The 115,343-nt window shown below is 67.0% G+C and carries 103 protein-coding genes and 2 pseudogenes (2 of these 105 only partly in view); 57 read left to right on the forward strand and 48 right to left on the reverse strand.

The annotated features are described in order from the left end of the window. Positions 1-56, forward strand: partial view of a thioredoxin domain-containing protein gene (locus BKA16_RS10240; RefSeq protein ID WP_183370550.1) — the 3' end only. Its footprint begins 1,942 nt before the window's first position; 56 of the gene's 1,998 nt are visible here — the last part of the coding sequence; its start codon lies beyond the left edge, outside the window; its stop codon occupies positions 54-56. Between the two features lie 269 nt (positions 57-325). Continuing rightward, positions 326-1,444, forward strand: a complete 1,119-nt coding sequence (locus tag BKA16_RS10245) for a 3-deoxy-7-phosphoheptulonate synthase (protein ID WP_183370551.1) — start codon at positions 326-328, stop codon at positions 1,442-1,444. Between the two features lie 36 nt (positions 1,445-1,480). Here the strand turns inward: BKA16_RS10245 and BKA16_RS10250 are convergent, their stop codons facing one another. The 13 genes from BKA16_RS10250 to trhA form a co-directional block, all read right to left on the reverse strand. Beyond that, positions 1,481-3,217, reverse strand: a complete 1,737-nt coding sequence (locus BKA16_RS10250; RefSeq protein ID WP_183370552.1) for a sigma-54-dependent Fis family transcriptional regulator — start codon at positions 3,215-3,217, stop codon at positions 1,481-1,483. A gap of 233 nt (positions 3,218-3,450) precedes the next feature. Next, the gene (locus BKA16_RS10255) at positions 3,451-3,771 is read right to left on the reverse strand and encodes a putative quinol monooxygenase (RefSeq protein WP_183370553.1); all 321 of its coding nucleotides are present in this window, start codon (positions 3,769-3,771) and stop codon (positions 3,451-3,453) included. 9 nt (positions 3,772-3,780) lie between these two features. Further along, on the reverse strand, positions 3,781-5,430 hold the full coding sequence (groL, locus tag BKA16_RS10260) for a chaperonin GroEL (RefSeq protein ID WP_183370554.1): 1,650 nt from the start codon (positions 5,428-5,430) through the stop codon (positions 3,781-3,783). Between the two features lie 69 nt (positions 5,431-5,499). Then, positions 5,500-6,525, reverse strand: a complete 1,026-nt coding sequence (locus tag BKA16_RS10265) for an NAD(P)-dependent alcohol dehydrogenase (RefSeq protein ID WP_183370555.1) — start codon at positions 6,523-6,525, stop codon at positions 5,500-5,502. After that, positions 6,522-7,298, reverse strand: a complete 777-nt coding sequence (locus BKA16_RS10270) for an iron-sulfur cluster assembly protein (protein WP_183370556.1) — start codon at positions 7,296-7,298, stop codon at positions 6,522-6,524. The genes BKA16_RS10265 and BKA16_RS10270 overlap by 4 nt, the downstream gene beginning before the upstream one ends. A gap of 10 nt (positions 7,299-7,308) precedes the next feature. Further along, entirely contained in the window at positions 7,309-8,316 is a 1,008-nt protein-coding gene (locus tag BKA16_RS10275; RefSeq protein WP_183370557.1) for an amidohydrolase family protein, read from the reverse strand. Between the two features lie 105 nt (positions 8,317-8,421). After that, positions 8,422-8,760, reverse strand: coding sequence for a propane 2-monooxygenase effector subunit MimD (mimD, locus tag BKA16_RS10280; RefSeq protein ID WP_183373000.1), 339 nt, complete (start codon positions 8,758-8,760; stop codon positions 8,422-8,424). Between the two features lie 2 nt (positions 8,761-8,762). Continuing rightward, positions 8,763-9,869 carry an aromatic/alkene monooxygenase hydroxylase subunit beta gene (locus BKA16_RS10285; RefSeq protein ID WP_183370558.1) on the reverse strand — a complete coding sequence of 369 codons (1,107 nt, stop codon included), beginning with the start codon at positions 9,867-9,869 and terminating at the stop codon, positions 8,763-8,765. A 60-nt stretch (positions 9,870-9,929) separates the two neighbouring features. After that, on the reverse strand, positions 9,930-10,973 hold the full coding sequence (locus tag BKA16_RS10290) for a 2Fe-2S iron-sulfur cluster-binding protein (RefSeq protein WP_183370559.1): 1,044 nt from the start codon (positions 10,971-10,973) through the stop codon (positions 9,930-9,932). Between the two features lie 106 nt (positions 10,974-11,079). Continuing rightward, entirely contained in the window at positions 11,080-12,729 is a 1,650-nt protein-coding gene (locus tag BKA16_RS10295) for an aromatic/alkene/methane monooxygenase hydroxylase/oxygenase subunit alpha (RefSeq protein ID WP_183370560.1), read from the reverse strand. 214 nt (positions 12,730-12,943) lie between these two features. Then, positions 12,944-14,350: a PepSY-associated TM helix domain-containing protein gene (locus BKA16_RS10300; protein WP_183370561.1), complete on the reverse strand. Its 1,407-nt coding sequence runs from the start codon at positions 14,348-14,350 to the stop codon at positions 12,944-12,946. 143 nt (positions 14,351-14,493) lie between these two features. Next, positions 14,494-14,994 (reverse strand): hypothetical protein, encoded by a 501-nt coding sequence (locus BKA16_RS10305; RefSeq protein WP_183370562.1) that lies wholly within the window; start codon positions 14,992-14,994, stop codon positions 14,494-14,496. 31 nt (positions 14,995-15,025) lie between these two features. Further along, positions 15,026-15,724 (reverse strand): PAQR family membrane homeostasis protein TrhA, encoded by a 699-nt coding sequence (gene trhA, locus BKA16_RS10310; RefSeq protein WP_183370563.1) that lies wholly within the window; start codon positions 15,722-15,724, stop codon positions 15,026-15,028. Positions 15,725-15,784: 60 nt separating this feature from the next. On the opposite strand from trhA, the gene BKA16_RS10315 reads away from it, so the two are divergent. Next, the gene (locus BKA16_RS10315; protein ID WP_183370564.1) at positions 15,785-16,561 is read left to right on the forward strand and encodes an isoprenyl transferase; all 777 of its coding nucleotides are present in this window, start codon (positions 15,785-15,787) and stop codon (positions 16,559-16,561) included. Then, on the forward strand, positions 16,558-17,043 hold the full coding sequence (locus tag BKA16_RS10320) for a YbaK/EbsC family protein (RefSeq protein ID WP_183370565.1): 486 nt from the start codon (positions 16,558-16,560) through the stop codon (positions 17,041-17,043). Before BKA16_RS10315 ends, BKA16_RS10320 begins: the two co-directional genes overlap by 4 nt. Positions 17,044-17,111: 68 nt before the next feature. On the opposite strand, the gene coaA is transcribed toward BKA16_RS10320, so the two are convergent. Then, complete coding sequence (gene coaA, locus BKA16_RS10325; protein ID WP_183370566.1) at positions 17,112-18,053, reverse strand: type I pantothenate kinase; 942 nt, start codon at positions 18,051-18,053, stop codon at positions 17,112-17,114. Positions 18,054-18,124: 71 nt separating this feature from the next. On the opposite strand from coaA, the gene BKA16_RS10330 reads away from it, so the two are divergent. The 4 genes from BKA16_RS10330 (at position 18,125) to phoH2 (ending at position 23,265) form a co-directional block, all read left to right on the forward strand. Next, positions 18,125-19,348, forward strand: a complete 1,224-nt coding sequence (locus tag BKA16_RS10330) for a DUF885 domain-containing protein (RefSeq protein ID WP_183370567.1) — start codon at positions 18,125-18,127, stop codon at positions 19,346-19,348. 10 nt (positions 19,349-19,358) lie between these two features. Continuing rightward, positions 19,359-20,651, forward strand: coding sequence for a serine hydroxymethyltransferase (gene glyA / locus BKA16_RS10335; protein ID WP_183370568.1), 1,293 nt, complete (start codon positions 19,359-19,361; stop codon positions 20,649-20,651). A gap of 51 nt (positions 20,652-20,702) precedes the next feature. Next, positions 20,703-21,572, forward strand: coding sequence for an acyl-ACP desaturase (locus BKA16_RS10340; protein WP_183370569.1), 870 nt, complete (start codon positions 20,703-20,705; stop codon positions 21,570-21,572). 391 nt (positions 21,573-21,963) lie between these two features. Continuing rightward, positions 21,964-23,265 carry an RNA 5'-3' helicase PhoH2 gene (gene phoH2, locus BKA16_RS10345; protein WP_183370570.1) on the forward strand — a complete coding sequence of 434 codons (1,302 nt, stop codon included), beginning with the start codon at positions 21,964-21,966 and terminating at the stop codon, positions 23,263-23,265. A 72-nt stretch (positions 23,266-23,337) separates the two neighbouring features. On the opposite strand, the gene BKA16_RS23855 is transcribed toward phoH2, so the two are convergent. The 3 genes from BKA16_RS23855 to BKA16_RS10355 form a co-directional block, all read right to left on the reverse strand. After that, on the reverse strand, positions 23,338-23,643 hold the full coding sequence (locus tag BKA16_RS23855; protein ID WP_246371717.1) for an endonuclease domain-containing protein: 306 nt from the start codon (positions 23,641-23,643) through the stop codon (positions 23,338-23,340). 57 nt (positions 23,644-23,700) lie between these two features. Continuing rightward, positions 23,701-24,162 (reverse strand): hypothetical protein, encoded by a 462-nt coding sequence (locus tag BKA16_RS23860; RefSeq protein ID WP_246371719.1) that lies wholly within the window; start codon positions 24,160-24,162, stop codon positions 23,701-23,703. A 155-nt stretch (positions 24,163-24,317) separates the two neighbouring features. Further along, positions 24,318-24,923 (reverse strand): class I SAM-dependent methyltransferase, encoded by a 606-nt coding sequence (locus BKA16_RS10355; protein ID WP_183370571.1) that lies wholly within the window; start codon positions 24,921-24,923, stop codon positions 24,318-24,320. A 119-nt stretch (positions 24,924-25,042) separates the two neighbouring features. Between BKA16_RS10355 and BKA16_RS10360 the strand changes: the two genes are divergently transcribed. Continuing rightward, positions 25,043-25,891 carry a L,D-transpeptidase family protein gene (locus tag BKA16_RS10360; RefSeq protein ID WP_183370572.1) on the forward strand — a complete coding sequence of 283 codons (849 nt, stop codon included), beginning with the start codon at positions 25,043-25,045 and terminating at the stop codon, positions 25,889-25,891. Between the two features lie 70 nt (positions 25,892-25,961). Here BKA16_RS10360 and BKA16_RS10365 read toward each other — a convergent pair whose 3' ends face one another. The 3 genes from BKA16_RS10365 to glpX form a co-directional block, all read right to left on the reverse strand. Beyond that, the gene (locus BKA16_RS10365) at positions 25,962-26,447 is read right to left on the reverse strand and encodes a hypothetical protein (RefSeq protein WP_183370573.1); all 486 of its coding nucleotides are present in this window, start codon (positions 26,445-26,447) and stop codon (positions 25,962-25,964) included. 187 nt (positions 26,448-26,634) lie between these two features. Beyond that, positions 26,635-27,312, reverse strand: coding sequence for a PIG-L deacetylase family protein (locus tag BKA16_RS10370; protein WP_183370574.1), 678 nt, complete (start codon positions 27,310-27,312; stop codon positions 26,635-26,637). Between the two features lie 89 nt (positions 27,313-27,401). Next, on the reverse strand, positions 27,402-28,391 hold the full coding sequence (gene glpX, locus BKA16_RS10375) for a class II fructose-bisphosphatase (protein ID WP_183370575.1): 990 nt from the start codon (positions 28,389-28,391) through the stop codon (positions 27,402-27,404). Between the two features lie 103 nt (positions 28,392-28,494). Here glpX and BKA16_RS10380 point away from each other — a divergent pair, with 103 nt between their 5' ends. Continuing rightward, on the forward strand, positions 28,495-29,079 hold the full coding sequence (locus tag BKA16_RS10380) for a DUF4245 domain-containing protein (RefSeq protein ID WP_183370576.1): 585 nt from the start codon (positions 28,495-28,497) through the stop codon (positions 29,077-29,079). A 9-nt stretch (positions 29,080-29,088) separates the two neighbouring features. On the opposite strand, the gene BKA16_RS10385 is transcribed toward BKA16_RS10380, so the two are convergent. From BKA16_RS10385 to BKA16_RS10395, 3 genes are read right to left on the reverse strand one after another with little or no spacing between them, the layout of a single operon-like run. Then, positions 29,089-29,310, reverse strand: a complete 222-nt coding sequence (locus BKA16_RS10385; RefSeq protein ID WP_183370577.1) for an exodeoxyribonuclease VII small subunit — start codon at positions 29,308-29,310, stop codon at positions 29,089-29,091. Further along, positions 29,307-30,500, reverse strand: a complete 1,194-nt coding sequence (xseA, locus tag BKA16_RS10390) for an exodeoxyribonuclease VII large subunit (protein ID WP_343067361.1) — start codon at positions 30,498-30,500, stop codon at positions 29,307-29,309. Before xseA ends, BKA16_RS10385 begins: the two co-directional genes overlap by 4 nt. Positions 30,501-30,553: 53 nt before the next feature. Next, positions 30,554-31,180 carry a lipid droplet-associated protein gene (locus tag BKA16_RS10395; RefSeq protein ID WP_183370579.1) on the reverse strand — a complete coding sequence of 209 codons (627 nt, stop codon included), beginning with the start codon at positions 31,178-31,180 and terminating at the stop codon, positions 30,554-30,556. A 34-nt stretch (positions 31,181-31,214) separates the two neighbouring features. Here BKA16_RS10395 and BKA16_RS10400 point away from each other — a divergent pair, with 34 nt between their 5' ends. Continuing rightward, entirely contained in the window at positions 31,215-32,168 is a 954-nt protein-coding gene (locus BKA16_RS10400; protein WP_183370580.1) for a 4-hydroxy-3-methylbut-2-enyl diphosphate reductase, read from the forward strand. Here BKA16_RS10400 and mycP read toward each other — a convergent pair. Both mycP and eccD read right to left on the reverse strand, forming a co-directional pair. Further along, positions 32,098-33,405, reverse strand: a complete 1,308-nt coding sequence (mycP, locus tag BKA16_RS10405; protein ID WP_343067362.1) for a type VII secretion-associated serine protease mycosin — start codon at positions 33,403-33,405, stop codon at positions 32,098-32,100. The two genes, BKA16_RS10400 and mycP, sit on opposite strands and share 71 nt — an antisense overlap. Before the next feature lies 1 nt (position 33,406). Continuing rightward, the gene (gene eccD / locus BKA16_RS10410) at positions 33,407-34,846 is read right to left on the reverse strand and encodes a type VII secretion integral membrane protein EccD (protein ID WP_183370581.1); all 1,440 of its coding nucleotides are present in this window, start codon (positions 34,844-34,846) and stop codon (positions 33,407-33,409) included. Positions 34,847-34,958: 112 nt separating this feature from the next. Between eccD and eccCa the strand changes: the two genes are divergently transcribed. The 4 genes from eccCa to BKA16_RS10430 all read left to right on the forward strand — a co-directional run bounded on the left by eccCa (position 34,959) and on the right by BKA16_RS10430 (position 42,858). After that, positions 34,959-38,876, forward strand: a complete 3,918-nt coding sequence (eccCa, locus tag BKA16_RS10415; protein ID WP_425489490.1) for a type VII secretion protein EccCa — start codon at positions 34,959-34,961, stop codon at positions 38,874-38,876. Beyond that, positions 38,873-40,000 carry a type VII secretion-associated protein gene (locus BKA16_RS10420; RefSeq protein ID WP_183370583.1) on the forward strand — a complete coding sequence of 376 codons (1,128 nt, stop codon included), beginning with the start codon at positions 38,873-38,875 and terminating at the stop codon, positions 39,998-40,000. Before eccCa ends, BKA16_RS10420 begins: the two co-directional genes overlap by 4 nt. A 641-nt stretch (positions 40,001-40,641) precedes the next feature. Further along, complete coding sequence (locus BKA16_RS10425) at positions 40,642-41,493, forward strand: polysaccharide deacetylase family protein (protein WP_246371721.1); 852 nt, start codon at positions 40,642-40,644, stop codon at positions 41,491-41,493. A 150-nt stretch (positions 41,494-41,643) separates the two neighbouring features. Next, positions 41,644-42,858, forward strand: coding sequence for a PucR family transcriptional regulator (locus BKA16_RS10430; protein WP_183370585.1), 1,215 nt, complete (start codon positions 41,644-41,646; stop codon positions 42,856-42,858). Between the two features lie 6 nt (positions 42,859-42,864). On the opposite strand, the gene BKA16_RS10435 is transcribed toward BKA16_RS10430, so the two are convergent. Continuing rightward, positions 42,865-43,641, reverse strand: coding sequence for an SDR family oxidoreductase (locus BKA16_RS10435; RefSeq protein WP_183370586.1), 777 nt, complete (start codon positions 43,639-43,641; stop codon positions 42,865-42,867). A 202-nt stretch (positions 43,642-43,843) separates the two neighbouring features. Here BKA16_RS10435 and BKA16_RS10440 point away from each other — a divergent pair, with 202 nt between their 5' ends. From BKA16_RS10440 to groES, 18 genes are all read left to right on the forward strand, one after another. Then, positions 43,844-45,646: an AMP-dependent synthetase/ligase gene (locus tag BKA16_RS10440; RefSeq protein ID WP_183370587.1), complete on the forward strand. Its 1,803-nt coding sequence runs from the start codon at positions 43,844-43,846 to the stop codon at positions 45,644-45,646. Positions 45,647-45,857: 211 nt separating this feature from the next. Further along, positions 45,858-46,373, forward strand: a complete 516-nt coding sequence (locus BKA16_RS10445) for a YceI family protein (RefSeq protein WP_183370588.1) — start codon at positions 45,858-45,860, stop codon at positions 46,371-46,373. 148 nt (positions 46,374-46,521) lie between these two features. Continuing rightward, positions 46,522-46,965: a 50S ribosomal protein L13 gene (rplM, locus tag BKA16_RS10450; RefSeq protein ID WP_183370589.1), complete on the forward strand. Its 444-nt coding sequence runs from the start codon at positions 46,522-46,524 to the stop codon at positions 46,963-46,965. Further along, positions 46,962-47,477: a 30S ribosomal protein S9 gene (gene rpsI / locus BKA16_RS10455; protein WP_382427066.1), complete on the forward strand. Its 516-nt coding sequence runs from the start codon at positions 46,962-46,964 to the stop codon at positions 47,475-47,477. The genes rplM and rpsI overlap by 4 nt, the downstream gene beginning before the upstream one ends. 8 nt (positions 47,478-47,485) lie before the next feature. Next, complete coding sequence (glmM, locus tag BKA16_RS10460; protein WP_183370590.1) at positions 47,486-48,838, forward strand: phosphoglucosamine mutase; 1,353 nt, start codon at positions 47,486-47,488, stop codon at positions 48,836-48,838. A gap of 64 nt (positions 48,839-48,902) precedes the next feature. Next, a complete protein-coding gene (locus BKA16_RS10465) occupies positions 48,903-49,205 on the forward strand; it encodes a hypothetical protein (RefSeq protein ID WP_183370591.1) in 303 nt (100 codons plus the stop codon). Next, a complete protein-coding gene (locus tag BKA16_RS10470) occupies positions 49,202-49,789 on the forward strand; it encodes a hypothetical protein (protein WP_183370592.1) in 588 nt (195 codons plus the stop codon). Before BKA16_RS10465 ends, BKA16_RS10470 begins: the two co-directional genes overlap by 4 nt. Beyond that, entirely contained in the window at positions 49,786-49,971 is a 186-nt protein-coding gene (locus tag BKA16_RS10475; RefSeq protein WP_183370593.1) for a hypothetical protein, read from the forward strand. The genes BKA16_RS10470 and BKA16_RS10475 overlap by 4 nt, the downstream gene beginning before the upstream one ends. Positions 49,972-50,041: 70 nt before the next feature. Beyond that, positions 50,042-50,941: a dienelactone hydrolase family protein gene (locus BKA16_RS10480; protein ID WP_183370594.1), complete on the forward strand. Its 900-nt coding sequence runs from the start codon at positions 50,042-50,044 to the stop codon at positions 50,939-50,941. Between the two features lie 27 nt (positions 50,942-50,968). Beyond that, on the forward strand, positions 50,969-52,831 hold the full coding sequence (gene glmS / locus BKA16_RS10485; RefSeq protein WP_183370595.1) for a glutamine--fructose-6-phosphate transaminase (isomerizing): 1,863 nt from the start codon (positions 50,969-50,971) through the stop codon (positions 52,829-52,831). 14 nt (positions 52,832-52,845) lie between these two features. Beyond that, positions 52,846-54,291 carry an NAD(P)H-hydrate dehydratase gene (locus BKA16_RS10490; RefSeq protein ID WP_183370596.1) on the forward strand — a complete coding sequence of 482 codons (1,446 nt, stop codon included), beginning with the start codon at positions 52,846-52,848 and terminating at the stop codon, positions 54,289-54,291. A gap of 6 nt (positions 54,292-54,297) precedes the next feature. Beyond that, on the forward strand, positions 54,298-55,458 hold the full coding sequence (alr, locus tag BKA16_RS10495; RefSeq protein ID WP_183370597.1) for an alanine racemase: 1,161 nt from the start codon (positions 54,298-54,300) through the stop codon (positions 55,456-55,458). Next, positions 55,451-56,620, forward strand: coding sequence for an alpha/beta fold hydrolase (locus BKA16_RS10500; protein WP_183370598.1), 1,170 nt, complete (start codon positions 55,451-55,453; stop codon positions 56,618-56,620). Before alr ends, BKA16_RS10500 begins: the two co-directional genes overlap by 8 nt. Continuing rightward, on the forward strand, positions 56,613-57,086 hold the full coding sequence (gene tsaE / locus BKA16_RS10505; protein WP_183370599.1) for a tRNA (adenosine(37)-N6)-threonylcarbamoyltransferase complex ATPase subunit type 1 TsaE: 474 nt from the start codon (positions 56,613-56,615) through the stop codon (positions 57,084-57,086). The genes BKA16_RS10500 and tsaE overlap by 8 nt, the downstream gene beginning before the upstream one ends. Continuing rightward, positions 57,076-57,771, forward strand: coding sequence for a tRNA (adenosine(37)-N6)-threonylcarbamoyltransferase complex dimerization subunit type 1 TsaB (gene tsaB, locus BKA16_RS10510; protein ID WP_183370600.1), 696 nt, complete (start codon positions 57,076-57,078; stop codon positions 57,769-57,771). Before tsaE ends, tsaB begins: the two co-directional genes overlap by 11 nt. Continuing rightward, a complete protein-coding gene (gene rimI / locus BKA16_RS10515) occupies positions 57,768-58,247 on the forward strand; it encodes a ribosomal protein S18-alanine N-acetyltransferase (protein WP_183370601.1) in 480 nt (159 codons plus the stop codon). Before tsaB ends, rimI begins: the two co-directional genes overlap by 4 nt. Next, entirely contained in the window at positions 58,244-59,272 is a 1,029-nt protein-coding gene (gene tsaD / locus BKA16_RS10520; protein ID WP_183370602.1) for a tRNA (adenosine(37)-N6)-threonylcarbamoyltransferase complex transferase subunit TsaD, read from the forward strand. The genes rimI and tsaD overlap by 4 nt, the downstream gene beginning before the upstream one ends. 154 nt (positions 59,273-59,426) lie before the next feature. Next, a complete protein-coding gene (gene groES, locus BKA16_RS10525) occupies positions 59,427-59,723 on the forward strand; it encodes a co-chaperone GroES (RefSeq protein ID WP_183370603.1) in 297 nt (98 codons plus the stop codon). A gap of 72 nt (positions 59,724-59,795) precedes the next feature. On the opposite strand, the gene BKA16_RS10530 is transcribed toward groES, so the two are convergent. Both BKA16_RS10530 and BKA16_RS10535 read right to left on the reverse strand, forming a co-directional pair. Beyond that, the gene (locus BKA16_RS10530) at positions 59,796-60,965 is read right to left on the reverse strand and encodes an IS30 family transposase (protein WP_183368662.1); all 1,170 of its coding nucleotides are present in this window, start codon (positions 60,963-60,965) and stop codon (positions 59,796-59,798) included. 308 nt (positions 60,966-61,273) lie between these two features. Then, entirely contained in the window at positions 61,274-61,519 is a 246-nt protein-coding gene (locus BKA16_RS10535) for a WhiB family transcriptional regulator (protein WP_221247244.1), read from the reverse strand. Between the two features lie 474 nt (positions 61,520-61,993). Here BKA16_RS10535 and BKA16_RS10540 point away from each other — a divergent pair, with 474 nt between their 5' ends. The 3 genes from BKA16_RS10540 (at position 61,994) to BKA16_RS10550 (ending at position 64,350) form a co-directional block, all read left to right on the forward strand. Beyond that, a complete protein-coding gene (locus tag BKA16_RS10540; RefSeq protein WP_183370604.1) occupies positions 61,994-62,815 on the forward strand; it encodes a hypothetical protein in 822 nt (273 codons plus the stop codon). A gap of 123 nt (positions 62,816-62,938) precedes the next feature. After that, positions 62,939-63,514 carry a sigma-70 family RNA polymerase sigma factor gene (locus tag BKA16_RS10545; RefSeq protein ID WP_183370605.1) on the forward strand — a complete coding sequence of 192 codons (576 nt, stop codon included), beginning with the start codon at positions 62,939-62,941 and terminating at the stop codon, positions 63,512-63,514. Continuing rightward, positions 63,511-64,350: an anti-sigma-D factor RsdA gene (locus BKA16_RS10550; RefSeq protein ID WP_183370606.1), complete on the forward strand. Its 840-nt coding sequence runs from the start codon at positions 63,511-63,513 to the stop codon at positions 64,348-64,350. Before BKA16_RS10545 ends, BKA16_RS10550 begins: the two co-directional genes overlap by 4 nt. 36 nt (positions 64,351-64,386) lie before the next feature. On the opposite strand, the gene BKA16_RS10555 is transcribed toward BKA16_RS10550, so the two are convergent. Continuing rightward, entirely contained in the window at positions 64,387-64,776 is a 390-nt protein-coding gene (locus BKA16_RS10555; protein WP_382427077.1) for a DUF5319 domain-containing protein, read from the reverse strand. Between the two features lie 65 nt (positions 64,777-64,841). Between BKA16_RS10555 and guaB the strand changes: the two genes are divergently transcribed. From guaB to BKA16_RS10570, 3 genes are all read left to right on the forward strand, one after another. Beyond that, complete coding sequence (gene guaB / locus BKA16_RS10560) at positions 64,842-66,353, forward strand: IMP dehydrogenase (protein WP_183370608.1); 1,512 nt, start codon at positions 64,842-64,844, stop codon at positions 66,351-66,353. Between the two features lie 66 nt (positions 66,354-66,419). Further along, the gene (locus BKA16_RS10565; protein ID WP_183370609.1) at positions 66,420-67,586 is read left to right on the forward strand and encodes a GuaB3 family IMP dehydrogenase-related protein; all 1,167 of its coding nucleotides are present in this window, start codon (positions 66,420-66,422) and stop codon (positions 67,584-67,586) included. Positions 67,587-67,673: 87 nt separating this feature from the next. Continuing rightward, entirely contained in the window at positions 67,674-69,395 is a 1,722-nt protein-coding gene (locus BKA16_RS10570; RefSeq protein ID WP_183370610.1) for a GMC family oxidoreductase, read from the forward strand. A gap of 21 nt (positions 69,396-69,416) precedes the next feature. Here the strand turns inward: BKA16_RS10570 and BKA16_RS10575 are convergent, their stop codons facing one another. Continuing rightward, positions 69,417-70,925 (reverse strand): DHA2 family efflux MFS transporter permease subunit, encoded by a 1,509-nt coding sequence (locus tag BKA16_RS10575; protein ID WP_183370611.1) that lies wholly within the window; start codon positions 70,923-70,925, stop codon positions 69,417-69,419. A 65-nt stretch (positions 70,926-70,990) separates the two neighbouring features. Between BKA16_RS10575 and BKA16_RS10580 the strand changes: the two genes are divergently transcribed. Then, the gene (locus BKA16_RS10580) at positions 70,991-71,332 is read left to right on the forward strand and encodes a DUF1801 domain-containing protein (protein WP_183370612.1); all 342 of its coding nucleotides are present in this window, start codon (positions 70,991-70,993) and stop codon (positions 71,330-71,332) included. 83 nt (positions 71,333-71,415) lie between these two features. On the opposite strand, the gene epsC is transcribed toward BKA16_RS10580, so the two are convergent. The 5 genes from epsC to BKA16_RS10605 all read right to left on the reverse strand — a co-directional run bounded on the left by epsC (position 71,416) and on the right by BKA16_RS10605 (position 75,097). Then, on the reverse strand, positions 71,416-71,994 hold the full coding sequence (gene epsC, locus BKA16_RS10585) for a serine O-acetyltransferase EpsC (protein ID WP_183370613.1): 579 nt from the start codon (positions 71,992-71,994) through the stop codon (positions 71,416-71,418). Further along, positions 71,994-72,932 (reverse strand): cysteine synthase A, encoded by a 939-nt coding sequence (gene cysK / locus BKA16_RS10590; RefSeq protein ID WP_183370614.1) that lies wholly within the window; start codon positions 72,930-72,932, stop codon positions 71,994-71,996. Before cysK ends, epsC begins: the two co-directional genes overlap by 1 nt. A 296-nt stretch (positions 72,933-73,228) precedes the next feature. Beyond that, the gene (locus tag BKA16_RS10595) at positions 73,229-73,825 is read right to left on the reverse strand and encodes a CbiQ family ECF transporter T component (protein WP_183370615.1); all 597 of its coding nucleotides are present in this window, start codon (positions 73,823-73,825) and stop codon (positions 73,229-73,231) included. Next, entirely contained in the window at positions 73,822-74,508 is a 687-nt protein-coding gene (locus tag BKA16_RS10600) for an energy-coupling factor ABC transporter ATP-binding protein (RefSeq protein WP_183370616.1), read from the reverse strand. Before BKA16_RS10600 ends, BKA16_RS10595 begins: the two co-directional genes overlap by 4 nt. Then, positions 74,501-75,097, reverse strand: coding sequence for a biotin transporter BioY (locus BKA16_RS10605; RefSeq protein WP_183370617.1), 597 nt, complete (start codon positions 75,095-75,097; stop codon positions 74,501-74,503). Before BKA16_RS10605 ends, BKA16_RS10600 begins: the two co-directional genes overlap by 8 nt. A gap of 86 nt (positions 75,098-75,183) precedes the next feature. On the opposite strand from BKA16_RS10605, the gene BKA16_RS10610 reads away from it, so the two are divergent. From BKA16_RS10610 to BKA16_RS10625, 4 genes are all read left to right on the forward strand, one after another. After that, positions 75,184-76,572: a protein kinase domain-containing protein gene (locus BKA16_RS10610; protein WP_183370618.1), complete on the forward strand. Its 1,389-nt coding sequence runs from the start codon at positions 75,184-75,186 to the stop codon at positions 76,570-76,572. Between the two features lie 283 nt (positions 76,573-76,855). Beyond that, positions 76,856-78,043, forward strand: coding sequence for an acyl-CoA dehydrogenase family protein (locus BKA16_RS10615; RefSeq protein ID WP_183370619.1), 1,188 nt, complete (start codon positions 76,856-76,858; stop codon positions 78,041-78,043). An 18-nt stretch (positions 78,044-78,061) separates the two neighbouring features. Then, positions 78,062-78,973, forward strand: a complete 912-nt coding sequence (locus tag BKA16_RS10620; protein ID WP_183370620.1) for a haloalkane dehalogenase — start codon at positions 78,062-78,064, stop codon at positions 78,971-78,973. Further along, complete coding sequence (locus BKA16_RS10625; RefSeq protein WP_183370621.1) at positions 78,970-80,178, forward strand: acyl-CoA dehydrogenase family protein; 1,209 nt, start codon at positions 78,970-78,972, stop codon at positions 80,176-80,178. Before BKA16_RS10620 ends, BKA16_RS10625 begins: the two co-directional genes overlap by 4 nt. 1,127 nt (positions 80,179-81,305) lie before the next feature. On the opposite strand, the gene BKA16_RS10630 is transcribed toward BKA16_RS10625, so the two are convergent. Then, the gene (locus tag BKA16_RS10630) at positions 81,306-81,710 is read right to left on the reverse strand and encodes a DUF6924 domain-containing protein (RefSeq protein ID WP_183370622.1); all 405 of its coding nucleotides are present in this window, start codon (positions 81,708-81,710) and stop codon (positions 81,306-81,308) included. 2,301 nt (positions 81,711-84,011) lie between these two features. Between BKA16_RS10630 and BKA16_RS10635 the strand changes: the two genes are divergently transcribed. Continuing rightward, the gene (locus tag BKA16_RS10635) at positions 84,012-84,962 is read left to right on the forward strand and encodes a hypothetical protein (protein WP_183370623.1); all 951 of its coding nucleotides are present in this window, start codon (positions 84,012-84,014) and stop codon (positions 84,960-84,962) included. Between the two features lie 58 nt (positions 84,963-85,020). Here BKA16_RS10635 and BKA16_RS10640 read toward each other — a convergent pair whose 3' ends face one another. After that, positions 85,021-85,782 carry an IclR family transcriptional regulator gene (locus BKA16_RS10640; RefSeq protein ID WP_183370624.1) on the reverse strand — a complete coding sequence of 254 codons (762 nt, stop codon included), beginning with the start codon at positions 85,780-85,782 and terminating at the stop codon, positions 85,021-85,023. Between the two features lie 169 nt (positions 85,783-85,951). On the opposite strand from BKA16_RS10640, the gene BKA16_RS10645 reads away from it, so the two are divergent. From BKA16_RS10645 to BKA16_RS10700, 12 genes are all read left to right on the forward strand, one after another. Then, entirely contained in the window at positions 85,952-87,184 is a 1,233-nt protein-coding gene (locus BKA16_RS10645) for an acetyl-CoA hydrolase/transferase family protein (RefSeq protein ID WP_343067366.1), read from the forward strand. After that, positions 87,181-88,200 carry a phosphotransferase family protein gene (locus BKA16_RS10650; RefSeq protein ID WP_183370625.1) on the forward strand — a complete coding sequence of 340 codons (1,020 nt, stop codon included), beginning with the start codon at positions 87,181-87,183 and terminating at the stop codon, positions 88,198-88,200. The genes BKA16_RS10645 and BKA16_RS10650 overlap by 4 nt, the downstream gene beginning before the upstream one ends. Continuing rightward, entirely contained in the window at positions 88,200-88,559 is a 360-nt protein-coding gene (locus tag BKA16_RS10655) for a hypothetical protein (protein WP_183370626.1), read from the forward strand. Before BKA16_RS10650 ends, BKA16_RS10655 begins: the two co-directional genes overlap by 1 nt. Positions 88,560-88,577: 18 nt before the next feature. Continuing rightward, positions 88,578-89,717, forward strand: a complete 1,140-nt coding sequence (locus BKA16_RS10660; protein WP_183370627.1) for an Rv3169 family protein — start codon at positions 88,578-88,580, stop codon at positions 89,715-89,717. 91 nt (positions 89,718-89,808) lie between these two features. Continuing rightward, complete coding sequence (locus tag BKA16_RS10665) at positions 89,809-91,212, forward strand: MFS transporter (protein ID WP_183370628.1); 1,404 nt, start codon at positions 89,809-89,811, stop codon at positions 91,210-91,212. Between the two features lie 66 nt (positions 91,213-91,278). Next, positions 91,279-92,331, forward strand: coding sequence for an alcohol dehydrogenase catalytic domain-containing protein (locus BKA16_RS10670; RefSeq protein WP_221246802.1), 1,053 nt, complete (start codon positions 91,279-91,281; stop codon positions 92,329-92,331). Beyond that, on the forward strand, positions 92,328-94,028 hold the full coding sequence (locus tag BKA16_RS10675) for an AMP-binding protein (protein WP_221246803.1): 1,701 nt from the start codon (positions 92,328-92,330) through the stop codon (positions 94,026-94,028). Before BKA16_RS10670 ends, BKA16_RS10675 begins: the two co-directional genes overlap by 4 nt. Before the next feature lie 4 nt (positions 94,029-94,032). Continuing rightward, positions 94,033-94,908 carry a cyclase family protein gene (locus BKA16_RS10680; RefSeq protein WP_183370629.1) on the forward strand — a complete coding sequence of 292 codons (876 nt, stop codon included), beginning with the start codon at positions 94,033-94,035 and terminating at the stop codon, positions 94,906-94,908. Next, positions 94,905-95,915: a CoA transferase gene (locus BKA16_RS10685; protein ID WP_183370630.1), complete on the forward strand. Its 1,011-nt coding sequence runs from the start codon at positions 94,905-94,907 to the stop codon at positions 95,913-95,915. Before BKA16_RS10680 ends, BKA16_RS10685 begins: the two co-directional genes overlap by 4 nt. A gap of 184 nt (positions 95,916-96,099) precedes the next feature. Continuing rightward, positions 96,100-96,624: a type II 3-dehydroquinate dehydratase gene (locus BKA16_RS10690; protein WP_183370631.1), complete on the forward strand. Its 525-nt coding sequence runs from the start codon at positions 96,100-96,102 to the stop codon at positions 96,622-96,624. 1,061 nt (positions 96,625-97,685) lie between these two features. Then, on the forward strand, positions 97,686-98,144 hold the full coding sequence (locus tag BKA16_RS10695) for an NADAR family protein (protein WP_183370632.1): 459 nt from the start codon (positions 97,686-97,688) through the stop codon (positions 98,142-98,144). A gap of 217 nt (positions 98,145-98,361) precedes the next feature. Next, complete coding sequence (locus BKA16_RS10700) at positions 98,362-100,143, forward strand: HIRAN domain-containing protein (RefSeq protein ID WP_221246804.1); 1,782 nt, start codon at positions 98,362-98,364, stop codon at positions 100,141-100,143. A gap of 87 nt (positions 100,144-100,230) precedes the next feature. Here BKA16_RS10700 and BKA16_RS10705 read toward each other — a convergent pair whose 3' ends face one another. From BKA16_RS10705 to BKA16_RS10745, 11 genes and pseudogenes are all read right to left on the reverse strand, one after another. After that, positions 100,231-102,327: a GmrSD restriction endonuclease domain-containing protein gene (locus tag BKA16_RS10705; protein ID WP_183370634.1), complete on the reverse strand. Its 2,097-nt coding sequence runs from the start codon at positions 102,325-102,327 to the stop codon at positions 100,231-100,233. Between the two features lie 42 nt (positions 102,328-102,369). Continuing rightward, complete coding sequence (locus BKA16_RS10710) at positions 102,370-102,699, reverse strand: hypothetical protein (protein ID WP_183370635.1); 330 nt, start codon at positions 102,697-102,699, stop codon at positions 102,370-102,372. A 155-nt stretch (positions 102,700-102,854) separates the two neighbouring features. Continuing rightward, entirely contained in the window at positions 102,855-103,241 is a 387-nt protein-coding gene (locus BKA16_RS10715; protein ID WP_183370636.1) for a helix-turn-helix domain-containing protein, read from the reverse strand. A 70-nt stretch (positions 103,242-103,311) separates the two neighbouring features. Then, positions 103,312-103,476, reverse strand: coding sequence for a hypothetical protein (locus tag BKA16_RS10720; protein ID WP_183370637.1), 165 nt, complete (start codon positions 103,474-103,476; stop codon positions 103,312-103,314). 820 nt (positions 103,477-104,296) lie between these two features. After that, positions 104,297-104,887, reverse strand: coding sequence for a protein kinase domain-containing protein (locus BKA16_RS23865; RefSeq protein WP_246371725.1), 591 nt, complete (start codon positions 104,885-104,887; stop codon positions 104,297-104,299). Between the two features lie 274 nt (positions 104,888-105,161). Then, on the reverse strand, positions 105,162-105,287 hold the full coding sequence (locus tag BKA16_RS24080; RefSeq protein ID WP_281378404.1) for a hypothetical protein: 126 nt from the start codon (positions 105,285-105,287) through the stop codon (positions 105,162-105,164). Positions 105,288-105,849: 562 nt separating this feature from the next. Beyond that, positions 105,850-107,655, reverse strand: a pseudogene (locus BKA16_RS10730) (3'-5' exonuclease); the annotation flags it as partial. 77 nt (positions 107,656-107,732) lie between these two features. Continuing rightward, positions 107,733-108,081, reverse strand: a pseudogene (locus tag BKA16_RS24290) (3'-5' exonuclease); the annotation flags it as partial. Next, the gene (locus BKA16_RS10735) at positions 108,082-114,507 is read right to left on the reverse strand and encodes a DEAD/DEAH box helicase (protein WP_484494485.1); all 6,426 of its coding nucleotides are present in this window, start codon (positions 114,505-114,507) and stop codon (positions 108,082-108,084) included. It lies immediately after the preceding pseudogene. 97 nt (positions 114,508-114,604) lie between these two features. After that, positions 114,605-115,153 (reverse strand): retron system putative HNH endonuclease, encoded by a 549-nt coding sequence (locus BKA16_RS24295; RefSeq protein WP_387996761.1) that lies wholly within the window; start codon positions 115,151-115,153, stop codon positions 114,605-114,607. Positions 115,154-115,221: 68 nt separating this feature from the next. Then, positions 115,222-115,343, reverse strand: partial view of an AAA family ATPase gene (locus BKA16_RS10745; protein ID WP_183370640.1) — the 3' end only. Its footprint extends 1,105 nt past the window's final position; the window shows 122 of its 1,227 coding nt (coding positions 1,106-1,227); the start codon falls outside the window, past its right edge — the gene reads right to left on this strand; its stop codon occupies positions 115,222-115,224.

Here is a 115,343-nt window from a genome sequence, read left to right on the forward strand (position 1 = left end):
GAGGCCAGGTGTGCGACCTGCCGGTCACCGATGTCGACGGAGCGCGCTTGCGGTGACACGGTGCGGCGGCGGTTCCGGGCGGTGGACGGGGGTGCATTCGACACGTCGTCGGCGCGGTGCTACCGTCGACGACGTGTCCAACACCTCGTATTGGCGGTTCTTTATCCAGGCTCCGGGTGAGCCTGCGATGAAGCGGTAATACGCGCGTCGAAGACCCGGAGCCTGAAGCAGTGACCACTCGGTCGCTGCTTCTGTCGTTTCCGGGATGGATCACGCACAGTGAAGCGTTTCGGATACGGCGCCGGTAGATCAGATACCCCGCGATATGCGCACCGAAAGGCGACAACCCGTGACCATCACGACTCCCGAAGCAACCAGTACCGCGACGTCCGACCGGCGGGTGGTCGCATTCTCGCCGATTCCGTCGCCGCGCGAGTTGCTGGCCGAACTCCCGCTGACCGACCGTCGCGCCGAGGTCGTGGCCCGCGACCGCGAGGAGATCGCCGCGATCATCGCCGGCCGCGACGACCGGATGATCGTCGTCGTCGGGCCGTGCTCGGTGCACGACCCCGAGGCCGCCCTCGACTACGCGCGGCGTCTGGCACCGCTGGCCGCCGAATACGCCGACACCCTGAAGATCGTGATGCGCGTGTACTTCGAGAAGCCGCGCACCACCGTCGGATGGAAGGGCCTGATCAACGATCCGGGCATGGACGAGACCTACGACGTGGAGCGCGGTCTGCGTACGGCGCGCCGACTGCTGCTCGACGTGATCGACCTCGGGCTGCCCGTCGGCTGTGAGTTCCTGGAGCCGACCAGCCCGCAGTACATCGCCGACACCGTCGCCTGGGGCGCGATCGGCGCACGTACCACCGAGTCGCAGGTGCACCGCCAGTTGGCGTCGGGGCTGTCGATGCCGATCGGCTTCAAGAACGGCACCGACGGCAACGTGCAGGTGGCCATCGACGGCGCGCAGGCCGCGGCCGCCCCGCACGTGTTCTTCGGCGTCGACGACGCCGGGCGCGGCGCCGTGGTGCAGACCTCGGGCAACGAGGACTGCCACATCATCCTGCGCGGCGGCACCCCCGGGCCGAACTACGATGCCGCCTCGGTCACCGCGGCCGTCGCCGCACTGGCGAACGCCGGACAGTCGCCGAAGGTGATGGTCGACTGCTCGCACGCCAACTCGGGCAAGGACCACGAGCGCCAGGCGGTCGTGGCCGTCGAGGTGGCGAACGAGTTCGCCGCACGACGGGCCGCGGGCGAGCCGGTCCGTCTGTCCGGCGTGATGCTGGAGAGCTTCATCGAGCCCGGCAACCAGCCCGTGCCGTCCGACGCCGACGGCCGCGCCGCCCTCGTCTACGGCAAATCGGTCACCGACAAGTGCATGGGCTGGGACGCCAGCGTCGACGTGCTCCAGGCGTTGGCTCGAGCCGCTCGGTGACTGACGACCCGCGGTGACCGATGGCGCGCGCTGCGGTCACGTCGCGATCGAGAACTGTTTGATCTTGCGGTAGATCGTGGCGCGACTCAGACCGAGGGACTCGGCGGCCGCGCGCTTGTTGTAGTCGTTCTCGGTGAGTGCTCGGACGATGGCGTCCCGTTCGAGCGCCTCCATCTGCGAGAGTGTGTGCCGGCCGAAGGTCCGGCACACCGGCGGCAGCTGATCGACCTCGATCACCCCTGCTCGCTGCTGTCGGACCACCATCGCGAGTATGTTCCGGAGCTCGGCGACGTTCCCGGGCCATCCGTACTTGGCGAGCTGACGCATCGCGGCCGGCGACATGCTCACGTCGTCGCCGCGCGTCAGGCGCCGTAGGAGCAGGGGGACGAGGTCCTGGAGGTCTTCGACGCGGTATCGCAGCGACGGGACGCCGATGGTCCGCATGAACATCGGCAGAAGCACGGTGTCGAGGGTCGTGTCACCGTCGCTGATGTCGGCGGTCATGCCGAGCCACCCGTCGTCGACCTTGTCCGAGACGAGCGCCGCGATGTGCTCGACCGTGTCGGCGTCGAGGGTGTCGATATCGCGGAGCACGATGTTGAAGCCCTCGTGGTCGAGCTCGTCGGCGAGTTCGACCAACCCGTCCCCGGTGGACAGATGTTCCGGCGCGAACACGCGGACGTGACCGGATCGGTGGACCTCGGCGGCGGCCTTGAGCGCCGAGCATCGGCCGGTGCCGCGTTCGCCCGCGGCGACCGCCCACTGCGATGTCTCCAGCGCGCGCAGCAGATCCGAGCAGGTCTGCCGCCACATGGAGCTCCGACCGACCATGCCGGGGAGCGACACCGGGACTCGGCGGACGTTCGGCCGCGTGGCCGCGGCCTCCACGACGTGCACGGTGAACAGGGCCGCCGCATCCATCGTCTCGATCGTGTCGACTCGTGTGATTCGCACCGTGATCCCGCTGGGGAGTTCGTCGACAGTCGAGCGGGTCGCCGTCGACGTGGCGTCGACGGCGTGCTCGATCAGCGCCGACTGGTCGGTCGACTCGATGGTCCGACGGAGCCGCTGATTCATCAGGACGAGATCGTCGCTCACCGCGAGGACCATGGTGCCGACGTGTCGGCGGCAGGCGACGTTGTAGGCCTGCAGAAGCGCCGACTGCACGGTGCCGCTGAACTCGAGGAGACGATCCTCGATCTGTTTGGCGGCCGACAATGCGAGCGTCATCATGAGACCGCCGCCGTGCTCGATGCGGCCGGTCAGGTCGAGGACACCCAACAGGCGTCCGCTCGTCGGGTCGACGATGGGCACACCGGCGCACGCGAGGTCGACGAGCGACTCCCGGTAGTGTTCGGCGCCGACGACGAGCGTCGGCTTCCTCGTCTCGAGTGTGGTCCCGATGCCGTTGGTGCCGACCGAGCTCTCCGAATAACTGAATCCGGGTGCGAGGTGGACGGTGTCGAGGTCGCGGCCGAGGCGCCCGACGGCGCCGGCCCGGCTGAGGACGACACCGTCGTCGGATGTGAGGATGGCGCTGACCGGTTCGGCCTCGAGCCCTTCGGCGAGTCGACGCATGATCGGACGTGCGGCCTGGACGAGGGGACTGTCGAGCTCGGGCTCCCGGATGAACGGCAGGTCGACCGGATCGACCGACACCTCCATGGCTTTGGATCTTCGCCACGAGTTGAAGATCGATTCGCGCACACCGCTCGACAGCGCCTCTTCCGAGAGAAAGCGGTATCGGACCGCGGTGAGATCGAGTTCAGGCATGGTTCTCTCTTTCAGACGACTGGGCTTGGGCCGTCCTCCTCTAGATTATGACGTAAGTCACGCTGGGGTGTCTCACTCTGAGACGATCCTCGCGTGGGTCAATGCTCTGTGGTGTGTTCTCGCCCGGTGGTTCGAGGCCGGGCTGGACAGAGAACAGTGCTGAGGGCGGGGCGGTGAAGACTTCCGGGGAATCATCTTCACCACCCCGCCCTCAGCGCGGCAGGATCGACAGGTCAGACCTGCAACTCGCCCATCTCCGACCACCCGTCGCCGTCGACCTCGCGGCTGATGATCCGCGGGGTCTCCTTCAGTGCCGGGCGCATCGCGTCGAGGCCGTCCTTGAAGTGCTGCGCGTTGACGTGCGCGCCTCCGGCGTCACCGTCGGCGAAGGCTTCGACGAGGGCGAACTCCGACGGGTCGTCGGTGCTGCGGAACCAGTCGAACCAGAGATTCCCGGGTTCGCCGCGGGTCGCTTCGGTGAAGGGCCGGGTGCGGTCGAGCCAACCGTCGACGTGCTCGTCCTTCACCTTGAATCGGACGACGATGAAGATCATGGCTGCTCCTCAGTAGATGTTGGACGGTCGGACCATGCCTTCGGCGAGGTCGCCGAAGCCGGGCGCCTCGATGGCGCCGGGGTGTCCCATCACCTCTTCGACGACGGCGGTCTCGGTCGTCAGGATCAGTGCCGCGATCGACGCCGCGCTCTCGAGGGCGGCGCGGGTGACGTTCGTCGGGTCCATGATGCCCGCCTCGAACATGTCCTCGTATCCGCCGGTGAGAGCGTTGAATCCGTGGCCGGACGGCAGTTCGGAGACGACGTCGACGACAGCGTCGCCCTCGTAGCCCGCGTTGAGGGCGATCCAGCGGAGCGGTTCGAACAGGGACGCGCGGACCACGGCGACACCGACCCCCTCGTCCTCGTCGGCGGTGAGTCCTTCGAGCACCCGGTGCGACTGTGCCAGTGCGGTGCCGCCGCCGGCGACCACACCCGAGTCGACCGCGGCCTGGGTGGCGGCCAATGCGTCCTCGACGCGGAGCATGCGCTCCTTGAGTTCGACGCTGGTGTAGCCGCCGACTCGGATCACGGCGACGCGGCCGGTCAGGCGAGCGATGCGCAGTTCGAGGCTGTCCCGGTCGGCGTCGATGCGGGCGCGGTCGAACTGGGCGCGGAGCTGCCCGACGCGGGCGTCGATCAGCGACTGGTCGCCGGTGGCGCCGACGATCGTCGTCGCATTCTCGGTGACGGTGACGCGACTGCAGCGTCCGAGATGCTCGCCGGTCACCTCCGACAGTTCGACGCCGGTGTCCTTGGCGATGACGTGACCGCCGAGCGCGATCGCGAGGTCCTCGAGTTCGGCGACGCGGCGGTGACCGAAGCCGGGGGCGCGCACGACCACCGAGCGCATGTGGTTGTGCATGTTGCCGCCGACGAGGAACTGGAGCGCGGGTCCGTCGACGTCTTCGGCGAGGACCAGCAGCGGACGATCGGCCCGCTTGGCCGCCTCGACGGTGGGCATGATGTCCTGCACCGAGGTGATCTTCTTGTTGGTCAACAGGATCACCGGGTCGTCCAGGACCGCCTCCATGCGCTCCTGGTCGGTCACCATGTAGCCGGAGATGTAGCCGTGATCGAATTCGATGCCGTCGACCACCTCGACGGTCAGCCCGGGGGCGTCGGACTCCTCGGTGGTGATGACACCGGTGTCGCCCGCGTAGACGACGGCGTCGGCGATCGCCGAACCGATCACGTCGTCGTCGCTGGCGGCCAGCGAGGCGACGCGCAACAGATCCTCGCGTTCGCCGATGGTGACCGATTGGCCGCCGAGCGCGTCGAGGACGGTCTCGACAGCACGTTCGATGCCGCGTCGAACGCGCATCGGGTTGGCTCCGTCCTCGACGGCCCGGAGACCCTCGCGCACCATGGCCTGGGCGAGGACTGTGGCGGTGGTGGTGCCGTCGCCGACGACACCGTTGGTCTTCATCGCGACCTCCTTCACCAGCTGTGCGCCCATGTTGGCGAACGGCTCGCGCAACTGGATCTCCCTGGCGATGGTCACGCCGTCGTTGGTGATGGTCGGTGGACCGGTCAGCTTCTCCAGAACCGCATTGCGACCCTTGGGTCCGAGGGTCACCTTGACGGCGTCGGCGAGGGCGTTGACCCCTCGCTCCAGGAGAACTCGTGCGTCAGCGTTGTACCGCAGCTCTTTAGCCATGATCGAAAGCCTTTCGGTGGACAGAATCCGGTGAGAAAGAGGGGAATGACACCAGTGCCGTGGTCGGCACTAGGGGATGAGGATGGCGCGTCCTCGGACCTTGCCCGCGTCGAGGTCGGCGAGCGCTGTCGCGAAGTCGGCGAGTGGGTAGGTGCTGGTGTGGAGCTTCACTTTGCCCTGTGCGGCCAGGACCATGAGCTCCCCGAGATCGTTGTACGACCCGACGAGGTTGCCGATGAAATTGATCTCGGTGGAGATGATGTCGATCGTCGGGACGTCGATGTTCTCGCCGTAGCCGACCACGTAATAGCTGCCGGCCCGGCGGAGCATCGCGACGCCCTCGGCGGTGGCACCGCCTTCGCCGACGAAGTCCAGGACTGCTTCGGCACCGTGGCCGCCGGTCATCTCGAGGATCTTCTCGACATGGGTTCCGTCGGCGACGATGCCGTGGTTGGCGCCGACCTCGACGGCCAGCGCCACCGCGTCCGGGTTGCGGTCCACGACGACGATCGTGACGCCGCTGATCGCGGACAGGACTTGGATGCCGATGTGGCCGAGGCCGCCCGCGCCGATCACGACGCAGGTCTGTCCCGGTCGAGTGTCTCGGGCCACTTTCGCGGCCGCGTGGTAGGCGGTCAGGCCCGCGTCCGCGAGCGCCGCGACGTCGGCGGGCTCCAGCGAGTCGTCGAGTCTGACGACGCTGCGCGCAGTGGTCTTCAGATACTCGGCGTACCCGCCGTCGGTGTCGATGCCCGGGAACTGCTGGTTCTCGCAGTGGACGTCGTCCCCGGCGCGGCAGGCCCGGCACAGCCCGCAGGTGATCAGCGGATGCAGGATCACCTTGTCGCCGACAGCGACGTTGGTGACCGCGGAGCCGATCTCCTCGACCCAGCCGGCGTTCTCGTGACCGATCGTGTACGGCAACGCGACCTGTGATTTCGCTTCCCACTGGCCCTCGAGGACGTGCAGGTCGGTGCGGCACACGCCGGCGCCGCCGATCCGCACGATCACGTCCAGGGGTCCGCTGACCTCGGGTTTGTCGATCTCGGTCAGTTCCATCGGCTGGTGGTAGCCGACGACGCGTACAGCTTTCATTGCTTCTCCCGGGTGTTCGTGATGAGCGGGCCCGAGGTGCCGTCGCACTCGTCGCCCTCATAGCGGGTGGCCAGCACCCCGCGGCACCAGTGGCCGTTGCCTTCGATGGAGATCCGGACCGAGCGCGCGAACCGGAGTTTCACCGGGATCTCGTCGTCGGGGATCGGATGCCCGTGATCGTCCACCAGGACGCGGCTGTTGGGGCAGGCGGACAGGCCTATCGCCACGCGGCGACGCAGCAGTGCCGTCTTGTACTGGCCGGACGGAAGGTCACGCAACAGGACCTTGCCGACGGCCTCGTTGGTGGTGCCGCCCGCCTTGATGAGGGAGGTCAGCGAGCGTTCCATCGCGGCCGTGTGGGCTTTGCGCATGAACGTCAGGCGGAGTTCGTCGAGACTGTCCTGCGCCTCGTGACCGAACGTCCCGCGGTATCCGGCGTGCGCGGCCAGGCCGGCGTTGATCTTGTCGCTGTCGTGGTGATCGTCGAGCATCACGCGCACGATGCCGATGTCGTCGATCATCTCCAGGGCGTCCAACGCGTCGGAGGCCATCAGGTACGCGAAGTTCGGCGAGCAGAACGCGGTCGGAAGCCGCAGATGGACCTCCACGCCCTGGTCGTCGACCGCGACGGAGCGCACGAAGTACAGGTCGGTGATGGGTTCGTCGAGCTCGGGGTCGATCACGGTGTCGAGTGCGGCCATGATGGCCGCCTCCAGAGACGGTGCGTCGGGGCTCGACCGGCGGGAGGTCGGCCGTTCATCCAGAGTGGTCATGGCAGCGGCCTCACGCATTCGCGCCGACGGGAGTCTTGATCTTCAACTCCTCGGGGACCTGGATGTGCGGGTACAGATTCACCGCGTTCAGGCCCAACACCTTGCGCTTCTGATCGAGGGTGATCGGCGCGTACTCGGTCATGTCCTCCGGGATCTGGAAGTCGACGAACTGCTCGATCAGCCACTTCGGCGTCCACAGCGCGTAGTCGCTGGAGAAGATGATCCGGTCCTCGTCGAGCCAGTACAGAAGCTCGCCCATCATCTGCGCGAAGTACCGCGGACGAGTGTGGATGAACGGCATCGCCACCGCCATGCCCGCGTACACGTTCGGCTCCTGCGTGGCGATCCAGCAGAAGTCCTCGAGACGGGGCAGCCCGATGTGCTCGACGACGAAGTTCAGATCGAGGTAGTCGGTGGCCACCTTGTCGACGTCGGCGACATCGAACGCGTCGCGGTCGAGCGGACGGATCGTCGGTCCCTTGTGGACGTGGATGTTCTTGACGCCGAGTTCCTGCGCGACATCGAGGTACTTGCGCGACCACATGTCGTCGAGCTTGTAGCCACGCGATTCGCCGTGCCATTCGGCGGTGTACAGCTTGACGCCGGTGAAGCCGTACTTGGCGTGCGCCTTGCGCATCTCGGTGATGCCGTCCTCACCGTCGCGCGGATCGTAGGCGTAATTGTGAGTGAGCTTGCCCGGGTTGGCCTCGACGAGGTCCTGGGTCTCACGGAACTGTGAGAAGTTCGTCTCGTAGAAGTCCCGCAGCAGCGTGGTCTGGAAGATCGCGTGATCGACGTATCCGTCTTCGAACAGATCCTTCATCAGACGCTTGCCGCCGTAATAGAGATAGGTCTCGTAGTCCCACTTCTCCGATTCCGGACTCAAGTTCGAGTGGTAATCGAAGAAGCAGTCGATGAACTGCTTGCCGTGAATGTTCGACTGGTTCTGCGGACGCGCGTCCCACAAGTGCACGTGTGCGTCGACAATGAAGAATTTCTCGCCGTTCTTCTCATACATGACAGGACTCCTACAGGTTGGGCTGAAATCGAAATAGTGGTGAAACTGTGGTGGCCCGCCGGGGATCGAGATGATTCTCGGTCCCCGGCGGGAGTATGTGCGCGACTAACTCGTCGCGGTCAGATCGAATCCGATGAACTCGGCGGCGTCTTCGGGGCTGGCGAAGAGCATCGTCTTATCGTCGAGGTGGACCATGCGGCCGTAGTGGGTGGACGAGATCTCCTCGAACACCGATCCGTCGAAGTCCTCGCCGAGCGCGTCGGTGAGTTCGTCGTAGTCGAACTCGATCCGATCGGTGCCGTCGACGCGGATCATCGACGGGTACTCGGTCAGCGAGACGCCGTCCTTGGCGCCCATCACGTCGGCGACGACGCGGCCGATCGGGGTGTTCATCAGGGTGACACCGCACATGTTCGAGAACTCTGTGGCGGCTCCGAATTCCATGCTCACTTGTTCAACTCCTTCGGGATCTCGACCTCGATGGATTCGAGGACTTCGGCGAACTTCGCCTTGGCGGCGTCCATGCTCGTGGCGAACGTCACCGACTTCTCGGCCGGCTGCGACCAGATCGGCTGCAGGGCGTTCGCCGCGTCCAGGCAGCGCGGCACCCATTCGGCCATCCACTCGGCGAACAACGCCTTGTTCGCCTCGCCGTGCTCGTCGTCGCGCGAGAGCATCCGGAACAGATTGCGGGTGTACGCGAGGTCACGCGCGTAGTCGTGTTCGCCGGTGCCGACGATGGTCGGAGTGATGTAGTCGCCGTTGCGCGCGGCGACCTGCATCACCAGCTCGCTGCGGAACAGCGATCCGACGAGCTGCTCGAACACGATGTTGGTGACGAACAGCAGCTTGCACCAGTCGCCGATCGCGGTGAGGCGCTCGACGGCCTCACGAGTGGGCTGCCACTCGGGTGCGTTGCGCCAGACATCGATGTGCGCGCTGCCGTCGAAATCCGCCACCTCGTCGTCCAGATCGAGGTTGAACAGCGCCAGGTCCTGGGCGAACCGCATCTTGTGCGCGGCGTTCACCGCGACCGCGGTGTTGATCATGTTGACCGGACCGGATCGCTGAATCGACGTGAACACATGCAGGGCCATTCCGTTCTCGGCGTGCATCCAGGCGCCGAGGTTGCGTTCGATGAAGTTCAGCCAGGGCCGATTCCACCCGCTGTAGGCATGCGCCCGCTTGGCGTTGGTCAGACACAGCTCCACCTGGTGGACCACCGCCGAATTGTTGCGGTAGATGGTCTGATCCCACTCCTCGTTGGGATCGCGGAAGGCGTGCCAATCGCTCGACTGCGCCGTCGTCCATTCCTTCGGATAGCCGCCGGGACCGTCGCCGAACCCGTAGATCCACCCCTGCGTCAGATACCGGTCGGGGTCGGGCTGCACGTCGACGGTGACGTCCTCGTACATCGTGGCCCGCTTCTTGACCGGCTCGAAATAGCTGTACTTCCTGCTCTTGGAACTCGGGAAGTCCAGCGCGCCGGCCTCGGCGTCGGTGAACTCGATGCTGGGGAAACTACGTTCCTTGGGTGCTGTTGGTGCGGACATGCGTTGTCATCCTGTCGTTACGGCCAGTCGATGTGGGCTGGCGAGTCAAAGGCGAATGCGTCAGTCGAACGCGGGGCTGGTGAACTTGTCGTAGAAGACCTGGTCCTTCGGGACTGCCTTGGCCTCGGCGAGGGCTAGTGCCGCGTCGACCATCGGCGGAGGACCGCAGAGATACACCTCCGTCCTGTTCAATTCGGGTTCGGCCTGGTCGACGACGTCGGTCACGTTGCCCTGGGCGACGGTGACGCCGTCGGGCGGAGAGTCCATCGATTCGGACAGGCACGCGGTGAACGTGAAGTCGGGCAGGTGTGCGCCGAGGCGTTCGATCTCATCGAGGTAGAACAGGTCGGCGGCGGTGCGTGCGCCGTAGTAGAAGCGGATCGGGCGCGTGAGCCCGATCTCGCTGGCGTGTCGCAGGAGGGCGAGCACGGGGGCCATGCCCGCGCCGCCACCCATCAGGACGATCGGCAGCACGTGTCCGTCCTTGATCGTGAACGAGCCGTACGGCCCGGTGATCGCGAGCTGCCCGCCGGCTTCGAGCGACTCGTCGAGCATGCCGGCGAACACGCCGCCCGGATACTTCTTGATCAGGAACTCGAGCTGTTTCGGGTTCGACGGTGTCGTCGCCAGGGAGAACGACCGGGTGTTCTCCTCGTCGCCGGGAATGTGGATGTCGCAGAACTGGCCTGCTTTGAACTCGAATTCGGCGGGCTCGGTCAGATCGAGCTTGAGGGACACGATGTCGCCGGTCATCGGGGTGATCGACGTGATCGTCGTCGTGATGTCTTGGATCGGGGCGCCGCCGAGAAGCTCGTCCTCGTCGAAGTTGAGGAGTTCGATCTCGCAGTCGTCGTACGCCCAGGTCTTGCACAGGAGGACATAGCCCTCATCGGCTTCGGCGTCGTTGCAGGCGAAGGTTGAATGGCCGTCCATCTGAACATCGCCGTCGAGCACATAGCTCTTGCAGGCGGAGCAACGGCCCTCGCGGCAACCGTGCATCAAGTGAATGCCCTGACGGAAGGCGGCGTCGAGGATGGTCTCGTCTTCGGTCACTTCCATCTCGATGTCGACGGGGACGAAGGTGACGCGATGGGTCTCGCTCACGGAGTTTCTCCTGGGTGTGTCGGGTGGGGGTCTCGACTCCGCTCGACCAGCAGTCGGGTCGAGCGGAGCGAACCGGGTGATCGAGCGGAGTCGAGAACCCGAGGGACTATGCGCGCGAGTAGTACTCGGCGGCCACCGTGTCAGCGCGGTAGTCGTCCAAGTGCTTCTTGCGGTCCTCGTCGCTCATCTCGTTGAGCAGCACGTTCGGGCTCTGGAACGTGATGCCGCGGATGTCGTCGAGGGTCCACATCTTCTTCGGATCGTCGAGATGCAGGTGCGGCTGACCGATGAGGGTCTTGCCGTCGTCGCGGACGTATCCGAGGTTGCTGACCACATCCGCCAGATCGGTGTCGTGGTGCAGCGTCTCCCACTCGCGGAAACCGGTGAGACGACCCATGTTCGGGGTCTCGCGGCCTTCGTACTCGCCGCGGAACGCGGTGGTGTCGGTCCAGCGGCAGGTCTCCGAGCAGTAGGTGCGCCACTGACCGTCGACCTTGTCCTCGACCAGATCCTCGCGAATCAGGCAGGGGACCATGCACGTCCAGCAGCGGTGCGGGTACTGGTAGCCCACGTCCTCGAACGCGATGGGCTTGTTGCGGCCCGGGTACGCGAGGCGGTTGTAGTTCTCCCACCACTTGCCGAACTTGCTGTACCAGCCCGGGTACTTCTCTTCGAACCACTCGAAGTCGGCGTCGGTCATGGCGTCGATGCGCCAGTAGTTGACCGGCCAGCCGGTGGCGAAGAAGCGGGCGACCTCGTGGACGTAGTGCTTCTCGGTGATCCGCTTCCACGACTCCTCGACCAGATCGTGCGGGATGGTGAGCCCGTACTTCTCCAGCGGCAGCAGGTAGCTGCGGTAGTAGTCGTCGTAGATCCAGCGACGCCACATCTCGGCGTAGCTCTCGCGGTCCTTGCGGCGGTCCTTGGTGCCGTACTCGATGAAGGTTCCGATCGCGGCGTCCACGACGCAGTGGTTGTTCCACCACGCGTAGCGAAGGTCGCGCTCGAGAAGCGGACGGTTGCGCTCGTCGGCCAGCGCCATCAGGAGGATGGAGTAGCCGTTCGAGATGTGGCGGGACTCGTCGGACTGGACCGAGTGGAAGACCGTCGGCAACAGGTAGTCGCCGTTGGCTGCGGCCTCGTCGGGCATGGCGACGAACAACGTGTTGGTGAACGCGGTCTCGGCGACCACCGTCAGGTAGATGTTGGCCGCGGTGATCGCGTCACCGGTGATGAATCCCTCACCGAACTGCCGGCCGATGGTGCCCGCGTAGTTGTTCGCGAACGCCTTCTCGGTGATGTCGAATCCGGCGGGATCGATGTAGTTGTTCATGTACAGCTTCTTCAGATTCATCTGAATCGTCGAATGCCGTACCTCGTCGATCATCTGAACGGCGAGACCGTTGTGGATCTCGGGGTTCGGAACAGCGTCGATGGCCATGGGCATGGCACGGGCCGCCGAGATCTCCGGGAACGGAATGATCGACAGGAACAGCTTCTGCCATTCGAGCCACCGCTCCTGAACCTGACGGAACATGTTTCCGCGAATAGCTCCGTCCATCGCGCCGTAGACGCGATTGTCCTTCTCCTCCTCCATCGGGAAGTACGAACGCATGATCTGCTTGAGCGGGTCCTTCTTGGGGGCCTTCTCAAATGTGTAGTCGGTGCCGAATCGTGTCGCCGGGGTGGCGAAAGTCGGTTCCCACGACAATTCGGTGATCTTTGCATGAGCCTTGGTAAGGCTTTGCCTGCTCAAAATGCGCCTCCTCATTGTGCGAGGCCGACCGGAGTGTCGACCTCGGTTGACGTGGTAGGAGCCATTCAAGTGTGTGAATCAATGCATGTGCGTCTCACTATGAGATTCAGATCACAACGATTGAGCCGGCGGTATGCGAATCGGCTCGACACCGCCGGTCAGGAGCGTGTGCTCCGCGGGGCGAGTGTCGAGCCGATTGCGGTGAGCTCTGACGTCAGCCGACGGCTGCCGGCTCTCGGGTGTCCTGAACGTCGGGATCGTCACCCGTCGGGCGACGGCGACCGCGGACCGCCGAGACTGTGACGTCGACGATCACGAAGGCGAGCAGCGGCCACCCGAACAGCGGGGCGAACCAGCCGATGGCGACCGCGACGGCGGCCACGGCGACGACGAGTGGCAGCGGTGCTCGACGCAGTGCGCCGGGCTGCGGCGCCCGGCCCACCAGTCGGTCGCGGCGTGCTCGCTGGAACCACGAGCGGTAACCGAGGACGATCATCGCGATCAGAGCGAGTGCGAGCACGAGCAACAGGATCTGATTCGTGATGCCGAACAGCAGGCCCATGTGCAGAGCGATTCCCCATGCCGCGAGTTTCGCGGGCAACGGCCAGTCGGAGAATCTGTTGACGCTGGTCACCGAATCGCTCGACGGGTCCACGGCGACGCTGCTCGTGGAGAACTGCCAGGAGCGTCGTACCTGCGTGACGGTGAACGCGGTGCGCGTGTCGGCCGGGAGCGTGATCTCGACGCCGTCAGACACGCCGGCCGACTTCGCGAGCGCGAGCGCGGCGTCGATCTGCGGGATCGCGGTGGACGTGTCGCCCGCGGCATCGCCGGGCATCGGCATGGACATGCCGCCGTGGTCGGCGTGCTCGTTCCCGGGCGGTGCGGCCGCCGGGGCGCCGGGCAGTGCGGTGTCGGTCGCCGGGGTGCTCCAGCTCAGCGCGCTGCGCAGATCGGTGATGTGTGCACCGGCATAGGTCGACCAGGTGAGTCCGGTGGCCGACAGGAACAGCAGTCCGACGGCGATCCACACACCGATCAGACCGTGCCGGCCGATGGTGCGGGCGCGGCCGGTCTTGCGTCGTCGTGTGCGGGCGCGGGTGAACCACAGAACCAGACCCGCGACGACCACCACCCACAGCCACGATGCGGCGAGTTCGCTGTACAGCCGACCGGTGTCGCCGAGGTGCAGCTGTCGATGCAGGCGGTCGAGCCAGGTTCGCAGCGGCAGGGCGCTCGCGCTGCCGTAGACCGGCAGATCGCCGAGTGGTCGCGCAGTGACCGGGTCGACGAACACGGCGCGGCGTTCGGATTCGCCGAGCGAAGGATCGTCGAACAGGACGCGGGTCGTGTCACCCGCTGCGACGGGGGGTCGTACGGCGTTGACGGTCAGGTCGGGGACGGTTGTCTGCGCCGCGCGGACCTGTGCGGCCAACGACTGCTCCGGCCCCGTCGATGACGTGTGCAGCTGATCGCGGTACACGAAGTTCTCGATCGACGGCGCGAGTGCGTACAGTGCGCCGGTCACGGCTGCGATGAGAAGAAACGGTGCCACGAGGACGCCCGCGTAGAAGTGGAGTCGATGGAACATGCGGACACCCGCACGTCTGAATTCCGACATGGAGATACATGCCTTTCGCTGAAGAGGTCGCGTCTGCCGACCGCCACGTCCTCGCCGGACGAGGTCGCTGTCGGAGGTCCGTGGCACGAGCAGACGCGTCGAATCCGGACCGATGTCATCGATCCGGTGTGGAAGAGAGAACCTCAGCGAGCGGGTGGTCCGCGGAGCCCGACCGAGCCCAGTTGCAGGGGGGCGGCCGGAGCGTCGATGATCCGGACGACGCGCGGCCGCATGCTCGAACGACGCATGCCGCGGTAGGTCAGCAGTGAGACGACGAGTGCGACGACGCCGATCGCCGTCGATGCGAGTGCTTCGATCGCCGCGATGAGCGCCAGGGCGGCGACGGTGCCGAGTCCGTGCGTCAGAACCATCGACGGTTGCAGGAGGTCGTGGTGATGACCGGAGAGGAGCGTCAGCAGCAGGTGGACGGCGCCCTGTCCGATCGCGAGAGCGACGATCCCGGGAAGTCGGGGCGCGGCGACGACTGCCGCCCCGATCGCGACCGCCGCCGCGAGAACGATCAGCAGGGACGAAGTGGACGGCAGTATGCCCATCGCCGCGGCGTGGGCGGCGATGCCGGTGAGTGCGGACGCCCCGCCGACGACCCCGCCGCGCACACGCGCGGGTACGAGGTCGGCAGGCATGGGGTGGAGTCTAGTGCCTGACGGGATCGTCTCAGTTCAGCACCACGAGCCAGACGGCGATGTAGTGCAGGAGTGCGGCGATGGCGGTGCAGGCGTGGAACACCTCGTGGTGTCCGAACACACCCGGCCACGGGTCGGGCCAGCGGAGCGCGAATAGGACGGCGCCCACGCTGTAGAAGACCCCGCCGACGGCGAGCAGGACCAGCACCGCGACACCCGCGTTGTGGATCAGCGACGGTGCGACCGCGATGATCACCCAGCCCAGGACGATGTAGAGGATCACACCCAGCCAACGCGGCGAGCCCGGCCATGCGAGCTTCAGCACGACACCCGCGAGGGCGCCGACCCACACGGTGCCGAGCACCCACCAGCGGGCGGGGCTGTGCAGACCCATCATGCAGAACGGTGTGTACGTGCCCGCGATGAACAGGAAGATCATCGAATGGTCGGCGCGCTTCATCGCTATCCGCATCGACGGCGACGTCCAGTCGATGCGGTGATAGACGGTGCTGACGATGAACAGGGCGCAGATCGTGACGACGTAGACGATCACCGACAGCAGCGGGCCGACGGTGCGGAGCATCGCCGTGCCGACGATCAGGATGACGCCGACGGCGACCGCGATCACCGAGGAGTACTGGTGGATCACACCGCGCAGAGTCGGTTTCCCGACCGGCCGCGTGCCGCTGTCATCGGTGGCCGGGGCTTCGGCCTGTGACAAGTCCGTCATGCAACCTACGGTACCGTAAGTTTCGCGCCGGTAACATACGTCGCGCGTAACATCTCCAGGGTGAAACTGCTTCCCGACACTCTCCGCAGCGGCATGTACCGAGTGTACGAGCGTCGGCTCGTGCAACTCATGGATCGCGGCCGGGTGCCGCGGCATGTCGCCATCATCTGCGACGGCAATCGTCGTTGGGCGCGGGAAGCCGGCTTCGACGACGTCAGTCACGGCCACCGCGTCGGCGCCAAGCGGATCGCCGACATGCTCGGCTGGTGCAGCGAGTTGGACATCGGAGCCGTGACGATCTACCTGCTCTCGACCGAGAACCTCTCGCGCGATTCCGAGGAGCTCGACGCACTCATGCAGATCGTGCCCGACATCGTCGAAGAGATCAGTCACGGAGACTGGCGGGTGCGGATCGTCGGCAATCTCGATCATCTGCCCGACCCGGTGGCCGCCCGGCTGCGGGAGGCCTCGGCACGCACCGACGGGCTGTCCGGAATGAACGTGAACGTCGCCGTCGGCTACGGCGGGCGCCAGGAGATCGTCGACGCGGTGCGCAAGCTGCTCACCGACGCGGAGGCCAAGGGCGCCACCCCCGCCGAGATGGTCGAGGCGGTCACGGTCGCGGGCATCGATGCGAATCTGTACACGTCCGGTCAGCCGGATCCCGATCTGGTGATCCGCACCTCCGGCGAACAGCGGTTGAGCGGCTTCCTCCTCTGGCAGAGCGCGTACTCGGAGATCTGGTTCACCGACGCGTACTGGCCGGAGTTCCGTCGCGTCGACTTTCTTCGCGCGCTGCGCGACTACGCGGCGCGTAACCGCCGTTTCGGAAAGTGAGCGCGTCCACCCCGGCCGTCGCGGCGTTGGATCAGGCGGGCGTCGAGTACGCGGTGCACGGCTACGACCACGATCGGCGGAGCACCGATTACGGTGCGGAGGCCGTCGAGGCCATGGCGGAGCGGGGGTTCGAGGCCGACCGGATCTTCAAGACGCTCGTCGTCGACCTGGGTGGGCGCTTCGGCGTCGCCGTCGTACCGGTGCCGTGCAAGCTCTCGCTCAAAGCCGTCGCGAAGGCGCTCGGTGCGTCGAAGGCGGTGATGGCCGACGCCGCGAGGGTTCAGCGGATGACCGGCTATGTTCTGGGCGGGGTGTCGCCGGTGGGACAGAAGGTGGCGTTGCCGACCGTCGTCGACGAGACCGCGATCCTGTGGGACACGATCCTGTGCAGTGCGGGCCGGCGGGGTCTGGAGATCGAGCTGTCACTCGACGACCTGGTGGCCGTGACCGGTTCGACGGTCGCCGCCATCGCCGCGGAGTAGGAACTCGGTCGTGACGTCGGCGGGGCGATGTCCGCCGCGCCCGCCGATCCGACGAGATCTCGCCGACCTCACAGCTTCCGCAGACGCACCCGATTGATCGAGTGGTCGCGGTCCTTACGGAGTACGAGTGTGGCGCGCGGGCGCGTCGGGAGCACGTTCTCGATGAGGTTCGGGCGATTGATCGAGGTCCAGATGTCGCGGGCGGCGATCTTGGCCTGCTGATCGGTCAGCGACGAGTAGTGATGGAAGTGCGAGTCCGGGTTCTGGAAGGCGGTGTTGCGCATCTGCAGGAAGCGGGAGATGTACCAGCGCTCGATGTCGGAGGTCTTCGCGTCCACGTAGATCGAGAAGTCGAACAGATCCGAGACGGTCAGCGTCGGACCGGTCTGCAGGACGTTGAGGCCCTCGACGATCAAGATGTCGGGCTGGCGGACCTCGATGAACGCGTCGGGCACGATGTCGTAGCTGACGTGCGAGTACACCGGGGCCGTCGCGACCGACGCACCCGACTTCACCTCGGTGACGAACCGGAGCAGAGCGCGGCGGTCGTACGACTCGGGGAACCCCTTGCGATGCATGATGCCGCGGCGTTCCAACTCGGCGGTGGGGTAGAGGAACCCGTCGGTGGTCACCAGGTCGACCTTGGGGTGGGTCTCCCAGCGGGACAGGAGCTTCGCCATGACGCGAGCGGTGGTCGACTTGCCGACCGCGACGCTGCCCGCGATGCCGATCACGAACGGCACCTGCCGGTTGCGCTGATGCTCGCCGAGAAATGTGCTCGTCGCCGCGAACAGGCGACGCTGGGCCTCCACACGCATGTGGATCAGACGGGAGATCGGCAGATACACCTCGGCGACCTCGTTCAGGTCGACCTGTTCGCCGAGGCCCACGAGCTCTTCGAGTTCGGCCTCGGTGAGCACCATCGGCATCGACTGGCGCAGTTCACGCCACTGCTTGCGGTCGAGTTCGAGGTACAGGCCGGGGTCGCGGTCACTGGAATGGCGCGCCATGCCCGATAACGCTACAGGCATACGTGAGCGAGCCGACACGTCCGGCACCGAGCTGACTACCCTCGTGGCATATGAGCACATCTGCGCGCCCGTCCGACGACCCGGTGATCGAGTACCTTCGCATCGGTTTGGCGTTCGACCGTCTGGAAGAGGGCTTCGTCGACGCCTTCACGGGGGATCCCGCGCTCCGCGTCGAAGCGCGGAACGCTCCGCGCCCGGACCCGGTCGATCTCGCGGTGCGGGCTCGCGCACTGCTCGCCCGACTGCCCGACGGGCTCCCCGACGACCGTGCCGAGTTCATCGGCTCGCATCTGCGCGCGCTGGAGTGCTCGGCCCGTAAGTTCGCCGGCGAGGACATCGGTTTCGTCGACGAGGTCCGCGCCTACTTCGACGTCGACATCGCTCCCGCCGACGAGGAGACCTATCGGCAGACGCACGCCGATCTGGCCGTCGCACTGGGCGTGCCGGGCGCCACCGGTGACGCGCTGGCCGCCGAGTATCAGCGGTACCGTCGGGCCGAGGAGATCCCGGCCGAGCTCACCGAACCGTTGATCGCGGCCTTCGCCTCCAGCCTGCGCGACGTGGTCCGCGCGGAGTTCCCGCTGCCGGCCGCCGAGACCGTACAGTTCGACGTTGTCTCCGACAAGCCGTGGTCGGGCTTCAACTACTACCTCGGCGACTACCGCTCGAACGTCGCCGTCAACACCGATCTGCCGCAGCATCTCTCGGGTCTGCCCGGGTTGATCGCCCACGAGGCGTACCCCGGCCATCACACCGAGCACTGCCGCAAGGAGCAGAAGCTGGTCGGAACCGGGCAGCTCGAACACCAGATCTTCCTCGTCAACACGCCGCAGTGCCTCATGGCCGAAGGGCTGGCCGACCATGCGCTCGCCGCCGCGATGAGTACCGCATGGCATGAGTGGGCCGCCGAGATCTACGCCGACTTCGGGCTCCGATTCGACGCCGAGAAGGCCCGCGCCGTCTCGCGCGCGACCGCGGGACTGCTCACAGTCCGTCAGGACGCCGCACTACTGCTTCACGACCGCCATGCCGATGAGGACTCGGTGGCCGCGTTCCTGCAGCGATGGCTGCTGGTGAACCCCGACCGCGCCCGGCAGCAGCTGCGCTTCCTGACCTCGCCGCTGTGGCGCGCGTACATCTCCACGTACGTCGAGGGGTACCAGCTTCTGGATCGCTGGCTCGACGCCGCGGATGAGAGCCGTCTCACACGATTCGGCCGGCTGCTCGACGAACCGCTCACCCCGGCGGTCCTCCGACGCGAACTGTCCATTTAGACTGGTCGGCATGAGCCTGTTCACGCAGTCCCTGGCCGATCTCGATCCCGATGTGGCTGCCGCCATGAACGGGGAGCTGTCCCGCCAGCGCGACACCCTCGAAATGATCGCCTCGGAGAACTTCGTGCCCCGCGCCGTCCTGCAGGCGCAGGGCAGCGTGCTCACCAACAAGTACGCCGAGGGCTACCCGGGCCGTCGCTACTACGGCGGCTGCGAATACGTCGACGTCGTCGAGGACATCGCACGCGACCGCGCCAAGGCACTGTTCGGTGCCGAGTTCGCCAACGTTCAGCCGCACGCCGGCGCACAGGCCAACGCCGCCGTGCTGCAGGCCCTGATGGAGCCGGGCGAGACGCTGCTCGGCCTGGACCTGGCCCACGGCGGTCACCTCACGCACGGCATGCGCCTGAACTTCTCGGGCAAGCTGTACGAGAACGCCTTCTACGGAGTCAGCAAGGAGGACTTCCGCGTCGACATGGACGAGGTGCGCAAGATCGCTCTCGACACCAAGCCGAAGGTCATCGTCGCCGGTTGGTCGGCGTATCCGCGCACCCTCGACTTCGCGGCGTTCCGGTCGATCGCCGACGAGGTCGGCGCCCACCTGTGGGTCGACATGGCGCACTTCGCGGGCCTGGTCGCCGCCGGACTGCACCCGAACCCCGTCGAGTACGCGGACGTCGTCTCGACCACCGTCCACAAGACCCTCGGCGGCCCGCGGTCGGGCATGATCCTGGCGCGCAAGGAATGGGCCAAGAAGCTCAACTCCGCCGTCTTCCCCGGCCAGCAGGGCGGCCCGCTCATGCACGCTGTCGCCGCGAAGGCCGTCGCCCTCAAGGTGGCCGGCACCGAGGAGTTCGCCGAACGTCAGCGTCGTACGCTGTCGGGCGCCTCGATCCTGGCCGACCGTCTCCTGTACGACGACGCGAAGAAGGCGGGCGTCACCGTCCTGACCGGCGGTACCGACGTGCATCTGGTCCTGGTAGACCTGCGCGACTCCGACCTCGACGGCCAGCAGGCCGAGGACCTCCTCCACGAGATCGGCATCACCGTCAACCGCAACGCCGTGCCGTTCGATCCGCGTCCGCCGATGGTCACCTCGGGTCTGCGTATCGGTACGCCCGCACTGGCCACCCGCGGTTTCGGCGACACGGAGTTCACCGAGGTCGCCGACATCATCGGCACCGCGCTCGCAGCGGGCCGCTCGGCCGACGTCGCCGCCCTGCGCGCGCGTGTCAGCGCCCTGGCCCTCGACTTCCCGCTGTACGAGGGACTCGAGGACTGGGGCCTGATGAGCGGCAAGTGACCGCCGTCATCGATATCCGGTTTTTCGCCAACGTCGTTTAGGGTGGTCCACGTGGCAGTTTTGAGTGAAGACGAGTTGATCGCGGCGTTGGAGAAGGCCCTTCCCGAGATCGCCGAAGAGCACAGCCAGGCCGCGCTGGACTGGAACCCGGGTGAATGGGTGCCGTGGTCCAAAGGCCGCAATTTCGCGTTCCTCGGCGGCGAGGACTTCGAGCCCGGGCAGGCGACACTGTCGCCGACGGCGGCCGCCGGCCTGCTCGCACTGCTGCTCACCAAGGACAACCTGCCGTCGTTCCACCGTGTTCTGGCGCGGCACTTCCCGCCGTTCACCGACTGGCGTCAGCTCATCGGCGTCTGGACCGCCGAAGACAACCGGCATTCGATCGTGCTGCGCGACTACCTGGTGGTCACGCGCGCGATGGATCCGGTCGACGCGGAGAACCGTCGCCGCATCCACGTCGTCGCCGGGTGGAAGCAGACGCCGGAGGCCGTGGCCGACCTCGGTCCGCTCGAAACGCTCGCGGTGCTCGCCGTGCACGAGAACCAGTGCGTGCACTTCATCACCGAACTGCTCGCGTACGCCGAGGATCCCGACCTCGTCACGATCCTGGAGAAGATCAGGACCGACGACGCCGCACAGGCCGCGATGTTCCAGGCCTACCTGATGGCCGGCATCGTCGCCGATCAGGAGACCGCGGTGCTGGCCGTCGACAAGGCGCTTGCGAACATCGAGCCGATCGGCTCGGACGTCGCCGACTTCGACACGCAGCGCGAGTACATCTCCGACTTCGAGGACGTCGCCTCGCACGCGGCCATCGCGGCGAAGCTCGCGGACGAACTCAAGCTGGAGAGTCTGCAGAGCCTGAGCGCGCAAGCAGAGGCCGCGCGCACCAGGATCCTGGAGCGCGCCGCCGGTCACTGAACCGATTCGACACCGGACACCAGGCGTTCGAGTGCCCTTCGACGGGCCTCGAACGCCTGTCGTCTTTCACCACCGGATTCACGGTGCCCTCCGGCCGTGGAGGAGACGCTGCTACCTCCGTCGTCGCCAGCGACAGCGGGGCTTCACGCAGCCTTAACCGACACGCTGCCTGCGCTTCGGGTGTTGTCGAGGTCACACGGCGTAGCGTCACGCATGACGGGCCGTGGGGAAGCGGTTCGTTCGGGAGGTTCGATTCGTTGACTGCCTATGTCACGACAGGACCGGCCCCGGTCCTTGCTCGTGCGACCTCATCCCCGGGTCGCAGGGTACGAACCGACCGGCCGGAGAAACTCGGACCGTGCGGGAGCCGCACGGCGCCAAGGAGCCAGACGTGACCGCACGCACTTATGTCCTCGACACCTCCGTTCTGCTCTCCGACCCGTGGGCGGTGACTCGGTTCGCCGAGCACCACGTCGTCCTCCCACTCGTCGTGATCAGTGAACTCGAGGGCAAACGGCACCACAGCGAACTCGGCTGGTTCGCCCGCCAAGCTCTGCGACTGCTCGACGACATGCGCGTACAGCACGGTCGGCTCGACGTGCCGCTGCCGGTCGGCGACGACGGCGGCACCGTCCAGGTGGAGCTGAACCACACGGACCCGGCCGTCTTGCCCGCGGGATTCCGCAACGACACGAACGACTCGCGGATCCTGGCCTGCGCGCTGAATCTTCGCGCCGAGGGCCGAGACGTCACGCTCGTCTCCAAGGACACCCCGCTGCGTGTCAAAGCGGGCGCGGTGGGGCTCGTCGCCGACGAGTATCACGCGCAGGACGTCGTCGTCTCCGGCTGGACCGGAATGGCCGAACTCGATGTGGTCGACTCCGAGATCGACACCCTGTTCGCCGACGGCGTCGTCGACGTCGACGACGCGCGTGACCTGCCGTGCAACACCGGCACCCGACTGGTCGGTACCTCGGGAAGCGCGCTCGGTCGCGTCACCGAGAACAAGCAGGTCAAACTGGTGCGCGGCGATCGCGAGGCATTCGGTCTGCGAGGTCGTTCCGCCGAGCAGCGGGTGGCGCTCGACCTGCTGCTCGACGAGTCCGTCGGCATCGTCTCCCTCGGCGGAAAGGCGGGCACGGGAAAGTCGGCGCTCGCGCTGTGCGCCGGACTGGAGGCGGTGCTCGAACGCCGGAGCCAGCGCAAGGTGGTCGTGTTCCGCCCGCTGTACGCGGTCGGCGGCCAGAACCTCGGCTATCTCCCGGGCAGCGAGCAGGACAAGATGGGTCCGTGGGCGCAGGCGGTCTTCGACACCCTCGAGGGGCTCGTCTCGTCGGAGGTGATCGACGAGGTCCTCGACCGCGGAATGCTGGAAGTGCTGCCGCTCACGCACATCCGTGGCCGGTCGTTGCACGACTCGTTCGTCATCGTCGACGAGGCCCAGTCGCTGGAGCGGAATGTACTGCTCACCGTGCTGTCTCGCCTCGGTTCCGGATCGAGGGTGGTGCTCACCCACGATGTGGCCCAGCGTGACAACCTGCGCGTCGGCCGGCACGACGGCGTCGCCGCGGTGATCGAGAAGCTCAAGGGCCACCCGCTGTTCGCCCACGTCACACTGACCCGGAGCGAGCGGTCGCCGATCGCGGCTCTGGTCACCGACATGCTGGAGGAGTTCGCGCCCGGCACGCTGTGACTCCCTCGCGTGCGTGGTACCTGTGCTCGGAGCCGACGGCTGTACGGGACCGGCTCCGAGTGCAGGTACCTTCTACGCGAGCTGAGAAGGGCGACGGTGCGCGCCGTTGCGGATCGCGGTCATGATCCGGCGGTGGGTCGCGACATCGTCGAACGCGACGTGTTCGTAGGTGAACGGCAAGTCGGTGTAGCCGAGGTTCTGGGCGTCGACCATGCGTGTCCGGTCGCTGTTGAAGTGAGGCTTGTCCCCGTGAAACTCCCAGCCGTCGAGCTCGATGATCAGCCAGTCGCCGACGAGCAGGTCGACGCGGCCCACGCCGGTGATCGTCACCTGAATGTCGAGCTTGACCTGTTCCGTGAGCAGTCGTGATCGGATCATGCTCTCGGGCCCCGATTCTGCGCGGCTGTCGATACGGGTCAGGACACGCTGAATCCATTAGGGGGCGTCGCGAAAGAGGTGGGCGACCTCGTCGTATGACATGAGCCCGCGATGGATGATCGAGTCGATCACGACGATCATCCCTTCGGCGTCGAGACAGTGCACGCTGTGCTCCAAGGCGGTCGGGACGTCGTCTACGGCGCCGTACTCCGGAAGCGGACGCCCGTAGCGGCGGCAGAACGGCCCCGTGCGGTCGGCGACGGCTCGCCGGTTTCCCCGAACATGGACATCGTGGAACTCGGGCACCCAGACGTGATGCCGCTTGAGTGCGGACAGACAGCTGCAGACCCCTCCTCGTCGAACGGCCGCGACGATGTCCTGCGGTGCGGCGCCGACCTGGATCCAGCCCTTTCGCAGGACCTGCGCCTTCTGCTCACGAAGCAGCTTCTCCAGGCTCGCCCGTCCGATCGACCTGTACAGTTCGCGGGTCGGGAACACACCCGTCGGAATCTCGTCCATGCCCAGAGCATGGTTCGAAGTCGGCGCGGAATACGGCGTGCATACGATCTGTGGATAACCGGACGCCGTATGCACAGATTCTCCTGGGCCGCGTCACGAGTACCTGTGTTCGGAGCCGACCTCGTATAGCCGACGGCACCCCGCACAGGTACACTTCACGCGTGGCGCAGAATCGACACCGCGAATTCGGCGTCGTCGTGCCACGGTTTCACGTCCCAGGTCGACAGGCGCAGATCCAGGCGCAGGGCGGTCTGGGCGAGGGCCGCGTCGAACTGCTCCACCGGCAGCTTCTCGACGTGGAAGCCGACGACGACGAAGCCGTCGTCGACCAGGTGTTCGTCGAGGCGGTTCAGCACGAGTGACTCGGTATCGGGTGCGACGAACGCGAGGACGTTCCCGGCGCAGACGATCGCATCGAAGGTGCGGCGGCCGCCGTCGTCGTCCCGCAGGTCGAGAGCGGCCAGGTCGTGGACCTGCCAGTCGGGGCCGGGGTAGTCGGCCGTCGCGGCCTCGATGAGGATCGGGTCCACGTCCACGCCCACGACCTCGTGACCCACGGAGTGGAGGTACCCGCCGACGCGGCCGGGGCCGCAACCCGCGTCGAGGATCCGGGCCGAGCGTCCGACCATCGCGTCGATCAGCCGGGCCTCGCCGAAGAGATCGGCGCCCTGAGCCGCCATGGTGCGGAACCGTTCCACGTACCACTCGCTGTGCCCGGGGTCGGTGTCGGTGATCCAGCGGGGCTGCCCGGGTGTGGTCATTCCTCCACCATAGACGCCAGTCATCGCGTTGCAGAAAGGTGACGATGCTCTCGCCGGGGTGGCGGACGCCCGGCACCCGCTGGCACACTGAGGTGGTGCTGAAGTTACTGATGAGGCGAATGTGGCAAGTGGGGCTGCTGGCGTTGGCGGGTGTCGTCGCGTTGGCGGTCGGGTCCGGGCAGGCGTCCGCCGCGCCGACAACTCCCGCACCCGAGGGTCAGAACAGCGAGATCACGAAGCTGATCGAGAACATCCTCAAGGCGCTCAAGGGCGACGAGCCCGTCGACGACACGCAACAGATGGTGATGGTGAGTGCGCCGGTGGCGTCGTCGCAGACCGCGACGCTGACCGCGTTCGAGAAGGACGCGAACGGTCAGTGGCAGAAGGTCGCCGACATCGGCCCGGCCAAGGCGTTTCTCGGTGAGAAGGGCATGGGCAAGGCGCAGGACAACGTGTATCGCACCCCGCAGGGCACGTTCGCGTTGAACCAGGCGTTCGGCCGCAAGGCGAACCCCGGCACCAAGATGCCGTACTTCCAGACGACGACGCGTGACTGGTGGGATGCGAACCCGAAGTCGCCGACCTACAACCAGCACGTCCAGAGCGATCGAAGCCCGGGCGGCGACAGTGAGAACCTCTACAACATGGGGTCGGTGTACGACTACGCCGTCAACATCAACCACAACCCCACCAACACCCCGGGCGACGCGTCGGCGATCTTCCTACACGTGTCCAACGGCGAGCCGACGTGGGGTTGCGTGTCGACCGACGAGTCGACCGTGGTGAACATTCTCAAGTGGCTCGACCCGACGAAGAATCCGAAGATCACGATCGGCGTCAACCAGGACACGCCGCCGGTGGCTCAGGCGGAGACGAGCCCCAATGGCGACGTCCTCGGCGGGCTGCTCGGCAACCTGGCCGCACTGCTCCCGAACGAACTGGCGAACTTGATTCCCAGCGCCAGCTGACCAGACGTCTCTTCAGCGATCCGAGGCCGCACGCGACACATCGCGTGCGGCCTCGGAGCTGTGTGGTCGTCTAATCGGCGGCGACGTCGACGAAGGCGTATCGCATCCACCAAAACGCCAGTCGGCCGAAGAGATACGAGATTGTGGGCAATGCGATCAACCCGGCGGGTCCGGCAGACAGGCCCGCGAGAGCGATCTGATACGCGGTCGCGACCAGGGAGGCCGCGATCACTGCGTACACCACGCGCCACATTAAAGGGGCGTGCGCTCGAACGAGGATCCAGGTGGGGGCGGCAAGGAGAGAGGCCGCTGTGGCGGCGTATGCGGGAACGGCCATATCGAGTCCGACGAAGACCATCGTCGTCGTGACAACGACTGGCGTCGCGCCCTCGATCGTGCTCCACGTTCGGTTCGTCGGAACCTGAGTTCGGACTCGAGAGACGGTCGCTCGCCACATCTGCACCGCGAACGCTGCAGCGGCGTGAACGGACTGATGGACGGCGATCGGCGCGAGGATGCCGACCGGTGCCGCCAGGCCGACCGCCACCCCGATCATGTCCACTCGTGACCGGACTGGCAGATCATGTCCTAGATGCCAGCCGAGCCCAATCGCAATCACCTGAATGGACAGGTACTCGAGAACGACGAGTCGGGATCGGTCTGCGCCTCGCACCGGTCCCAGGATGATCTCGACCAGCTGTGTCAACGCGTAGCGCATGGTTTTCGTCGCTGCCGTTCGCCGACTATGCGTCGCCGCGGACCAGAGTGAAGCCCGACGCCCGCGCGGCGTCGAAGCCGTCGATGGGGCCGGTGCCGCGGTCGACCTGCGCCGTCGCCTGCTCGACGACCGGCGTGTTCGGATCGAGGACCTCGAGGTAGACGCGGTGGCATTCGAGCGCCGCGATCGCGGCGTCGGTGAAGCCTTCGACGTCGGCGGCGTGCGTCACGTCCGGTCCGTTGGTGAACAGCGCCCGCGGCTTGTTCTCGAGGCCGTCGAAGGCGTCGACCACGGCGGCGGCGAACTCCATGTGGTCGCGTTGGTTCGGGAAGCCGGGCGCCCACTCCGGTCCGCCGTACAGGCTCAGGACGACGTCGGGTGCGATGCGTTCGATGGTCTCGGCGACCTTCGCACGCAGTTCCGGCGTGTTGAAGATCTGACTGTCGGGGAAACCCCAGAACTCGACCTCGTCGACGCCGACGACTGCTGCCGAGGCGATCTGTTCGCCTTCGCGCAGCGGCCCGCACTCATCGGGCGACATGCCCTCGATACCTTCTTCACCGCTGGTCGCGAGGGCGTAGACCACCCGTTTGCCCTGAGAAGTCCAGCGGGCGACGGCTGCCGCCATCCCGTACTCGGGGTCGTCGGGGTGGGCGACGAGCGCCAGGGCGGTGGACCAGTCTTCGGGGAAAGTCTCAGTCATACCGGCCAGGGTAGCCGGGAGGTCCGACGGGTGCAGATGTGACGAACGGCCCCGGTGCGGACACCGAGGCCGTTCGTGGGAGCGGTCGGTCAGAGATCCAGGCGCGCGTACTCGCGAAGCTTGGAGGTCTGGTGGACGGCCTCGACGGTGCGGATGGTGCCCGACTTGGAGCGCATCACGAGCGAGCGGGTCGTCGCGCCGGTCGGCCGGTAGGTGACGCCGCGCAGCATGTCGCCGTTGGTGACGCCGGTGGCGCAGAAGAACGAGTTCTCGCCGGCCACCAGGTCGTCGGTGCCGAGGACACGGTCCAGATCGTGGCCCGCGTCGATGGCCTTCTGACGCTCGGCGTCGTCCTTCGGCCACAGCTTGCCCTGGATCTCGCCGCCCATGCACTTCATGGCGACGGCCGTGATGATGCCCTCCGGCGTGCCGCCGACGCCCATCAGGATGTCGACCGAGCTGTCCGAGCTCGCGGCCGCGACCGCTCCGGCGACGTCGCCGTCGGAGATGAGGCGGATCTTGGCGCCCGCCTGGCGGATCTCGGCGATCAGATCGGCGTGGCGCGGACGGTCGAGGACGACGACGGTCAGGTCGGCGACGTCGATGCCCTTGGCGGCGGCGACGGAGTTGATGTTCCACTCGACCGACTGGTTGATGTCGATGGCGCCCTTGGCCTCGGGGCCGACGGCGATCTTGTCCATGTAGAAGACGGCCGACGGATCGAACATGGTGCCGCGCTCGGAGACGGCGATCACCGCGATCGAGTTGGGGCGGCCCTCGGCCATCAGAGTGGTGCCGTCGATCGGGTCGACGGCGACGTCGACCTCGGGGCCCTCGCCGTTGCCGACCACCTCGCCGTTGTACAGCATCGGCGCCTCGTCCTTCTCGCCCTCGCCGATCACGACGGTGCCGCGCATGGAGACGGTCGAGAGGAGTTCACGCATCGCGTCCACGGCGGCGCCGTCGCCGCCGTTCTTGTCGCCCCGTCCCACCCAGCGGCCGGCGGCCATCGCCGCGGCCTCGGTGACTCGGACGAGTTCCATCGCGAGGTTACGGTCGGGGGCTTGCTTGGTCGACATGGGTCTCCGCTCGATAAGACAACTCAGACCTGGCCATTCTTTCACGCGGTCGGGGGCACCCGCCCTCGAGGGTCGCCGCAGCGGCTGATGGATAATGGCTGGCATGGCCGACAAACCCAGGATCCTGCAGGACGGCAAGGACCTCATCTGGTCACTCATCGCGTTGGGAGTGATCATCCTGGTCGTCGCCGGAATCGCCGGCAGCTGCAGCTGGGGCTTCGGGTCCGACGCCAGTGAACAGAAGGTGCCGCACTTCGACGTGTCCGAGGGACTGCACGCGGACGCGTCCGCCATGCCGTTCCCGATCCGCGAGCCGACGGTGCCGCGGGCGTGGCAGCCCAACTCCGGGTCGACGCAGGAGATCGGTGACAAGCTGAGCAGCAACGTCGGCTGGATCACCGAGGGCGGCGCGTACGTCCAGCTCACGCAGACCGATGCGACCGAGGAGAAACTCGTTCGCAGCCTTCTCGGCGACGAGGTGTCCGGCACCGGCACCCAGGACATCGGCGGACAGATGTGGGTCACCTACGAGAACCTCGAAGACCATCAGAAGGCGTGGATCGTCGACCTCGGCGACGTCCGCGTCGGCGTCAAGAGTCGCGGCAGAGACGAGTCCATGCGCGTCCTGGCCGACGGTGTGATGGCGGCGCAGCCGATCGCGTCGGATCGGCCCAAGCCGATCGGGTGACCGATCCGGTCAGTCCTCGTCGTCCGGGTTCAACGCGGCCTCGATCCGTGTCCGCGCACCTTCGAGGTGCGCGGTGCAGCGGGTGGCCAGCGCCTCGCCGCGTTCCCACAGGGCCAGCGACTCGTCCAGCCCGAGGCCACCGCGTTCGAGAGCGGTGACGACCTCCGACAGCTCGTTCCGGGCGTCCTCGTACGACAGTTCGTCGACCGGTGTCGGGGTGGATTCGGTCATGACTGATCTCCTTCGACGATGGTGGCGTGCCGTGAGCCGTCGGCCACCCGGATGCGGACCCGCGCACCCGCGGGCAGCTCGTCCACACTCGAGACGGCGTGGGGGCGGTCCGTGTCGGTGCGCTGGACGACGGCGTAGCCGCGCGCCAGGGTCTGTGCGGGCCCCAAGGTCGACAGACGCGCGGTGAGCTGCGCGTTCCGGTGTTCTTCGACGGTCAGCAGGTGCCGCGCACTGCGCCGGATGTCGACGACGGCGGCGTCGACCCGCTCCTGGCGGGCGTCGATCATCGTCAACGGGTTCGCCAGGACGGGCCGCGTACGCAGTCCGTCGAGCACACGCTGTTCGCGGTGCACCCAGTTGCGCAGCGCGTTGGCGTTGCGATCACGCAGCGATGCGATGGCCGCGAGTTCCGCGGTCACATCGGGGACGACGCGCTTGGCGGCGTCGGTCGGGGTGGCCGCACGAAGATCGGCGACCAGATCCAGGAGCGGGCTGTCGGGTTCGTGACCGATCGCACTCACGACCGGTGTGCGACAGTCCGAGACGGCACGCAACAGTGTTTCGTCGGAGAACGGCAAGAGGTCCTCCACGCTGCCGCCGCCGCGCGCGATGATGATGACCTGCACGCGTGGATCCGCGTCGAGTGCGGCGAGTTCGGTGAGGATCGCCGGTACCGCCGTCGGCCCCTGAACCGGAGTGTCGCGGACGTCGAACTGCACGGCCGCCCACCGTTGCCGCGCGACGGCGAGCACGTCCCGCTGGGCTGCGCTGGCTCGTCCGGAGATCAGGCCGACGGTGTGGGGGAGGAACGGGAGCGGACGCTTGCGACGCGCGTCGAAGAGCCCCTCCGCGGCCAACAGGCCGCGCAGCCGCTCGATCCGGGCCAGCAGCTCACCGACTCCGACCGGCCGGATCTCGGTGATCCGCAACGACAGCGTGCCCCGTCCGGAGTAGAAGTTGGGGCGGCCCGAGACGATCACCCGGGTCCCGTCGGTGAGTGGAACCGGACTGCGCCGCAGGATGTTCGGATCGCACGTCACCGAGATCGAGATGTCGGCGGCCGGATCGCGCAGCGTGAGGAACGCGGTCCGGGTCCCCGGCCGCGCGTTGATCTGGGTGATCTGTCCCTCGACCCACACCTGGCCGAGACGGTGAATCCATTCGGCGAGCTTGAAACTGAGTGTGCGCACCGGCCACGGCGTCTCCGGAGAGCTGGCCGGTGTCTGTCCCTGGGAACCCGATGTCACTGGGCGGCGTCGGCCTTCTTCTGCTCACCGGTCACGCGATTGTCGATCATCGTGACGAAAGGCGAACGGTTGCGATTGGCGCGCTCGTACTCGGCGAGCGTCTGCAGATCGGCCAGCCCCAGGGTGCGGACCTTGGCGCGCAGCTGCGCCAGGGTCAGCGAGTCGTAGCCGATCTCGGTGACGATCGCGGGCGACGACCCCGACGGCTCCACGGGGGCGGTGGCGGTGGTTCCGGCGGTCACGTCGGCGGGCGGCGAGCTGTACAGGGCGAAACGCCCCGCTGCGGGCTCGGGTTCGGCGGCGTCGTCAGGAGTCTCCACCGCCGAGGCGGGTTGCGCGGGCGCCTTCGGTGCGGGCGCGGGCGCGGGTGGATCGATCTCGTCTTCGTCGAACGTCGCCCAGGCCGGCTGCTCCTCGGTCTTGTCGAAGATCGGCGCCAGGATCTCGTCGCCCTTGATCGCCAACTCGGCGACGTTCTGCTGCAGTCGCATGCCGGCCTGCACCGCACTGCTGACCGCCGACATCGGCATGGTGATGACGCGTGTCGGCAGCTTCCGGGTCTCTTCGACGGTGGTGACGAGCAGGCCCGCGACCACGCGAGCAGCATACGGAGGTCGGTTCATGTAAACACCTTCTCATAGCCCGTACGATTGAGGTATGGCTGAATCCAAGCGTGTCCTCCTCGCCTCGCCGCGCGGCTACTGCGCGGGCGTCGACCGGGCGGTCGAGACCGTGGAACGTGCGCTCGACAAGCACGGTGCCCCGGTCTATGTGCGTAAGGAGATCGTCCACAACCGACATGTCGTCGACACCCTCACCGAGCGCGGCGCGGTGTTCGTCAGCGAGACCGACGAGGTCCCCGAGGGGGCGATCGTGGTGTTCTCCGCGCACGGCGTCTCCCCGGAGGTTCACAAGACCGCCGCACAGCGGAGCTTGAAGACCATCGACGCGACCTGCCCGCTGGTCACCAAGGTCCACCAGGAGGCCAAGCGGTTCGCGCGGGACGACTACGACATCGTCCTCATCGGCCACGAGGGTCACGAGGAGGTCGAGGGCACCGCGGGGGAGGCGCCCGAGCACATCCAGCTCGTCGACGGCCCCGGCTCGGTCGATCAGGTCGAGGTCCGCGACCCCGAGCGCGTCGTCTGGCTGTCTCAGACCACCCTGTCCGTGGACGAGACCATGCAGACCGTCGACCGCCTGCGCGAGAAGTTCCCGCTGCTCAACGACCCGCCGTCGGACGACATCTGCTATGCCACGCAGAACCGCCAGGTGGCGGTCAAGGCGATGGCTCCGCAGTGCGACCTGGTGCTCGTCGTCGGCTCCAAGAACTCGTCCAACTCGGTGCGGCTGGTGGAGGTGGCCCTGCAGAACGGCGCGGTCGCGTCGCACCTGGTCGACTATGCCCGTGAGATCGATCTGGCGTGGCTCGACGGCGTGCGCACCGTCGGCGTCACCTCAGGCGCCTCGGTCCCCGAAGTACTGGTGCGGGGCGTCGTCGAGCTGCTCGCCGAGCACGGGTTCGACGATGTGCAGACCGTCACGACCGCCGAGGAGACGCTGACCTTCGCGCTTCCCCGGGAACTGCGCCCCGCGCGAACCGCAGACTGAGCGCGAGCACGGCAGCGGCGACGACGAGCGCGATCGCGATCCGGAACCCGCCGCCGGGTTCGATGTCTGGTGGTGCGGGGGCGGCGACGGCGTGCGTCCTCGACGAGTCCGGGCGCGACGGCAGATGAGCGGTGAGCGCTGCGACGGGGTCGATGACGCCCGCGCCGAGGGCGCCGTCGCGCCCGCCGCCCTGCGCGGTGGCCACGATCCGCTCGATCACCTCGGGCGCCGACAGCTCCGGAAAGCGTGCCCGCACCAGGGCCGCGGTCCCGGAGACGTACGGTGCGGCGTAGCTCGTTCCGGCCAGCGGCGCCGGACCGCGGTCACCGGCCAACGCGTAGACAGGTCCGATCCCGCGACCGACCGGCGCGACACTGACCACGTCGGTGCCCGGCGCCCCGACCGACACCCACGGACCGCGCAGACTGAACGGCGCGGCGTGCCCGTCGTCGGCGTCGGCGGCCCCGACGGTCAACACCAACGGCGCGAAGCGGGCCGGGGTGGCGATCGTCGCGATCGCGGTCGCCGGATCCGGATTCTGCTCCCGGCACGCGGTGGCCTCGGCGAGATTCCCGGCGGCCACCACGACGACCACGTCGCGGTCGATCGCGTACCGCACGGCCCCGGCCACGGCGTCGTCGTCGAGTCGTGACTCGTCGGCGACGCACGCGGTCTCGGAGATGTTCACGACGGTCGCGCCGAGGTCGACCGCGCGCCTGATCGCCTGCGCCAGCGTGCCCAGCGGTCCGAACCCGACGCCGACGGTCACATCGTCGTCGGCGCGTGAGTTCTTGGCACGGAACGCACCGCTGGACTGGCGGATCGCGATGATCCGCGCCGCCGGCGCCACGCCCACGAAGTCGTCGGCGGGATCGGGGCGGGCCGCGATGATCCCCGCGACGAGTGTGCCGTGCGCATCGCAGTCGCTCAGGCCGTCGCCGTCGGAGACGTAGTCGCCGCCGCCGATCACGCCGGGCAGCCGGCGATGCGGGTTCACCCCGGTGTCGATCACCGCGACGGTGACTCCCTCGCCACGGCTGAAACGATGCGCCATCGCGACGTCGAGCAGTTCATGACCGGCGGGCACGCCCGGCGACGGCGACGCGACCGGCCTCGCGCACCGCGCGAACTGCTCGGTGGCCGTCGGAGGAGCCGCCGGAATCGGAGCGGCGAGCACCGGTGCCGGCAGGAGGGTCGCCGCCGTCAGCGCCGCGACGACGACTCCGATCGCGCGCACGTCACCACTCGCGGACGAGACGATATGCGTCGAGCACCCACAGGAGCAGTGGGATCAGCGCGATCAGCACTGCGAACTGCGCGATCTCGACCGCGCGGACCTGCAGCGGCGAGAACTCACGGCCCGCGGCCACCGTGCCGACCCCGAGGCCGGCCGCGCCCAGTCCGGCCGCGGCGATCATCGCGATCACCGGCGTCGACGCGTCCGATCCGGTCAGCATCGAGGCGACGACGACCGCGGCGATCGCCGCGGCGCCGCCGAGGATCCCGACGGCCGATTGGATTCGATCGACGTGCACGCGGCCGCGGATCAGCAGCGCGGCCGAGGCGACCGCGCAGTAGGCGAGCACCACGGTGTCCGGTGCACCGAGCACGGCCGTCACCGTCACCGACGCCACGGTGAAGACGGTTGCGCCGCCGAGTATCCCGGTCAGAAACGACGACGCCGCCGCGGTCCGTCGGGCGAGGACCTCGGAGTCGGCGAGCGCGAGGTCGGCGAGCGCGCCCAACGGGTCCGGCGGCATCGGTCCGAGCGCATCCACCCCGTCGACCGTCGACCGCCGAGCGGCCGGATCGTCGGTAGGGGGTGCGGCCACCGGAACCGGCGGAAGCGGGAGCCGCGCCAGCGCGATCGATCCGCGACCCGCGAGCGCGAGGATCACCACGCCGACCGCGACGGCGACCGCGGCGATCGACGATGCGGGCGCGTGCCACACGGCGGCGAGAGCGCCGATCGCCGCTGTGGCCGCACCAGCCGTCGCGACGGCGGTGTGCGCGGCGGGAGCGGTCCCGGTGCCGCGACAGCCGACGACCGCGATCGTCCCGGCGGCCACTCCGGCGAGCGCGATCCGCGCAGACGTCGACGGGCCGGCGGCGGCTACGGCGGCGGCCGCGCCGAAGACGCAGGCGCAGATCGAGAGGGCGGCGCAGGTGCGCGGGTCCACCGTCAGGCGACGACCGGCGAGTGCGGCCACGATCAGTGTGAGGGCGACGGCGCCGGTGAACGCCGCGGCTGCCGTCGCACTGCCTGAACACGCGGCCCGCACGCCCGCCGCGGCCGAGACGACGGAGGCCGTCACGGCCGCCGCGTAGGCCGCCCACCGCGCCGACTCCGCGGTCCACTCGCGGCGTGTCTGGCGGGTCAGCGCGGCGACACCGGCGGCGACGTCGTCGACCGCGGCGCCCGGCGACGCGGGCGGGTCGTCGGTGAGGATCAGCAGATCGCCGTCGTGCACGTCGGCGTCGGCCAGGGTCTGCGCGGTGGCCAGCGGACCGTCGCCGATGCGGGCGAGCGTCCAACATCGGTCGGCGTCGTCGACGTGCAGCAAGGCGAGCACATCGGGTAGCAGCGCGGCCAGCGGCAGATCCGCGGGCACCGCCACATCGACCTGCGATCGTCCCCCGACGACCGAGATCCGTACTGATCCAGTCACAACGGTCATTCGACAGACCCTCCCCCGAGGTTCGGTGTAGAACCGACATATCGCCGCAAGGCGACCTGGCGTCGAACTTAACCACAGGTCGTCGCCGCACAGTGGGGGATTCGGGGGAATCATGAGCACTGAGGGTGTTTCGGACGGGTGGGCGAGGCCCGCGTGGTCGCCGACCATCGGACATCGCCGCCGACCGCGGCCGATGCGTAGTGTCCCGCCGCCGGGCGATCTGACCGTCGCGGCGCCGCCGGAACTCTCGCGCGGTGTCCCACAGAACATGCTGTTACGTCTTCTGCCTGCGGTTATGGTCGTCGCCGTGGTCGGCATGATCGCCATGATGGCGATCACCGGAGGCCGCTCGGCGTTCGCCAATCCGCTGTTCCTGATGTTTCCGCTGATGATGGTGATGTCGATGGTCGGCATGGTCGCCTCGGGTGGGCGCGGCGGTCCGGCGCGTGCCGCGGAGATCAACGAGGACCGCAAGGACTACCTCCGGCACCTCGCGCAGTTGCGAGAGACGGCCGACGAGGTGGCGGCGACCCAACGGGCCGACGCCGAACACGATCATCCCGATCCGCGCGCGATCGCCTCGTTGATCGGCACCGACCGCATGTGGGAGCGCCGACCGGCGGACGACGACTTCGGCGACGTCCGCGTCGGCCTCGGCACGCATCGTCTCGCCGGCGATCTGCGTTCACCGGAGACACCGCCCGTCGAGGCCGTCGAACCCGTGTCCGCGGTGGCCTTGCGACGATTCGTCCAGGCGCGTGCCGCGGTCGCGAACCTGCCGACGGCCGTCGCACTGCGCGGATTCCCCGCGGTCAGCCTGTCCGGGCCGCACGACGACGTCCACGCGCTGGTCCGCGCGATACTGACCCGGCTCGCCGTGCAGCACGGACCGGACCACCTCGGGATCGCCGTCGTCGCGGCCGATCCGGTCGCACCGGAGTGGGACTGGCTCAAATGGCTGCCGCACGTCGGGCATCCCGATCGCGTGGACGGTCTCGGGCCGACCCGCATGTTCTATCGCTCGCTGGGCGCCGCCGAGGACGATCTCGCCGAACACCTCGCGGACCGGGGGCGCTTCTCGCGGACCGAACCGTCGCCCGGTCTGCGCCATCTGGTGCTCCTTCTCGGCGACGGCGAGGTGACCGGCGAGGAGGAACTGGCCGTCGGCGCAGGTCTCGACGGTGTGACCGTCCTCGAACTCGGTGCGACGGCCGACTCGTTGGCCACCAGGCGCGGCCTGTCGCTGATCGTCGACGGCACCGCGTTGTCGGCGCGCACGGAGGCGGGAACCGAGGAGTTCGCCGTCGCCGACCGGTGTGCGCTCGCCGACGCCGAGGCGATCGCCCGACGCCTGGCGCGGTACCGGCCCGCGTCGTTCGGTTCGCTGGCCGACCTCGACGTGTCGCTGACCGCCTCCGATCCGGGGATCGGCGGACTGCTCGGTGTCCGGGACGTCGGCGCGTTCGAACCGGCGGCGCAGTGGACCGGACGCCGCGGCCCCGATCGTCTGCGTGTGCCCATCGGGTACACGGCGTCCGGCGATCCGGTGCTGCTCGACCTCAAGGAGAGCGCTCACGGCGGTATGGGGCCGCACGGGCTGTGCGTCGGCGCGACGGGGTCCGGGAAGTCGGAGCTGTTGAGGACGCTGGTCCTGGGTCTGATCGCCACGCACTCGCCCGACGAACTCAACCTGGTGTTGGTCGACTTCAAAGGCGGCGCAACGTTTCTCGGCCTCGAGTCGAACCATGTCGCCGCGGTGATCACCAACCTCGAATCCGAGCTGGAGATGGTCGACCGCATGGCGGACGCCCTGTCGGGGGAGCTGCATCGCAGGCAGGAACTGCTGCGCGCCGCGGGGAACTTCGCCAATGTGACCGACTACGAGCGGGCCCGCGCGGCAGGCGCCGACCTCAAGCCCCTGCCCGCACTGCTCGTCGTGGTGGACGAGTTCTCCGAACTCCTCGCGCAGAAACCCGACTTCGCCGATCTGTTCGTCGCGATCGGTCGCCTCGGTCGCTCACTGCACATCCATCTGCTGCTCGCCTCGCAGCGTCTCGAAGAGGGGCGCCTGCGCGGGCTCGACAGTCACCTGTCCTACCGCATCGGTCTGAAGACCTTCTCCGCCAACGAGTCCCGCACCGTCCTCGGGGTGCCGGACGCATATCACCTGCCGAGCGAACCCGGTGCGGGCTACCTCAAATGCGATTCGTCGACGCCGATCCGATTCCGATCGTCGTTCGTGTCGGCGCCGTACGCGCCGCCGCACGAGTCGAGTTCGAGCGCCGGTTCGACCGGCGGCATCGTGACCGTCCTGCGCGCCGACACCGTGGTCGACCTGCCCGTCGACGACGAGCCGGAGCCCGAGGCGGATGCGATGGGGCCGACCGTGCTGACCACCCTCGTCGGTCGCATCGCCGGTCACGGGGCGTCGCCGCATCCGGTCTGGCTGCCGCCGCTGGAGCACTCGATCGGCCTCGACGCGGTGATCGCTGAGACCGGCGCGGGCGCCGGGGCGCTGTGCGCGGTGATCGGCGTCGTCGACCGGCCGTACGACCAGCGTCGCGAGCCGCTGCGTGTGGACCTGTCCGGATCGGCCGGGCACGCGGCGATCGTCGGCGGCCCGCGATCGGGGAAGACCACCGCGCTGTGCACCCTGATCTCCTCGCTCGCCCTGGGGCACGGCCCGGACCGGACGAGCTTCTACTGCCTGGACTTCGGCGGCGGGGGACTGGCCGCGATCGCCGGACTGCCGCACGTCGGCGCCGTCGCACCCCGTACCCGACCCGACGCCGTGCGCCGCACCGTCGCCGACGTGACCGGGGTGCTCGCCGCCCGCGAGGCCGCCGCCGACGGGTACGCCGACGATGGTTACGGGGACGACGGTTACGGGGACGTCTTCCTGGTGATCGACGGCTTCGCCGTGCTCCGCAGCGAGTTCGAGGACCTCGAACAACAGATCGCCGACGTCGTCGCGCAGGGTCTGTCGTACGGGGTGCACGTCGTCGTCGCGGCCGGCCGATGGGCCGACATCCGCCCGGCCGTCAAGGATCTGCTCGGCACCCGCATCGAGCTGCGGCTCGGCGACGCACTCGACTCCGAGATGGACCGACGCGCCGCAGTCAGGGTCCCCGCCGACCGGCCGGGCCGCGGCATCACCGCCGACGGCCTGCACCAGCTCGTCGCCGTGCCGACCGTCGACGGGTCGACGCAGACCCTGATCGACGCCGTCGCCGCACGGCACCCCGGTCTGCATGCGCCCGCGGTCCGGACGCTCACCTCGTACCTGTCGGCGGCAGACCTCGCCGCCCATCCGGTCGCCGTCGACGTCGGGCAGACGGTGATCGGACTGTCCGAGGCCGCGCTGGAGCCGTACATCGTCGACTTCGGCCGCGAATCTCACCTGCTGGTGTTCGGCGATGCCGAGGCGGGGAAGACGCATACGCTGCGCGTGCTGGTCGAGGGGCTCGTCGCATCCGGTCCGCCGGACCGCGTCAAGGTGATCCTGGTGGACTTCCGGCGCACCCTGCTGGGTGCGGTGCCCGGCGATCACCTGGCCGGATACGCGACGTCGGCGCGGACCGCGGCCCCCATGGCGACCGAGCTCGCCGAAGTCCTCGCCGGGCGGCTGCCCGCCGACGACGCGACTCCAGAGGCGCTCGCCGATCACACGTGGTGGACCGGCCCCGACGTGTATCTGGTGATCGACGACTACGATCTCGTCGCCGGTCCCGCCGGGAATCCTCTCGCGCCACTGACGGATCTGCTCGGTCACGCCCGCGACATCGGACTCCGGGTGATCCTGGCGCGACGTTCCGGCGGTGTCGGACGGGCGCTGTTCGATCCGTTCATCGCACGGATGCGCGACCTGTCGTGCGACGTGTTCCTGATGTCCGGCGATCCCGACGAGGGATATGTGGTCGGCCGACACCGGATGCAGCGGTTCGGCGTGGGGCGCGGCGAATACGTCTCGCGCAGCCGGGCCGCCGACATCGTCCAGATCGTCGCGCCCGACGGCGAGGTCGGGCGATGACCGGCGTCGTCGACCTCGCCTACGGAGAGCACGACCAGGCGGTGGCCGAGCTGCTCGAACACATCGACGACCCGGCGTGGTCGATCACGGTGTCGGTCGCGAACGGCGAGACCACGTGTCCGACCGTCTGGGGCTCACGACGCATCGCCGAACTCCGACGCAGGCTCGACGGTGCCGACGTGGTGCCGCGGGCGATCGCCGTGGCGCGCAGCCACACCGATGCGACGGCCACGCGCTGCGCGGTGATCGAGACCGCGCTCCTGCCCGCCGTCGGACGCTACTGGTCGGCGCATCTGCTGGTCCTGTGCGACGGCGACTGGGCGATCACCGCAGGACTGGTCACAGCGCCCGACGAGGTCGCGGCGGATTCGGACTGGGCGGCGATGATCGCGGCCGTCGACCTCGTCGTCGTCGACGGCCCCGACGAGGAGTCGATCGACGCGGCGATGCGGACGATTCCGGCCGCGACAACCGGTGTGCTCCGCGCCGACCGCGCTCTCGTGGCACGCCACGGCGGTCGGGAACCGTCGATGCGGGAGTCGATCGAGGCCGCGGTCGGGCCGCCGCCCGCTCCGTCGCCCCGGTCGAAGACGCCCCTGGCCGTCGGCGCGGCGCTCTGCGCGCTCCTCGCCGTCGGCCTCGCCCTGGTACGCCCGGGATCCTCGCCCGCCGAATCGGCGACCACCGAACACGCGGTGGGCGACGTCGTCGTCGCCGTGCCCGCGGACTGGCGCCGCTCCGACCTCGCCGACGACCGACCCGATGACGGTTCGGGGGTCCGCGCCGTGTTCGCCGACCCCGCCGACGGCGGTCGCCTGATCGTGGTCGTGACCCCGCTGCGCCCGGGCTCGGACCGCGACTCGGTGTCCGAGAGCCTGGCCAACCGCCTTCTCCAACGCGGCGACATCGGCATCCTCGAATTCGCACCCGACACCGTGTTCGGCGGCCGCCGTGTCATCTCCTACCGCGAGACTCCCGCCTCGGGTCCGCCGATCGCCTGGTACGTCGCCGTCGAGAGCGGTGTGCAGACCAGTGTCGGCTGCCAACGGGGGAGCGGCGACGAGACGATCCACGCGGTGTGCTCGGCCGCCGTCGGCTCGGTGCGGGCACGGCGGAGTCCGTAGGCAGGCCGCATGGGCGATCACCGTCTTCGACCCGGACACCGGCGACCTGACGCTGCGCACCGGCGTCACGGGAAGGCCGCGCGCACCGGTCGCCGCCTCACGATCGGTTTCACCGATTGGAGCGCGACCGTCGATGTCGAGTGGAACTGGAGTCGCTGCGATAGACGATGTGAGGGCTCGGTCAGTACGGGCAGGTGCACCTGTCGGCTTTCACCGCGGACGGCCATGAACATCAGATCGTCGGTGTTGCCCTTACGGTCGATGGTCTCGGTGAGTGTTTCGTCGCTGTCTCTGGCGGACGGCTTGACTCGGGCGGTGGTTGGCGCGACCTAGTAGGTCGGCGAAACGTATCGGGCGAGTCCGACTGGTGGTGGCTAACGCCACCTCTGGGTGGAGTAAGCGCATCTCACGTTGTCTCGTTCGACAACCTACTGTGAGTCACGCCACGTTCAGGTCGGGGTATGACGTTATCCGGCCGCAACGCGGGCCCGACTCAAGTTCACCCATTGTAAAAGGACCACGCAATGTCTCAATTCTGCGCTACAGAGCCCATTCGGGTCGCCGTCACCGTCGACGAACTCATCTTGTGGGAAGGGTCTCCGCTTCCTACGGGGTACACATCCCAGAGAATCGTGTCATCGATGGTGGACGCACTCGGCGAGCGCAACATCTCAGGCTGCTACGGATTCCCGCACACCCATCCCGTCGTCGCGTCCCCACAACTGCGAGAGACCCTTGAGCTGTGGACCGATTCGGGCCACCACATCGGGAATCACACGCATCATCACGCTTCGTTGAATTGGGTGAGCGGCAAGCAATACGTCGACGACATCGATACTGCCGAAGAACACCTGGGAGACTTGCTCGACCGCGCTCCGACGCGGTACTTCCGGTACGCGATGGATATGACCGGTAGATCCGAGTACAAGCGCGGAATGGTCGAGGACCACCTCCGCGACGCCGGCTATACGGTCGCGCCGATCACCGCGTGGTTCGGCGACTTCGCCTGGATCGCTCCGTACTACCGTGCGAAGGTCAATCGCGACGGTGAGGCCCTCGCCATGTTGCGCCAGAGTTATGTCGACGCTGCCGAATTCCACCTGCGCAGTCACGTTCGCGCTGCACGAGAACTATGGAGCACGAACGTACCCTGCATTTGGCTGATCCACTCGACGCCCATCGCCAGCGACATGCTCGGAGCCATTCTGGATCGGTTCGCCGACATCGGCGTCGAATTCATCGGCCTCGATGAGGCCATGCGGCACCCCAGCAACAAACTACTCCCGCCTGTGACCCACTTGTTCCGCAACCATCTGGAGCGCCAGCTCAGCGCCGCCGGAGTCGAACGAGACCAGATACCGCCCGAAATGGCTGCTGCCGTACTGAACGCGAGCCCCCTCGACGGTTACGACAGCTTCCACGTGTACGAGGACCGGATCCTCAAACCGATCGTGAAACGTGTGGGCGGTGAATGGGACTGGGACTGGTCCTAGCTCCGACTCGCCCGCGGTGATCGTGGCGAGGCGAAGCGTATTCGCCGTGGCGAACAGCAACGCGCGTGGCCAGCGGCAGCCCGGAAATGAGGATCGGCGCAGCAGTCACGACGTGCCTGGCGGTGAGGAAGTGAGGACTAGCATCGAATGATGGATCGGCAAGACGAAGCTCGAGCGTTGACCGGTTTGCAGATCTTCCTCGATTGGCTTGAGCGAGAGAGCGAGACGATCGTCGAGGAGATGTTCGCCGCGGTCGTTCGCACTACCCCCTTAGTGGCCGGCACCGACGATGATCGCGCACTCTTGCGCTCTGCCCTGACTGCGCACCTGCCGGTCCTCTACCAGGTCGCCGAGACCGGAGACGTGCGGCCCCAGGTCCGGCTTGCGGCACCGGCGAGGCGCTGGGCCAAGCACCTGGCGACCTCGGGAATCGACCTTCCGGAACTGGTCCTCGCCTACGACACCGCCGGCGATGTGGTGGTTCGGATGTTCGCCCACTCACTGCGCAACGATCGGCCCCGCGTCGACGACGCCACGCGAGCAGATGCGCTGGAGATCGCCATGGATCGGCTCTACCGCTACCTGCGAGCGGCGATGACCGCCGCAGTCGCACTCCATCTGCGCGAAATCGAACTGCTGCGCCGTCGCACCGTGTCCGACCTGCATGAGTGGATACGGCGCGTACTGAGCGACGACGTCGACGAGGCCGCCGCTCAGCAACGCCTCAACTACGGGTTCAAGGGTTACCACGTCGCATTTGTCTTGTGGTCCGATGATCCGGCGGGCCCCGAGCTCGATCGGGCCGCGGCGCACGTGAAGGCCGCAACGCGGGCGCGGCAACTCCTGCAGCTTCCCATCGACCATCACACGATCCACGGCTGGCTGGCTCTGGAGTCCCCGTCGTTGAACACTCGCTCGCTTTCCGACGATCTTCCGAACGGGGTAAGGGCCGGATTCGGGGCCGCCCACCCGGGAATAGTCGGGTTCCGCACCAGCCATCGCGAGGCGCTCGAAGCGTGGCGTGTGGCAACTACCTTCCGCCCAGAGCCGCGTCTCATCCATTTCGACGACGTGGCACTGATTTCCATGGGTTCTCATGCCGACGACTTGGCTAGATCGATCGTGACCAGGCGAGTGGGACCGCTGCTGGACCAGCCCGTCCTGATACTCACGCTGCGGGTCTGGTTCGGCGAGTCGGGCAGCCCCACCAGAACTGCGCGAGCGCTGGGGCTTCACACCAATTCCGTGATCAAACGCCTGGAGCGGATCGCCGAGCGACTGCAGATCGAACTCGACCCGGGAGACCTGCTGCTGCGCGTGGCCATCGAGTTGGTCCCGCTGGCCGATCACTCCGCCCCTCGGTAGCTGCTGTCAGGCGGTCGTGGCGATTCCACCGTCGACCGGGATGATCGCACCGGTCAGGTAGGCACCGGCCTTGCTTGCCAAATAGGTAGCCGCACCGACGACATCCTCGGGACGACCGATACGGCCCAGCGGTGACAATGCGGCGATCCGATTGCCGTCGGCGGCGAGGACGGCGTCCATCATCCGAGACTCGAACGGTCCGGGTGCGATGGCGTTGACGGTGATTCTGGACTCGCCGAGGTCGCGCGCAAGATGCCGAGTCAGTTGGTGCACCGCCGCTTTGCTGGCCGAGTACGAGTACGAGGGCGTCTCGGGCACGCGGAGGCCGCCGTCGATGCTGCCGATCATGATGACTCGGCTCGGGTTGTCGGCGGTTCCCGACCTCGTGAGCGTTGGCAGCAGTGCTTGTGTCAACAGGAAAGGGACTCGAACGTTGAGGTCGACGACCTTGTCCCAACCAGATACCGGAAATTCTGCGATCGGCCGTCCCCAGGTGGTGCCCGCGTTGTTGATCAAGACGTCGAGGCGTCCGTAGTCGCGATTGATGTGCTCGGCCAAGGACTGCGGAGCACCGTCTCGGGCGAGGTCGACCTGTACGGTCTTCAGACCCGACCGGCGTGCCCGTTCAAGCGACTCGGTCTTGCGGCCGGCGACGATCACCTGCGCGCCCTGCGCGAACAGGCCTTCAGCGATCATTGCGCCGATGCCACTGGTCCCACCTGTCACCAAGACGAGCTTTTCTTCGACGCTGAAGAGATCTGTGTAGTCCACGCGGATAGTCATGAGGAGGGTTGTCCGTTCTGTTCATTGGGACGAGCACCGGCGGGCGGAATGAGCACTGATGGTCCACGCGTGCGCCGGCGAGGTGTGGACCACGCTTCAAGAATGGCGCGATCGGCCGTCGGATTCAGTGGCCGCACCGTCTACCGCGGGGTGGTCTCCGAGGCCGTTTCGCAGCGTCGGACGGGCCCCTATCGTCGTCGTCATGGATTCTGATGACACCCTGGTTTCGACCTTTCGTTCCACTGTCCGGGCGACACCGGACGCGCGCGCTCTCCGCGACAGCGCCGGCCGGATCGATCTGACCTGGCGCGAGTACCAGTGCATCGCCGACGATCTGGCCGCGGGTCTATCATCGCTTGGTATCGGACCCGGGTCGACAGTCGCGATCCTGCTGGGGAATCGTCCAGAATGGCAGCTCATCGACACCGCGTCGCTGATCGCCGGTGCAACGCCGTTCTCGCTGTACATCAACGCCGCCCCGCCTCAGAATGCCGAACTGGTGCGCCGCGCACGCGCCGGAGTGGTGATCGGCGAGCCGGCACTGCTGGCGGCACTGCGCCTCGAGGAATACAGGCATCCCCTCACCTTCATCGAGGTGGGTCCGTCGGAACTGCTGGACAAGCCGAGCGGCTCCGGCGACGGCACTCCGGCCACCCTCAGTGCACTCCGGCAGCGGGGATCCCGGACTCCATTCACTCCGCCCACCGTCTCGCCGGATTCGCCCGCAACTCTGATCTACACCTCCGGAACCACCGGGCCGCCCAAAGGCGTCGAACTGTCCCACCGGTCACTGCTGTTCGTGATCCGCTTCATCGGCTCCGTCGTTTCACTCTCGTCCGGACGCACGATCTCGTACCTTCCTCACGCCCATATCGTGGATCGCATCATCGGTCACTACGTCGCGCTTGTATCGGGCTCATCGGTCACCACGATCGCCGACCACCGCACACTCTTCGACGCTCTACCCGATATCAGGCCGACGCTGTACACCTCGGTGCCACGAATCTGGCAGCGACTGCACCTCCGGCTTCTGCACGAGATTGACGAGGAGCCACCTGGCCTCCGGGAAACGATCCGGACCGCCGTCGACGACGCGTGTACGGCCATCGAGATGCGGGAGGCGAGACTGCCGATCCCACCCGAGCTGGCAACCAAGGTTGCGATAAGCGATACCGACTGGTTCCTGCCGATGCGCAAGTCCGTCGGACTCGACGCGGCCGAATGGATCATCACAGGTTCGGCACCCCTTCCGCGCTCCACACACCTGTTCTTCGCGGCCATCGGGATGCCCCTGCATGACCTGTGGGGTCTCAGCGAGACGTCCGGAGTCGCTACATTCAGCGCCGCCGGAGAACATCACCTCACGACCGTCGGACGCGCACTGCCCGGTACCGAGGTCGTCCTCGCCGACGATGGCGAGGTCCTAATCCGGGGCCCCCACCTCGCGACCGGCTACCGCGACGATCCCGTTGCGACCGCCGCCGCCTTCGACGCCGACGGATGGTTTCACTCGGGGGACCTCGGAGAATGGGACGCTGATCGGCTCCGTATCGTCGGGCGCAAACGCGAACTGATGATCAGCGCGGGCGGTGAGAACATGTCGCCGTCGCGGATCGAGGATGCATTGGCGAGTGCATCCCCACTGGTGTCATCGGTTGTCGTCATCGGCGATCAGCGTCCCTTCAACGTCGCGCTCATCGTTCCGGACCTGGAGCGAATCGGTGCCGACCTCGGTCTTAGTGGTCCATCCGCCGAGGTCCTCGCCAGCGATCGACTCCACGAAGTCTTCGACACATTGGTCGCGTCTGCGAACACGCAGCTCGCCCGGCACGAGCGCATTCGCAGATTCGCCTTGCTCGCCGATCCCTGGACCGTAGAGAGTGGGGAGCTGACCCCCACCCTGAAGATCCGGCGCACCGTGGTGCAGAACAAATACGGCGAGACGATTGACGCGCTCTATGCCGGCGACGAGGTGGATTTCCACCTTCGCGATCGTTCCGGTTAGCGGAGCTTCAGGGACTCGCCGGTGACGTGAGACCTCCCGTCGGTGCGTCTGCGTTACGAACAGCGTCGCAATCGCGGCTCAGCGCCGACGATTTCGGCGATGCGAGCGAAGAAGTCGGTGGTTCGCATCCCCGTCATGATGGTCGGTCTGGCGATTCCAAGGATGTCCAAGCCTTCTGGTGCGGTTCATCGCGTTCGATAGGCTGGTCCGCATGGCGATCACCATCTTCGGCCCGGACACCGGCGATCTGACGCTGCGCACCGGCGTCACCGGCAAGGCCGCGCGCACCGGGCACCGCCTCACGATCGGTTTCACCGACTGGAGCGCGACCGTCGATGTCGACGCGCCGTCGCAGGTCGCCGTCCGCGTCGCGGTCGGATCCCTGGAGGTACGCGGCGGCGAGGGCGGACTCACCCCGATGACCGCGCCCGAACGGCTCGTCGCCCGTACCAACGCACTGAAGTCGCTCAAGGCCGACAAGCATCCGGAGATCGTGTTCACCGCTCCGTCGGCGACGCCCGACGGCGACGGCTACCGTTTCGACGGGACGCTGACTATCGCCGGCGCCTCCCGCGAGCACAGTGTCCGGGTGACTCGTGACGGCGACCGGGCGACCGGATCGACGCGGATCCGGCACGCCGACTTCGGACTCAAGCAGTACTCGCTCATGATGGGAGCGTTGAAGGTCGCCGACGAGGTCGACGTCGAGTGGAGCCTGGCGCTGTGACGTCGTTTTGACCGGCACGCCCGCCGCCCCGTACTCTGAATCCTCGGCGGCGTGCACCGCAGGAGTCCCCGGGTCCCAACTGGTCGCCGGGAATCGACTCCGCACGACCCGCCCGACCAGCAACGAACACTTCAAGTGAGGACCTACTGTGGCTACTTACAGCCCCAAGGCCGGTGACGTCACGCGTACGTGGCATGTCATCGACGCCACCGATGTGGTGCTCGGCCGCCTCGCCGTGCAGAGCGCGAACCTGCTCCGCGGCAAGCACAAGCCGACCTTCGCACCCAACGTGGACGGCGGCGACTACGTCGTCATCATCAACGCCGAGAAGGTCGCGATCAGCGGCAACAAGGCCGACGACAAGCGCATCTACCACCACTCGGGCCACCCGGGCGGTCTGAAGTCGCGCACCGTCGGCGAGGTCCTCGCGACTCGTCCCGACCGTCTCGTCGAGAAGGCTGTCAAGGGCATGCTGCCGAAGAACAAGCTGGGCGATCAGATCGCCTCCAAGCTGAAGGTCTACGCAGGCCCGAACCACCCGCACGCGGCCCAGCAGCCCGTCCCCTTCGAGATCAAGCAGGTTTCCCAGTGAGCGAGAACGAGAACGTCGAGGTCGTCGCCGACGAAGAAGTCGTCCTGGAGGACGGTTCGTACACCACCGAGTCGACCGAGGTCGTCGACGCCGAGGCCGCGCCGTCGCGCGGTCCGGTCGTCCTGGACCACCCGGTGCAGACCGTCGGTCGCCGCAAGGAGGCCGTCGTCCGCGTCCGCCTCGTGGCAGGCAACGGTGGGTTCACCCTCAACGGCCGCACTCTGGAAGACTACTTCCCGAACAAGGTCCACCAGCAGCTCATCAAGGCCCCGCTGGTGACCGTCGAGCGCGAAGAGTCGTTCGACATCCACGCTCGTCTCGTCGGTGGCGGCCCCTCGGGACAGGCAGGCGCCCTGCGTCTGGCCATCGCCCGCGGCCTCATCGAGGTCAGCCCCGAGGACCGTCCGGCCCTGAAGAAGGCAGGCTTCCTCACCCGTGACGCGCGTGCCGTCGAGCGCAAGAAGTACGGTCTGAAGAAGGCCCGCAAGGCTTCGCAGTACAGCAAGCGCTGATCGCTTCTGTGGCACGCCTTTTCGGCACCGACGGCGTCCGGGGCCGGGCCAACGACGAACTCACCGCAGAGTTCGCGTTGGCCCTGGCCTCGGCCGCCGTTTCTGTTCTCGGTGCAGATGCGAACTCCCGACGCGACGATGCGGACCGAGTCCGACCGCGTGTCGTCGTCGGTCGAGACCCCCGAGCCTCCGGTGAGCTGTTGGAGGCCGCGCTGTGCGCCGGCATCGCCGCCGCCGGTGCGGACGCGATCCGGGTCGGCGTCGTGCCGACCCCGGCCGTCGCATTCCTGACCGCGGACTACGGCGCCGACTTCGGCGTCATGATCTCCGCATCGCACAATCCCATGCCCGACAACGGCATCAAGTTCTTCGCGGCGGGCGGCCACAAGCTGGCCGACGAGGTCGAGGACGCCATCGAGGCCGCGATGGACGTCGAGCAGTTGCGCCCGACCGGAGCCGGAGTGGGCCGTCTGCACGACGCACCCGACGCCGAGGAACGCTATCTGCGTCACCTCGCCGCATCCGTCCCCGGCTCGTTGGACGGTCTGACGATCGTCGTCGACGGCGCCAACGGCGCGGCATCGACGGTCGGCCCGCACGCCTATCAGGCGGCAGGCGCCACCGTCATCGCGATCCATTCGGACCCCGACGGACTGAACATCAACGACGGCTGCGGGTCCACCCACCTCGACGTGCTGCAGGCCGCCGTCCTCGAGCACGGAGCCGATCTCGGTCTGGCGCACGACGGCGACGCCGACCGCTGCCTCGCGGTCGACTCCACCGGCTCCGTCGTCGACGGCGACATGATCATGGCGATCCTCGCCCTGGACATGCTCGAACGCGGCGAACTCGTCGACAACGTGCTGGTCGCGACCGTGATGAGCAATCTCGGTCTCCACCTCGCGATGCGTGAGAAGGGCATCGAGGTCAAGGTCACCGGCGTCGGCGACCGGTACGTCCTCGAAGAGCTCCGCAACGGCGGGTACGCGCTGGGCGGCGAGCAGTCGGGTCACATCGTGATCCCGAGCGCGGGCACCACCGGCGACGGCGTCCTCACCGGTCTGCGTCTGGCGGCCCGCGTCGCGTCGACCGGCACACGACTGGCCGATCTCGCGGCGGTCGTCACCGTGCTTCCGCAGGAACTGATCAACGTCCCGGTCAGCGACAAGCACGCGGTCGCCGTCGACCAGGCCGTGCAGGACGCGGTCCGGGTCGCCGCGGCCGAACTCGACGGATCCGGTCGAATCCTGTTGCGCCCCTCCGGAACCGAGCAGCTCGTCCGCGTCATGGTCGAGGCCGGTACCCACGAGGACGCGCGCGGCATCGCCGAGCGCGTCGCCGCGGTCGTGGCCGCCGTCTGACGAACCGCTCCTCCGCGCCCGGTGTGTCGTGGAACCCGATGACGATCCGGTGCGTCTAACAGGTATGGAGCAGACATCGGACGTCCATGTGGATGCGGACGGATTGATCGACCACACGGCGCGGCGGGCGGCCCTGGTGGCGGACGCCGCCGAGTGCGCCGCCCTGCTCGCCGGCAGCGGATTCGGCGCCTGGTGGCGAGACGGTCGACCGACCGGTCTGGAGCCGCGGCTGACCGACCTGTCGGCCCGCCTCGAACGGGCGGTGTCCGGACTCGACGGTGCGACCGGTGACGTCAGACGCCAGTCGGCGGTGCTGACCGCTGCCGACGCGGAGGCGTCCACCCGGCTGATCGGACTGCGGAGATGATCGACGACTTCATCGCGATCCTCGACGTGGGTGCGCGGCTGGGGCTGATCTCGTTCGACGACCACACGGTACGTCGGGCTCACGTCGACGTGCAGGCGTTCGACACCGCAGCGCTCGCCTCGGACGCCGAACGGGTGCGCGCGGTGGCCGATCGTCTCGGCGACCCGGCATGGGCGGAGTCGTCCGCATTCGGGGACCTCTGGTCGGGGCGCGCGGGCGACACCGCGGCAGAAGTGCTGAGCTCGGCGACGGCCGACCTCGACGCGGTGGTCGCAGACATCGCGACCACCGCGATCGCACTGGAGTCCGCGGCGACGGCGGCGGACGACGTCCTGGTCCGGTACCGGCGCGCGATGGCGGCGGTCTGCGACCCGGTTCTGGGCGGCGTCGACGTCGACGCGCTGCCCGCGGCGGTGTCCGCGGGCGCCGTGGCCGACGACGACGTCCGCGCGGAGTTGGTGGCACGCATCGAATACGCCGACTCGGTCGGCCGCACCGCGAGTCGCGCGCTGGTCGCGTTGGCGCGGGAAGCGGTCGACGGCGCCGCGTCCGCCGGGGAACTCGTGCTGGCGGGTCTGCGATGAGCGCCGATCCGATCACGAGGATCGCCGCCGGGGCCGCGGACGAGTTCGACGAGGCCGAACGCCGCTATCTCCTGCGCCGCGAACAGGCGGTCTCGAAGCCACGGATCGTCGTGGCCGCCGCTGACGACGCTCTGTTGCCGCCGCTCCGCGCGCCCGCGGCCGGGCGTCGGCACCGACGGTGACCGGCCGCGGCGATTCATCGATCCAGGCGCGTCGGCCGGCGAGCGGACCGCCGCGGGATAGGGTGGAGGCGTGTTCGGGAAGAAAGTGGTGGCGCCGCCGCCCGACAAGCTGATGACAGAACTCGCCCGTCGTGGACCGCACAAGGTGGACCGCGGTGATCTCGGCATCGTCGGGATGAGCGGACAGATCTTCGCACCGCGTGACGGTCGTCGCCTTCCCGCCGTCGCCTTCGCACACGACTGGCTCGCCGGAAGTCCGCGCTACCGAGACCTGGTGTTCCATCTCGCTTCGTGGGGGATCGTCGTCGCGGTGCCCGACGGCCAGACGGGCGTCTTCGCCTCCGACGTCGACCTCGCCACCGATCTCCGGGCGGCGGTCACCGTCCTGCAGAGCGTCCAGCTGGGCGACGGGACGGTCAGCGTCGATCCCAAGCAGGTCGGCGTCGCCGGTCACGGGTTCGGCGCGGCAGCGGCCGTACGGGCGGCGTCGAAGTCGACGCTGCTGGGCCGACCGCCGATCGAACTGCGCGCTCTCGCCGCGGTGTTCCCGTCGCCGACCACCGCGGACCTGCTGCCCGCCGCGGCGACGGTCAGCGCGCCGTCGCTGGTCTTGTCGGCTCCCGGCGAACTCGACTCGATGACCGGCAATGCCCTGGTGCTCGCTGCCGAGCTCGGCGGCGACGTGGTGTTGCGCACCGTCGACGACGCCGACGATCGCGGCCTGCTGGAGAAGTTCGGACCCAAGGCGCTCCTCGGCATCAACGGCGCCGACAAGGCCACGCACAAGGCGGTCCGTGCTCAGCTCACCGGATATCTCCTGCACGCACTCACCGGTGACGAACGCTACGCGGCGTTCGCCGACCCGGAGTCGACGATGGCCGATGCGATCGCGACCTCGGTGGACGACGCCGACCCCGCGGCGCTCGATCACCTGTCACTCTTGCTGGGAGCCAAGCCGCCCAAGGCGTGACGCTCCCTACCGGTACGATTTCTGACTATGTGCGGAATCGTTGGATACGTGGGCTCGCGTCCCGCGTTGGACATCGTCGTCGACGCCCTGCGGCGGATGGAGTACCGGGGGTACGACTCCGCCGGTGTGGCCATTCTCGACGGCGCCGGGGGACTGGCGGTGGAGAAGAAGGCCGGGCGTCTGGAGAACCTCGACAAGCAGATCGCCGAGGTCGGCGCCGACACGCTGCGCGGCAGCACCGGCATGGGACACACGCGGTGGGCCACGCACGGTCAGCCGACCGACCGGAACGCGCACCCGCATGTGAGTGTGGACGGTCGGCTGGCCGTCGTGCACAACGGCATCATCGAGAACTACTCGCCGCTGCGCACGGAGTTGGAGAACGCGGGCGTTGACTTCGCCTCCGACACCGACACCGAGACCGCCGTCCACCTCCTCGAGCGCGAGTACACCTCCGGTGAGCACGCGGGCGACTTCGTGGCCAGCGCCTATACGACGCTGCGTCGCCTCGAAGGCGCCTTCACCCTGGTGTTCACGCATGCCGACCACCCGGACACGATCGTCGCCGCGCGACGCTCCACACCGCTCGTCGTCGGTGTCGGCGACGGCGAGATGTTCGTCGCCTCCGACGTCACCGCGTTCATCGAGCACACCCGCGACGCGGTGGAACTCGGTCAGGACGAGGTCGTGGTCATCACCGCCGACGGCTACACGATCACCGACTTCGACGGCGAGCCAACCGGCGGTACCCCGTTCCACATCGATTGGGACCTCGCGGCCGCGGAGAAGGGCGGCTACGACTACTTCATGCTCAAGGAGATCGCCGAGCAGCCGGAGGCGCTGGCGAGCACCCTGTCGGGCCACCTGCACGACGGCCGGATCGTTCTCGACGAGCAGCGCCTGTCCGACCAGGACCTGCGCGACGTCGACAAGGTCTTCGTCGTGGCCTGCGGTACCGCGTACCATGCGGGTCTGATCGCCAAGTACGCCATCGAGCACTGGACCCGCCTGCCCGTGGAGGTGGAGCTGGCCAGTGAGTTCCGCTACCGCGACCCGGTGCTCGACCGGTCGACGCTGGTGGTGGCGATCAGCCAGTCGGGCGAGACGGCCGACACCCTCGAAGCGGTCCGCCACGCCAAAGACCAGAAGGCCCGCGTCCTGGCGATCTGTAACACCAACGGCGCGCAGATCCCCCGTGAATCCGACGCGGTGCTCTACACGCACGCCGGTCCGGAGATCGGCGTCGCGTCCACCAAGTGCTTCCTCGCGCAGATCGCCGCCGCCTACATGGTGGGTCTGGCACTCGCCCAGGCCGTCGGCACCAAATACCAGGACGAGGTGGTCCGGGAGTTCGAGGCACTCGAGGAGACCCCGGCCGCCGTCGCGAAGGTCCTCGAGCAGATGGAGCCGGTCCGCGAGCTGGCTCGTTCGTTCGCCTCCAGCGACACCGTCCTGTTCCTGGGACGCCACGTCGGCTACCCCGTGGCGCTCGAGGGGGCGCTCAAGCTCAAGGAACTCGCGTACATCCATGCCGAGGGCTTCGCCGCGGGCGAACTCAAGCACGGCCCGATCGCCCTTATCGAAGACGGACTGCCGGTCATCGTCGTGATGCCGTCGCCCACCGGTCGCGCCCTGCTCCACTCGAAGATGGTCAGCAACATCCGCGAGATCCAAGCGCGCGGTGCCGCCACCATCGTGATCGCCGAACCCGACGACGAGGCCGCGGCCGCCGTCGCCGATCACCTGATTCCGATTCCGGCGACGCCGACCCTGCTGCAGCCGCTGGTGTCCACGGTCCCGTTGCAGGTCTTCGCGGCCACCGTCGCCCAGTCGCGCGGCTACGACGTCGACAAGCCGCGCAACCTCGCGAAGTCGGTCACGGTCGAGTAGGGGAGTCGGCGCTCGTGATCGGATTCCACACGGCGGACGCGATCCGGGACGCCGAACGCGCCACGGGACACTTGCTGACCGACGGTGTGCTCATGGCGCGCGCGGCGCACGCCGTGGCGCACGTCGTCGCGGCCGAGCTGGCCGTGCGCGGCGGCGTCTACGGAGCCACCGTGGTCCTGGTGGTGGGTGCGGGCGACAACGGCGGTGACGCCCTCTACGCCGCCCGTCACCTGCGACGGCGGGGCGTCCGGGTCCGCGCGGTACTGACCGCCCCGGACCGCGTCCACGCGGCCGCGCTGGCGGACTTCCGCGCCGCGGGCGGCACGCTCGTCGACACCGTGGACGGCGCCGACCTCGTCGTCGACGCGATCGTCGGACTCGGCGGACGCGGACCGCTCCGCGAGCCCGCCGCCTCGATCATGGCCGCGCTCGGAGACACACCCGTGGTCGCCGTCGATCTGCCGTCGGGCATCGACCCGGACACCGGCATCGTCCACGATCCGTCGGTGCACGCCGACGCGACCGTCACCTTCTCCCTGCGACGCCTCGCCCATCTGCTCGCGGCGTCCTCGTGCGGTGCGATCACCGTCGCCGACATCGGGATTCCGGTTCCGACGCCGGCCGTCGAGTCGCCGACGGACGCCGAGGTCGCCGCGCGGTGGCCGCTCCCCGGCCCACGCGACGACAAGTACACCCAGGGCGTGGTGGGGGTGATCGCCGGATCGACGGCCTACCCCGGTGCCGCGATTCTGGCGACGACCGCCGCGATCGCCGCCACCTCCGGAATGACTCGCTATGTGGGCCCCGCCGCGCCGCAGGTGGTCGCGCATCGTCCCGAGACCGTCGCCGTGACCGACCTCGCCGCCGCCGGCCGAGTGCAGGCCTGGGTGATCGGCCCCGGATACGGCACCGGACGTGATTCTGCCGACCTTCTCCGGCAAGTCCTCGCCGACGACGTCGCCGTCCTGATCGACGCCGACGCCCTGACCGTCCTCGCGGCGAACGACGATCTGCGCGCGGACCTGCGTGCCCGCGAACGACCCACCCTGCTGACCCCGCACGCGGGCGAGTTCGCGCGTCTGGCGACCGCCGCGGGCAGCGCCGCCGCGGGCCTACTCGAGACCGACCGGCTCGCCGCGGTACGCGTGCTGGCCGCCGATCTGAACGCGACGGTGCTGCTCAAAGGCCGTACGACGCTCGTCGTCGACGCCGACGGCACCGCGTGGGGCACCGACGCGGAATCGTCGTGGGCCGCCACCGCGGGGTCGGGCGACGTCCTCTCCGGCATCGCCGGAGCGCTCCTCGCGGCGGACATCGAGCCGCGCGTCGCCGGGACCATGGCCGCCCGGCTCCACGCCCGCGCCGCGGCGACGGCCAGCGGCGGCGCCCCGATCGGAGCGTCCGACCTCGCGGCCGCCGTCGCACCCGCGCTGCGCGCGCTCCTGCATTTGCGACAATAGAGCGCGATGACCATCGCCAACCTGATAGCCACCGTCGACCTCGACGCCATCGCGCACAACGTGGGAGTCCTCCGCGCGCGCTCGGGCGCCGAGGTGATCGCCGTGGTCAAAGCCGACGGCTACGGCCACGGGGCCCTGCCGGTCGCTCGCACAGTCCTGGCCGCGGGGGCGCAGGCGCTCGGCACCGCGAGCATCCGGGAGGCGCGCGAACTGCGGGCGGGCGGCATCGACGCGCACATCACGGCCTGGCTGCACCGGCCCGACTCCGACTACGCGGGCGCCGTCGCCGACGGCATCGACGTCGCGGTCAGCTCGCCGCGTCAGCTGACCGCCGTGATCGACGCGGCTCGCGCCGCGGGCACCACGGCGACCGTCACCGTCAAGGTCGACACCGGTCTCGCGCGCAGCGGCATCGCGCGCGAGGAGTGGGAGACCGCCGCGGCACAACTCGCCGCCGCCGTGGCCGAGGAGTCCGTGCGGCTCCACGGCGTCATGTGTCACCTCGCCTTCGGCGACGAGCCCGACGACCCGCACAATGACCTGCAGGCGCAGCGGCTCGACGACGCCGTCGCCGACCTGGCCCGACGCGGTGCGACGCCGCGCGTGGTCCACATGTCCAACTCGCCCGCGGCACTGACCCGCCCGGACCTGTCGCGGGACGCGGTCCGCCCCGGTCTGGCGCTGTACGGCTATTCGCCGGTCCCGTCCCGCGGCGACTTCGGACTGATCCCGGCGATGACCCTGGAGACGCAGGTCGCGCTTGTCAAGAAGGCCGACGCCGGACAGGGCGTCTCCTACAACCACACCTGGCACGCGCCCGCCGACACCGTGCTCGGCGTGATCCCGGCGGGCTATGCCGACGGCGTTCCACGGCAACTGTCCGGGCGGCTGCAGGTCCACATCGGCGACCGACTGTTTCCGAGCGTCGGCCGCATCTGCATGGACCAGCTGGTCGTCGACCTGGGGCCCGACGGCGGCGGGGTGCGGGAAGGCGACCGCGCGGTGCTGTTCGGTCCGTCCTCGGCCGCGGACGGAGACCGTGTCCCCACCGCCACCGACTGGGCCGATCAGATCGGCACCATCGACTACGAGATCATCTCGCGCATCGGGTCACGCCCGCAGCGCTGTTATGTCGGGGGACCATCGCAGGGGGAGAACGATGACTGATCGACAGAGACGACCAGCGTGGCGATCGGGGCTCGCCCAGGTCGGCGTCCTGGGCAGGGACGTCGCGGGCGGGGCGATGCGCCGCCGCCGGACACGCAAGGCGCCGGTCGGTGATCCGCACCGCGACGTCGACTTCACCTCGATCTACCGCGACGAGGCGTCCACCGTGACCGTCGACGACGGCGTCGCGCTCGCCGTACGCTCGGTGGTCACCGGTCCGGCCGCGGACCGCGACGGACAGCCGTGGGGACGCCAGAGCACCCCGGAACTCACCGTGGTCTTCGTCCACGGCTTCACCCTGCGGATGGCGTCCTGGCACTTCCAGCGCTACCACCTCGCGCAGCGGTGGTCCGATCGGCGCATCAAGATGGTGTTCTTCGACCAGCGAGGACACGGTGCGAGCGACCGGGCGTCGGCACGCAGCTCCACGATGGCCCAACTCGGCGACGACCTCGATGCGGTGATCCGCGCCGTCGCACCCACGGGTCCCGTCGTCCTGGTCGGTCACTCGATGGGCGGCATGTCGATCATGTCCCTGGCCCGCCGCCACCCGAAGCTGTTCGGGCACCGCGGCCGCATCGCGGGCGTCGCGCTCGTGTCCACGGCGGCGCGCGGCATCACCGAGGCCGGACTCGGCGAGGGATTGAACAACCCGATCGTCGACGCGTTGACCGCCTCGGTCCGCTACATTCCGCGTGCGGTCCAGGCTGGGCGCGGAGTGACCCGACGCATCGTCGAGCCGGTCCTGGTGGCCGCGAGCTTCGGGCCGGGGTACAACAGCCCGGCCGCCGGGCGCGCAGTGGAGAAGATGATCCAGAACACGCATATCGCGACCATGGTCAACTTTCTGAAAGTTCTCGAGAGCCACGACGAATCGACGGCGCTGCCGGTCCTGGCCCAGGTCCCGACGGTCGTCGCGTGCGGAGACGACGACCGCCTGACCCCGCTCCCGAACTCGCTGCGGATGTACGCCGAGCTCGGCGACGACTCGCGGCTCGTCGTGGGGGAGGGCTGCGGCCACATGCTGCCGATGGAGGCGCCCGAACTGGTGGACGACGCCATCGACGATCTGGTGTCCCGGTCGCGGTTGGCGCTCGGCCGCCCGGTGATGCCCGCCTACGTCGCGGTACGCGGCGACTCCGAGGAAGACAGCGATGACTGACCGATCAGGCGGAAGCCGAGAGCTTCCGGACACCGTCGACACCGAGACCCTCGGTCGTGAACTCGCAGCCGATCTGCGCGCCGGTGATCTGGTGATCCTCGACGGTCCGCTCGGTGCGGGCAAGACCGCGTTGACGCGCGGCATCGGGGCGGGTCTCGGCGTCACCGGGCGCGTGTCGTCGCCGACGTTCATCATCGCCCGCCAGCACCCGTCCGGCGGCGACGGGCGTCCAGGCATGATCCATGTCGACGCCTATCGGCTGGCCGATGCGAACGGGCACGCCACCCTCGACGATCTGGACGCGCTCGACCTCGACACCGATCTGGCCGACAGCGTGGTCGTCGTGGAGTGGGGCGAGGGCGTCGCCGAACGACTGACCGACGAACATCTGCTGGTGCGACTGCGCCGCGACGACGATTCCGAGACGCGGCACGCCGTGTGGGAGTGGGTGAGCAATGACGGGTGAGTCCGTGGTGCTGGTGATCGACACCGCCACCGAGACGGTGGTGACCGGAGTGGTCCGGCTGTCCGCGACGGGAGAGGCGACGACGCTCGCCGAGCGCACCGTCCACGATCACCGCAGGCACGCCGAGATCCTGACGACGCTGATCGGCGAGGTGCTCGCCGAGGCGTCGCTGGTCGGCGCCGACCTGGACGCCGTGGTCGCGGGCACCGGCCCGGGACCGTTCACCGGCCTGCGCGTCGGCCTGGCGACGGCGGCCGCGTACGGCGACGCCCTCGGTCTGCCCGTGCACGGCGTGTGCTCGCTCGACGCGATCGCCTCGGTGGCGGGCGAGCAGTCGGCACTCGTGGTGACCGATGCGCGTCGCCGCGAGGTGTACTGGGCGCGGTACGCGGGCGGCGAGCGGGTGGCCGGCCCCGATGTCGCCGCGCCCGCCGTCGTCGCGGAGACTCTCGACGACGCCCCGGTGGACACGGTGGTCGGGCCGCCGAGGTTCACCGAGCAGATCGCCGCCGGTCGCGCCGAGGAGGTCGGCGTCGTGCATCCGAGCGCGCGGGCCCTGGCCGCAGCGGCGTCTCCGGAGCTCGGGACGACGCCCGGTCCGCTCGAACCGCTGTACCTGCGTCGTCCCGACGCGGTCGAACTCAAGGACCAGCGTCGCAAGTCGCTGCTGCCGGTGAACCCGTGATCGACGCGTTGACGCAGGTCGATCTGGTGCGGTGCGCCGAACTCGAGGCGCAGCTGTTCGCGGGCGACTCGCCGTGGCCGCTGGCCGGGTTCGTCGCCGAACTGCGCGCCGAGCACAACCGCTACTTCGCCGCGCGCGACGGCGACGTCCTCGTCGGATACGCGGGAGTGAGCGTGCTCGGGCCGGTCGGCGACCGCGAATGCGAGGTCCACACCATCGCCGTCGATCTCGCGTACCAGGGGCACGGCCACGGTCGGGCGCTGATGGACGCGCTGCTGGCCGTCGCCGATGCGGAGAACGCCGCGGTGTTCCTGGAGGTACGCACCGACAACGCGCCGGCCGTCGCCCTGTACGAACGCAACGGCTTCACCGTCGCCGGGACTCGGCGCAACTACTATCAGCCCTCCGGCGCGGACGCCTACACCATGGTCCGGAGTCCGCGCGGGGAGCGGCTCGAACAGGAGGACCGCCCGTGATCGTGATGGGTATCGAGAGCTCGTGCGACGAGACCGGGGTCGGCGTCGTCGACTGGGACGGCGAGAAGGCCACGCTGCTCGCCGACGAGGTGGCCTCGTCGGTCGACGAGCACGCTCGTTACGGCGGTGTGGTGCCCGAGGTGGCGTCGCGCGCGCACCTGCAGGCCATGGTCCCCACCATGACCCGCGCCCGCGAGGCCGCCGACATCGACCGCCCCGATGCGATCGCGGTGACCATCGGACCGGGTCTGGCCGGCGCCCTGCTGGTCGGCGTCGCCGCGGCCAAGGCGTACGCCCTCGCGTGGGACGTGCCGCTGTACGCGGTGAACCACCTGGGCGGTCACGTCGCGGTCGACACCCTGGAGCACGGTCCGATGCCGTCGTCGGTGGCGCTGCTGGTCTCCGGCGGACACACGCACCTGCTCGGCATCGATGACCTGTCGCGGCCGATCGTCGAGATGGGCACCACCGTCGACGACGCCGCCGGTGAGGCCTTCGACAAGGTGGCGCGTCTGCTCGATCTGCCGTATCCGGGAGGCCCGTCCGTCGACGCGATCGCCCGCGACGGCGACCCGACCGCGATCGCGTTCCCGCGCGGCATGACCGGTCCGCGTGATGCGCCGTTCGACTTCTCCTTCTCCGGACTCAAGACCGCCGTCGCCCGGTACGTCGAGGGGCGGGTCCGCGCCGGACACGACGTGTCGGTGCCCGACGTCGCCGCATCGTTCCAGGAGGCGGTGGCCGATGTGTTGACCGCCAAGGCGATCCGGGCCTGCCAGACGCGCGATGTGACGACCCTGGTCCTCGGCGGGGGAGCGACCGCCAACTCGCGGATCCGTTCGATGGCTCAGGAGCGCACCGCGGCGGCGGGCATCGACCTGCGTGTGCCCAGACCCCGACTGTGCACCGACAACGGCGTCATGGTCGCCGCACTGGGCGCGCACGTGATCGGCGGCGGCGCACCGGCGTCGCCGCTGACCGTGGCAACCGACCCCGGCATGTCGGTTCAGATCAGCAAACTGTGATTGAATCCACCCCACCGGTTGAGCGTTGGCACTCGCATGGGTAGAGTGCTAGTTGGCTCTGGCGCTCCCGTCACGGCACCCGCGACGACGCGACGGTGCGCCTATAAGAGCCGCGAACGTTATTCGTATAACACGAACGAAAAGGAATGACATCGTGGCGAGCGTGAACATCAAGCCGCTTGAGGACAAGATCCTCGTGCAGACCGTGGAGGCAGAGACCACCACCGCTTCGGGTCTGGTCATCCCCGACTCGGCCAAGGAGAAGCCCTCCGAGGGCAAGGTCATCGCTGTGGGCCCCGGCCGCGTCAATGAGGCAGGCAACCGCGTCCCCGTCGACGTCGCCGAGGGCGACGTCGTCATCTACAGCAAGTACGGCGGAACCGAGATCAAGTACGCCGGTGAGGACTACCTGATCCTCTCGGCGCGCGACATCCTCGCCGTCGTCGGCTGAGCCGACATCCGCGTAAGACTACGACGCCCCGTCCGGTTGGCAGTTTCTAGGGGTCCTCGCAACACCTGATGGTTAAGGCATCATCAGTAGATCACGCAGACGCTCGGCTGGGGTATCCCAGCCGAGCGTTTTGCGTGGACGACCATTGAGCTCTTGAGCGACGTGCTCAAGGTCTTCAGACCCGTACGGCCGCAGGTCCGTGCTCTTCGGGAAGTACTGGCGCAGAAGCCCGTTTGTGTTCTCGTTGCTGCCCCGCTGCCAGGGTGAGTGCGGATCACAGAAATAGACCGGAACCCCAGTCGCGATGCTGAACTGCCTATGCGCTGCCATCTCGGCGCCCTGGTCCCAGGTCAGTGACCCCCGCAGATGCTCAGGCAGCGTACCGATCAACCCGATGAGCACGTCACGGACTTCCCCGGCGGTGTGCCCGCCGGGCAGATGCCCCAGGAGCACGTATCGAGTCGTTCGCTCCACCAGCGTCACGATCGCCGAAGCACTGCCTGGCCCGACGATCAGATCACCTTCCCAATGGCCAGGCACCGCGCGGTCCTCGATCTCGGGCGGCCGCTTCGAAATCATCACCATCTCGTCGATGAACCTGGACATGCGCTGGCCGGGATGCTTGCGCGGCTTCCGGCGTGTCCTCCCGGTCCGCAGTGTCTCCGCGACCTCACGCTTGAGCCCACCGCGTGCCTGGACGTACAACGCCTGATAGATCGTCTCCGGGCTCACTCTCATACTCTCGTCGTCGGGAAACTCCTTCCTCAGAGTGTGGCTGATCTGCTCCGGCGACCACCGCACCGACAGCTTCTCCTGCACGTACTCCCGCAACGACACGTGGGTGACGAGCTTCGAGGACTTCGGCCTGGACCTCGACGCTGCCCAGGCGCGATGGGCGAGGTAGGGCTGATAGCGGCCGTCCTCAGAACGAGCATCGAGCTCACGCTTGATCGTCGAGGCAGGTCTTCCCAGCACGCGACCGATCGCTCGCAGGCTCATGCCACTGCGATACAGGTCAGCGATCGTCTCCCGCTCCTCGAGCGAGAGATACCGGGGATGGAGCACGGCCTCCACCGCTGGCAGGGCGGGAACTTCTACCTGCATAGTCATACCGGTGTTGTAATCGATCACGGTGCCATCGGGATAGATACGGGAGTTACTCACATGCCGGACACCCTGGTCCCAGTCCCTCGCTGAGCGCACGTTGACGCCCACTCTGGCCGCTGCTTCTGACTGTGACATGCCATCGGCGCGTAGTTGCACGTACTCAGACTTACGAGGGTGAGGGCCGTTCCCCCTGACCCCACGTCCACGGATCCCGGCCCGTCGCGCCCACCCGTACGCGGTGTTCCGGTTGACACCGACCTCGCGAGCGGCGGCTGAGATCCCGATGTCCGAACACCTCAGCGTCTCAAGAAACATCTCTTTCAACTCATTGAACGACACGATCCCCGCAACTCCTTGAAGTTCAAGGTGTTGCGGGGATCGCTATAACCCGCCGATTCTCCGGGCGGGGCGTTGTCATGTCTGTGCGGTTCTGTCGAGGGATGTCAGCCGGCCGCGAGACGTCGGCGTGGGGACCGACGGCGCATCAGGTTGCGTTCGGACTCGGTGAGCCCGCCCCAGATGCCGTACGGTTCATCGACGGCGAGTGCGTGCGATCGGCACTGGGCCAGGACCGGGCAGTCGGCGCAGACCTGCTTGGCGCGACGCTCACGCTGTGCGCGCGCCTGTCCGCGTTCGCCCTCCGGGTGGAAGAAGACCGACGAGTCGAGTCCGCGGCACGTGCCGCTCATCTGCCAATCCCAGAAATCGGAGTTGGGGCCGGGCAGTCGGTCGAGAGTGGTGATCAATCTCTTCGCTCCTAGAATCGCGGGGAGACCCGTTTGACGTCTTGACCTCACGGTAGGGGTCCGATGAAAAGTGAGTCAAACGCCGATTCGCAGGGTTTTCGGACTTTGTTAAACATCGTTGTATGAACAGAAGGCGACGGGAAGAATCGAGGACGCGATCAGCGTGCGAGCCGTCGGTGAGAACGTGTTCCCACCGGCTACTGTCCCGGTGACCTCGGAGGATGTGTTGTTTCGGGAATTCGTTCGCGCGGATCGACGGTGCCGTCCGGCCCGAGGTTCGGTCGAGGAGTTCGGCGGCGAAAGTTACCGACAGTCGAACGCATCGTTACCGTTGTTCTCATCAGTCCATCCATTGCTCACCCTGGGTTACGTGAAGTTAATTGTGATGATCGTCGCGGAATGCATGAAAGGCGTGGAATGCGGAGAGAATCCGACGGTTTCGAGGCGGCGTTCGGTGTCGCCGATGCGGGCGGCGATGCGCCGGAGGGTGTAGGCCGCTGGGCGCGCGCCGTCGACCTCGGGGCGCGGGGCGACGTCGCCGCCGCGCGCGGCGCCGTCGAGACGCTGCTGCGGACCGTCGGTGACGATCGCACGCGCGCGCTGGCGTACGCCGCACGAGCCTCATGGACCCGGCAGTCCGGTCGACACGGCGACGCCCGAGTCGACGACGGGCGGGCGGCGCGACTCGTCGCGCGATCGGCGACGACCGGCGACCGATGGGCGGTCGCCGCGTGGGCCGACGCGCTCACCGGGCTCGCAGCGGACTCGCTCGGCATCGGTGACTTCTCCGGTGCCCGCCGTCTGCTGCATCGTGTCGACAGTGTTCTTCCCGACGCCGGTGTCGGCGCGCCCGACTGGGTCACCGGCGATCGACTGCGACTCCGCCTGGCCTGGGTGCAGACCGAACTCGCCCTCTATTCGGGCGACACGCCCGGCACGACGGCGCCGCGTGAGCGCGCCGTCGCGTTGGCGGCCGACTGCCCGTCGCCCCGACACGTCGTCAAGACCGATCTGATCGCTGCGGCGGTCGCTGCGGCGGTCGGCGACATCGCTCATGCCGCCGAACTCGCTGGTGAGGTGGAGAAGCGATGTGCAACCGCGGGATTGCTGCCGCTGAGCTGGGCGGCGTCGACGATGCTCGCGGGTTGCGGTCCCGAGCCGACAAAATCCGCACAGCGTGCCGCCGCCGCCGCGCGCGAACTCGCGGTGCGCGGGATGCCGATCAAACCGGCGGCATGAGCGCGCATCGACGATCGATAGAGTGGTCGGAGTGATTCCCGGGAGAAGTGTGCGCGCCGACCGTCGGCCGACCCGTGGAACCCCTTTCCCATCGACCCGTAACACTTTGAGACTCGATTGACGATGAAACTGACAGGTGATGCGTTGGGCCAGGCGGTCCGAGCGGCCGCCGCCGGCGACCGCAACGCGCTTAGCTCAGTGCTCGAGAGTGTGCGGGAACCGGTCCTGCGGTACTGCCGAGCGCGAATGGGTGCCGGTGAACGGCATCTGTTCTCCGCTGACGATGTGGCTCAGGAGGTGTTGATGGCGGTCATGACGGCGTTGCCCCGGTACGAAGACCAGGGTCGGCCATTCATGGCGTTCGTCTACGGCATCGCCTCCCACAAGGTCGCGGATGCGATGCGCTCGGCCTCACGCATCAAGGCCGATCCGGTCGACGAGATCCCCGAGACCGTCGACTTCGCGAACGGACCCGAGCAGTCCGCGCTGGACGCGGACGCGGGACGACAGATGCGCCTGCTCCTGGAGAAGCTGCCCGAGAAGCAGCGCGAGATCCTCGTGCTGCGCCTGGTGGTCGGACTCTCGGCCGAAGAGACCGCGGACATGGTCGATTCGAGTCCTGGTGCGGTCCGCGTCGCGCAGCACCGCGCACTGACGAAACTGAAGAAACTTGTGACACAGGGAGGTGGGCGTCGATGAACCGCCGGCGAGATCAGCAGTCATCGCGCGACGGTGAACCCGTCGACCTCGGCGCCGTCGGCCACGACGACGCGTTCATCAGCGATCTGGCGGTCGGACGACCGACCCCGATCAACGACGACGCCGAGTACCAGTTGGCCGCGATGATCACGGCGTGGCGGGCCGACACTCTGGCCGCGCCGATTCCGGCCGAGCCGACGCTCGCGCAGATCGACGCCGCCGTCGCGGTCCGTGACGGACGCGGCTCCATGTCGCGTCGTCTGCGGATCGTGTCCGGTGCCGCCGCGATCCTCGCCGTGTTCGGCGCTGGTCTCATGGTGATGTCCGAGGGCGCCGAGCCCGGTGACGCACTGTGGAGCGTCAAGCAGGTCGTGTTCGCCGAACAGGCCCGCCAGACGCAGGCGCGGGTGAACGTCGAGGACAACCTCGACGCGGCCAAGGTGGCCTTCGAAACGGGCGACGAGGAGATGGCGCGCACCTACATCAGTCGCGCCGAGTCGGAGCTCGGTCCGGTCGGCGACGCCGACACGATCGCGGGCCTGCGCAACCGCATCGCCGATCTGCGCAAGTCCGAGGACCCCAAGCCCGACGACCCGCGGATGACGGCCATGACGACCAAGCCCTCGGGACCGACCGACGCGCAGGACTCGTCCGATCCGACGTCGTCGGAGACCGACGACCCGAGCGATACGACGACCGGGCCCAGCAAGCCGTCGACGTCCCCGTCCTCTCCGTCCACCCGCCCGTCGGAGTCGGATTCGTCACGCGAGTCCGTCGAACCGACGAGCCCCGCCTCGGCGAGCCTCACGCTCCTGGAACGGCCCGCCCCGCGGTAGGAACCGCTCGCGCCCGTCGGCGGTGAAACCGGCCTGTCAGATCCGCGGTTCGTTGTAGCGGAACACGGCGTCGGCGTACCCGCGGCAGTAGTCCCAGGTGACGTAGTCGTCGGGATGCGGGTCGACGGCGGGCTCGTGCGGGCGGACAGTGCCGTCGCGCAGGAGCTGAGTCAGGTTGGCGCGCAGCATGTCCCAGTCGTGGTAATGATCCTCGCGACAGTCTTCGCAGATGACGACCAGACCGAGTACGCCGCGCGGTGCCAGAAGACGCTCGTAGACGTCGAGGTCGGCGAGGTCTTCGTGAACGGCCTGGCGTTCACCGTCGTCCAGCGGGATACCGGGGTCGAGTTCCTCGAGCGCCGCTGCGGGATCGCTCGGGTCATCGGCGAACGGGTCCGGCGGAAGTCCGGGGAATTGGTCATGCACGAGTCCACCGTAGCCCATGGTCGCCCCCGAATGTAGGACTGTCGGTTACTCGGTACGATGGGACGATGACGCGCGTGAGCACTGGTGGAGACAACCCGAGCAAAGTTGCGATGTTGGGCCTGACGTTCGACGACGTGCTGCTTCTTCCGGCAGCGTCGGATGTGGTTCCGAACGCTGTGAGCACCGAGTCGAAGCTGACCCGGGAGATCTCGCTCCGGGTGCCCCTCGTCTCGTCCGCGATGGACACCGTCACCGAGGCGCGGATGGCGATCGCCATGGCCCGCGCGGGCGGCATGGGCGTCCTGCACCGCAATCTGTCCGTCGAGGATCAGGCGGCGGCCGTCGAGACCGTCAAGCGGTCGGAGGCGGGCATGGTCACCAACCCGGTCACCGCCCTGCCCACCGACACCCTGGCCGAAGTGGACGCCAAATGCGCCCGCTACCGCATCTCGGGTCTTCCCGTCGTCGATGAGACCGGCGATCTCGTCGGCATCATCACCAACCGCGACATGCGCTTCGAGGTCGACCAGAACCGCCAGGTCGCCGACGTGATGACCAAGGCTCCGCTGATCACCGCCGAAGAGGGCGTCTCGGCTGAGGCCGCGCTGGGCCTGCTGCGACGTCACAAGATCGAGAAGCTCCCGATCGTCGACGGCAGCGGGTGCCTCACGGGTCTGATCACGGTCAAGGACTTCGTCAAGACCGAACAGCATCCGGACGCCACCAAGGACGACGACGGCCGACTCCTGGTCGGCGCCGCCGTCGGCGCGGGCGAGGAGGCGTGGGCCCGTGCCATGACACTCGCCGACGCCGGGGTCGACGTCCTCGTCGTCGACAGCGCGCACGGTCATTCGCGCGGTGTGCTGGAGATGATCGCCAAGCTCAAGGCCGAATTCGGCGGTCGTGTGCAGCTGATCGGCGGCAACGTCGCCACCCGCGACGGTGCGCAGGCGCTCATCGACGCCGGGGTGGACGCGGTGAAGGTCGGTGTGGGGCCCGGCTCGATCTGCACCACCCGCGTCGTCGCCGGTGTCGGAGCCCCGCAGATCACCGCCATCCTCGAAGCGAACGCGGTGGCCAAGGCGGCCGGCGTCCCGGTGGTCGCTGACGGCGGACTGCAGTACTCGGGCGACGTCGCCAAGGCGCTCGCCGCCGGTGCGTCCACCGCGATGCTCGGATCGCTGCTGGCCGGCACCGCCGAGTCGCCGGGGGAGCTGATCCTGGTGAACGGCAAGCAGTTCAAGAGCTACCGCGGCATGGGATCGCTCGGTGCGATGCAGGGACGCGGACAGGGCAAGTCGTACTCCAAGGACCGCTACTTCCAGGACGACGTGCTCGCCGAGGACAAGCTCGTGCCGGAGGGCATCGAAGGGCGCGTACCGTTCCGCGGACCGCTGGCTCAGGTGATCCACCAGCTCGACGGCGGCCTCCGCGCGGCCATGGGCTACACCGGATCGTCGACGATCCCGGAACTGCAGGAGGCTCAGTTCGTGCAGATCACCGCGGCCGGACTCAAGGAGTCGCACCCGCACGACATCACCCTGACCGCCGAAGCGCCGAACTACTACACTCGGTAAGCCGACATCATCGCGTCGGCCCCGGCACCCCGCGGTTGACACACCCCTATCGAAAGGGCGCAGAAATTGCGTGACCTCGTCGAGTTCGGCATGGGCCGGACGGCTCGTCGCACCTACGAATTGGATGACATCTCGATCGTTCCGTCCCGGCGGACCCGGTCGTCGAAGAACGTGTCGACGGCGTGGCAGATCGACGCCTACCGGTTCGAGTCGCCGATCCTGAACCACCCGACCGATGCGCTCGGCTCGCCGGGGTCGGTCATCGAGCTGGGTCGACTGGGAGCGCTCGGCGTCCTCAACGGCGAAGGGCTGTGGGCGCGGCACGCGAACCCGGAAGAGAAGATCGCCGAACTCGTCGACATCGCCGAGAACGACCCGGATCCGGCGGCCGCCGTCCGTCACCTGCAGAAGTTGCACGCGGCACCGATCAACCCGGACCTGCTGGCGGGCATCGTCAAGCAGATCCGTGACGCCGGTGTCACCACGGCCGTCCGCGTCAGCCCCCAGAACGCACCGGACCTCGCGCCCGGCGTCATCGCCGCGGGCGCCGAGCTCCTCGTCGTGCACGGAACCATCATCTCGGCCGAGCACGTCGTGCTGGTGGACCGCGGCAGTGAGGACGGCCTCGTCGCCGAACCGCTGAACCTCAAGACGTTCATCTCCGACCTCGACATCCCGGTGATCGCCGGTGCCGTCCACGATCACCGCACCGCGCTGCACCTCATGCGCACCGGCGCGGCGGGCGTCATCGTCGGATACGGCTCGGCCGAAGGAGCGACGACGACCGGTGAGGTCCTGGGCATCGGTGTGCCGATGGCCACCGCCATCGCCGACGCCGCCGCGGCCCGTCGCGAATACCTCGACGAGACCGGAGGACGCTACGTCCACGTGATCGCCGACGGCGACATCCACAACTCTGGCGACCTGGCCAAGGCCATCGCCTGCGGTGCCGATGCCGCCGTGCTCGGCACTCCGCTCGCGTGTGCGGCGTCGGCCCCCGGCCGCGGCTGGTACTGGCCGTCGGCGGCCGCGCACCCCAGCACGCCGCGCGGTGCGCTGCTGCAGGTGGCCGAGGACGCCGAACGCGTCGCGCTCGACGTCGTCCTCAACGGACCGTCGGACGACCCGGACGGTCTTCTCAACTTCATCGGCGGTCTGCGTCGTTCGATGGCCAAGGCGGGCTACTCGGATCTCAAGGAGTTCCAGAAAGTCGGTCTGTCGGTGCGCGGATAGCGCACCGCCCGTGTCGTACCGGTCGTAACTCAACTTAGGCGACACTTACTTTCGCCACTGTGACAATGGTCATTAGTATGTTCTGTCATGGCGACCACAGACTTCGACGTCCTCATCATCGGTTCGGGTTTCGGCGGCAGCGTCAGTGCGCTGCGGCTGGTCGAGAAGGGCTATCGCGTCGGTGTGATCGAAGCCGGCCGACGCTTCGAGGACGATCAGTTCGCGAAGACGAGCTGGCGACTCAACAAATGGCTGTGGGCGCCCAAGTTCGGCCTGTACGGTGTGCAGCGCATGCACTTCCTCAAGGACGTGCTGATCATGGCGGGCTCGGGCGTCGGCGGCGGGTCGCTCAACTACGCGAACACGCTCTACAAGCCGGGTAAGCCGTTCTTCACCGATCCGCAGTGGAACCACATCACCGACTGGGACGCCGAACTCACGCCGCACTACGAACAGGCTCGCCGCATGCTCGGCGTGGTCACCAATCCGACGTTCACCAACTCGGACGCGGTCATCAAGGAGGTCGCCGACGAGATGGGGGCGGGCGACACCTTCACCGCGACACCGGTCGGCGTGTTCTTCGGTGCCAAGACCGGCGGGACGGGGGCACCGGGCGAGACGGTGCCCGACCCCTACTTCGGGGGCGCGGGTCCCGACCGCACCGCGTGCACCGAGTGCGGCGCCTGCATGACGGGGTGCCGGGTGGGCGCGAAGAACACGCTGATGAAGAACTATCTCGGCCTGGCCGAGCGCAACGGCGCCCGGATCATCGATCGCACCACCGTCGACGGTCTGGTGCAGACGGCGGACGGTTCGTGGCGAGTCGAGACGCACGGCTCGTCGTCCTGGGGTCCGTTCGGTGCGCGACGCCGGACGTTCACGGCCGGTCAGGTGATCGTCGCCGCCGGCACGTTCAACACACAGAAGATCATGCACGCCGCCAAGGGCTCGACGCTGCCGGATCTGTCGGACTCGCTGGGGGTGCTGACGCGTACCAACTCGGAGTCGATCATGGGGGCGATGGCGGCGAAGTACGATCCCGCGCGCGACTTCTCCGAGGGCGTGGCGATCACGTCGTCGTTCTACCCGGAGGAGAACACGCACGTCGAACCGGTTCGGTACGGCAAGGGGTCGAATGCGATCGCGTACCTCCAGACCGTGATGACCGAGGGAGGCAGCGTCGCCGATCGATTCACGCAGTTCCTGAAGGCCGTCATCACGAACCCGCTGGTCCTGGTCCGCCTGCTGTACGTGCGCAAGTGGAGCCAGCGGACCGTGATCGCGCTGGTGATGCAGAACAGCAACAATTCACTGACGACGTTCGTCCGCAAGCGCGGTCCGTTCAAGTACGTCACGAGCAAGCAGGGGCACGGCGAACCGAATCCGACGTGGATCCCGAAGGGCAATGAGGCCACGGCCAGGATCGCGTCCAAACTGCCGAAAGGCATCGCCGGCGGTACGTGGGGCGACGTCATCAACATGCCGATGACCGCCCATTACCTCGGCGGCTGCGTGATCTCCGACGATCCCGCGACCGGCGTCATCGACCCCTACCACCGCGTGTGGAACTACCCGACGCTGCACGTCACCGACGGTGCCGCGATCACCGCGAACCTGGGCGTGAACCCGTCGCTGTCGATCTCGGCGCAGGCCGAGCGCGCCATCTCGTTCTGGCCGAACAAGGGGGAGCAGGACCCCCGCCCCCGCCAGGGCTCGGACTACCGGCGCCTCGATCCCGTCGCGCCGAACTCGCCGGTGGTTCCCGAGGGGGCTCCGGGCGCGCTGCGCCTGTCGATCATCCCGGTGTAGGCGCGCCCGCAACGCCGGTGATCAGTGCGCCGCCACGAAGTCCTTCGAGCGGATCAGGACCAGTGCCAGGACGCCGCCGACCACGGCGAGTCCACCGCTGACCCAGAGGAGTTCGTTCAGGGCGGAGGCGAACGACGAGCCGACGGCGCCCGCGAGTTCGCTTTGGAACGGTGCGGGCGCGTGGTCGATGACCGCGGACTGTTGGCCGGCGCTGACCGCGCTGGCGATGTCGTTCGGGTTGATCGCCGTCGTCGCGTCGTCGCTCAGGCGGGACTGCAGTCCGCGAACGATCGCCGAGGAGAACAGGGTGCCGTACACCGCGATGCCGACGGCGATGCCGACCTGGCGGAAGGTGTTGTTCACGCCCGAGGCCATGCCGGAGCGCGCCACCGGAACCACGCCGACCGCGGTCGATGCGAGCGGTGGATTCACCAGACCGCCGCCGATGCCTGCGACGATGAATCCGGCGATCAGATGGGTCCACGAGCTGTCGGCGTCGATTCCGGCCATGAGGAACAGCCCGACGCCGACCAGGACCAGGCCGGGGCCGATCATCCAGCGAGTCGGGAGCTTCTCGGTGAGTCGGCCGGCGATCGTCGCGACGACCATCGTCGCACCGGAGAACACCAACAGGCGCAGGCCGGCTTGGAACGCGCTCAGGCCGAGCTGGTTCTGCAGGTAGAGGACCAGGTACATCATCATCGCGAACGCCGATCCGTTCATGCAGAACGCGGCGATCGATCCGCCGACGAAGGTCGGGACGCGGAAGAGGTCGAGGTCGAACATCGGCTCGCGGATCTTCCATTCGATGATCCCGAAGGCGATGAGCAGGACGGCCGCGGCGATGAAGCAGGTGATCGCGGTGCTGTCGGTCCACGACTTCTCGCCGGCCTCCGTGAAACCGAAGATCAAGAGGAACAGACCGACGGTGAAGGTGATCATTCCGGCCCAGTCGATGCGGCGGGCGTGCGGCGCCTTCGACTCGGACATGAGGAAGTACGTCAGCACCAACGCGAGGACGCCGAACGGCAGGTTGACGTAGAAGATCCCGCGCCAGCTGATGCCGGTGGTGAGGGTGCCGCCGAGGATCGGGCCGAGGGCGGTGGCGATACCGGTCACGGCGCCCCACACGCCGAACGCGATACCGCGGTCGCGGCCGTGGAAGTTGGCCGCGAGAATCGCCAGGCTCGTCGCGAACAGCATGGCGCCGCCGATGCCCTGCGCGGCGCGGGAGCCGATGAGCATCTCGGGGCTGACCGCGGCTCCGCACAGGGCCGAGCCCGCGGTGAAGATCGCCAGGCCGACGCCGAAGACCAGGCGCCGTCCGAACCGGTCGGCGAGCGAACCGGCGGTCAGCAGGAGAGAGGCGAGAGTGAGCGCGTAGGCGTCGGTGACCCACTGGAGGTCGGTGAAGCTCGCGTGCAGATCGCGTTCTATGTCGGGGAGGGCGACCGTCACGATCGTCACGTCGAGCAGCAGCATGAACGTGCCGATGCAGACGATGACGAGTGTCCACCACTTGCGTTCCACTCGAATACCTTCCGTTGTCGTGTCAGGAGAAGTCAACCAGTCCTCACACGACTACCGTTATCCAGATGAACCCAGAGTGGCGAGACGCACGTGTCGAACACATCCGAGCGTTGATCGGTCAGGCGGCACCCGGCGTCGTCGAAGAGGCGAAGTGGAAGAAGGCGTCGAACCCCGACGGCGTGCCGACGTTCACGCTCGACGGTCTGATCTGCACGGTGGAGACCTATAAGGACAAGGTGAAGGTCACGTTCGCCAAGGGTGCGTCACTGCCCGATCCGGCGAAGGTCTTCAATGCGAGTCTGACCGCTGGAACCCGGCGCGCCGTGGATCTGACGGAGTCCGACGTCCTCGACGACGACGCGTTCGTAGCGCTGATCCAGGCCGCGGTGGCGTTGAATCAGGCGTAGTGGGAATCACCGCCGCGTGATGGACGGCCGGCGATGAACTGACGCGCCGTGAGCGATCGATCCCACGGCGGTGATTCCGGGTTTCAGATGTACAGCGCCGGATCGGCGTACGGATCGGTCGTCGACGCGCCGGGCTTCGACGTCGCGGCCAGTCCGACGGCGACGTGACCGGACGGGACGTCGCGGACGACCACCGCGTTGGCGCCGACCTTGGCGTCGTCGCCGAGGGTGATCGGGCCCAGCACCTTGGCTCCGGCGCCGATGAGGACCCGGTCGCCGACGGTGGGGTGACGTTTGCCCTTGTTCATGCTGACTCCGCCGAGGGTGGAGCCGTGGAACATGACGACGTCCTCGCCGATCTCGGTGGTCTCGCCGATCACGACCCCCATCCCGTGGTCGATGAACATGCGGCGTCCGATGGTCGCGCCGGGATGGATCTCGATGCCGGTCATGAATCGGGAGAACTGCGACAGCAGGCGGGCCGGAAGGCGAAGCGCGCCACCGGCATTCCACATGCGATGCGACACCCGGTGCGTCCACAGAGCATGGACGCCGGGGTAGGCGAGCGCGATCTCGATGAAACCGCGCGCCGCGGGATCCCGCTCCTGCGCGACCTGCACGTCTTCGCGCAGGTCGCGCAGGAGCCGGGACAGGGCTGACATCAGTCGACCAGGCCTTCGAAGAGCGCAGTCGAGAGGTAACGCTCGCCGAAGTCCGGGAGCACGACGACGATGGTCTTACCCGCGAACTCGGGCCGCTTGGCGACCTGCGACGCGGCCGCCAGCGCGGCACCGGAGGAGATGCCCACGAGCAGGCCCTCTTCGGTGGCGGCGCGGCGCGCGTACTTCAGCGAGGTGTCGATGTTGATGTCGATGACCTCGTCGTAGACGTCGCGGTCGAGGACCTCGGGGACGAAGTTGGCGCCGAGGCCCTGGATCTTGTGCGGGCCGGCGGGGCCGCCGTTGAGGATCGGCGACTCCTCGGGCTCGACGGCGAAGATCTTGACCTCGGGCTTGCGCGACTTGACGACCTGGCCGATACCGGTGATGGTGCCGCCGGTGCCGATGCCTGCGACGACGGCGTCGACTCCGCCGTCGGTGTCGGCCCAGATCTCCTCGGCGGTGGTCTTGCGGTGGATCTCGGCGTTCGCCTCGTTGGCGAACTGACGGGCCAGGACCGCGCCCGGACGCTCACCGGCGACCTTCTCGGCGGCGGCGACGGCGCCCGCCATGCCGTCGGCGGGCGCGGTCAGGATGAGCTCGGCGCCGAACGCGCGGAGCAGCGCACGACGCTCCTTCGACATCGACTCGGGCATCGTCAGGACGACGTTGTAGCCGCGGGCGGCGCCGACCATCGCCAGTGCGATACCGGTGTTGCCGGAGGTGGCCTCGACGATGGTGCCGCCAGCGGGCAGCTCACCCGACGCCTCGGCGGCGTCGACGATGGCGACCCCGATGCGGTCCTTCACCGAATTGGTCGGGTTGTAGTACTCGAGCTTGGCGAGCACGGTGGCTTCAGCGCCGTCGGTGACCCGGTTGAGGCGGACCAGCGGGGTGCGGCCGATGAGCGCGGTGGCGTCGTCGAAAACGTTGGCAGACATGCGAACTCCTGTGTCTCAGGGATGTGGAGAGGAAGGCATCACGCGAGTGCGTGAAAGATTCTGGGGCTCGTGAGCGCCGGGCATGCGCCGTCGACGATGCGAGGGCGCAGGGTACGGGCCTGGCGCTCTATCGACAGTGATCGGTGAGTAGGTGAACCGTGTGAGCGAACAAGGCGAGGGACAGGTGACGGCTGTGGTCCACCGTGTCCTCCTCGAATCTCGTCAGTTCTAAAGCTGTCCAACACAGCCGTCATCCAGTCTAATCCCGCGGCGTTCACGCGCGCAGTCGAGACCCCTCAATCCAGTCCGCGGGCCGCGAGAGTCTCGGCGAAGCCGTCCGCGGTCTGCAATGTGGCCAGCACCGCCGGTGCCAGGAGGACGGTCGGGGTGGGTCGCAGGCCGCGGGCGCGACGGGCCTCGTCGACCTGGTTGAAGACCTGTGCGATCAGCGGGATGCTGCGGATCGTCAGTGCGAACGTCATCGCGATCAGGTCCGTGCGGACACCGAGCCGGGCCAGCGGCGACATCGCCGTCGTCAGCGCGGAGAGGATGTCGGAGGTGCGGGTGGTCAGGGTGACCACTGCGGCCAGGCACACCGACGCGAACAGGATCGCGGTGACGATGAGCGCGTTGCGCCAATCCGACAGGATCCACTGCAGGACGAACAGTGCGATGAGAAGCCACACCACCCCGCGGATCTGAATCCAGACCAGCTTCGCGGGAACCCAGGCGAGGACGAACGACGCGGCCGCCGCCCCGATCGCGATGCCCGCGGCCATCGGTGAGCGCACCACGATCGTCATCGTGATGATCGACGCCGCGAGGAGGACGAACTTCAGGCCCGCCGGGAGCCGGTGAAGGACGGAGGCGCCCGGAACGTAGACGCCGATCACGCCATCGCCCGACGGTAGTACTCCAGCGCGGCCGACGGCTCGTCGTCGGCCGCCACTCGGCCGTCGTCGATCACGAGGACCCTGTCGTAGTCGGCGAGGAACCCCAGATCGTGGGAGAGGACGATCAGCTGTTCGTCCAGTCCGGCGAAGGTCTCCTTGAGCATCAGGGAGTTGCGAAGATCGAGCATCGTCGTCGGCTCGTCCGCGACGAGGACCGACGGCCCCAACACCATCACCGAGGCGAGTGCGAGGAGCTGCTTCTGGCCGCCGGAGAGCTGATGGGCGGGTTGGTCCGCGTGGGCGTCGAGACCGAAGTCGGACAGCACCGAGAGCGCGCGGGCCTTGCGCTCGGCCTTATCTTTCACCGTGCGGGAGAGCGACAGTTCGATGTCTTCGGCGACGGTCGGCATGATGATCTGCCGGTCGGGGTCGGAGAAGATGAAACCGACGTCGCGTCGTACGGCGCGCTTGTTCTTGCGGACGTCGAGCCCGTTGACGGTCACCGTGCCGCGGTCGGGAAGGATCAGACCGTTGATCATCCGGGCGAGTGTCGACTTGCCCGATCCGTTGGCGCCGACGATCCCGATGCGACGCTGCGTCAGGCTCAGGGAGATGCCGTGGAGGACGGGGCGGTCGCCGTAGCTGTGGGCGACGTCGTCGAAGACGATGGACCGCTCAGGCATGCTTACGGCGAAGGGGCGTGATGAGACCGGGCCGCCCGCGGTGGACCGGTGCCGCCACCAAGGCCGCGACCACCGCCTTGATGATGTCGCCCCAGACGAAGAGTCCGTTGGTTCCCAGGGCTTCGCCGAACGACATGTCGGCGCGGATCATCAGGCCGATGGTGCCGCACAGATAGATCACCAGCATGCCGCCGACGAGGTTGATGACTATGCCCAGCACGATGTTGTATCGAGGCATCATCAGCGCGGTGAGCAGACCGATCACGATCACTGCGGGTAAGAAGCCGATGAAGAATCCGGCGGTCGGCGCGCTCAGAGACACCAGTCCCGTCCGCCCTCCGGCGAGGATCGGCAGACCCGCGATCGCCAACACCATGAAGATGACGACGGCGAGCGTGCCCTTCTTCGGGCCGAGGATCGCGCCGGCCAGCATCACGCCGAGAGTCTGCAGCGTGATGGGGACGCCCGCGGACAGGTTGATCTGACCGGGGAGTCCGAGCACGGCGATCAGCGCTGCGAACACGGCGGCCTGCGCGAGATCCGACAGTGAGAGAGCCCACGGGCGGCTGGCGGCGTACGAGTTGGTCACCGGATCATCGTAGTTTGTGCGGTGCGCCGGAAGAGAATCGTGCTCGAGCCGCGACGGCGATGTACCCGGGATGACAAGATTGCTTGGTGGAATTCACGGAGATCGCCGGGTATCGGATCATTCGTCGGCTCGGTGCCGGCGGCATGGGGCAGGTGTTCCTCGTCGAACACCCGCGACTGCCCCGGCGGGACGCGTTGAAACTGCTCGACGCGGGAGTGTCGCGGAGCGACGACTTCAAGACGCGATTCCAGAGGGAAGCCGACATCCTTGCGCAGTTCAGCCATCCGAACATCGTGATGCTGTACGACCGTGGCGAGGTCGACGATCGGCTGTGGATCACCATGGAGTACGTCGAGGGCACTGACGCCGGCGCTCTGGTCGCCGACCGTGGACCGCTCGACGCGGGCACTGTTCTGACGCTGGTGGGCGGTGCCGGCGCAGCGCTCGACTACGCGTGGCGCAAGCGCCGAGTGACTCACCGCGACGTGAAGCCGGAGAACATCCTCATCGGGTTCGACGACGACGGTATCGAGTCCGTGAAGCTCGCCGACTTCGGCATCGCGAAGGCCGCGGGGGTGGCGACGTCGTTGACGTCGACCGGCACCACCGTCGGCACCATGCTGTACGTGTCGCCGGAGGCCATCGAAGGGCGTGATCTGGACGATCGCGCCGACCTGTACTCGCTCGGCTGTACGGCGTTCCACTTGCTCACCGGTCGGCCGCCGTTCTCCGGATCATCGGTGACGGCGTTGCTGGCGGCGCATCTGCACCGGACGCCGCCGCGCGCGAGCGAGGCGAACACCCACCTGTCGCCGTCCGTCGACGCGCTGTTCGCGAAGGTGTTGGCCAAGGATCCGGAGGCGCGCTACGACTCATGCGGTGAGTTCGTCGACGATCTTGCGCGGGCACTGCGCGGTGAACCGATCAGCGCGTTCGCATCGACGGTGATTGCGCCGCACCGGACGATGGACCCCCGGCCGGTCACGAAGAACACGACGCTGATCGCCGCGGTCACGGCGATTGCGGTGCTGCTCGTCGTGGGTGTCGCGGTGGCGCTCGGTGTGTACGTCGCCGGAGGCGACGATCGGGCGCCGGTGGCGGCAGCGCCGTCGACGACGCAGTGGGCGTCGGTGACGAAGACGGTCACGGCGACGGCCGAATCCACGACGCGCACGACCACTCAGGAGGAGCCGACGTGGACTCCGGACGAGACCACGACGACGCAGGCGGTCGTCGAACCGTACGAGGGGATGCCGTGCGATCCCTCGGAGTTCGGCGACCGGTCCGCCGACGGCACGCTCGGCTGCAGTGGGCTCGAAGGATCGTGGGTGGATCTGACGAATCAGGACCATGAGACCGTCGAATTCGGTGCCCCGTGCGCTGAGCCGGGTGTGCGAGCCCGAGTCACAGCGACCGAACGGATCGTCACCTGCCGGATCGCCGCGTCGGGCGGCAGCTACTCGTGGCAGGACTGAAATGCCGCGATCACTGTCAACACTGGGATCTCCGTCAGCACTGGGATCTCCGTCGGCGTCGACCAGTCGCCCACGAACATTCGAACCAGACTGATTCTTGTGCGCCGTCGTCGGATGGGAGATTCCGGCGCGGGTGGACACTGTTGGACGATCAGTGTGATCGCAGCAGGTGGGGTACGTGATCGACGGCTCGACGGTCGCGTATATCCCGGCGGGAGGAGGCGCGCAAGAGGCGTAGTCGCCCGGCCCTGAGAGCGCCGATTCCGCCACTACGTTCTGTGCTGTGACCACCACCCGATCTGCGCCGGCCCGTGATTTCGACGGCTTGTACGACTCCATCCGCGACGGCGCCGCCGACCGCGAGCGTTCCGCGGAACGTCCCCACGACCTCGTCGCCTTGATCCGTGCATCCGGATTCCTGGGACTTCGGGTGCCCGCCGAACGCGGTGGCCGTGGCGCGTCGTTGCGCGAGTTCTTCGAGCACCTCATCGACCTGGCGCGCGCCGACTCGAATCTCGCTCAAGCACTTCGCGCTCACTTCGGCTACGGCGAGCAATTGCGGTTCGTCCCGGCGGAGGAGGTCGGTGACGCGTTCGGGGTCCTCCTGACGGAGATCGTCGGCAACGCGATCACGGAGCCGAGCGGTGCGCACTCGGGAGACTTCGCCGGACTGGCGACCACGTTCACTCCCGACGGGGGCGATTGGACGATCACCGGAACCAAGTTCTATTCGACCGGCACCCTCTACGCCGACCGCGTGTGGGTATGGGGCGTCACGCCCGACGGGCTCCCCGCCAGCGCCGTGGTACCGCTCGACCGTGACGGGATCACCGTGGTCGACGACTGGGACGGCTTCGGGCAGCAGGCGAGTGGAAGCGGAACGACACACTTCGCGAACACTCCCGCGCTCGCCACCGAGGTGTCGGTCGCCGGGACCGAACCGCCTCCGCGCCTCGCGCTCGGCGCGTTCCTGCAGCTGTACCTCACCGCGGTCATCGTCGGAAACCTCGAAGCCGCGCGCGACGACGCCGTCGCGACCCTGCAGGCCAGGACTCGAAACATCACCCACGGCAGCGCGGAACTGCCGCGCCATGAGCCGGTCCTGCTCGCTCAGACCGGTGACATCGCGGCCAAGGCGTATGCCGCACGGTCGATCGTGCTCGACGTCGCGTCGTATCTCGACGAGGCGGACGTCGTACTGTCCGCCGGCCGTTTCGACACCGGGGTCGGCGCGACGGCGGGACGCAAAGCGGCCGAGGCCAAAGTCGTCGTCGACCGACTCGCGCTCGACGCGGCGACGGCGCTCTTCGAGGTCGGTGGCGCGTCGGCCACTCGCCGCGGAACCAACCTCGACCGTCATTGGCGCAACATCCGCACGCTCGCCTCGCACAATCCGACCCGGCTGAAAGCCCAGGTCATCGGCGACCACCTGGTCAACGCCGCTGTTCTACCCGACAACACCTATTTCTGATCCGAAGGACTGCCTCCCATGACTGAAGCACTGCGCACCGTCCCGCTCGACGAGTTCGGCCCCGACGCCCGCCATGTCGACACCACCGTTCTCGACTCCCAAATCCATCACGTCGAATCCGGCGACGGCGACCCGATCGTCTTCCTGCACGGCAGTCCGACCAGCTCCTACCTGTGGCGTCACGTCTTCGCTCGACTCATCGGGCGCGGTCGCCTCATCGCCCCGGACCTGATCGGCTTCGGGGACTCCGGCCGCCCCGACATCGCCTACGAACTCGACGATCACCTCCGCTACCTCGAAACCTGGTTCGACACGCTCGACCTGCGGAACGTGACACTGGTCGTCCAGGACTACGGCGCCGCGCTCGGTGTCGCGTGGGCCTCGCGCCACCCGGACCGCGTCAAGGCGGTGCTTCTGGCCGAGCCGGTCATCCGCGATATCGAGTCGAAGGACCTGCCCGAACCGTTCGTGCAGGCACAGCTGCTCATTCGAACGCCGGGCGACGGCGAGAAGTTCGTCGTCGACGACAATCTGTTTCTGACCCAGGTGCTGCCCGGAGCGTTTCTCACGGCGCCGTCGGACGAGTCGCTCGCGGTCTACCTGGCGCCGTTCCCGACCGCTGACAGTCGCGGGCATCTCATCACGTTCCCCAGGAATCTTCCGATCGACGGTGTCCCCGCTACGTCGGTCGACTTCCTCGAACGGAACGTCGAATGGCTCGCCACCAGCAACGACGTCCCCAAACTCTTGCTCACGTTCGAGCCCGGTTTCCTCGTCACGCCCGGCATCCTCGCGTGGGCGAAGGCAACCGTCGCCGCCCTCGAAGTCCGTGATGCGGGTGCGGGGGTGCACTTCGTGCAGGAGGACCAGCCGCAGGCGATCGCCGACGGCGTCGTCGATCTTCTGCGGCGCGCGGACGGCGCGCGGTGACCGCCGTGATCTCGGCCGCAGTCCGGCCCGGGTCGCCCGAATTGGACGCGCTCATCGAGCGGATCGCCGACGGCGCGTTCGACCGCGAACGCACCGGTACCGCCCCGCATGAGCAGGTCGCCTGGCTCAAGGACGCCCGCGTCGGCGCGTACCGGCTGCCGGTGCAGGACGGCGGCGGCGGAGCGACGGTCCGCGAGCTGTTCGATCTGGTGATTCGGCTCAGTCGTGCCGATTCGAATCTCGGACATCTGCTTCGTGCCCACTTCGGGACCGTCGAGGACGTTCTGCTGTGGCCCGACGGGGAGCGGCGGCGCCGATGGGTCGAACGCATCGCGGCGGGCGAACTGATCGGCAACGGCAACAACGAACTCAGCGGCAAGCACGCCGGTGACTTCGCGAAGTCGACGACGTTCACCCCGGTCGACGGCGGCTACCGCGTCGACGGCGTGAAGTACTACTCGACCGGCACCTTGTACTCCGAGCACGCGTTCGTCACCGGCGTGACACCCGACGGCGTACCCGTGCAGGCACTCGTCACACTCGACCGTGCGGGCCTCACCGTCGAAGACGACTGGGACGGTTTCGGACAGTCGCTGACGGGAACCGGCACCACCCGGTTCGACGGCGTGCTCGTCGAGTTCGACGAGGTGACCCTGCCGCCGACGGATCTGAGCACGCTCGGCCGCTGGCACCTCGGGCCGTTGTACCAGCACTACCTGAACGCGGTGGTCGCGGGAAACGCATTGGCCGTGGTCGACGACGCGGTCGCGTTGATCACGGGTCGGAAGCGGAGCTTCACTCACGGGTCGGCAGACCTCCCGCGTGAGGACCCGGTTCTGCTCGAGGTGGTCGGCGAGATATCCGCGCTCGCGAATGCGACCGGGTCGATCGTGCTCGAGACCGCGGACGTGCTCGGACGGATACCGGAGTCTGTGGTCGACGGCGCTGTGGAATCGGACGTCGTGCACGAGGCGGCGCTGCGTGCGTCGCAGTCGCAAGTGGTCGTCGCCGACCTCGCGCTCCGGGCCGCGACACTCCTGTTCGATGTCGGGGGAGCGTCGGCCGTGAAACGGTCGGCGAATCTCGACCGGCACTGGCGGAACATCCGGACCGTCGTGTCCCACAACCCGACTCGGTTCAAGAATCGGGCGATCGGGGAGCTGCTGGTGAACGGAGTCGAACTGCCGGACAATACGTACTTTTGAACGATGATCGTCGGGCTGGATCCGCCGGCTGGATCCCCGGTCGCCGACCCCACGGAGGCGCTGCGATGTATGCAGGAGTTTGTCGACCGAGACCGAACTGGATGTGAAGTGCGTGTCCGCACCCGACGAACTCGGTCGCGGGCTGTTCCTCTAACTTTTCTGAGACTGGTTGATGTAGACCTTGGGAGCCCCGTGTCGACGTCGTCCGCGCGAGTTCTCAACTGCAGCATCGCTTCCGCACGATCGGCGCTCACGCGCTCCACGGCGCGGGCCAATGTGGGCGGACGGTGATGTTGGGGAGTCGAAGTAGCGTTGTAGTGGGGTGCCGGACTGCCGGACGTAGCGGCGGCCAATTGGAGCGCCGCCGACGGAGTTTCGGCGATCAGAACCGGTTTGTCGGTGCTGACGTGACGGTGATATGTCCGTGGGCTGCGCTGTGCTCGTGACGTCGAGGGTCAGTGCTCGGTGCTCGGTGCCGCATGTCTGCGAGCGTGACCACGCGGATCCACGGACCGGACAAGCGGTGTTCTTTGAACCATTCGTCGATGGGCCATTGACGATATCCAGGGTTGCCAGTTCGGCGAAAAGGTATTGGTCGGCGAGCACAGTCAGGTGTTGTTCACGTGCCATGGAAGGGCGGCGGTCGGTCATAGCGGCAGTCTGTCATCGCCTGCCAGCAGATGTGGACACGTCATCTCACAGGCTGGCCTTTGAGCTAGCCCGTATCGACGCACCACCTCAGGGGTGGATGTGGTGTCGATCGCAGGTTCACCGGGAAATCCAACAATTCGGCAGGTTCGTCCGCAGAAATCTGATCGGTACGGAGAAGCACGATGGAAACTCTCGTTAACGCCCGCCTGCGCACTGCTCATGCTCGTCGTCGGTGCCGCGTCCCGCGGGCGCTACAGTACGTCTGCAAGTCCTGGACGATCACGATAACGCACGGCGCCTCGTTGTCTGATTGATAACCACCTCTGGTGGGCTTCCTGAGCGTCAACGTAGTCGTCGGCGTACCGCCGTGGGCAGCAGTCGCGCGTGTGGCCGCTGTCGGCTCCGACGGTCCACGTCGATGAAGGTGAGGTTGAGTTCGACCAAACGGTGTCGAGATCAACCATCAGAGTAAGCTCTCAATTGCCTCGGTATACCCCGTCTTCGTCAACTCCTTCGTTGAAGTCCTCAAAATCAAGATTTGATACCGTGAGGTTGTCTGCTACTGATCGAATAAACTCGGGGGCGACCCGAAATGAAGGATCATTGTACTCCAAATCGACCACGAGTAGAGAGTGATCGGAGTCGTTCATCGCCCGTGCATCCGCAATGAAGGCATAATCTAAATCGGTCATTCCTGCCGATTCAGCAAGGCGAATGATTCCTTCTCGGGTCAGCCCGTCGTGGCTCCGGTCATCTACCAGAGTAAACTCTGCAGGGCCTCGGTGTTTCTCAATCAGGTCTGTGACCTCCTTCCATGCTTCATCACTTGAGAAATCGGCACGGAAAACGACGTTCTGTCCGGGCGGGTATTCGCTGGTCATGTCCAAATGCTACTGCAAGACCAGTACCAGTACAGAGAAACAGGAGATCTGGCATACAATTAATTCGACTGAATACGTGTGCAATGAAACTTGCAAACGGGGAACTGCTGGGCCTGATCACGCTCCCGCGGCAACACTTTCGAGACCGACTGGGCCTCCAGTGCAGTCGAACGGCGAGAACGCAAATCAGAGAGCGGGGGCGGTACCTCGAAAGCTTTCGGGGTGCCGTCAGGAGTCTGTTGCGGAACGCTCGGACTGACTCGCCCATTCGCTCGGGACGTGTCGTTGCGTTATGTTGGATGGGGATCGGATTACGGTAAGGACCTGATGCTCTGCGTTGAATAGGCTGGTGTACCACGGCCCGGGGGTTGCTGTCTTTGGGCGCGCAGTAACGCGGCCTGGATGATTGTAGCCAGGCGGGCCGGGACGAGCGGTCTCGTAGGAAAGATGGCGCTCGTACGCGGTATATTTTCAACCACAACAGGATTTGGGTCGGTGTATGTCTCGATCGAGGTTAGCCCTTTTGTTGACGTTCAGGAATCCTGATGGCTAATCAGATTGGAAGATATTGCTTGAGTTCTTCGAGTGTGTCAGCAAAGGAGTGTCATTCAGTCTCAATTAGAGACGACAGATTCTCAAGAGGCTTGTCATCTGACGCGTAAGAGACAAGTGTCCAGTATTGATCAATATAGTCATCGAGTGTTGCGGTTGGCTCTGCGTACTCGATCACCGAATAATTCGGTTACAGCGCCCCGCGAATCGTTGCGAATCTTAATACGATGGAGTTTGTTGCGTCTAACGCGAAGAACCAGCGACCTACGCGCGTGGTGCGGTCGTCGTTGCGGACGAAGCGACCTGGACGCTCAAGTGGTCTTCGCTCTGGCGCCGGGCACAGCGATACCGATCTGCACTCGACGCCACTCATCGTGTAGTCGGCACCGGAGGATCGCCCGCTGCGCACCTGTGCCGACGCAGCGGCATCCTGATCAACGCAAATCCGCGGTATACGTGCGGCTAGTAATCTCAGCTACGCGGTTCAGTCGAAAATGGCTGGCTGCTATCAGTCGGCAGGTATGATGTCTCGATGTCGTCGAGGGGTGTGAGCGTGTGGATGACGACCGTGTCAGCGCCGATTCCGGCCCAGGAGATCGACGTCGCTAGTCATGCTCGAAGTGGCTTTCGGTCACGTAGATCACCCGTCGCAGTCGCTAGATCGAAGATCCTGAGGATTGAGTAGCGGAAGGTTGGCGCGGCTTTGCCTCGCAGTTCGACGTTGCCGACGACTGTAGGTCGGCTCCCTCCGATCGTTGTGCAGCCCACGCTCGGAATTTCTTGGACCACTGTCCCGATTCCGCGTGCGAACTCAGCGGTGTACACCTCTGAGGCGACCCCGCCTCCCCATACTTTGTCTATTGACTTCAGCCTCCTGACTCAAAGTGGAGTCGGCGAGTTCGAGGGGCGGAACACGCGATTCACGGGTGCTGGTCGAATACATGGAACCTGTATGCACTACGATCTCCGGACCGCCGGGCCGATTCACAGTTTCGCTGAAAGCTAAGTGCTGGTTCGAGGGCGTCGATACGCTCGATCAATGGAACCTAGTTCACGGATCATGCGCCTGTTCGGGAGTTGTGTGGCGGCAACAGTCCTCGGTCTGGCTGCGCTCGTGGGATCTCCGGCAGCAGCGCATGCCGCGCCAGACGGGAAACATGATTCAGTCTCTGTTGTACGTAGCTGCGCGGGTGGGAAGCAAGTTCGTCCACGGCAGCTGACGTCAATCTACTGCGGCGATATGGGTTTGTACGTCACTGCTATCACGTGGATTGGCTGGACCGATGGCTGGGCCGCGGGTTACGGGACCGAGCACCGGAAACTATGCAAACCTGACTGCGCTACGGGCCGGACCGCGAGTCGCCCTGTGGGCGTCTGGCTGTTCGCGCCGCGCAAAGGAAACTTCACGCACGTTTCGTTGTACTCGTCGTTGACCTCACCGGCACGTACCTACCGACTTACTGGTGACGCTCGCCTCTGACCGAGTAGCTGCCGTCAGTAGTAGCAAGGGTGAAATTGGGCCCTGCACCACATGCGAACGCCGACTTCTGGCTATGGCAACAGGGCCAGTTGGGACGACGCTGACGACTCAGCGGCGCCGAGCAGGCGCCCACCGCGCTGTGCGGCGGGACGACCGGCCGGGTCGGCTCGAGTCTCCGCACGCGATATCGCGACCGCCCGACAATCTGCCCACTCCTCCGAACAGTCGACACCGTCGGAATTGTCGCACCGGCGTGATGTACTCCGTCCATGGAACCAGTCGCCGTCGTCCTACTCGCCATCGTGTTGATCGCGCTCGTGCTCGTCGGCGTGCGGATGAGGCTCGGCGCGAGCCGCTCGGCGGCATCACGATCGACGGAGTTCTCGTTGATTCGTGCGACGCAGCGCGAGCGGCTGATGCGCGATCGGGAGCGTGGGGACGAGTGCGCGCGCATCGAGTCGGCGACGTGCGACGCTTCCGGTCCGAGACCGGAGAACGGCCACTATTCGGGGTTCGAGACGCTGGTCGTCGACGTGTGGGACGGTCGGGACTTCACCCTGCGACATCGCGCCGTCGGACTCGGCTGGCTGCCGTTCGTCGGACCGCCCGAGCATCACGAGACACCGGAGATCACGCGTGGACGCCTCGAGCGCGTCTACAAGTTGAACGACGACGAACGGCGTGCGCACGCGCAGGTCCGCGACACGGACGGCGGCCGAATCGCGATCGCCGCAGCAGTTGTCGCTGCGCGGATCTATCGGTATCCGGTGTGGCACGAGGGCGTGTTCGACACCGTCCACACCCGGGTGGATCTTGTCGACGAGGTCACCTATCTGACGAAAGCCGCGGCGGAGATCGACGATCGGCTCAAGGCAGTGCGGCCGCCGGCCGGCGAGTCGGTACGCGATAGCGACGTCGTCGCCGTGTATGTGCAGAAGTCGGGGCTGCTGCAGGCTCGGCTCGACGGACTGCTCGACCGCCTCCGCGCCCTCGATGAACTCCGCGGAGCCGTGGCACGAGCTCAGGTGCAGGCGGACAAGACTGATTGGCTCGACCGCGCCGGCACGATCGACGACGTCGACACGGCGGCCGATGCGATCGCCGACTCGCTCTACGCGATCGACATGCGTGATCGCGCGAGAGCGTCGGAGGCCGCTGCCGGGCTGCGGTTCGCGCCGACCGGAACACCGAAGATCGAAGCGGTGGCTCAGGACGAGTAGTCCCGCTCGAACGTCGACCGGGAGCGTCCGTGCGCCGGTCGCCGGTCGACGCGGCGGTTCAGACCTCGTTCGACGCGTCCAACGGCCGCCCGAGACTCAGTTCGATGTTCTCGGCAGCGGCCTGTGCTGCGGACAGCAGCCGAACCTCTTCGGCGGCGTCCATCTGTGTGCTCAGTGCCGAGATGTGGATCGCTGCGACGACGGAGTCGGTACGCAGTGGAACGGCGAGGCCGACGACGCCGAGAATCGCCTCTTCGCGACTCAACGCGAAGCCCTGCTCCTTGATCTGGGCGAGCTCACGCTCGAGTTCGGCGTCCTCGACCAGGGTGTGCGTCGTCAGGCGAGGTCGCGGCTGTGAGAACAGGCGTCGTCGTAGCTGCGGATCGTAGGCGGCGAACAGCTTTCCGACCGACGTCGCGTGGAGGTAGAGCGACTGGCCGAGCCTGATGTCGACGCTGACCGGACGAGTGCCGGCGAATCGGTCGACGTAGGCGACATGCTTGCTGAACGGTACGGCCAGGTAGACGTCGTCGCCGGTGTCGCGTGCGAGTTCGATGAGCCGCCGCCGTGCGACGCTGCGCACTTGAAGCCCGTCGACGATGCGGATGCCGAGACGGACCGCGCGCGGTCCGATCGAATACCGAAGGTCCTCGGTGATGCTCACGACTTCGGTCGTGACCATGCGTTGCAGCAGATTGTGGCTGCTGCTCAGCGGGAGGTCGAGGCGCTTGGCGATCTCTGTCGCCGTCATCCCGTCGGCGTGGCCGGCGAGAAGCTCTAACACGTCGAACGTGCGCGAGTACCGATCGCTACTGCTCATGTCACCTGCTCCGCGTGTGATGGTCGGGTTCGGACCGATCGTATCCGATGCTCCGAAACTCGAATGTCGCTTCAATATCTCGAAGAAAGTTGTTGACGCGGTGCAATTCGCTCGGATACATTCAGGAACACGAAGTTCTATTCGAAAACTCGAATTCAGGTGCAATCGCGTGTCCGTAGCCGGAATCGATCGACCCGAGGCGGTCCGCAGTGCGGATTGGCTCGAGCTGATCCGCCCGGGGGATCTCGTCGTGGTGGCCCAAGGGGTCGGCGAGCCGACGGTGCTCCTCGAGACGGTCCTCGCCGCGTCGCCCGACGACGTCGACCTGTTCGTCGGTCTGTCGCACAGTGCGGCGTTGGCGCCGCCGGCCGCGATGCCGCTGCTGTCGTTCGGTGCGCTCGGGCCGCTCGGTGCGCCGGCGCACCGGGGGCGCGTCGGAGTGATACCCGCACACTTCGACGATCTGCCGCGTGTGCTGCGCGAACGCGGGCAGGACATCGTCGTGCTGATCCAGGTGGGACCGGTTGATGCCGACGGCACACACGGTCTCGGCATGGCGGTCGACCACACCTACGAGCTGCTCGCTCATGCACGGGTGGTGGTCGCGGAGGTCAACGATCAGATGCCGCCCACTGCCTCGCCGCGGATCGCCGCTGCCACGTTCGACGCGGTGGTCGAGACGTCCCGACCGTTGCCGGTGGTCGCGACTCCGCCGACGACCGGCGTGCACGATCGGATCGCCGAGCACGTCGCGGGTCTCGTGCCGGATGAGGCCACGCTGCAACTCGGCATCGGCGCGATGGCTTTCGCGATCGGGCGCGCGCTCTCTGATCGCGTCGGGCTCTCGGTTCGATCGACGCTCGTCGGTGACTGGCTTCTCGAACTCGAACGCTCCGGCAGCATCCGCACCGGCGGTGGCGCCGTCGTCATCAGTGAGGCCGCCGGCTCCGCCGAGCTCTACGACCTCGTGACTCGCGGTGCGATCCCGGTTCGTCCGGTCGCCGACGTCGTCGGTCCCGCCGCGCGCGGTGAAGTGGCCCGCTTCGTCGCCGTCAACTCCGCGCTCGAAGTCGACCTCACCGGGCAGGTCAATGCCGAAGCGCTTCCGACCGGATACATCGGCGGGATCGGTGGTCAGTCCGAGTTCCTCCGCGCCGGGCAACGTTCTCCCGGCGGCCGGTCGATCGTCGCGCTTCCGGCGACCGCCGGGCGATACTCGCGCATCGTCGGCTCCCTGACCGGAGACGCGGTCACGTCGCCTCGATCGAACGTCGACTTCGTCGTCACCGAACACGGAGTGGCCGATCTTCGTGGCCGGAGCCTTGCCGAACGAGCGGACGCACTGATCGCGATCGCCGCTCCCGAACATCGCACCACCCTCAAGGAAGGACTCGCACGATGAGCGCCGTACTCACCGATGCCGTCGACGTCGACACGACCGGACCGATCGATGTCGCCGAGCGGCTCGGCCAGTTCCTCGCCGCGAACGCCGTCGACGGAACGATCACCGATCTTCGCCGCGCGGGCAGCGGGCGATCCCGCGACAACTGGCTCTTCGATCTCGTCTCCGCCGACGGAACCCGCGAGCCGTTGATCCTGCGTACCGATCCCGACGGCGGTCTCATCGACACCGATCGCGCCGTCGAGTTCGCGGTTCTGCGCGCGCTCGAAGGCGGAACTCTGCCGACGCCGGTCGCTCGCTGGCTCGACGCGGACGGAACGTCCATCGGTCGGCCGTCGCTCGTCATGCGCCGGTTGCCCGGAGAGTGCGACTACCGGGTCCTCCGGAACGGCACGCGTTCGCTCGCCGAGCGCACCGATCTGGCTCGCGCATTCTGCGACCTCCTCGCCGATGTTCACCGGGTGGACTGGCGTGCGCTCGGCCTCGGCGACGTCCTGGCCGACCCCGGACTCGAAGCGGCACGTCACGAACTCGACGCATGGTCGGCCGTACTGCGCGTCGATCAGCTCGAACCGCAACCCGAACTCGAGTACGCGATCGCGGTGCTCGCCGAGCACGCGCCCACCGCGGGGTCCACGGTCCTCGTGCACGCGGACTACAAGCCCGGCAACATCCTGCTCGAAGGACAGGAGGTGACCGCCCTCCTCGACTGGGAGCTGGCACACCTGGGCGATCCGCTCGAAGACCTCGGCTGGGTCACCCAGCCTCTACGAGCGGCCGAGCACACGATCGACGACGCCTGGAGCGCGGACGATCTGATCACGCACTACGAATCGGTCACCGGTACGTCCGTCGACCGCGACGCGGTGCGATGGTGGGTCGCCTTCTCCTCGTTCAAGACCGCCGTCATGCAGGTGAGCGGACTCCGAGCCTTCGTCGAAGGCCGCGCGGAAGAACCGTACCGACCCACCCGCCGAGTGCTCTCGGCGCTTCTCGACGCCGTGGAGGAACTCTGATGCGACCGACCATCGACGAACAGCTCGGCGGCGCATCGCGCCTGCTGACGCTCGCCGAGAACGAACCCGACGCCGAGGGCGTCACCGAACTCGTTCGCAACGCGCGGCGCCTGGTCGACCGCGTGTCCTCCTCGTGGGCGGCGGCCGAACCGTTCCTGCGCGGCGACAACGCGGAGCTGGCGGCGCTCCTGGAGACGGCCGACCCCACCCCGCCCGATCCCGGGCTGCAGCGGGTCGTCGACGTCAACGAATCGCTGCGTTTTCGACTCTCCGACCGTATCCGCGATCTCGGACCGGGCGCGTCCCGCGATGAGATCGGCACCTACCTGCGACGGCGACTGACCGTCGATCCGACCTGACGTGAGGTGAGGACACCCATGACCGATGATCACGGCCTGTTCGTCGACGACGAGCACTTCGCCGAGCAGTTTCCGCTGACCCCGATGGACGATTACATGATCCATCAGACGCCGGACCCGGTCCGCGTCATGTGGACCGGCGACCCGCGCGCCTACGAGCGCTTCTGGATGGTCTCGCACGACAGCACCGGCGACATCGTCGTCGCCACCGGAGCCAGCTTCTATCCGAACCTCGACCGCGCCGAGGCCTACGCCATCGTCAACGTCCGCGGTCGACACAGCGCGGTCCGCAGCTTCCGCAGCATCGGCGCCGACCGTGCCGATCTCCGTATCGGGCCGATCGTTCCGCAGATCGTCCGCGGCCTGCGCGAATGGCGTTACGTCCTCGAGCCCAACGAGCAGGGTATCGCCTACGACATCACCTTCACCGACACCACTCGGCAGGTGTTCCGCGAGCCGTTGTCGAACTCCACCAGCGGGAGCCCGCGAGGTCGTCGCGGCGACGTGACCAGTGGATTCGAAGGCTTCGGCACCGTCTCCGGCTGGGTCGAGGTGGACGGCGAGCGCATCGAGCTGAGTCCCGGCTCGGTCGGTACCCGCGATCGGCACTGGGGGACCGGCCGCGGTGTCGGCGGACCCGCGCTGTCGCTCGGCGGACGTCTGCACGTGGGCACCAACGGCAATGCGTTCGTCGCGTTCGACGACTGGACGATCTGGGGCGACCGGCTCTACTACCCGTTCGGTGATCAGAAGAAGGGCTGCGCCAAGGTGTTCAAACCGACACGGCGGCTCCGATTCGAGCCGGACACCCAAGTGTTCGCCGAGGCGATCGTCGACTACGAGTTCGACACCGGTGAGAAGGCGCAGCTGCACTACGAGAAGATCGGGCAGCAGACCGCGTTCCTACGGTGCGGCATGTACGGCGGCACGCCGGGCGGCGACATCCATCAGGGCGGCTACGACGGCCCGGACATGACCGAGGGCGAGACCCTCGACGTCACCCTGCCGCGGACGCGTATCGGCGTCCGCGGTCTCGATGAGCACCTGTGCCGTGTGACCCGCGACGACGGTGCGAGCACGCTGGGGATCTATCAGACGATCGATCCCGTCGCGTTCGAGGCGTGCACCTCCGGACGGAAGGGGTGGGACTTCCTCTAGGCGCCGACCGGTGCTGGAGATGTGAACCGACCGCGGACATCTCCGACAATCCCGGGATGTATCTTCCACCCATGAATCCTCAGGAGTAGTAATGACCAACGATCTGCACAGCCGGGGGGTACAGACGCGCATCGCAGTCGCGTGTCTGATCGGCAACTTCCTCGAGTACTTCGAGTTCGCCCTCTACGGGTTCTTCGCAGTGGCCATCGGATCGACGTTCTTCCCGTCGGACAGTTCGACGGCGTCGCTCCTCAAGTCGCTCGCGGTGTTCGGCGTCGCGTTCCTGCTGCGGCCCGTCGGCGGCGTCATCTTCGGCATCATCGGCGACCACACCGGTCGTCGAGCGGCGCTGAGCATCAGCATCGTGGTGATGGGTCTGGCCACCGCGCTGATCGGCCTGCTGCCGGGGTATGTGACCATCGGGATAGCCGCGCCGATCCTCCTCGTGGTGCTCCGCTGCGTGCAGGGCGTCGCGGTCGGCGGCGAGTGGGGCGCCAGCTCGGCGTTCCTGATCGAGACCGCGAAGCCGAACCGCCGCGGCATCCGCGGCAGCCTCCCGTCGACCGGTGCCGCCCTCGGCCTCGTGTTCGGCAGCCTGCTGGCCCTGATCTTCACCCTGGGCTTCTCGGCCGAGGTCCTGGCCAATTGGGGTTGGCGCATCCCGTTCCTGTTCGCCGCCCCGCTGAGCCTGCTCGGTCTGTTCATTCGCCGTCGCCTCGAAGACACACCGGTGTTCCTGGAACTGCAGAAGGACGAGGACCGTCCGCGCCCCCGCGTCCGCGACGCATTCCGCCGCGATCAGGCCAAGGCCATCGGCGTCACGTTCTGCTTCTCGTGGATCTGCGGTGTCGGCCTGTACTACCTGGGTACGTACGTCGTGAACTTCCTCTCGTCGACGGCGGGCGTCGGTAAGACCGAATCGATCATTCTGACCTGCATCGGCCTGATCATCTACGCCTGCCTGTGCCCGGTGGCCGGCCGGATCTCGGACAGGATCGGTCGACGCAAGACCATCCTGTTCGGTTGTGCAGGACACACGATCCTCGGTATTCCGTTGTTCATGCTGCTCGGTACGGGCAGCGTGGCACCCGTCCTGATCGCTCTCGTCGTCTACGCGATCTTCCAGGCGCCGATCAACGCGAACACTTCGCTGATCCTCGTCGAGATGTTCCCGGCGTCGACGCGACTGACCGGCGGCTCGGTCGGTTTCAACCTGGGCGTCGGTGCACCGTCGGGCTTCGGTCCGCTGATCGGCGCATCGCTGGTCACCGCGACCGGTCTCAAATTCGCCCCGGGGTTCTTCCTCGCAGGCGTCGCGCTGATCTGCGGCGTGATCCTGTACTTCCTGCTTCCGGAGACGGCCGGGCGCGATCTCCTCAGCGAACACGATGCGACGAAGGACGTCCCGGCGTCCCGAGGCAAGGCCGCGGTCGCCACGAACGACGAGGCCGCCGCGGTCCCGACCGCGAGCAGCAGCTTCTCGACCGCTGGTTGAGTCGGTGAGGCGCGTCGGCGCCGAATCGTGTCGAACCACCGCCCTCCCGCCCTCGAAAGGATCCTCATGACCCCCACCGTCCCCGACACGATGAACGTCGCCGCGCTGGCCCAGCTGGGACCCGCCGACGCCGCGTTCGAGGCGGTCGTGCGGCCGGTGCCGCGCCCGGGGCCGGGAGAGTTCCTCGTGAAGATCGCCGCCTGCGGGGTATGCGGTCACGACGCACTCGCCCGCCGCGGTGAACTCGCCGCGACGGTCGGCGACGTCCTCGGCCACGAGATCGCCGGCGTCGTGGTGGCCGCCGGTTCCGGCGATGTCGCCGACTGGGTCGGCAGGCGAGTCGCCCTGGTGCAGCGTCGTCCCTGCGGACAGTGCCCGGACTGTGCACGCGGCGCGACGTCGCAGTGCCGCCGCGGTCCGGGGTTCTACGGAGACGATCTGCCGGGCGGGTACGCCGAGTACGTCCTCGCCGACCCGCTCAACGCCGTCCGCCTGCCCGACGGTGTGGCCGACGAGGTCGCCGCGGTGGCCTCGTGCGGCATCGGCACCGGTCTGCACGCGCTGCGCAAGGCCCGGCTCGAGGCGGGCGACGTCGTCGTCATCACCGGTGCGGGCGGCGGTGTCGGATTCAACGCCGTCCGTACCGCCAAGGCCCTCGGGCTCGGCGTGATCGCCTGTACCGGCGACGACGCGAAGGTCGCGTCGATCGTCGAAGCGGGTGCGGATCGGGTGCTGGTGCGCCCCGACGTGGCCGCGGTCCGGGGCTGCGCACGCGACCTGGACCGGCCGCGGGGCGTGGACGCCGTCATCGAGGTGACCGGCGGACCGACGTTCGCGACGAGCCTGCGGGTCCTCCGGCCCGAGGGGCGACTCGTCCTGGTCGGAAACACTGTTCCCGCCGATCTGGCGATCGCTCCCGGGCTGACAATTGTGAAAGAACTACAAGTGATCGGGTCGGCACACGCGACGCGGGCCGATCTGCAGGAGGTGATCGACATGATCGATACGAAACGATTGGATCCTATTCGGCCGCGACGGCTTCCGATGAGTGAAGCGTCGACGGCGCACGCCGCCCTCGACGAGCGCACCGCGACCGGTCGGACGGTGCTGGTCCCGTGAGCGTCTCGACCTACTTCGATTCGGACAACGTCCTCGGCCCGCTGCCGTGGCCGCACGACTCGGATCTGCCCGATGCGCAGACCCTCCCCGAACTCCTCGACGACACCGCGCGGCGTCGTCCCGATGCGCCCGCCCTCGTCGCGGGCGACGTCCGCCTCACCTACCGCGAGCTGGCCGATCGGGTCCATCGGTTCGCGGCCGCGCTCGCCGATCTCGGCGTGGTACGGGGAACCCGGGTCGCCGTCCTCGGCACGAACACCGCCGATTGGATGATCGCGGTCCACGGCGCGATGCGTGTGGGCGCCCGCGTCGACGCGTTCAACACCTGGGTGCGCGCATACGATCTCGATCACCTCCTCGCCGCATCGGAGGCCGAGGTCCTGGTCACCATCGCCTCGGTGCGCCGGACCGACATGCTCGGCGAGTTCAAGGAGCTCGTGCCCGAGATGTGGGAGGCGCCTGCCGGTGGCGTGATCCGCAGTGCGAGATTCCCGGCGCTGCGGCACATGATCGTATTCGACGGTCCGCGACTGGACACTCCGGTGCCCGACGTCGCACTGGCCTTCGAGGATCTGCTGGTCGAGGGGTCCGCGGTCCCGCCGATCGCGGCGCGGGCCGACGACCCCGCGTTCGTGCTGTACACGTCGGGGTCGACGTCGAAGCCGAAGGCCGTCCCACTGACTCACCGCGCCGACATCGAGAACGCGTACGCGATCGGGCTGCGCATGGGCATCGGCGGTGACGATCGGATCTGGCTCGGTTCGCCCCTGTTCTGGAGTTTCGGCGTCGCCAACGCCGCCGGCGTCGCCCTGAGTCACGGCGCGTGCCTGGTGCTGCAGGAGGAGTTCGCGCCGCAGGCCGCCGCCGATCTGATGGCGGCCGAGCACGTCACCGCGGCCTACCTTCTGCCGAGCATGGCCGATGCGCTCGCGGCCACTGTGCCCGAGCAGGTGCGGGCGATCGATTCGCTGCGGACCGGTCTGACGATCGGCCGTCCGGACGAGATCGCCCGCGTCGTCACCGAGCTCGGGATCTCGGAGATCTGCAGCGTGTACGGATCCACCGAGACCTACGGCAACTGCTGCGCGACGTCGTACGCCGACCCGCTGGACATCCGACTCACCACACAGGGCCGTCCGTTCCCTGGCGTCATGCTGCGCGTGGTCGACCTGGAGTCCGGTGCCGTCCTCGAGCCGAACACTCCGGGCGAACTGCAGGCCAAGGGGCGTGTCACGCCCGGCTACCTGCGCGACGACGAGGCGAACGACGCCGCGTTCACCGACGACGGCTGGTTCCGCACCGGAGACACCGTGATCATCACCGATGAGGGACGCGTCCAGTTCCAGAGTCGGCACACCGACATGATCAAGACCTCTGGCATCAACGTCTCGCCCGCCGAGGTCGAGGGCTTCATCAGCACTCATCCGGGCGTCGCCGAGGTCGCGGTGGTGGGGGCCGAGCATCCGTCCAAGGGCGAGGTGGTCGTGGCCTTCGTCGTTCCGGCTCCGGGCGCCGATCTCGAGAGCGCGGAGCTGCGGGCGTTCTGCAGGTCCGGGATGGCCAGCTATAAGGCGCCGTGGGCCGTGGAGGTCGTGTCCGAACTCCCGCGGACCAACACCGGAAAGATGGTACGCAAGGATTTGAAATCGTCCGCGCGGGAGGCCGTGAGCCAGGCGATGGCAGTACAGGCAGGGTGAGAGCATGACACGCGAAGACAACTGGGGCCGGTGGGGCGACGCCGACGAGACCGGAGCCCTGAACCTCGTCGATCCGGCGACGACGGTCGCCGCGCTCGGCGCCGTCGCCAGCGGGCGGGTGGTGTCGTTGGCACAACCCGCCGGTGCGGCAGCAGGAGTTCCGGCGCACCGGAACGGGTCGGCGCGATACATGGATCGTGACGCGGGCGACTACGCGCTCGGCGCCCGTTCGCCGAACGGATTCCGGTTCGCCGAGGACACGGTCACCATCTCGACGCACAGCGGAACGCACGTCGACGCGCTGTCGCACACGTGGAGCGGCGATCAGCTGTACAACGGGCATTCGTCGGCCAACATCCGCTCCACCTCGGGTGCGCGACGTCTCGGCGCTGAGAAGCTGCGCTCGGTGGTCACGCGCGGGATCCTGGTGGACCTCGTCGAGGACAACGGCGGACCACTCGCGCCGTCGACACCGGTCGGCGCGGACGCGCTCGAACGCGCATATGCCACGGCCGGAACCGAGCCGCAGATCGGCGACGCAGTGCTGCTCCGCACCGGTTGGTGGGACCCGGCGAAATCGCCCGCCGAGTACTTCGACCTCGAACCCGGCCTCGACATCGGAGCCGCGCGCTGGTTGGCCGACCACGACGTCGCCATCGTCGGCGCGGACAACTACGCCGTCGAGCAGCAGCCGTCGCCGGACGGCTCGACGTTCCCCGTCCATCTGCATCTGATCCACAAGTTCGGCATTCCGTTGATCGAGAACCTCGACCTCGACGAACTCGCCGCGACCGGGCGGAAGGTGTTCGTCTTCGTGTTCGCCCCGATTCCGCTGGCCGGCTCCACCGCGAGCCCCGTGACCCCGTTGGCGATCCTGTGACGCGCGCGTGGGACTGGCCCGATCTCCACGGCCCGCTGCGCGGAATGCGGGTCCTCGACCTGAGCCAGCAGCTGCCGGGTCCGTACGGGACGCTGCTCCTGGCGTCGCTCGGCGCGAGCGTCGTCAAAGTGGAACCGCCGCAGGGCGACAACTCCCGCACACTCGATCCGGCGATGTTCGCCAACGCGAACGCGGGTAAGGCGACGATCGTCGCCGACCTCAAATCCGACGCCGGTCGCGAGGCCGTGTACGACGCCGCTCGCGAGGCGCACGTCGTGCTGGAAGGATTCCGGCCGGGCGTCGTGTCCCGCCTCGGCGTCGACTACGACACCCTCAAGGGATTCAATGCGGGGCTGATCTACTGTTCGATCTCCGCGTACGGTCAGACCGGGCCGCTGTCGTCGCATCCCGCGCATGACGTCAGCCTGCAGGCGATCGCGGGCTCGGTCGCACCGGAGACCGCGACGGATCGGATCGGCGTTCCCTGGGTCGACCTCGCGACGGGAACCACTGCCGCCCTGACGATCACGGCCGCCTGGCATGCGGGAACGCCCGGCTACCTGGACATGAGCATGCTCGATTCGGCCCTCGCGTGGGCGAGTATCAAACCCGCCGCCGTCGCTGAGCCGGAGCCGACCTACGGCACCGTCCTGACCTCCGACGGCGCCGTCGTCATCGCGCTCCTGGAGGACCGGATGTGGGTGCGGTTGTGTGCCGCGTTCGGCTGGTCCGACTGGGGCTCCGAACCGCGTTTCGCCGCCTACGTCGATCGACGCAAGGCGGCCAACGAGATCCGCTCCCGCCTCGACTCCGAACTCAACTCCCGCACCACGGACCAGGTCATGACCCTCGCCGAAGCGCACGACCTGCCGATCCATCGCATCGGTCGGGACGCCGATGCGATCGGTCAGATCGCCGCCCGTGCCGGCGACGGTGCGAGTCCGTGCATCCCGATTCCGGCGGCCTGGCAGACCCCGCTGGCCGCCGCGCCGAATCTTCCCGTGTAGGCAGAGTCTCCCGTCGTCGAGCCCATCCCGTTGGTCGAGTGAAGTCGAGCCCTCTCCCGCCAGCCGACGACCGGATCACCGCCGGTGCTCGTTGAGCCCAGCCGCCTTCCGCTGGTCGAGCGAAGCCAGCCGAAGCCGCCTCCCGCACAGACAACCCGACTCCGCCCGAAAGGACCCCGGACCAATGCCCGCACCATTTCGCCCGCCGACCGCCACCACCTGGCGCCTCGCCGTCATCGACGGACCCAATATGCCGAACCTCGGCAACCGCGACAAGAAGCTCTACGGCGAGATCGCCTCCCTCGCCGACCTGCAGTCCCTGGTCCGAGACTTCGCCGAGACTCTCAACGTCACCGTCGATCAGTTCGCGTCCAATCACGAGGGTGAGATTCTCGACTTCATCCATCGCACCGCGTCGAAGGTCGATGGCTACATCATCAATCCGGCCGGTCTCACGACCTACGGCGAGGCGACGCGCCACGCCCTCGACGATACGAAGAAGCCGGTCATGGAGGTCCACTTCTCCAATACGGCACGCCATTTCGCCGGCGTCGTCCCGCCGTACCTCGAACAGAAGTCACGGTTCACCTACAGCGCGACCGGCCTGGTGATGGGGCTGCGGCAGTACAGCTATCTGGGCGCGATGCTCGGGTTGGTGTTGGCGTTGGACGATGAGACGTTCTTGGATGGGGGAGCGGTGCGGCATTGAGCTCCTGCTGTCGAGAGTTGTAGTTTCGGTCGCGCGAGCCTGTGTGATCGTCTTGGCGATGCCATCGGCATGATTTCGACCAAGCGCCGCGGACTCTGTCGGCTCCGGTAAGGACACCGACCAGCCTGTCCTCGCGGACATTGTTCTGGCCTACCCGCAAGCCGCCGACGGGCTTGACGGTGAGTGGGGGGCGCCGATCGACCTCGACGATGTTCGTACGCGACTGGGAGAGGACACTGTACGGTCGTTCGCAAACGGTATCGAGCAGCGTCTCGGGATCGAGTCGTGGGCATCGTTCAGCTTTCGATTCCGTACAGGTTCGTGATCGACGGTCGCGCGGTCATCGCGCTGCCTGCAGTCGGATCGCGGTTCTGGGAGAATTGGTGCCTCGCTCACGAACTCGGGCACCTTGTCCTCGGCCACAGTGTCAGCGAGTTCTGCAAGGACGGGATACGCCTCGAATCGAGCTTGTGTCTCCTTCCAGTCATCGTGAGGCGGAACTCGGTGCCCGTGGTCTCGTAGTAGTCGGGATCGCCCGCAAAGATTGCCGTCGGAAGCTCAGAAACGTTAGCGGGAAGCCGACGACGTTCACCTTCTCGAAGACGGTCGCGACGGTGCCTTTGCTCGTGTCTTCGCGCGGCGTCGAGCATCTGTCGCTACTTCGGTGACAGTTGTCGGACACCGAGCGGCTGGGTCGGGTGACGAGAAGCGCGCACGATCTCGGGAACGCAATAGGGCGGTGGTGTTGCCGGTCACGGCGGGCTATCGCGTCGTGGTCAATGAGTCAATCGACTCACAGTCAAGACACACGACGCGATGACTCACGACCTTCTGCGTCATTATTCGAACCGAGCAACCAGCGGTTACGTCAAGATCGCGAACGCCATTGCGACGCCTCAGGGGAGTTGCTGCAGCGTCGGGTGTCGAACTGCCAATGTGAGTGATTGTCAGACGCGGATGCCATGATCACCTTGTTGCGTACGGATCTGTCGAAACGGTCAGCATTGCCTGACGCGACGCGGTCGAATGTACTTCGACCGGATTGGTGAAGAAGGGGCCCGATGACTGTCGCGATCGATGCGTTCCGCGGAACGTATTTGTTCTTGTCGAACTTCTACGAGGTGGCTTTCGACGTGCCGATGCTCGGGCGTGTCAACTCTTCCGAGCACGCGTTCAATGCGTTGAAGTCGTCAGATCCGCAGGAGCAGCAGAGCGTCCTTGCTGCGGCAACACCGGGCGAAGCCAAACAGCGCGGGCGGACAGTCACGTTGCGTTCAGGATGGGAAATGGGCGGGCGCGTGCAGGCGATGCAGATGGTGCTGCAGTCGAAGTTCGAGTCCGACGACATGCGAGATCTCCTTGATTCCACCGGTGACGCGGCCCTCGTCGAAGGGAACACCCACCACGACAACTTCTGGGGCGACTGCCGATGCGGCGGTCCTCGCTGCGCTGTTCGCGGCACCAACATGCTCGGCGAATTGCTGATGGCCGAACGCGCGAAAGACCGGAGAGTTCGATGACCGACCCTACCCACAGCACCGTTAACGGTCATGGAGCACGCTCGACATCGGGCCCGAATCGATCACCAAAATCAATGGCCCGGTAGTCGGGACAGTCTTCGGCGGTGGGACAAGAATTGGGCTTACCGAGGTCGTCGGCTGTCGATTCAAGTCTGCGAGCATACTCACGAACGGGTACCTGCAGGTTGTCGTCGCCGGCGTGGAACCGGGAAAACCCGTGGTCGGAGATCCTGCCGCAGTCGTCTTCACGCGCAAACAGCAGGGCGCCTTCGAGCGGCTGTACGACTGGCTGAACTCGGTAGCCGCGAGGAATGGGGACGCGCGTCCGGGCCCCGTTGTCGCTTCTTCGGACGCGACCATAGTCACTCGGGCGAAATCAGTGGACGTTGACGATGTAGAAGTCGTCGGTGAGAGCTACTACCGGCAGGCGTTCGCGGATCTGTTCATCCGCGCAGGAAAACCACTGGGCGGCGTGACTTGGTACCAGGCAGTCCTGGTCGCCGAACCTGACAATCCGCACGACGAGAACGCTGTGGCTGTATCGGTGGACGGGCACAAGGTGGGGCACATTCCGGCCGATCTCGCGCCGACGATTCAACGTGATGTCCGAGCCGCGAACCGGCGCGGCGAGCAGGTGTGCGTCGCAGCTCGAATCTGGGCAGCGTGCGACGATGCGACGTGGTCGGCGCGCGTCACCCTCGACCCAACCGAAGAACCGGAACCGGAGTGGCGATACGTCGACGAACCACACTGGCCGGGGCGAATCAGTCCCGACGGCGCTGAGCGACTTACAGATTCCGGCTCGCTACGCCAATACGAACGGTATCGAGCGGCTCTCATTGTCCATGGCCGAGCCGTTGACGATTACCGGCCGGACGTCGCTCAGGCGCGTGCAGATGGCGACCCCGCTCGGGCGCTGGCGATTCTTGGTGAGTGCATCGACGCGGCCGAGCGGGCCGCGGCGATCGTCTTCGCGAAGCCAGACCAGTGGCCGACCGAGCAGGCAGCGACTATCTACCGCGGACTAAAGGATTACGACGCGGAGGTGGCAGTACTCGAGCGCTACTTCGCCGCATCTCCAGACCACGCTGGCACTAAGGGATTGCGGACGCGTCTCACGCGGGCTCGTGAGCTCGCGGGCAAGGAGTCCGGCACGGCACCAGCAAGTGTGGAGGAGTCGGTAGCGGCATCAGAGACTGTCGTGACGCTCGCGGGCCCACGGCCCGTTATCGACGTCGCCTTACCGTTCGCCGCGGAGCTGTCATACGAGATTGAGCACATCGACGCGATCAAGTCGGTCGTCGACGAGGCCGGCGGGTCGGTCGGTGCAGCACTGTATGCCTCGGCGTTCCTGCGTGAGCGGCACCACCGCCCTCACGGATTCGGTTACGTCGACGTGTACATCAATCGGAAGCTGGTCGGGTCGGTCGCGGCGATCGAGGCTGACGCGGTTCGCGAGATCGTGCGGCGTGACGAGTACACGGGACACGACTGCTGCGTTCGCTGTCGCGTGTTCCTCGCGTCGATCGAGCGAAAGAGTGCGCGGATCACCCTTGGCCGATACGAGGACGTCGTCGAGCGCGAGGATGAGACCGAATCGGCAGCGCGCACCCGGCAGCAGGCCGTCGAACTAGAAGCGATGCGGATGGAACGGCTCGCAGCGGGTGGGCAGGAGGCCGCCGATCAACGGCGACGTCTAGTCCGAGATAAGGACTACATCGAGTGGGTGGAGACGATCAAAGATCTCAAGCGCGAGAAGCGATATGCCGACGCGCTGCAGCTCGCGCTCGAATGCGTCGATGCGGCGGAACGGGATGCGGTGTTTCACCAGTGTGCGCCGCCGCCGGCGTACACCGAGCACGCCGCGATGTTGTATCGGAAGCTCGGAAACGCGAACGGGGAAGTCCGGATTCTGGAGCGCTACGAGCGCGCATGTCCGGACGACCAAGGATCGTCGTCGATCGCGGAACGCTTGGTGAAGGCTCGGGCGCGGCTCTGAATCACCGAGTGGTCGCGCGCGCGTCGATGGAGCGGGTCGATGGCACGTCCGTGCAAGGGAGAGCACTGGGCGACGCCGAGTCGCGTGTCAACCCTCCGCGAGCCCAGCCTCCAGGAACTCCGTCCGGACGTCTGCCAGGCGTCGTCCGTCGTCGACGGTCCAGAAGTACCAGCCGTTCGTTGCCTTCTTGCGTAGGTGCCTGGCGGCGCCCGACGGCGTCGCGAACGACCGGCCGTCGAGGGTGATTCCGGTGGCCGACACCGTGGCAGTCACTCCGGCATGATCTCGTCCGGCGTGGATGACGTCGCCGTCGTGCAGGTGACCGGACTCGATCAGATGCTTGACCAGCACCCAGTCCTGGGCTTTCGCCTGCGGGTCGGCGACTTGTCCAGTATGACCTTCGGGAACCGGCCAGATCTGGAGGATTGCCGAGATCATGGCGTCGGTTCGCTCGTCGATGAGGGTCTCGCACCAGTCCTCGGTCTGCGTCCTGTCGATGAGTCGGCCGGTCATCGTGATCGTGTTGTGCTTGAGGAGAGCGTCGCGCTTGGCCGGCCACGCGCCGTTCGACACCTTCGAATTGAGTGATGCCGTCAGTAGCGTGAGGTTACCGAGGCGGTGGACATGTTCTTGGCGTGCGGCTTCGTCGTCCTCGGGAACAGGCCAGGTGTCTCGCCAGGTCTGCGGAAGGATGTGCTCGATCGGCAGTCCGCTGCGTTCGATCTGCGGCTGCTTGGTCTCTGCACGGTAGTGATTCTCGATCGCTTCGAGAAAGACCCGCAGCCGTGCCCGGGAGTAGCGACGGTAGGCCGACTCGGTTGCGAGCGATCGGCGGATCTCGTCGTCGCCGGGCCAATACGTGCTGGTGACCTTGATCCGCGCGAGGTGGTTCGACACGCGGCTGACGAGTTCGTTCGACGGCGTGTCGCGATACTGGTGAATCACTTCGGCGACTACTCGGCCGAGGTCCGAGCTCGGAAGCCGGAGGAGTTGTCGACGCTGCACCCAGCTCTCGAAGACAGCGATGACTCCGTCGATCGCGTCAGCAGGACGAGGCGTGTTCGGGTCGTGCAGCCAGATGAGGACGGGCTTGAGTAGTTCGGAGGTGTTGGCGGCCATGCGGTAGACGGCCATCGAAGTGCGGTCGAGTGAGCCGTCCGGTCGGGCAGCGCTCGTCGTCCATTCCTCGTAGAGGTCGGCCTGCGCCTTGAGGACTGGCAGCAGGTCGACGACGCGCATCGACGGGTCGTGCTCGACGTATGACTTGAATCGCGTGAACGTCGACTGCGGACTCACTTCCTCGCCGAGCTGCGCGGACAGCCACTGGTTGAGGAACAACGAACTGCGGCTGACGAAGTAGCGGCCGACGCTGATCTCCTTGGCCCAGAACTTGGTTTCGAACGGCCACACGGCGTCGTACGTGTGTTTGGTGTCGCCGCCCTCGGCTTCGATCCGTTGGAAGACGAAATTCCGAATCAGGTCGGCTGCCGTCAGCGGCGTGCCGCGCGCGTTCAGGGTCTCGAAGATCTCCTGCGAGTTCTCCGCGGCGGTCAGTTCGATCGTGATCAGCTGGAGCTGTGATTCGAGAACTGTCGCGAGGGCTTCGGCGCGATCGGGGACTGCGTCGCCCTCGACCTCGTCCAACCATCGAGTCACTACCGACGTGAAGTAGCGGTGCGCCTCGACGATGCGCGATGTCGGGTCATCGACTTCTGTGTAGTCGACCGGCGGCTCGGCGTCCATGACTGCGTCGAACGCTGTGCGGTCCCGGTTGAGATGTCGGAGCTTGAGCCGACTGTCGCCCTCGGCGACGTAGTCTGCGGAATTGTGCGTGAGTGCTTCGAGTCGCCGCGCGTACCGTTCGGTGCCCGGTTGCATTATCACTGCGCTGACCGCATCCATCATGATCTGCAGTGTGGTCAGACGCTGCTGACCGTCGATCACGTTCCAGGCAGGGACGGATCCGCTTTTGGCTTCGCTCGCCTGCAAGACAACGGCGCCGAGGAAGTGCTTGGTGTCCCGACCAGGATCGGCGACGCGCAGTTCGGCGACGCGGCGGACATCTTTCCAGAGCGGCGCCCACTGCTCGTCTTCCTTCCAGACGTACGCACGCTGAAACAGCGGAATCACAAAGTGCTGAGGCTGAGTGAACAGCTGCTGCGGCGTGCGCTTGTACGTCTCCATGGACAGACATGGTGTCACGTGGGTCGGACAGGCGTAGACGCGCTAACGGCCGTCGGCACCTTCCCTCGCACGCGCCTGCGCGATCGTCATCTCGACCTCGCCTTCCTCGAATTCGTACAACGGATCGAGGACGAGCGCCGGCAGGCCGACCGACGATGATGCATCAGCGAGCGCTCCCCGGATGTAACCGATCGCGACCTCTGTTCCCCACCCGCTGAGCAGGTCGGCGAGTTCGTCGTCGGTCGGTGGATCGTCACGGTCGAAGTCGAGTCGTACCTCGACATCCTGGATTGCGGTCTGATGTTCGTCGTTAACGAACGCAACAACGCGCAAATTGACGACGTGGCCAGCGTCGTTCGACTCGAGTGCCACACGAGCCGCGAGCCGCGACGCAGTCTCGTCCGGATCTGTCGGGCTCAACACTGATACGAGAAACGGCGCGTCGACGTTGTCGATGTCGCCCCACTTGCGGACCACGGCTCGCTGATGCCACCTGACCGAGGTGCCGGCGAGGTGGTCGCGGAGAGTCACGATGCGGTACGCGTAGAGCGGTTCCACGCATCCGCGTCTGAATACGTGGTTCGTGCTCTGCTCACCGGGGTATCCGTATCCGGCCGGTGTACTGCGGAATCGAGTGACAGGAAGTGCTGGTACCGCACGCCGATCGACGCGGCGTATCGCCGGATCGTCGACAGCCGCGGGTCGTTCCCAGGCTGTTCGAACTGGCTGACTGCAGTCTTGTGTCGACCCCACGCAGCGGCAAGGTCGGCTTGAGTGAGGCCCGCTGCGGTGCGATGCGCGACGAGCGCTGCGAGGAACTCGGAGTCCTGCTCGGCGAGGTGGTGGGCCAAGTCGTCGGCTGCGTCGAGGTCGTCCTCGCCTATGAGTGTCATCGCTTCGTCATAACTGGACATAGAGTCGAGTTTAACCTCTATTCGTTGGTAGTCGGTATCAGATCGCTCGATCTGGTGATATTTTGCGCGTTCAGTTGCCCATCCGGTCGTGGACTGCCGCGATCACGGCGTCCTGGTCGTCGATGAACTGGGCAGCGGAGCGGTCAGCAGTCTCGATCTGCGCGTCTTGTCGGTCAGCCCAATCCGTGGCGATCGACTGGTCGGGCTTGAATGCGGCAAGCGACCAGATCAGCACTCCTGGCCAGACGGTCGGCGCGGCGAAGTATGCGCGGTGATGCAGCTTCCAGGCGTCGCACCCGTTGCGGGGGGTAGCGCAGTTCGCCCATCGGATGGACTGATCGTCCGGCGGCGACTGGAAACGACCATTCGTTCCGCCGCTGCACATGGTTGCTTGGGCCTTCGATCTCGCCCGATCGCGCCATGGCGACGAGGCGGAGAAGATCTGCTTTCACGGCCTTCAATGCGCGCAGGCGAGCGCGTACCTGCTGTGCGCTGAGTGGTGGTGCATCGGGGTCGTCGATGAAGTCCCACATAGTGCGCACGTAGGAATCGCACGACCCGCGCCATTCTGGAGTCTCCTCGTGCTGGTTCCGAGCGCCGAGGGCTGCGTGCCATTCATGGTTGTCGGGAGTGGGCTCCATCGAAACCTCCATGATCATCTGCTTGCGCAGGATTCGTTGATACCTCGTGTATCGCTAAATCAACTCGAATGGCGTCGAGTGTAGAGCGCGGTACTGACAGTGGAGCGACAGCTGTCGTCGGTAGGCGGGACTGCAGAAGGCGCCGAACCTGGTCTAGCCGATCACGTTTTACAGACCGCCTGCGTCGGCCCGTCCCGGTCGAGACGACGGTCGCATTGATCCGAATCCGACAACTCTGCGACGTCGAACCGCGGATCGCCAGGTAGATGGATGCGCCTTCGCGTGGTGTCGCCTGCACGTTCTTGGCGTATCGGCCTGCGGCGTCGGAGTGCGACAGTCGGAATCGCTCCCACCTGCCTTCCTCGTACGCGATCTCGACGTTCGGGATATCGGCCTCGACGGTGTACGTCGCGTTCACGACGCTGCCGCCTTCGGTGGCGGCTGTGGACATCGGCGGTGAGTCCGCAGTCGCTGTAGATTCAGAGTCTTTTGCGCGTCAATGCGAACGCGGCGATCCCCGCGACGAGTGCGATCACGGCCACAGTCGAGGCAGCGATCAGGGCGGTACGACGGTTGTCGGAGCTCGGCGTGGCAGCCGGTCGGGAAACAGGCCCAGGCCGGGGGCGGAACGCGAGGCGCGGGCGGCGGCGTGGGCGGCACCGTCACACGTCCGGCGACCGCGCCCTCCAACGCATCCACGAACTCGGTCGCCGACGAGAACCGGTGCGTCGGGTTCTTCGCCAGGACACGCGCGAAGACGGAGTCGACCGTCGGCGGCAGATGAGGAGCGATACGGCCCGCGGGTGGCGGCGGCTGCGTGAGGTGTGCCGACATGAGGGCGGTGATCGAGTTGCCGGCGAACGGCGCGCTGCCGGTGAGCAGTTCGAAAGCTGTGCATCCGAGCGAGTAGATGTCGGCGCGGATGTCGAAGTCGCGCCCCTCGATCGATTCGGGGGAGAAGTAGAGCATGGTGCCGACGGCCATGCCGGTCCAGTTGAGTGACATCGTCTCACCGACGGCTTTTGGCGATCCCGAAGTCGGCGAGCTTCACCGCGTCGATCCGCGACCGACCGTTCGACGATCTGGTGCCCGACCATGGTGTTCGCCGGCTTCACGTCGCGGTGAGTGATGCGTTCCTTGCGCCATGCGTAGTCAAGCGCTTCTGCTGTCCACTAATCAACTCGAGCGTGAAGGCCTGCGCTGGCGCTCCGTCCTTCGCGAAGAGATCGGCGGCGTCCGTCCCGTCGACGAACTGCATCGTGATCCACAACCGACCGTCCTACTCGTCGCGGTCGTACTGGGCGACGACGTTCGGATGCGACAGGCGCGCGAGCAAGTCCGCTTCCCGTGCGAATCGTGATTGGAAGTCGGTGCTGCGGGAGCCCCCGGCGTCCAAGAGCTTCATCGTATCCTGGCGTGGCAGCCGGGATGCTGGACCAGAAACACCTGTCCCATCCCGCCGGAACCGAGCTGCCGCACGACGCGGCATCCGGCGATCTCGGTGACGGTTATCTCAGAGGTTCTGCCAGGAGGGGCGCGGGTCAGACGTTCAGCCGACAGTCTGGCCAAATTGAGGGTCAGGAGCGACTGTTGAAGATGCCGAACTCAGGCGGAGGACTGCCGAGTCCGGAGTTGAGCTCCGCGCGGCCTCAGCGCGCGTAGCCCAATATGTGCTGGGCTCAACCTGGCGCTGCGATCGTTGCTGCGACGCCAGCCGTAACCGACGAGAGAACGCGCGCAGTTGAGGTGAATAATCTTCCAACAACAATACGAATCATTGCAATCACCGTCCCTTCTCTGTTGCGGACTCCGTGAAATACGAGGTCATGCGAGCAGATTTCGAACGGCGTCGCGAGAACGATCAGCATTGGAAGCGCCAAGCCCGACATCGTCAGGTTCAACCCAGCGAGAATACGTATACCGTATTTCGAGCGGCGACGCTACCCCAATCGCCACGGACCACATCCTCACCCCAACATCGTTGACTTCTTCCCACTCCACGTAACCACGAGTTCGTCCCTAGCTCGGCTGGCCGCGACGTAGAGCAGGGATCGTTCCCGGAGCAGCGCTTCTGCCTGGTCTTCCTCTGGTACAGAACGCAGAGTGGCGACGGAGGGGACATGTGCATCGTCGATGCCGACGAGAACGACTCTCGAGAACTCCATTCCCTTTGACCTGTGCATGGTGAGCACCTGGACATATCCTGCGCTCGCCGGATTGTTATCGAGAGCACGCGCGTCCAGACCACGTTCGCCCAAGGCGCGAACGAACTGACTGCGGTCGGTCTGACCTCGGGTGAGGACAGCGATCGTGGAGGGGGCGACTCCGGCGTCGATCCATAGGCGTACCTGGTCGGCGACCCGGTCGAGTTCGTCAGCGGCGGACTCGCATTCGAGAAGTACCGGGTCTGGTCCCAGTCGCGCTGATCGGTAGTCAGCGGTTGATTCTTCGACCTGCTCCAGGTCCTGGTACTCGGCGCCCGCGAGGATGCTCACCGCGAAACCCAGGTTCTGGGCCGTCGTGCGGTAGTTGAGGGTGAGCCGTCGCGATCGTCCGACGATCTTGATGCCGAATCGAGAGAGGACGATTGGTCGACCGTAGATCCTCTGATGAGAGTCCTCGGCGATGAACAGGTCGTTCTGCCCTTCGCGGACGAGTGCCCGCAGGAGCGCCCAGTGCGTGGCATGAAGGTCTTGTGCCTCGTCGACGAGTACGTGATCGGCAACGAATGCACCGCCGTCGTCGGTTCGCAATCGAAGGCTCTCTGCGGCGAGCGCGAGAACCTCTGGGAAACTCAAGCTGCCGTCCATGCGGCTCTGTCTCCGGTACGCCTCGACGAGCTTCCATACCGCAATCCGCTGCGGTCGACTCAGCCTCACCCCGCGGCCAGGACGGGAGGCCTTGGCGTACTGCTGCAGGGTGGTGACGCGATTCGCTAGAACGACGGAAACGTACTCGTCCTCGAGGAACCCCGGCGATGTCAGTTTCGGGTCGAGACCACTGTCTACCGTCTGTACGACGTCGCGCCACACCTTGTCGGAATTGGTCCGATTGTGGGTGAGTTCAGTGATGCGGTAGCCGAGTACCGCCTCGGCGGCCTCGGCGATGTCATCGGCTTGCTGCAGTGCGGCATTGCCGAGTGCATCGATACCGCTCACGTACACGCCTGGTGCACCGAGACGATCAGTGATTGGTACATCAGGGTCGAGTGTCTTCAGCGAGGCCCTGAGGTCGGCGGCGAGAGTCTTGTTGTAGGTGGTCAGGACGATCCTGGCGTCAGGATTCGCCTCGGCGAGGCGACGGGCCCGATGGATCGCGACGACTGTCTTTCCGGTACCGGCGCCGCCGGAGAGGCGGAACGCGCCGTTGTAGTCCTTGTCGACGTACTTGCGTTGCTCAGGGTGAAGGAACGTTCGCCACGCAGTGAAGTCTCCACCCTCGATGACGCGGCGGAGCTCATCATCGTCCTCAACGAAAGTGAACTGCATTTTCGACGCGGGTCGTTCGAGGGCCTTGAGGATCTGCTCGTCCTGGTCGAGTGTCTCGTCGACGGGACTGTCGTCGGTGAATCCGTGCTTCTCGCGGATGGTATCGATGTGCAGTCCGGTCGCGAGGTCGAGGAGTGCGCTGCCCTGCCAGCCGATCGCGTTGGCGGCGATGTCGACGAGAGTGTCCTCGTCCGGTGCAGAGAGTGCACGTTCGGACAACTCGGAGTCGAGTCCCAATCGGTCGATGAGGTCGGCGCGGCTGAACCGTGCGGCGAGATATCCGGTCGCCTCGCTCGGGGACACAGGGGCAGACTCTGCGGGGGTTTCCCGGAGGCTTGCCTGGGCACCGCGGTGTTCCTCGACGTCCAGATCGCCGATGACGCCCTCGAGAACACCGTTGATCGGGTTCACGCGGAGCCTGGAACGCTCCGCCAGCTTGTTGGCTTCATCGTGTGGCCAGGTACCCATGTAGATGAACGTGGGCTCGTCGCCGAGTTTATCGTCGACCTTGAACAGGATCGCGCGGAAGTTCATATCGACGCGACCGGTGCGGACGCGCGGGTCGACGGCGCCTTGCATAGGTTCGATGTGAATGCCCGGAGCCGTGTGGTCGGCGGCGAGCTTCTCGATGAACTTCCAGACCTTGTCCTTGATGGACTTGTCGAGCTTCTTCATGGCCTTGGTGTTCGACGCAATGACCAGATTCGCCATCTATGAGACTCCGTTCTTGATCGCTGCGGCGACCGCTTCCGCGTCAGGTGGGCAGAGCGTCCACCCCGATTCGGACATCATATGGGCGGTAGCGTCGTCGAGGTCGAACACCACCCCGACCAAGGTGTCGGGCCAGGCGAAGTCCACGACGTCGCCGCTCTCGGTCTCGTACCCCAGCTCCGGTACGGGTAGGTCTGCTGCCGCAAGCGCCGACACCAGCTTCTTCTCGACTTCGGAGATCGTGGAGTCGAACACTTCTTGCCAGTCGGCGGAGAGCGCGGGCGCACTAGTTGCCCCTGTCGGAGCGCTGGCATCCTCCTCAAGGAGGCTCATCGTCGTGACACGGTTGTTCGGGCTCAGTCCGAGCCAGTTGGACAGGCGGAGCCATTCCTTCCACGCTCGGCCGTCGTGGATCTCCAGACTCTCGTCTCGGTCATCAAGGACGAGCACAGCATTCGTCGTGTGTGTCCCCGGGTGCATCGCAGCGGTGACGGCCAGCGGCCCGTCGGTGATACTCCAGCACATGTCGGCGCCGCTTCCGAATGCAGCCGGCGCTCCGGATGCGAGTGACAGGGCAGCGGATCCGACCATGCCGCTGTCACCACGGACCCGATTGTCGTTGCGTACGAACATCATCGGCAGCCATCGTCCGACCGCCTCCCATGCTTCCGAATCCGGATCGGTGATGTATGCCAGCAGTGCACTGATGGGATCCGTCGTCAGCAGTTTGAGGAGTGCCGGGCGGAGGTTACCGGCTTTCAGCGTGTTCGCCGCGGCCTTCTCGGTGAACCATGTGGGTGCCGCCGTGTCGCCGGCTTTGAAATGTTGCAGGTCCTCGTGGCCGAAGGACCACACGAGGTGTCCGGTGTCTCGCAGGATCGCCCGCTTCGTTGCGTCGTCGGCCACACGGTTGTTCTCCGGGACCGCGTGGAACTTCCGACCGTCTCCGAAGATCGCGATCCGAGGGATCTCGGGATCGGTGGTGCTCAATTCGAAGTCGGGTTTCGAGGTGGCCATGTGTACCTGGGGAGTGAGTTTCCAGGTGCGGATCTTCTTACCGGGCAGCACGATTGTCGCGGACGGGCCGTAGGTGCCCGGAGTCTCCTTCACCGTGGCGCCCATCGTGCGCAGGCGCTCGACGAACGCGACGTAGAACTCCTTCTCGAGCGGAGACTCTTCTCCGCCTACCGGTGACCTCGGCGCGTCTTCAGTGACCACCTTCAACCACCAGTTGCGATCAGGCTCGGCATCGGACTCCACACCGAGCAGCTGGTCGAGAACCCTCGCGGCAGTCGTACGCGACACCTTGTCGAGTTCGTGCGGCGGGGCGAAAGGCAACAGGCACTTGTGGCAAGCGAGTCGCTCGTGGTCGGCGCAGTCGCAGCCGTGTACGACGGTTCGCGCGGCATCGAGCACGGCCCACACCTTCGCGGGGTCGGCAAACTCTGCGAGGTATCCGGTGCCGCCGGGGACGGTGTCGTGGATCAGCAACGCCTGCTGGCTCGGCGCGTGCAAGGCATCGGTGATGGTCGCGACGTCGAGGTGCTCGGGAGAACCGCCGATCACCTCACGAAGGCCCAAGAGGATGGCGGCGCTCAGGCTGGGGTATGCGAACTGGTCGTACTTCAAGGAGTGGGGCAGGTGCAGCAGAACTCCCTGGGTGCGCAACGTGCGCGCGAGTGCGATCTCCCGGACATGCTCGGTGGCGGCATTGCGGTAACGGCACCAGCTGCGGTGTTCGTAACGAGAGTTGCGGCCCGCAGCCTTGTCGAGCTGCCCGCATGAGGAGCACACCCGGAACAATCCCGTGGTGGTCTCCTGACCGGCGATGGTCCGTGTGCCGCCTTGAGATGTTCGGCGTCCCATGTTCAGCCAGCGGATGTCCATGCGGCGCAGGTATTCGGCGCCGAAACCGAGGTCACCGACGAACCAGGAACGATCCACGTTGACGGGATCGATATCGGCGGCGGTGACGACCGTGAAGGCCTCTCTGTGCCGTTCGTCGCGGGCGTCGTTGATGGATGCTTCATCGCGTCGAACCTCCGCAGAGACCCTCGCCATCTCGACGACCTGCAGGTTCTGACTGACGTCGGCGATCGCTGACGTGCCGCACCGAGGGCACGACGTCACAGATGGGGCAACCTCGCCGGCGAGTGTGATTGCCGCCCAACCGCATTGAGGACACAGACGCCACGTGTGGATGTTCGACTCGCCCGCCCCGAGGTCGACCGCGTCGATCTTCACCGCGAGGCCCTGCGCGTAGAAGGTGGCGCCGGGCGCGAGTTCGGTGAGAGCGACACGTGAGCCGCGCTGGTAGCTGGTGGCCTCACCCATGTACTGGTTGGTGTCGGGGTCGATCCAGGTGATTCCGACATCGAGAGTGACGGAATCGTCGAGCAGTGTGTAGTTCGGCAGCACACCGTAGCGTTCGAGGACGCTGATCCAGTAGTCGTCGGTGAGGTCATGAATCTGACCACTGAGCAGCCGCAGCGAGCCCTTCGCCGTACGGAGGTCCCGCAGGTCGTCGTCGGTCGCGGCGGGGGACGCCGCTCGCTTCTCGAACTCCGGCATCTCCGCATCGACCGCGGCTCGACGAGCGGTGAGTTCGGCGAGGTCGCGGTTCCACCGATGCACGGCCTCCTGCAAGCTGACAGCGAGTTCGCTTGAGCTTCCGTCCGCGTGGGGAGTCGCCCAGATGCGAAGGGCTTCCCGAGAACGGTCGTCGAGCACCGTGTCGAACTGGAATAGGAACTCGTCGACGAATCTGTCCGCGTGCGTCTCGACAACGGCGATGAGGTCTGCCATCCAGCCGCCGGGGTCGAAGCTGCCGAGCACGGCGCGTGCGTCTCGGGGAGCGATGCTGGTGGAGTCGCGAGCAATGCGATCGATGACGTGCGCGACGTACTGCCGTTGCAGAATTTCCTCTGCGGTGAGGAAGGTGGCAGGCGGTCGAACCTCGCCTTGAATCACTGACGTCGGGTCGTACAGCTTCGGTAGGTGCTCGCCGCGTCCGCGAACGAACGCGAGGACCAGCGAGTTGCCGGTGAGACGACCGGCACGGCCGACACGCTGCAGATACGAGGACACGGTGCGGGGCAGTGACCCCAGCATCACCGTGGACAGATCACCGATGTCGATGCCCATCTCCAGCGTGGGCGTGGCGACGAGGACGTTGGGGGCCTGCGGGTCGGCACCGCCGCGTTTGAACGCGGCCTCGTAGCCTAGCCGTGTCTTGGTCGGCAGCAGGGAGGTGTGTTCCCGAGCGACGACCCGCTTCATCTCGGAACCGTCGTAGAGGCGGCGGTAGAAGTTCTGCGCCTTGGGGGCACGGGACAGGGTGCCGGGGCAGCGGACGAGAAGGCAGGGGGCACCGTCGAGTTCGTCGATGACTGTCGCAGATCCGGGGGTCGGGGTCTGGCACACGTTGCATACCAGCAGGTGCCTGCCGGCGGCGAGGTCGTCGTCGGTGGGTGCGGACACGACGACCGCGGCGGCGGGTAGCCCGTACGCGGTGAGTCCGGCATCGGTGAGGTCCGCGGCGAGTACGCGTTGCTCGGCGAGGACCCCGAACAGCGACTTCGCCAGGAACCCGCCGTCGACGGGGGAGACGTTCAGGCACTGTGACGCCCAGCGGGCGTACCACGACGACGGGGCAGTGATCGCGTCGAATCCCTCGGGGACAGTGCGTGATCCGACGGCAGGGAATGCGGGTGCCGGACGGCCCTTGGGGAATGCCGCCATTCCTTCACCCTTGGGGCGCGCGCCCCAGATCCACCGCCGGTTCGCGTCCTTCTCGATGTACTTGCGCAGCCACGGGTGGCGGATGGCGCCGCGGGTGCGGACGCGTTCCACAGTGCCCCGGACCCAGCGGGTGATCGCCGTCGCATCCGGTGCCTCGAATGTCAGTTGATGCTCGGTGGCGTTGAGAGCCGCGCGACCGAGACGGACGGGGCGTTCCTCGCCGCCGAGGTCCACTTCGGCGACCGCGCTGCCGGTGAGCTCCAGGGTGCGGCCGAGTCGGGACTGCAGCCCGAACTCCAGGTCGATGTCGAATTCGAGGCGGCGAAGCACTTTGGTACTGGCCTTCTTGCGGGCAGCAGTGGTCGCGTCCGATTTCCAGAAGGCGATGAACTCGTCGTGGTCGACGATGTCCGGGGCGAGCAGGTGATAGCGGCGGGCCGGGTCGTCGGCGGCACGCGCGACGACGACCTCGCAGAGTTCCGGCAGGGTCAGCGTCGAAGTGCCGATAGCGCTGCGCAGCGTGGAGCGGAGGCTGAGGGTGTGGGAACGGGCCTGCACGAAGCCGGCGCGGTGCGCGGCGTCCTGCACGCTGTCGGTGAACATCAACGCCTTCTTCTCGTCGGCGTCGAGGCGGGCGTCGCCGAAGAGGTTCGACAGGGCCACCGAGAGCTGGGTGGCGACGGCGCTGCCGAGGAAGCGGATGCCGTCGGCCGCACCGCAGGCGGGGCACACGTCCTTCTTGGAGTTCTCCTCCTCGTTTTCGCCGACCAGGACGAGCACCGGCAGCACCTTGCCTTCGAGCTGTTCGGTGCCATCCGGGTCGGGCGGAGTGTCGGTGATCTCGCGGTCGTCGATGCGGAACCAGCGCAGGCCCTCGATCTGCTCATCGGGGTGGGTGACGGTGAGCAGCGCTTCGGCGGGCGCGGAGATGAGTGCGCGGAAACGGGAGGCCCCGGCGGCGTGATCGGCGCGGATGGATTCGTCGGTGACGTCGAGGGTATGGCCGGTGGGGGCCAGGCGGGCGCCCCACCCGGAGCGGCCGCAGTGCCGGCAGTACAGCGCCGGTAGGTGCATCACGTCGCTGTCCTCGTGGATTCCGTCGTCGGACCAGCGGTACGTGGTGTTGGTGGTGACGGCGCGGTCGATGCGGGAGAGTTCCCGAATCCACAGGTGGACATCGACATTCAGTGCGGTACGGCCGACCTCGGCGCGCAGGTGGGACAGCGCAGCGAACAGGTAGTCGAGGAAGCGCTGCTGCGCGGCGCGGACGTGGCGGGTGTCGCGTTCCGAGGTCGGGGCGTCGAACAGCGCGTCCGCGAGGTCGGCAAGAGAAACTACATCGACGGCGTGGTCGAGGAGCCGCGCCAGCAGGGGATGGCCTTTGAGCAGGTCTAGTTGCTCGGCGGGTTCGAGGTGACGGAGATCAGTGGGAGCGAGGCGACGGTCGGCGTCGAGGTCGTCGGTGGTCGCGAACAGTTCGGTGCGCTCGAATACCTCTGCTCGCTCGAATAGTTCGGCTAGCACAGCGGAAGTGAGTGCGTCGTTCGTGGGAGAGCTGGCGGCGAACGCATCGAGGCGCCCGGCGGTGATCGAGGGCTTCGGGATGGGCTGATACAGCCGGTCAAGGGCGGTGTCGCGGTCGGCGAGCCAGACGGCGGCGGCGAGGCGGGTTTCTCCGATGACGGCGTCGGCGTCGAACTCTTCCGCGAAGACGGTGTGCGCGAAGTCGAGCATCGCGGTGGGTTCGGCCTTGGAGCCGAGGGTTGCGGAGGTGGCGACGGGGGTGATGCGGCCAAGGGGGCGGGCGCGATCCTCGTCGGAGACGGGGGAGGCGTCGGTCCAGTGCGCTTTGACGGAGAGCCCGAGACGACGCAGCAGCATGGCGACGTCTGTGCCTTGCGCGCCGTCGTAAGTGTGAAACTCGTCGAGGACGACGTACTGCAGTGAGTCGGCGGAGAGGCGCCAGATGTCGGCGCGGTCAGGGTGCAGCAGCAGGTGGTCGAGCATCTTGTAGTTGGTCAGCAGGATGTCTGGGGGAGCGGCGTGCATCAGCGAGCGGTCGGTGATGAGGCCGTCGTTGCTGACCTTGGTGCGTCCGCCGGTGGATTGCTCTCCGGTATAGAGCCCGGCGGAGATGCCGGAGAGTTCCGGGTGCTCGGCGATGAGATGAGCCAGGCGTTCGGCCTGATCGTTGGCCAGCGCGTTCATCGGGTAAAGGATGAGAGCCTTCATTCCGGTGACGCCGGCGGCCTTTGCACGTAGGACGTGGTCGAGGATCGGGTAGAGGAATGCCTCGGTCTTGCCGGATCCGGTGCCGGTGGTGACGAGCGTCGGCTGCGGACGGTCGTGGAACTTGGTGGAGAGACGTTCGAATGCGGCGGACTGGTGACCGTAGGGAGTGAATCCCGTTGGCCACCAGTTCAGGTGCATGCCCCAGTTGCCGCCCGCCGGGGCGAAGGGCAACCGCAGACGGACGTAGGGGCCTTTGAACATGCCGGTGTCTGGGTGGCCGACGAAGTCCGACAAGGCACCCTGCGCGTCGGAGTCGGTGAGGGCGAACGTGGTCGCGAGGTAGTTGGTGAGGCCCTCGTGCAGGTGGTTTGCCTGGAGGGTGGGTAGCAGCGCTCCCATGTTCGACTTCTCCTCGCTGGTCAGGTGTTGGTCACATGGATGGTCGGCGGCCACGTTCTCGATGGTGACCGGAATGCGTTCGCCATATGCGCAGTCCCAACCTCCGTTACGGTGATCCAGTCGCGGCTCTAGGCGTTATCGAGCTGTCACTTCACGGAAACTCTCCGAATCTACCTATGAAATCCGAACCGAGAGTGTTATAGGGCCTCTCGGGAGAAAGAAGCCTGTTGATGGAATTCTGGAGTATCGACCGAACATCGTTACAGTCGGTATTCGACCAGGCGGTTAGCAAATCATGAAGAGATTGGATGAAATTCTCGCGTTCTTCCAGGAGTTTAGGTCGGTTCAGTTCGATAGTCTCGATAGTCTTGTGCCCCCTCAGGCTTGACGGTATCGACCAAACGAATGCGCCAAGGAACATCAGATGATTGGAAGGGTCATCCACGTATGGATTCAGGAGCGAAACTTCGGTCGAGTAATAGTCTTTCTTGTTCGCATTGCAGGTCGGGCAACAGAGGGTGAGATTACTCCACTCTAGAACTAATTTCGGAAAGATGGACTTGGGGAGGATATGCTCCACGTGCGCGGGTGCGACGTCCTCGATTACACTTTCGCAATACGCACATTTTCCGTTGGTTTCCTCGCGGAGGGCTTCCTTGAGTTCAGTATTGCGCCAGGGTGTACTATTTGTATTCTTCATATATGAAGTGGTTAGCTCGGTGCCTCGGCTGGACAGGAAACCGGGAACCGGCCCTTTTTGAAGCTGCTTCACAACTCTCCCCTTTCGGTGAGTGCTCGCACCGTCGCCGGGAATTCTTCCGACAGTCCTGTTGCTTCGAGCTCTTGTAGCAGGTGCTCAAGCGCACTGGCTTTGTCGGAATTTCTTGAAA

Source organism: Gordonia humi, from assembly GCF_014197435.1.
Taxonomy (GTDB): domain Bacteria; phylum Actinomycetota; class Actinomycetes; order Mycobacteriales; family Mycobacteriaceae; genus Gordonia; species Gordonia humi.

Excerpts from the sequence above, each read along its gene's own strand:
- BKA16_RS10245 (WP_183370551.1), top strand. The coding sequence starts at position 326 with ATGCGCACCGAAAGGCGACAACCCGTGACCATCACGACTCCCGAAGCA.
- BKA16_RS10250 (WP_183370552.1), bottom strand. The coding sequence starts at position 3,217 with ATGCCTGAACTCGATCTCACCGCGGTCCGATACCGCTTTCTCTCGGAA.
- BKA16_RS10255 (WP_183370553.1), bottom strand. The coding sequence starts at position 3,771 with ATGATCTTCATCGTCGTCCGATTCAAGGTGAAGGACGAGCACGTCGAC.
- groL (WP_183370554.1), bottom strand. The coding sequence starts at position 5,430 with ATGGCTAAAGAGCTGCGGTACAACGCTGACGCACGAGTTCTCCTGGAG.
- BKA16_RS10265 (WP_183370555.1), bottom strand. The coding sequence starts at position 6,525 with ATGAAAGCTGTACGCGTCGTCGGCTACCACCAGCCGATGGAACTGACC.
- BKA16_RS10270 (WP_183370556.1), bottom strand. The coding sequence starts at position 7,298 with ATGACCACTCTGGATGAACGGCCGACCTCCCGCCGGTCGAGCCCCGAC.
- BKA16_RS10275 (WP_183370557.1), bottom strand. The coding sequence starts at position 8,316 with ATGTATGAGAAGAACGGCGAGAAATTCTTCATTGTCGACGCACACGTG.
- mimD (WP_183373000.1), bottom strand. The coding sequence starts at position 8,760 with ATGGAATTCGGAGCCGCCACAGAGTTCTCGAACATGTGCGGTGTCACC.
- BKA16_RS10285 (WP_183370558.1), bottom strand. The coding sequence starts at position 9,869 with ATGTCCGCACCAACAGCACCCAAGGAACGTAGTTTCCCCAGCATCGAG.
- BKA16_RS10300 (WP_183370561.1), bottom strand. The coding sequence starts at position 14,350 with ATGTCGGAATTCAGACGTGCGGGTGTCCGCATGTTCCATCGACTCCAC.
- BKA16_RS10305 (WP_183370562.1), bottom strand. The coding sequence starts at position 14,994 with ATGCCTGCCGACCTCGTACCCGCGCGTGTGCGCGGCGGGGTCGTCGGC.
- trhA (WP_183370563.1), bottom strand. The coding sequence starts at position 15,724 with ATGACGGACTTGTCACAGGCCGAAGCCCCGGCCACCGATGACAGCGGC.
- coaA (WP_183370566.1), bottom strand. The coding sequence starts at position 18,053 with ATGGCGCGCCATTCCAGTGACCGCGACCCCGGCCTGTACCTCGAACTC.
- BKA16_RS10330 (WP_183370567.1), top strand. The coding sequence starts at position 18,125 with ATGAGCACATCTGCGCGCCCGTCCGACGACCCGGTGATCGAGTACCTT.
- glyA (WP_183370568.1), top strand. The coding sequence starts at position 19,359 with ATGAGCCTGTTCACGCAGTCCCTGGCCGATCTCGATCCCGATGTGGCT.
- BKA16_RS23855 (WP_246371717.1), bottom strand. The coding sequence starts at position 23,643 with ATGATCCGATCACGACTGCTCACGGAACAGGTCAAGCTCGACATTCAG.
- BKA16_RS23860 (WP_246371719.1), bottom strand. The coding sequence starts at position 24,162 with ATGGACGAGATTCCGACGGGTGTGTTCCCGACCCGCGAACTGTACAGG.
- BKA16_RS10355 (WP_183370571.1), bottom strand. The coding sequence starts at position 24,923 with ATGACCACACCCGGGCAGCCCCGCTGGATCACCGACACCGACCCCGGG.
- BKA16_RS10360 (WP_183370572.1), top strand. The coding sequence starts at position 25,043 with ATGTGGCAAGTGGGGCTGCTGGCGTTGGCGGGTGTCGTCGCGTTGGCG.
- BKA16_RS10365 (WP_183370573.1), bottom strand. The coding sequence starts at position 26,447 with ATGATCGGGGTGGCGGTCGGCCTGGCGGCACCGGTCGGCATCCTCGCG.
- BKA16_RS10370 (WP_183370574.1), bottom strand. The coding sequence starts at position 27,312 with ATGACTGAGACTTTCCCCGAAGACTGGTCCACCGCCCTGGCGCTCGTC.
- glpX (WP_183370575.1), bottom strand. The coding sequence starts at position 28,391 with ATGTCGACCAAGCAAGCCCCCGACCGTAACCTCGCGATGGAACTCGTC.
- BKA16_RS10380 (WP_183370576.1), top strand. The coding sequence starts at position 28,495 with ATGGCCGACAAACCCAGGATCCTGCAGGACGGCAAGGACCTCATCTGG.
- BKA16_RS10385 (WP_183370577.1), bottom strand. The coding sequence starts at position 29,310 with ATGACCGAATCCACCCCGACACCGGTCGACGAACTGTCGTACGAGGAC.
- BKA16_RS10395 (WP_183370579.1), bottom strand. The coding sequence starts at position 31,180 with ATGAACCGACCTCCGTATGCTGCTCGCGTGGTCGCGGGCCTGCTCGTC.
- BKA16_RS10400 (WP_183370580.1), top strand. The coding sequence starts at position 31,215 with ATGGCTGAATCCAAGCGTGTCCTCCTCGCCTCGCCGCGCGGCTACTGC.
- eccD (WP_183370581.1), bottom strand. The coding sequence starts at position 34,846 with ATGACCGTTGTGACTGGATCAGTACGGATCTCGGTCGTCGGGGGACGA.
- eccCa (WP_425489490.1), top strand. The coding sequence starts at position 34,959 with ATGAGCACTGAGGGTGTTTCGGACGGGTGGGCGAGGCCCGCGTGGTCG.
- BKA16_RS10420 (WP_183370583.1), top strand. The coding sequence starts at position 38,873 with ATGACCGGCGTCGTCGACCTCGCCTACGGAGAGCACGACCAGGCGGTG.
- BKA16_RS10425 (WP_246371721.1), top strand. The coding sequence starts at position 40,642 with ATGGTGGACGCACTCGGCGAGCGCAACATCTCAGGCTGCTACGGATTC.
- BKA16_RS10430 (WP_183370585.1), top strand. The coding sequence starts at position 41,644 with ATGGATCGGCAAGACGAAGCTCGAGCGTTGACCGGTTTGCAGATCTTC.
- BKA16_RS10435 (WP_183370586.1), bottom strand. The coding sequence starts at position 43,641 with ATGACTATCCGCGTGGACTACACAGATCTCTTCAGCGTCGAAGAAAAG.
- BKA16_RS10440 (WP_183370587.1), top strand. The coding sequence starts at position 43,844 with ATGGATTCTGATGACACCCTGGTTTCGACCTTTCGTTCCACTGTCCGG.
- BKA16_RS10445 (WP_183370588.1), top strand. The coding sequence starts at position 45,858 with ATGGCGATCACCATCTTCGGCCCGGACACCGGCGATCTGACGCTGCGC.
- BKA16_RS10465 (WP_183370591.1), top strand. The coding sequence starts at position 48,903 with ATGGAGCAGACATCGGACGTCCATGTGGATGCGGACGGATTGATCGAC.
- BKA16_RS10470 (WP_183370592.1), top strand. The coding sequence starts at position 49,202 with ATGATCGACGACTTCATCGCGATCCTCGACGTGGGTGCGCGGCTGGGG.
- BKA16_RS10475 (WP_183370593.1), top strand. The coding sequence starts at position 49,786 with ATGAGCGCCGATCCGATCACGAGGATCGCCGCCGGGGCCGCGGACGAG.
- glmS (WP_183370595.1), top strand. The coding sequence starts at position 50,969 with ATGTGCGGAATCGTTGGATACGTGGGCTCGCGTCCCGCGTTGGACATC.
- alr (WP_183370597.1), top strand. The coding sequence starts at position 54,298 with ATGACCATCGCCAACCTGATAGCCACCGTCGACCTCGACGCCATCGCG.
- BKA16_RS10500 (WP_183370598.1), top strand. The coding sequence starts at position 55,451 with ATGACTGATCGACAGAGACGACCAGCGTGGCGATCGGGGCTCGCCCAG.
- tsaE (WP_183370599.1), top strand. The coding sequence starts at position 56,613 with ATGACTGACCGATCAGGCGGAAGCCGAGAGCTTCCGGACACCGTCGAC.
- tsaB (WP_183370600.1), top strand. The coding sequence starts at position 57,076 with ATGACGGGTGAGTCCGTGGTGCTGGTGATCGACACCGCCACCGAGACG.
- BKA16_RS10530 (WP_183368662.1), bottom strand. The coding sequence starts at position 60,965 with ATGTCACAGTCAGAAGCAGCGGCCAGAGTGGGCGTCAACGTGCGCTCA.
- BKA16_RS10535 (WP_221247244.1), bottom strand. The coding sequence starts at position 61,519 with ATGAGCGGCACGTGCCGCGGACTCGACTCGTCGGTCTTCTTCCACCCG.
- BKA16_RS10540 (WP_183370604.1), top strand. The coding sequence starts at position 61,994 with ATGCGGAGAGAATCCGACGGTTTCGAGGCGGCGTTCGGTGTCGCCGAT.
- BKA16_RS10545 (WP_183370605.1), top strand. The coding sequence starts at position 62,939 with ATGAAACTGACAGGTGATGCGTTGGGCCAGGCGGTCCGAGCGGCCGCC.
- BKA16_RS10550 (WP_183370606.1), top strand. The coding sequence starts at position 63,511 with ATGAACCGCCGGCGAGATCAGCAGTCATCGCGCGACGGTGAACCCGTC.
- guaB (WP_183370608.1), top strand. The coding sequence starts at position 64,842 with ATGACGCGCGTGAGCACTGGTGGAGACAACCCGAGCAAAGTTGCGATG.
- BKA16_RS10570 (WP_183370610.1), top strand. The coding sequence starts at position 67,674 with ATGGCGACCACAGACTTCGACGTCCTCATCATCGGTTCGGGTTTCGGC.
- BKA16_RS10580 (WP_183370612.1), top strand. The coding sequence starts at position 70,991 with ATGAACCCAGAGTGGCGAGACGCACGTGTCGAACACATCCGAGCGTTG.
- epsC (WP_183370613.1), bottom strand. The coding sequence starts at position 71,994 with ATGTCAGCCCTGTCCCGGCTCCTGCGCGACCTGCGCGAAGACGTGCAG.
- cysK (WP_183370614.1), bottom strand. The coding sequence starts at position 72,932 with ATGTCTGCCAACGTTTTCGACGACGCCACCGCGCTCATCGGCCGCACC.
- BKA16_RS10600 (WP_183370616.1), bottom strand. The coding sequence starts at position 74,508 with ATGCCTGAGCGGTCCATCGTCTTCGACGACGTCGCCCACAGCTACGGC.
- BKA16_RS10620 (WP_183370620.1), top strand. The coding sequence starts at position 78,062 with ATGACTGAAGCACTGCGCACCGTCCCGCTCGACGAGTTCGGCCCCGAC.
- BKA16_RS10630 (WP_183370622.1), bottom strand. The coding sequence starts at position 81,710 with ATGACCAGCGAATACCCGCCCGGACAGAACGTCGTTTTCCGTGCCGAT.
- BKA16_RS10635 (WP_183370623.1), top strand. The coding sequence starts at position 84,012 with ATGGAACCAGTCGCCGTCGTCCTACTCGCCATCGTGTTGATCGCGCTC.
- BKA16_RS10640 (WP_183370624.1), bottom strand. The coding sequence starts at position 85,782 with ATGAGCAGTAGCGATCGGTACTCGCGCACGTTCGACGTGTTAGAGCTT.
- BKA16_RS10650 (WP_183370625.1), top strand. The coding sequence starts at position 87,181 with ATGAGCGCCGTACTCACCGATGCCGTCGACGTCGACACGACCGGACCG.
- BKA16_RS10655 (WP_183370626.1), top strand. The coding sequence starts at position 88,200 with ATGCGACCGACCATCGACGAACAGCTCGGCGGCGCATCGCGCCTGCTG.
- BKA16_RS10660 (WP_183370627.1), top strand. The coding sequence starts at position 88,578 with ATGACCGATGATCACGGCCTGTTCGTCGACGACGAGCACTTCGCCGAG.
- BKA16_RS10665 (WP_183370628.1), top strand. The coding sequence starts at position 89,809 with ATGACCAACGATCTGCACAGCCGGGGGGTACAGACGCGCATCGCAGTC.
- BKA16_RS10670 (WP_221246802.1), top strand. The coding sequence starts at position 91,279 with ATGACCCCCACCGTCCCCGACACGATGAACGTCGCCGCGCTGGCCCAG.
- BKA16_RS10680 (WP_183370629.1), top strand. The coding sequence starts at position 94,033 with ATGACACGCGAAGACAACTGGGGCCGGTGGGGCGACGCCGACGAGACC.
- BKA16_RS10690 (WP_183370631.1), top strand. The coding sequence starts at position 96,100 with ATGCCCGCACCATTTCGCCCGCCGACCGCCACCACCTGGCGCCTCGCC.
- BKA16_RS10695 (WP_183370632.1), top strand. The coding sequence starts at position 97,686 with ATGACTGTCGCGATCGATGCGTTCCGCGGAACGTATTTGTTCTTGTCG.
- BKA16_RS10705 (WP_183370634.1), bottom strand. The coding sequence starts at position 102,327 with ATGGAGACGTACAAGCGCACGCCGCAGCAGCTGTTCACTCAGCCTCAG.
- BKA16_RS10715 (WP_183370636.1), bottom strand. The coding sequence starts at position 103,241 with ATGTCCAGTTATGACGAAGCGATGACACTCATAGGCGAGGACGACCTC.
- BKA16_RS23865 (WP_246371725.1), bottom strand. The coding sequence starts at position 104,887 with ATGTCACTCAACTGGACCGGCATGGCCGTCGGCACCATGCTCTACTTC.
- BKA16_RS24080 (WP_281378404.1), bottom strand. The coding sequence starts at position 105,287 with ATGAAGCTCTTGGACGCCGGGGGCTCCCGCAGCACCGACTTCCAATCA.
- BKA16_RS24295 (WP_387996761.1), bottom strand. The coding sequence starts at position 115,153 with ATGAAGAATACAAATAGTACACCCTGGCGCAATACTGAACTCAAGGAA.